Genomic DNA, 114,117 nt, shown 5'->3' with positions numbered 1-114,117 from the left:
GCGTGAATGGCAACGCGTTCGTCCTCGGATAGTGGCCAGAAACGCTTGCCAAGCGGTATTGCCGCTCCTGTGTGGTCGATCGTCTGCCGGTCCATTTTTTGCCACGAGCGGTGCTTTGCCTCTTTCATGGCGATGTTCACAACGGCCGGTCGTTTCGTGGACGATGTGATGTCACTGCGTGTTTCGTCGAATGCCTGCTCATAACCATCGGCAAGCGCCTCAATCATGCTGCTGCTGATCACCCCCGGCAGGTCCGCGCTGCGCGCAGCCGTGGTCAGCGACAGTCCCAGGCGCAGAAGGTCATGCAGCGGATTGCCGATTACGCTGTTGTCCAGGTCCCGCAACTGCACGGCGACGTGGCCTGCGGCACTGGAGACGGGCCCCAGGTTGCCGAGATGGCAGTCGCCGCCGATCCATACGGCCGGGCCCTCCGGCAATGCCCCTGCTTTTTGCGCGTCGAGCCATTGATAGAAGAGGGAAGCGCTACCGCGAACGTATGCGTGTGCCGAGCGCGCCATCTTTTCCCGGCGCCGTGCGGCGAGGCGTGGCTGCCTGTCGTCTGGACGAGGATAGGCTTTGCCTTTCGTTGATTTCCCGTTCACAACGTTCCCCGCATCGACTGCGTTATACGCGACCAACTTTGGAAAGACGGTGTCGCGCGCCGCGCCAATCGGCGAGGGCATGAGCGCGAGGCCCGGCTCCTGTTGATGCGTCCAGCAAGTGCGATGCCTCGCAGAGCATGAACCTTCATCCATGCCGCGGGCTCGCAACATCCAACGGCATGTGCCTTGCTGAATGTCACGCACGTAACCACCACGGAGGCACATATGGCAGGCGACAATTCGTTCAAGTCTGGCGAGATCGTCAAGACGTCCGGCATCTATTCCGTCGTTTACGACGATGGCAAGGGCACCTTCGAGGTGACGTGCGTCGAGGGAGAGCGCTTTCCGCCGACTCGCAGCGGCAAGGGCGCTCACTACGAATTGAAATACGCTGCGACTCATTCGCACAGGCACAGTGAACTGAAAGGCAGTGAGGCGCGCACCGCATAGCGCCTCGGTTGAACGGCGCGGCGCATCGCGGCCATGCCTTGTCGCATGCGCCCAAATCCTTAACGCACGTCAGTGCGCAGCGAGCGGTGTCGCCGCGCATATATCCCGGGTCGCGCCCTCGACGCGAGAATAGCGCGTCAACCGTTGTATCACTGGTTGTATTACTGGCATGTCCACTAACCTGCATTTACGGACGCCCCGGCACCTGAAACTTCATCAAAATTCGTGCGGACCGCTCGACCGACTGGATCACGCTCAATGCAACCTTCGACAAGAGTTCGTGGCGGGCGGATTCACGCGTGTGAAGGGCGCCAGGTCGGGGGTTCGTTCACCGCTGCTTTCCACTCACCATTTTTTCTACTGCGCTCGCGCGTGTGACGGGCGGCTGCCGTGCAATTGTCTTTTCGAGCGCAAACAGCGCCAGAGTTCCTCGACGAACGGGAAGACTCCGAAGCATGCGATGCACGCGAACGTGACCGCTAGATACGCAGCTGGCAAGGGATGCGCCTTGAAGCGCAAACGAAAGTCGGCGACCGCATCCGCGTCTAACAGCGCCACGACCTCGGGCCAATGCAGAATGGCAACGCAAACGATCGCGAGCAGAGGTGTCAGCTCGAGATAGCTGTGGACGTGCTGTTCGAACGGCGATACGCGACGCATCGAGCGGCTCGCGAACGATACGTCCCACAACGCCGTGGCCTCGTGTAATGCGAACGCCGCGAACATCGTTGCAATGAGGGCTGCGTTGATCTGAAGGAGCAGCGCCGCGACCAACGGTATGCCGACTTCGACGAGCATCAGAATGTGAATCAACGATTCCTTCGTGCCCGTCGTCGACTCGATGGAAGTTGCCTTGTGGCAGGCCCAATCGGCTACGCCCGCTGCCAGCCATAGTGGAATCACGCCATACATCAGAATCAGTTGTGCAGGATGCATCTTGAACTCCGTCTTGCGAGGTCGTGAGTCGTTCATGCGAGCGTCTTTGCAAGAAATCAGCGTTTGAAGCGACGGAGGGAATGACCTGTTCGCTCATTTCTCGCGGGGACAAAAGACCGGGTTTAGTGAGGGAGAAGTGCTGGGCACTCGGTCCTGGACCAGTAATCGACCAGGCGCTGTGCTGCCTGCAGGTCTTCCGGGTAGTACGGGTCGTCGTACCATGGCGACGGGTCGTATCCTGCTTTCCTCAGCGCGGCCAGTTCACTGTGGTGTTCGGCCATGGTAGGCGGCGACTGGCTTCTGAGCGCGGCGAGGTCACGGCACTCCGTCGGAGTGAGATGTGTGCCACCCTGTGGCACGACGGCGACGGCACATCCAGACAACAGGAAAGCCAACGCGGTAAGCGTCGAGCGGTTTCCGAAGAACTCGTTCATATCGCGTCTCCACGCATCCTTCTCGTCTTCCGCAGCGATCTGCGTCCTCAGCCTGCGTCGTCATGAGCGGACATGAGGCACTGCAAGCGAACAGCAGCATCCGACGTACCGCGTCGCGCCTCTTGGCCCGCCTCGTTCGCGGTTCGCAGCCCGTGTGTCGTCTGAATGCCTGATAGCTCGAGGTTTCAGAGCTTGGAGCGTCTATTGGTCTTGCGGGGAAGGGCACGGAAGGCAATAAGAATGACTCGGGGCTCGCCGACGACAGCAATTATTGCGCACACATTTCCGTGCGATGCGGCGCGCCCTGAAGATCGCGTTGCTGTTCAGTGTCGTCATTCTTGCGACCCTTCGGCCCCGGTCAAGGTTGCGAGCGCAACATGCTTCGTTTCCGTTTCCTGTCTTGCCAGTTAAGTACCGCAGACTATCGGCCATATGAGCACCGTGGACGTAGACAAGCGTTGCACGGCGCAAAGGTGGCCGCGCGTTATGCAGACAGGTGTCCTGCTGGACGATCAAGGTTCAGATTCACTCATCGGCGTTTCTTGCAGGGGACGGGACGGCGAAACCCGTGCGTCGTCAGCCGGTAACCAGACACGTACGGTGGTGACGCCCCCGCTCGACTGCATTTCCACATGGCCGCCGTGGGCCCGTACGATCTCGCGCACGATGTAGAGTCCAAGCCCGACTCCCTTGCCGACCCTGCCCGCCGACGTGTCTCGCGCAGCGCGACGCAGCGGATCGAAGACGGTGGCCAGCACCTCGGGCGGCAACGTCTGCCCATGGTTACTGACGGCCAGCGCGAGTCCGTCGTCCTGCCGGCCAAGTTCTACGTCGATCTCCGCTTGAGGATCGCCATGCTGCACGGCATTCAAGAGCAGGTTGACGACGACCTGCGTCAAACGCTGTTCATCGAAGCAACCGATCGCGTTGTCATCACCCAATTGCTTGCGCACACGGAAACCGGGCGTCGAAGCACTGACCTCGTCAATGGCGCGCACCACGATCTCGCGAAGACTGGCAGGCTGGAGATTCATCGGCAGGATATCGCCCAGTCTCGTGCGCGCGAAATCGAGCACGTCGTTGATAAGCAGGCGCAGCCTTGTGCACGCGGCCTCGATGCGACCGAGCAGCTTGAGCGTCAGCTGCGGATTTGCGCGCGCCTGTCGCAACGCCTGTGCGGACATGGAGATTGCCTGCACGGGGGAGCGCAGGTCGTGCGCGATCACACCCGCAAACATGTCACGCGTACGCGTTAGCTGGGTCGTGTAGTGGGCGATCGATTCCGTGAGTGCCTGGTCGAGCGCTTCATTAAATCGCACCAGTTCGTCCATCGTGCTCGCGAGGTCTTCTCCGTCTGCATGCACCGTCCAGCGGCGTGTGACGCTCACGCGCAGAGCTCTGAATTCGGCGATCATCTGATCGAGCGTAAAGCCGTGCCGGTGGCGCTCTTCCGCGTGGCCCCGGGCAACGCGCGAGATGGTCGCGGGCCCGGCAAACCGGCCGGCATGCAGTGCCGCAATCCGGCCGACATTGATGTGCGGAGTTCGCAGGTCAGCCGCGATGGCCAGCATCAGTTGGGCGGCGAGGTCCTTTAGTTCTTCGTCGGACAGGTCCTGCGAGTCATCCGTGAGACGTCGGGCGAATTCGATCCAGTCGGCGACCAGCAAATCCAGATGGGATTCGATGAAGTCCGCGAGGCGCATATCCTGATCCTCCGTGACGTTGCTAGCGCAGCTAAACGCTAGATGCTAAATGCTAAATGCTGGCTCGACTGGCGCGACTGATCATCGCCAGTGTCTCCCGACTGTCCGACCCGCCCGTCTTTCGGCGACCCGAGCAGCGTGTGAAGGGCCTGCTCGACCTGGTCGATCGTAACCGGCTTTGGCAGATACACGTCCCACGAGGCAGTACCTGCTGGGTGTGACGACGCTGACATCACCATGACGGACACAGTGGCGAGGCGCGCATCCCGACGCATGCGACGGCAAAGCGCGACTCCGTCCCACACCGGCCTCGACCAGCCCGTGACCACGGCGTCCGGGCGCAGGCTGGCCATTGCAGCCGGCGCGCCGGCGCCGTGATCGGCGACGATCACACGATAGCCCCGGGTCCTCAAGAGCAGTCCCAATGGCTCGCGCATGTCTGTGTCGTCTTCGACCAGCAGCAGGTATCCACTTGCAGGCATGGTAGCGGACCAGGCATGCGCGCGAGTGAGCATCAATCGTGCCACATGAGGGCCCACATAACGGCCGCATCCAGCACCCGCGAACAGCACCGAGTTGCCCGGCGGCAGCCGTGCTGACGCTCCAGCGGCATGCGAGCGGAGCTGTCATCGCCCTACCTCGGTCGACGCCTGTGCGGCGCTGAAGCCGGAACCGACACACACACGTTACAGAGCCGGGAAGAATCTACCTGTCGCGGTCAGTCCCCTGCTCGGGCGTTCGCTATTTTCCCTGTCGGATTTCGATCCTCCGCGCAGTCGTTCGCGCTGTGCCCGTCCGAGGCACGCGTACATTCAGCACGCCCTTGTCGAAACGCGCGTCGATCTTGTCGACATCGACGTCCTCAGGCAGCGGGATCGTGCGCAGGAATGCGCCGTAGGCCCGCTCAAGCCGGTAGCAGCCTTTTTCCTCGCTGCGCACGTCCTGTTTCTTTTCACCGCGCAGCACAAGGGTTCCGTTTTCAACGGTCGTATGCAGGTCCTCGCGTTCGACGCCTGGGAGTTCGGCCGTTACGCGTAATGCGTCGCCCTCATCGACGACATCGATATGTGGCTGGAAACGCGCCGGGGTGAAGTCGCCGAACCAGCGGTCCAGTGCCCCGAATCCCGAGTAAGGGTCGTTCAGGAACTCATGCATCATGCGCCACGGATCGGCGTGCAGAAGCCGTGCGACGTCAGTTCGCTCCGACGGCGGCGCCACCGTGTCCGCTGATTTTGCCTTCTCGTCTTGGCCCGTCCTGTCCTTGCGCAGGAATCTGAACGGGTTCCATTTTTGCAGCTCAGTATCCATGGTTTTCTCCGTTTCAGTGTGAACCTGTTTCATACAAGCTTTCCGCAGTTGCGGATGCGCGCGCGGCTGGGGTGCCGAACACGCCGCGATCAAGCAGCTTCACGACGTACTCGAACGCAGCCCGCCGCGCTTCGCCAGCGCTGGACCAGCGCTCGGCGTAGCGTGGCAGATGCCAGTCGGCCAGTACCGTGCCGTCCGATTCGACACGCACGATGGCGACGTAGCCGTCTGGCTCTGATGCGCGCGAGACCATGTACAGCACGGGGATCGTGCAGATACGGATCTCACACCCCTTCCACGAATGGCGCGTTTCTTCAGGCATCGAACCTCCCCATTCCGCCGTGCCGGCAGTGGCAGCGCGAGGCCGCCACCGCCGATATTTTTCCCTGCCAGCGGATCAGCCGGTCTTCACCTCTATGCGGCGCGGACGCGCTTCCTCGCGGCGCGGGATGGTCAGCTTCAGGACGCCATCCTGGAGACTGGCCTCGATCTTCGAGGTGTCGAAGTCCGGTGACAACGTGAAGGTGCGCGCGAACCGCGGCTCGCGGACTTCCGCATGCTGCAGGCGCAGGTTGGCGGGCGTCGGCACGACTGCCTCAGCCTCGATCGAGAGGTTACCGTCGTGCACGCGTACGTCCAGCTTGTCTCTGGTGACGCCTGGCAGATCGGCCCATAGCGTGACGGCCTGCCCGTCCTCAAAGATGTCGACGGCTGGGGTGATCGTCATGCGGCGCACAGACTGTTCGTCTCCCCGCCGCGTGAGCGTGGACTGATCGCGTTGGGTGAGTTCGGTAGTGTCGTTCATGATCGGCTCCCTGGTTACTGGACGGAAATGGCACGTGGCTTCGATGACTCGCGCTTGCCGACGGTGATCATCAGGCAGCCGTTTTCATAACGGGCCTGCACCTTGTCGGGATCCGCCGTTTGCGGCAGTTCGATGACGCGCCGGAACGCGCCGGTAAAGCGCTCCTGCGAATAGATGCGGGTTTCGTCATTTATGTCCTGCCGGGACGGTTTGCGCTCTCCGCTGATGCTCAGCACGCCCTTGTCAATCGACACGTCGAGCCCGGCGGCGTCGATACCTGGGGCGAACGCGACAATCTCGATGGAATCGTCGGTCGCGCCGATGTTGACAGCCGGGAACGTGCCAAAGCGGCCCGCGCGGATGCTGGACGGGAAGGTACCAAACAGACCGGCCATCTGCCGCTGCAGGCGGTCGAACTCGCTGAACAGATCGGTGGGGGAATAGAGATCGCTCATGATGCTGTCCTCCTCGAATCACGCATTGAGGCGAACGGGCCTACGCGCTCCAGTTCGCCTGCCAGCGTCTGGCAAACAAATCGAAACACGCAGCGTGCGGCCGGTCGAGCACCGCACGACTGCCTGAGCGAAACTTAAGATAGGCCTTGTAATGAATTTTTCAAGGGCAAAATCGAGGTCATCTCTTGAAAATTTTTGGGCTGGTCCTATCATCGCGGACGAAGCGTTCTGACGACGGGAGGATGTCATGGAATTCGATACTGACTGGTTGACACTGGGCCTGCATCGCGTGCGACTGCGCTCAATCAAAGGCTTTCCAACGGAAGCCATGCGCAAGGCGGTGGAGGTCGTCCGCATCGCAGTCGACAGCAACATGAGCGCCCGCGCGCGCCTGGTGGAAGTGGTCTGCCGGCAGGAAAAGATCTACGAGGTCACGATCGGAACGACCGTCACCAAGGACAAGATTTGTGCGCCGCAGCTCGAAATATTTATCGCGGGGGTGCTCGGCCTGCCACCGGACCACATCAACCTGATCGTCACGACGGTGGAGCAGTCAGAGGTGGATCTGCACTTTGGCGTGTACGAAAGGATGCTCGCCGAAAAACTGGGTACCGCGCCGCCACTCCAGTGACACACGGCAAATTCAGCAGAGGAAAGGGAGGACGCCCGTCCCTTCGGCCTAGGCAGCTGCCCTCGCCATGCCGGCTGGGCGCACAAAGTTCTGACGATCCCCCGGCGCCAGCGCGGGTAGCAGACTTTCTGGGCCGTTGTACGGCCGATATACGACGCGGCGGCTCCCGCGAATCTGACTGCGGTGTAAGTTGAAATTTTTAATTAGTGAAGCTAGGTTATATCCAGCCCAGTCAGTGTGCCCAATGCTCCACCGGTTGCACACTGCGTGTTTCGATTTGTTTGCGCCGCAGCATCGCAGCATCGCAGGCGAACTGGAGCGCGCAAGCCCGTTCTCTTCCTTGCTGCCTAAAAGGAGAAGACGCTGAGCAAGCTTCATCCTCGCGCGGACTCCAGCCTGTTCGAGCGTCTCCAACGCACGACGGTCTCCCTTGTGGACACCTATCCGGGCTCACGACTCGCGAAAGGCTGCACGAGTCGGCGATGAAGGAGCAACAACAGAGGTGTAGAGACCATCGACAGCGCGACCACCAGCGTGACGAGCGACGACTGCCGCTCGTCGATGACGCGTGCTGCCAATGAAGCGGCCATCACCACAAAAGCAAACTCGCCACCTTGCGACAACAGGATCGCAAAGTAGCCGCGTTCCCATGCCGGTACGCCAAACCTGCTCGCAAGCAACCGCTGGGCAAGCGACTTGATACCGACTACGGCCACCACAAGGACGGCGACGCGGAACGGCTCCCGCATCAGCACGCCGAAGTCGATCGACGTTCCTACTGCGATGAAAAAAAGGCCGAGCAGCAATCCCTTGAACGGCGCCATGTCGACTTCGACCTGGTGCCGGAAATCCGAATCCGCGAGCAATACGCCTGCGAGAAAAGCGCCCAACGACATCGACAGATGGACGCTTTCCATCAGCAGCGCGATGCCGACGATCCAGAGCAGCGCAAACGCGGTGAAAATTTCGGGAACACCAATGCTGGTAATCACACGTAGCACGACCTGCAACAGGTATCGGCCGGCCAGCGCCACCACGATTAGCATGCCGAGCGCCTTCAGCGCGACGAGCCAGCCCGGCTCCGCTGCCGCGACGGGCACTGCCGGTCCGAGCAGCGGCAGGAGCGCAATCAGCGGGATCGCCGCCATATCCTGGAACAGCAGAATGCCGAACCCGGCGTGGCCGGTCGGCATGTCCATCAGCTTGCGCTCCTGAAGCTCCGACATCACCATTGCCGTCGACGACAACGAAAGCGCGAGCCCACCCGCCAACGCAATCCGCCAGGACAGTCCCAGCACCATGAAGATCAACGACAGCGCGGCGGCGCACACGGTCATCTGCATCGTGCCGTAGCCGAAAATCGTGCGGCGCATTGCCCATAACGTGTCGACCCGCATTTCGAGTCCGATCACGAACATCATCAGCACGATGCCCAACTCGGAAAAATGGAGGATCGCGTCGATATCGGTCACGAGTCCCAGTGCCCACGGTCCGATCATGATGCCCGCCACCAGATAGCCGAGCACCGAGCCGAAGCCGAGGCGCACCGTCAACGGCACGGCGATGAGCGCCGCCGCGAGAAAGATGACCACGTCGATGAGAAGCTTGGTCACGCACTGACCTCCCGCAAAGACCTTCGATGCGCGCCTGCGCTTCTCTTCCCGCGTTCAGCGCCCCATCCGCCTGTCATAGCTGCGCGAAATGCGATCGAGCAGTGCTGGATCGCGCGCATTTTTCGAATCGAACTGTACGACGACACTGCCATCGGCTTGCTGCCGCACGCTCGCCTGCACGACACCACCGTCGATTCCGCCGACGATCGTGCCGCTTCCGGGATCCTGCACGGAAATCGCGAGGCCTTCGTCTTGCATCGCACCCGCTGCGGCGGCGAAAGACCGATTGAAGCTCGCGGGTGTGGTGATGACGGTGGCAGGAGGCGGCGCATAGTAAGGACAACCCTCCATGAACGGCAGCGATCCGCAAGCAGCCATCAGCAACAGGCGCCCGAAAGCGGCACCCGTGCGTGATTCCCCCTTGCCTCGAACCGGCTTGTCCGTGACGGCATGAAACCGACTTGTTCCCCGTCGCATCATCACGGTTCACCTCGACTCAACAGGGCTCTGCGCACTGCTCGCCGTCAGCGTGCGGACGCGGTCACCCGGTGTCCGGACCGCCTCTACTGCGTCGCGGAGGGCGTGACGGTGATCGCGACGGCTTCGGTGTAGACGACCTGGACCTGATCGCCCTTATGGACGTTTTTCATCTGCTCCGGGTCCTCGACATGCACATCGACGAGGTTGCCATGTGGTCCCTTCAGCGTGACCGTCTTCGCCTTCGGGTCGACCGCGACGACATCCGCCATCACCGTGATCTCCCGGCCGATCGTGCCGCCCGGTTTGGCGCCCGGCTCCGCGCGCTTTTCAATCAGCCGCTGTGTCGCCGAGCGCGGGCCGTTGGTTTTCGACAGGCTAATCGACATCGCTTCCTGGTATTCGGTCGTGACGATATCGCCGACCTTGAGCTGGTCGAAGTTGCGCGCTTCTTCGCCGACCTGCAGTTCGACCATCTTGCCTTTTTTGTCCTTGAGCGTGACGGTACGGGTTTCCGGCTCGATCGCGACGATCGTGGCCGTCACCTTCGACGTCCCGACAACCGTGGCACTGCCCGGTGCTTTCGTGACATCGACTGATGTCTGTGGCTGGGCAAATGCAGCGCACGCGACCATCAGGACAGCCATTGCGATAAGGATGCGATTCGCTTTCATTTCTACCCTCACATTCAGATTGAAGAAGTCAGCACCGATCATGCGCGCGCGCATCCACACTATGCCCACGGCCAGTCATCCTCTGGTCCTCAGTCTAGGCACTGCCTGTCAGCGAGAGTATTGGACTTTGGTCCAATACATCGCCGCATTACAGGAGGGCAGATCGCCCGTCCGAGCGGCGGGATATTCAACACGTTCGGCAACATCGCCGCCATCACGACGCCGATCATCATCGGCTATATCGTCAGGCGACGGGCTCGTTCAGCGGCGCACTCGTGTTCGTGGCCTGCAATGCACTGATTGGCGATCGTCGGCGAGATCAAGCGCGTGCAATTGAAGTAAGTTCGTGCTGCCCGCTGCGCACGAGATTCGTATCGCGTGCAGCGGGCGTGTTGCCTTCTCGCCGCGCCTCACCACACCGCCTGACTCGTAATCGCAAACTGCTTCAGCTGCGCATCGGCGAGAAGCGGTCCGTTGCGCATCATCCTTTCGATGCTGTCCACATGCGGCAGCCCAAGCCCTTCCAGCCACGACGAAAGACCGAGCGCGGCCGGCGTATCGATCCGCACGAACATCCCCGCATTCAGCGCGAGCCAGTGGCTGATGAGCGCCTTCGCGCGGCTCGCATCGGGGGAATCCGGCGCGATGACGGGGCCGATCACATGTCCGTCGCCGAAGCGCCTGAAGAGCGCGAAGCCGATCAGTTCGCCGTCGCGGTCGAGCGCGATGCCGCTCGCGATATCGAGCAGCGGCGGCAACAGATCGCGGCGGTCCAGCCCGCTCGCGCGCGAGGCCAGCTCGACCAGACGCGGCGCGTCATTGACGCCGAGCGGGCGCAGCCGCTCACCCGGCGGCAACGACACGAGCGGCGGCTGAAACGCCGCGCCCTGATGCTGATGAATCGCACCGATGCTCTGAAAGCCGAGCTTCTCGCACAGCGGTTCGCCCGCGGGGCTCGCGTGAATCAGCAGCGTGCGCGGGCCGAGTTCGTCGATCAGCAGTTCGAGCAGCTTGCGTCCGATGCCGCGCCTTTGCCGTTCGGGCGCGACGATCACCATGCCGAGCGTCGCGGCTTCGCGCCCGAAGCGCCATGACAGCGCGGTGCCGATCACGCCACTGCCGTCCTGCGCGACGTAGCCTTGCCCCGTGCGCGCCGCGAAGCGCCAGTCGTCGGGACGATGCCGCCACCTGACGGCGCTCGAAAGCGCATGCGCTGCCGCGATGTCATCGAAGGTGAAAGGGCGGTAGTCGATCATGCCGCTCTGGTGTGGGTCGGACACGCCGGCCTCCTCGTTCTGAAGACACATACCGTGACTCTCTCACCGTATCGCGCGCGTGACTAGGACGATCCTTCTATCGCGCCGTCCGCATGCCAGCGCCAGCGTGATGCGCTGCAAAACGCGGCGTTCAGGCGGCGATAACGCGTCGTTTGTGCTGTGTGCGCATTTTTGTCGGTGAAATATGCGGCGGCCGCGAGCTTACGATTTCCAGCATCGAAGGCAATCGAGGAATCACGACATGGACCGGTTCGATCCACTCACGATCAACGTGCGCAGCGGACATTTCATCGGCGGCGACTATGTCGATGCACAGGGACCGCGCATCGAGGTCACGCGTCCGTCCGATGGTGTCGTCTACGCGTCGGTGCCCATCGCGGATGCCGCGACGATCGACCGTGCGGTGCAAGACGCATGGACGGCGTTCCGCACGAGCGGCTGGGCGCGCATCGCGCCGCGCGAACGCGCCCGCGTGCTGCGGCGCTTCGCCGATCTCGTCGCCGCCGACGCACACACGCTCGCGCCGCTCGAAGCGCTCGGCTCGACGCGGCCCGTTCGCGATGCCTTCAACTGGGACGTGCCGTTCACGGCGGAAGGCATCCGCTTCTATGCGGAATTCGCCGACAAGCTCGGCGGCGAGGTGGCCGCGACCGATCACGATCATCTCGGCATGACGATCGCCGAACCGTACGGCGTGATCGGCGCGATCGCGCCGTGGAATTTCCCGCTGGTGATGGCGTCGTGGAAGATCGCGCCCGCGCTCGCGGCGGGCAACGCCGTCGTGCTGAAGCCTTCGGAGATGACGCCGTTTTCCGTGCTGCGGCTCGCCGAGCTTGCCGTCGAAGCGGGCGTGCCGCCCGGCATTTTCAACGTCGTGCAAGGCGACGGCCGCACCACGGGCGACGCGCTCGTGCGTCATCCGCTCATCGCGAAGGTGACGTTCACCGGCTCGACGCGCACCGGCGCGGCCATCATGGCGGCGTGCGCCGAAACGGGCACGAAGCCCGTCACGCTCGAACTGGGCGGCAAGAGTCCGCAGATCGTCTTCGCCGACGCGCCGCGCCTCGACGACGTCGCGCGCCGCATCGCCGGCGCGATCACGGGCAATGCGGGCCAAGTGTGCGTCGCGGGTTCGCGGCTGCTGGTCGAGCGAACGATCGCGGACCAACTCGCCGAGCGTGTCCAGCGCCTCTTTAGCGAGCTTAGGGCGGGCGCGACGTGGTCGCCCGACGCTACGCTGGCGCCGATCATCTCCGAGCCGCAGGCGGCGCGGATCGAGGCCATCGTCGGGCGCAGCATCACGGGCGGCGCGACGCTGCGCTGCGGCGGTCGCCGCGCGGACGCGTCGACGCCGGGCGCCTTCTACATGCCCACCTTGCTCACGGACGTCACGCCTCATACGGATGCCGTGCGCGACGAAATCTTCGGCCCGGTGCTGACCTTGCAGACCTTCGACACGGAAGACGAAGCGCTCGCGCTCGCCGCGCATCCCGACTACGGCCTTGCAGCGGGCGTGCATACGGCCGATCTGGGCCGCGCGCTGCGCATGGTGCGCGGCATCGAGGCGGGCACGGTCTGGGTGAACCGCTACGGCCGCACCAGCGACTTCATGATCCCGACGGGCGGCTACAAGCGTTCCGGCATCGGCAAGGATCTTGGCCGGCAGGCCTACGAAGCGAATCTGCGCTTCAAGAGCGTGCTGATCGACGCTCGCGTCTGACGAATCCGGGGCGACGCCAGCGACGCGCCAGCGATGAAAACGCCGCCGCATAGTCTGCTGCCGAAGCCCCTCAAAACGCGTGGTTTGTATCGCGCGAGCCACTCGAATCAGCGACACCCGTACTTTTTGCACTGTTTAAATTTTCCGCAGGGATGCGTTTTCCTGTTCCGCCACTGAACTCCGCGTGGGTTCACCACAACGATAGGACTGACACCATGATCGATTTCGAGCCGAAGTACATCACGTTCGACTGCTACGGCACGCTTACGAAGTTCCGCATGGGCGACATGGCCCGCGAGACGTACGGCGACCGTCTGCACGGCGCCGAGCTGGAGAAATTCGTCGCGTTCTTCTCGGGCTATCGCCGCGATGAAGTGCTCGGCGCATGGAAGCCGTATCGCGACGTGATCGTCAATGCCGTGCGCCGCACGTGCAAGCGCATGAATGTCGAGTTCAATGAAACGGAAGCAGAGAAGTTCTATCTGGCCGTGCCGACGTGGGGTCCGCATCCCGACGTGCCGGAAGGCCTCGCGCGTCTCGCGAAAAAGTACAAGCTGGTGATTCTGTCGAACGCTTCGGACGATCAGATCCAAAGCAACGTCGACAAGCTCGGCGCGCCGTTCCATCGGGTGTTCACGGCGCAGCAGGCGCAATCGTACAAGCCGCGCATGCCGGGCTTCGAGTATATGTTCGACCAGCTCAACTGCAATCCGGGCGACGTGCTGCATGTGTCGTCGAGCCTGCGCTACGACCTGATGACGGCGCACGACATGGGCATCAGGCACAAGGCGTTCGTCAAGCGCGGCCACGAGCCGGGCACGCCGTACTACGAGTACTACGAAGTCGACACGATCGGCGAGCTCGCGACGAAGCTCGGCCTTTGATAGACGCACGCCATTGTCGTCACCCGCGCAAGGACATCCGATGAAACTCGACTCCTACTGGCTCGACACTGCGCCCGCCGGCATTCCGGCGAGCGAAGAGCCCGTCGAAGGCTACGTCGACGTCGCCGTGATCGGCGGCGGTTTCACCGGGTTGTCTGCCGCGCTCGCGCTCGGCAAACGCGGCGCGTCGGTGACGGTGCTCGATGCCGGGCGCATCGGCGGCGGCGCGTCGGGACGCAACGGCGGCCAGTGCAACACGGGCGTCGCGCAGGACTATGCGGCGCTGCGCGAGCAACTGGGCGTCGAACGTGCGCAGGGCTGTTATCGCGCGTATGCGGCTGCCGTCGATACCGTCGAGCGGCTGATCCGCGAAGAGCAGATCGACTGCGACTATCTCGCGTCGGGCAAGCTCAAGCTCGCCGCGAAGCCGCATCATCTCGCGCATCTCGAACAGACGGCCGAACTGATTCGCCGCGAAGTCGATCCCGACGTCGAGATCATTGCGCGCGAGCGCATTCGCAGCGAAGTCGAATCGGATAGCTTCTTCGGCGGTCTGCTGCAAAAGCGCGGCGGCCAGATGCATATGGGCAGGTTCGCGGCAGGACTCGCGAACGCGGCGGTGCGCAACGGCGCGCGCCTGTTCGAGCGGGCCACCGTCACGTCGATCGACAAGGATCGCGGCGCGTATCGCATCGAATCCGCGCGCGGCGCGCTGCGCGCGCAGCAGGTGTTGATCGCGACGGGGCCGTCGCGGCATGGGCCATTCGGCTGGTATCGGCGCAGGCTCGCGCCCGTGGGTTCGTTCATCGTCGTGACGCAGCCACTGCCTGCCGATCAGCTCGCGCGCCTCTTGCCGCAGCGCCGCTCGTACACGACGAGCCGCCTGATGCACAACTACTTTCGCGTGACGCCCGACTCGCGCCTGCTGTTCGGCGGACGCGCGCGCTTCACCGCGTCCGAGCAGCCGTCGGATGCGAAGAGCGGCCGGATCCTGCAAGCGAATCTCGCGCAGACGTTCCCGAGTCTCGCGGATGCGCGCATCGACTATTGCTGGGGCGGACTCGTCGATATCACGGCGGACCGTCTGCCGCGCGCCGGTCAGCACGACGGCATTTACTTCTCGATGGGCTACAGCGGCCACGGCACGCAGATGTCGACGCATATGGGCCAGGTGATGGCCGAGGTGATCGGCGGCAATGCGGCCGCGAACCCCTGGCGCGATTTCGACTGGCCCGCGATTCCGGGGCACACGGGCAAGCCGTGGTTCCTGCCGCTCGTCGGCGCGTATTACCAGATCAAAGACGTTTTCTACTGACCTTGCTTTTACACAGACAGCCCGAAGCTGCCGAATTTCCCCCAAGACCATCTGACGCGGAGAGTTTCATGAGCATCGATAAATCGCCTGAAGCAGTCGCCCACGCCGGCATCCGGCTCGAAGAGTTGACGCGGCGCGGCGCCTCGCGGCGCGACGTGCTGCGCGCGATGGCCGCGGGCGGACTGATGTCGCTGACGGGCGCGGGCCTGCTGGCGACGAGCAGCGCCGCATTCGCCCAGCAGCAGGGCAAGCCGAAGCAGGGCGGCAAGATTCGCGTGGCGACGCAGTCGGCCTCCGCCGCCGATACGCTCGACCCGGCGAAGGGCGCGCTCGGCACCGACTACGTGCGCGCGAACATGTTCTACAACGGCCTGACGGAACTCGACGCGCATCTTGGCGCGAAGATGGCGTTGGCGGAATCGCTGGATACGAAGGATGCAACCGTGTGGGTCGTCAAGCTGCGCAGCGGCGTGCAGTTCCACGACGGCAAGTCGCTCACGCCGAACGACGTGATCTATTCGCTGATGCGCCACAAGGATCCCGCTGTCGGCTCGAAAGCGAAGACGCTCGCCGACCAGATCAAGGAAGTGAAAGCGACGGGCCCGAACGAAGTGACGATCACGCTCGAAGGCGCGAACGCGGACCTGCCCGTGATTCTGGCGACGTCGCACTTCCTGATCATCAAGGACGGCACGACCGACTTCAAGACGGCCGTCGGCACGGGCCCGTTCAAGCTCAAGGAGTTCTCGCCGGGCGTGCGCACGGTCGGCGTGCGCAACGAGAAGTACTGGAAGCCGGGCATGCCGCATCTCGACGAGGTGGAGCTGATCGGCATCGGCGACGAATCGGCGCGCGTGAACGCGCTGCTGTCCGGCGACGTGCAACTGATCAACGCCGTGAGCCCGCGTTCGACGGCGCGCATCAAGGGCACGCCGGGCTTCTCCGTGCTCGAGACGAAGACGGGCCAGTACACGGACCTCATCATGCGCGACGAAGGCGGCATCACGGGCACGGCGGATTTCCGCCGCGGCCTGACGCATCTGATGGATCGCGAGCAGATTCGCCGTGCCGTGTTTCTCGGGTATGGCGCGATCGGCAACGACCAGCCGATCGATCCGACCAACAAGTACTATCTGTCGGGCCTGCCGCAACGCGCGTTCGATCCGGAGAAGGCGAAGTTCTATTTCCAGAAGGCGAAGCTCGGCAGCGCGCCCGTGCAGCTGTATGCGTCGCCCGCAGCCGAAGGCTCCGTCGAAATGGCGATGCTGCTGCAACAGGTCGCGCCGCAAGCAGGCCTGAATCTGCAGGTGGTGCGCGTGCCGTCCGACGGCTACTGGTCGAATCACTGGATGAAGCATCCGCTCGGCTACGGCAACATCAATGCGCGCCCGAGCGCCGACGTGCTGTTCACGCAGTTCTTCAAGTCGGATGCGCCGTGGAACGAAGCGAACTGGAAGAACCCGAAGTTCGACCAGATGCTGGTCGCCGCGCGCGGCGAACCCGACGACGCGAAACGCAAGAAGATCTACGGCGACATGCAGCAGCTCGTGCATGAAGACGGCGGCATCGGCATTCCGATGTTCCAGAGTTCGCTCGATGCGCATTCGTCGAAGCTCAAAGGGCTCGGCTCGATTCCGCTCGCCGGCCTGATGGGCTTCATGTTCGCGGAGAACGTCTGGCTCGAAGCCTGAGTCCGCTTTGCCATCACGCGTGCCGCCGATGCGCGGCACGCGGCTTATAAAGGAGGCGATATCCGATGAAAGCTCACGCGCAACGACTCATCGCCGCGCGCCTCGGTCTCGCGTTGCTGACGCTGCTGCTGGTGTCGGCGATCGTGTTCGCGATCACGGGCCTGCTGCCCGGCGACGCGGCGCAACAGGCGCTCGGCCAGGCCGCCACGCCCGAACAGGTCGCCGCCTTGCGCCACCAGTTCGGCCTCGATCAGCCCGCGCTGCAGCGCTATGTGCAGTGGCTCATGCATGTCGTGAGCGGCAACTTCGGCACGTCGCTGTCGAACAACATGCCCGTCAGCGAACTGATCGCGACGCGTCTGCCCAACTCGCTCGTGCTCGCCGGACTGACGGCGCTAGTGTCCGTGCCTGTTGCGCTCGTGATCGGCGTGTTGTCGGCGATGTTCCGCGGTTCGCTGCTCGACCGCGTGCTCAATGTGCTGACGCTGTCGACACTCGCCGTGCCCGAGTTCCTGATCGCGACGGTCGCCGTGCTCGTGTTTGCCGTGAAGCTGCGCTGGCTGCCGGCGCTGTCGTATCTATCGGAGGTGACGTCGTTCGGCGCGCTGCTGCGCATCTATGCGATGCCGGTGATGACGCTGTGCTGCGTGATCGTTGCGCAGATGGCGCGTATGACGCGCGCGGCGGTGCTCGACCAGCTGAATGCGTCGTATGTCGAGATGGCCTTGCTGAAGGGCGCATCGCCGATGCGCATCGTGTTACGCCACGTGCTGCCCAACGCGATCGGCCCGATCGCCAATGCCGTTGCGTTGAGTCTGTCGTATCTGTTCGGCGGCGTGGTGATCGTCGAATCGATCTTCAACTATCCGGGGCTCGCGAGCCTGATGGTCGATGCCGTCACGAACCGCGACATGCCGCTCGTGCAGGGCTGCGTGATGGTGTTCTGCGCGGCATATCTCGCGCTCGTTCTGATCGCCGACCTATGTCAAATCATCTCCAACCCGAGGCTGCGTCAACGATGAACCGACCCGCCACATCTCACGCAACGACCGTTCTCTACGCAACGCCCGACGAAGACGGCAAGCCGTGCGCCGACGCCCGCCACGAAGAGGCGCCTGCCGAACCGCAAGCCGTGCAGCGCGGGGCGCTGCGCCGCCTTGTGAACCGCTTCTCGCTGCTCGGCCTGACCGGTCTCTCGCTCGTCGTGTTCTGGCTTTGCGTCGCCTTCATCGGGCCATTGATCGCGCCATACAAGGGCGGGGCCGTGACGTCGACGGAAATCTTCGGCGTGTACAGCGCCGCGCACCCGCTCGGCACCGACTACCTGGGCCGCGACATGCTGAGCCGCGTGCTGTACGGCACGCAATACACGGTCGGACTCGCGCTTGCATCGACGGTGCTCGCGAGCTGCATCGGCACGTTCTTCGGTCTGGTCGCGGCCGTCTCCGGGCGTTGGGCCGATGAGATCCTCAGCCGTCTGTTCGATGCACTGATCTCGATTCCGAGCAAGGTGCTCGCGCTCGTCGTGATTGCGGCATTCGGCTCGTCGGTGCCGATGCTGATCCTGGTCGCCGCGCTCGCGTACATTCCCGGCGCGTTCCGCATCTCGCGCTCGCTCGCGGTCAACCTGATGACGCTCGAATACGTGCAGGTCGCGAAGGCGCGCGGCGAAGGGCTGTTCTACATCGCGCGCGTCGAGGTGCTGCCGAACATGATTCATCCGATGCTCGCGGACTTCGGCTTGCGCTTCGTGTTCATCGTGCTGCTGCTCTCCGGCCTGAGTTTTCTGGGGCTGGGCGTGCAGCCGCCGAATGCGGACTGGGGCTCGTTGGTGCGCGAGAACATCGGCGGTCTCGCGGAAGGCGCGCCTGCCGTGCTGATGCCCGCTGTCGCGATCGCCACGCTGACGGTCGGCGTGAATCTTCTGATCGACAGCCTGCGCCGCCATGGCGCGCGTGCTCACGGAGGCGGCCAATGAACATGATCGAAGTGAAAGACTTGCGCGTGGTCGCAGGCACCGCGCCCGATCCCGTCGTCCATATCGTGAAGGGCGTCGATTTCACGGTGAAGAAGGGCGAAGTGCTCGCGCTGATCGGCGAATCGGGTTCGGGCAAGACAACGATCGCGCTGTCGCTGCTCGGCCATGCGCGCGGCGGCTGCTCGATTGCAGGCGGCTCCGTGAAGATCGGTGGCGTGGACGTGTTGTCGCTCGACGACAGCGGGCGGCGCGCGCTGCGGGCGCGCACCGTGGCATACGTCGCGCAGAGCGCGTCGGCGGGCTTCAATCCGGCGCGCACGATCATGGATCAGGTGACGGAGCCCGCGCTTCTGCACAAGCTGATGACGCCCGCCGCAGCGCGCGGGAAAGCCGTCGACCTGTTCCGTTCGCTCGCGCTGCCGTCGCCGGAGACGATCGGCGCGCGCTATCCGCATCAGGTGTCGGGCGGTCAGTTGCAGCGCCTGATGGCGGCGATGGCGCTGATTACCGATCCCGCCGTCGTCGTGTTCGACGAGCCGACGACGGCGCTCGACGTGACCACGCAGATCGAAGTGCTCGCCGCGTTCAAGCGCGTGGTGCGCGAACTCGGCACGACGGCCGTGTATGTGTCGCACGATCTTGCCGTGGTCGCGCAGATGGCCGACCGCATCGTCGTGCTCAACGGCGGCATGGTGCGCGAGAACGGCACCACGGCACAGGTGCTCGACGCGCCCGCCGACGAATACACGCAGCAACTGCTTGCCGCGACGCGCCGTGCCGAACCCGACCTCGCGTCGACGGTTGCCGAAGGCCCGCCGCCGCTGCTCGAAATCCGCAATCTGAGCGCGGGCTATGGACGCATCGATGCGCACGGCGTGCCCGCCGTGCGCGTGCTCGACGACGTGAGCCTGAGGATCGCGCGCGGCTGCACGCTCGGCGTGATCGGCGAATCGGGTTCGGGCAAGACGACATTGGCGCGCGTGGTGGCGGGGCTGGTCGATCGGGCGCGCGGCGACGTGCTGCTCGACGGCAAGGCGCTGCCCGCGAAGCTCTCGGAGCGCACTCTCGATCAATATCGGCGCGTGCAGATCGTGTTCCAGAATGCCGACACGGCGCTCAATCCGAGCCGCACGATCGCCGATATTCTCGCGCGACCGATGAATTTCTATCACGGCCTGCGCGGCGCGGCCGCGCACAAGCGCATGCTCGAACTGCTCGATCTGGTGAAGCTGCCTGCGTCGGTGGCGAAGCGTCAGCCGGGCGGGTTGTCGGGCGGGCAGAAGCAGCGCGTGAATCTGGCGCGCGCGCTCGCCGCGAACCCGGCGCTGATCCTCTGCGACGAAGTGACGTCCGCGCTCGATACGGTGGTCGGCGCGGCGATCCTCGATCTGCTCGGCGAATTGCGGCGCGAGCTCGGCGTGTCGTACATGTTCATCAGCCACGACATTTCGACGGTGCGCGCGATTTGCGATGAAGTGATCGTGCTGTACGCGGGGCAATGTGTCGAAGCGGGTCAACGCGATGCGCTCGCGGCGCCGCCGTATCACCCGTACACCGGCTTGCTGGTCGATTCGGTGCCCGCATTGCGGCCGGGCTGGCTCGATTCGCGGCGCGCGCTGACGGGTGGCGCGTTGCCCGCGATGGGCGCAGCGGGCGATTCGAACGAACTGTGCAGTTTCCGCGCGCGCTGTCCGGCGCGGATCGACGGCAAGTGCAATGTCACGCGGCCACCGATGAAGAGACTGCCGTCGGGCGCGGAGATTCGTTGCCATCACTCGGCGGACGAACTGATCCGCATGCAGACGGCCGAGATGGTGGCGGCATGAAGGCGCGCTTCGTGAGAGTCGCGGAAACCGCGCGCAAGACATTCAACATCACCGTCGACGGCGTGGTCGCGCAGGCTTCTGAAGGCGACACGCTGATGGTCGCGCTGCTGACCACGCACGACACGCTGCGCGATTCCGAATTCGGCGACGGCCGACGCGGGGGCTTCTGTCTGATGGGTGCGTGCCAGGACTGCTGGGTCTGGACGTCGGAAGGCGAGCGCGTGCGGGCGTGCACCACGCCCGCGGCGCCGGGCATGTCGATCGTGACGCGCATGGCGCGTGCCGGGGAGGGCGTATGGCCGCGCAGCGGGACGTGAAGCCGTTGAACGTAATCGTGATCGGCGCGGGGCCGGCGGGCGTGCGCGCGGCGCAGGCGCTCGTCGAAGCGGGGCTGCGTCCGACCGTCATCGACGAAGGGCGGCGCGACGGCGGCCAGATCTATCGACGGCAGCCGGAAGGATTTTCGCGCACGTATGAAACGCTGTATGGGACGGAGGCATCGCGCGCGCAATCGCTGCATCGCGAGTTCGATGCGTTGCGCGCGCAGATCGACTATCTGCCCGGCACGCTGGTGTGGAATATCGGGCCCAAGGCGGTGCATGTCGTGAGCGGCACACGCTACGACGAACTGGCGTTCGATGCGCTGATCGTCTGCAGCGGTGCGACCGACCGGCTGATGCCCGTGCCGGGTTGGCATCATGCGGGCACGTTCAGTCTCGGCGGCGCGCAGGTCGCGTTGAAATCGCAAGGCTGCGCAGTGGGCGCGCGGACGGTGATGATGGGCACGGGGCCGCTGCTGTATCTGGTGGCGGCGCAATACGTGAAGGCGGGCGCGACCGTGAGTGCCGTGCTCGACACGTCGACGCTCGCGCAGCGCGTGCGTGCGTTGCCGCAGTTGCTGGCATTGCCGCAAGCGCTGCGCAAAGGCGTCGCGCTGATGCGCGTGTTGCGGCGCGCGCGCGTGGCCGTTCATCGCGGCGTGACGCCGCTTGCTATCGACGGTTCTTCCGAGCATGGCGTGACAGGCGTTCGCGTGAAGCTCGCGAGCGGCGCGACGCTCGATGTGAATTGCGATGCCGTCGCGCTCGGCTATCACTTGCGTTCGGAAACACAGCTGGCCGATCTCGCTGGCTGCGAATTCCGTTTCGACAGCGCGACGCAAACGTGGCTCCCGCATATCGATGGAGATGGCCGCAGCAGTGTCGCGGGCGTCTATCTGGCCGGCGACGGTGCGCGCGTGCGCGGCGCCGATGCGGCGGAACGCGCGGGCCGGCTCGCGGCGTTGGCCGCGCTGCGCGATGCGGGTATCGAACGCGAGGGCGCTGCATCGTTGCGCGCCCAACTCGCGCGCTATACGCGCTTCGCGGCAGGCTTGCGCGCGGCGTTTCCGTGGCCTGCGCGCTTCGCGGCTGCGCTGCCCGACGAGACCATCGTGTGCCGCTGCGAGGCAATTACGGCGGGCGAATTGCGGCACGTCGTGCGCGACATGGGCGCACTGGAAGCGAATCGCGCGAAGGCTTTTTCGCGTGTCGGCATGGGCCGTTGTCAGGGGCGCTTTTGCGCGCATGCAGGCGCCGAAGTGATCGCGGCCGAGGCACGCGTGCCGCTCGAGGCCGTCGGCCGGCTGCGCGGCCAGGCGCCCGTGAAGCCGCTGCCGATGGCGCTCGCACCGGCCCGCGCGTCCTCACACGCTTGCGAACGGGCGGATAACCACGCACAGGAGTTCAGCGAATGAGCGATCGTGCCGATGTGATCGTGATCGGCGGCGGAATCGTCGGGACGTCGACGGCGTTTTTTCTGCGGCGCCGGCGGCGTTCGGTGATCCTTCTCGAACGCGGGCTGACCGGGCAGCAGGCGAGCGGCGTCAACTTCGGCGGTGTGCGCCGGCAAGGGCGCATGCTGACGCAACTGGCGATGGCCAATCGCGCGCTCGATACGTGGCGGCGCTCGAAGGAACTGTTGGGCGAAGATGTCGAGTTCCTCGCGTCGGGCCACACCCGAGTCTGCTATCACGCGCACGACGCCGAATACTTCCATCGCTATGCCGCCGAGGCGCGCGCTTACGGCCTCGATCTCGAAGTGCTGGACGGCGCGGCGATGTTCAGGCGCTTTCCGTTTCTCGGCCGCGAGGTGCTGGCTGCGTCGATCTCACCGCTCGACGGCCATGCGAATCCGCGGCTCGCGGCGCCTGCGTTCGGCCGTGCTGCGGCACGATTGGGCGCGCGCATCGTCGAGAACACGGAGATCGTGCGCGTCGAGAAAGAGGCGGGCGGCTTTCGCGTCGAGAGTGCGGCGGGCGATGTGTATCGCGCGGAGCAGGTGTTGATCTGCACGGGCGCGTGGGCGAATACGCTATCCACGCAACTCGGGGAGCCCGTGCCGCTCGTCGCGCGCGGTCCACAGATGGCCGTGACCGAGCCGGTGCCGTATGTGTTCGGGTCGTCGATGGGCGTGTACACGTCGGTCAAGGCCGAGAGCGTCTACTTCCGGCAGATTCCGCGCGGCAATATCGTGCTCGGCGGCGGCCCGTCCGGTCCCGCCGATGCCGTGACGCGGCGCGCAGGTGTGCTGCCGGGGAACACGGTGCAGCAGATCGCGCAGTTCCGCCGGCTCGTGCCCGCGCTCGCTCCGTTGCATGTGATTCGCGTGTGGAGCGGCGTCGAAAGTTATCTGCCCGACTCCGAGCCGGTGATCGGTCCCAGTTCGAAATTGCCGGGACTTTTTTATGCGTTCGGCTTTAGTGGATCGGGGTTTCAGATTGGGCCGGGCGTCGGCGAAACGCTTGCCGAACTGATCGACACGGGCAGCACGCCGATTCCGCTCGATACGTTTTCGATCGCACGATTCCTGCGCGCCGCGACGGCGCAAGTCGCTACTAGCGAGGCTTCTTCATGAGTACCGTCGATGAGTCGCCGATCATCCTGCGGGATGCCGTTGCTTATATCGAAGCCAATTTCGATAAGACTGTGAGTCTTGCTCAGCTGGCTGAGCTTTCCGCGCTCAGTGTTTCGCGGTTTGCTACTGTGTTTCGTGAGCAGATCGGGCTTTCGCCTTATAGGTATTTGTGCGGCGTTCGGGTTAGGCGCGCGCAGGCTCTGTTGCTGGCGGGTATGCCTGGGGCTGTTGTAGCTACTGAAGTCGGGTTCTTTGATCAGAGCCATTTGGCTCGGCATTTCAAGAGGTTTTGTGGGATGACGCCGAGTGGGTTTTTGCGGAAGGCCAGGGGTTAGTGCGCTGGTTTGGGTTTGGGTTGGCAAATCCAACAAACGATCATTAAATAAAATCCATCAAAACCGCGCTATCAGATTGAGTTGAATTCTCGCGGGAGCATGAACGCAGGCCTTCAACCCAGCTGCCGCATCGCAGCACCCAAACCGAGCATCGGGTATTTCTTCTCGATGATCCGCATATCATTGCGAGTCTCTTCGATAAGCCAATCGCGCACGTCATCGACGATAGGCCGAAGCGGCTTATTAGCAGGTCGCACGAGACAACAACGGCGACTGGTGACGATCACTTCCTGCTCGGCGGGCAGCAAAGCCCCTTGAGCAAGCCAATGCGACACCACATTGAGCCACCCAAGCGCAATCCCCTGCCCAAGCAGCGCCGCCTGCACGACAATCGCGTAATCGCCGAAACTCAGCATGCCCGCGACGTGCCGCCCGTGCCCGGCAAACGCGCCGAAACGCTCGTGCCAGCCGCGCTCTTCGTCGTCCATGACGATCACCGTATCGCCGTGCTTGCGGCCTTCGTCGGTCTGCGCGTTCTCCAGATAACGCTCGTTGCAAACGGGCAGGAGCGTTTCGGGCATCACCAGCACCGCGTTATCGTCGATCTCGCCATCGTGCAGAAAACGCATGCCGAGATCGACATCGTTCAGCGGCCCGCCGATACGCCCCGATATCAGCTGGAAGCGCAGATCGATATTAGGGAAAGCCTGGTTCAACCGGCTCATGCGCGGCATCAGCCAGTGCGTGGTGAAACCCGTCGACACCGATAGCGTGACCGACTCCACGCCCGTCGCGCGGGCCTCGATTTCCCTGATTGCATTTTCGATGCCGTTGAAGCCTTCAGAAATCGCGCGATACAGAATCCTGCCGCTTTCCGTCAGCTCGATGCCCCCGCGTACCCGCTCGAACAGGCGCACGCCAATGTGATCCTCCATCCGCGCGAGCATGCGGCTCACGGCTGGCTGGCTCACATAGAGCTCCTGCGCGGCGCGCGTGAAGTTGCCGCAGCGTGCAGCCGCTTCGAACACGAACAGCGCATTGGCGCTCGGCAGTTTCCTGCGAAGGTTTGGCATGACCTGATGTTATGCCTGATCCAACAATTTGGGAATTGCCGTCAAAAAGAACGAGCCGTATATTTTTCTTAACGTATCCCCTTCCAGCGAGAGACACGCCATGGACGCACGTGCGAAAACGGGAGTATCGATCAGGTCGGCAACGAAGCGTTATGGCCCGGTGGTCGCGCTCGACGACGTATCGCTCGATATCGCGCCGGGTGAATTCGTATCGCTGCTCGGACCGTCCGGCTCGGGCAAGACCACGCTGCTCGGCATTCTGGGCGGCTTCGTGCAGCCCACCTCCGGCACCGTCTGGGTCGGCGAGCGCGACATTACATTTGCGCCGCCGCATAAGCGCAACATCGGCATCGTGTTCCAGAACTACGCGCTGTTTCCGCACATGACGGTCGGCGAGAACGTCGCGTTTCCGTTGCGCGCACGCCGCGAGCCGAAAGCGGGCTGGGCGAAGAAAGTCGCCGACGCGCTTGCGATGGTCGAACTGAACGGCTACGAGGCGCGCAACATCAGTCAGCTGTCGGGCGGCCAGCGTCAGCGTGTGGCGCTTGCACGCGCCATGGTGTTCGAACCGCAACTGATCCTGATGGACGAGCCGCTCTCCGCACTCGACAAGCAGCTGCGCGAAACCATGCAGATCGAATTGCGCCGTTTGCATCGCAAGCTCGGCGCGACGATCGTCAACGTCACACACGATCAACGCGAAGCGCTGACCATGAGCGACCGCGTCGCCGTGCTGAAAGACGGCAAGCTCGTGCAGATCGACACGCCCGAGCGTCTCTATGACCGTCCGTGCGATGCCTTCGTCGCGAGCTTCATCGGCGAAGCGACGTTGCTCGATGTGAGCCGCGCAGGCGACGACGCCGTGCGGCTCGGCGATGCCGTATTGCGCACCGCGCATCCTTTGCCGCGCGGCGACAAGCTGCTGCTCGCGGTGCAAACGGAAAAGCTCGTCATCGACGGCGGGGACGGGCACAACGGCTCGAACCGTCTGTCGTGCCGCGTCACCGAAGTGCTGTATCAGGGCGAGAGTCTGCGCGTGTTCGCCGCGCTCGCCGACGGCACGGCCATCAGCCTTCGACAGCCGGGCAGCCACGAAGCGCGCCGGCGCATTCCATCGCCGGGCGCGCAGATGACGGTTGCGCTCGACCCTCAGGACACGATCGTCGTGGCCGCCTGATTCAAGCCTGATTTAACCCACCGCCTGTGCACGGGCATGCCTTCTTACGCGATTCACGCAAACTGCTAAAGGGATGATGCAATGAAGCTCACCGATTTCAAGGTTCTGACGTTCGATGTCGTCGGCACGCTGATCAACTTCGAGAAGGGCGTGCTCGCGTCCGTGCGGCGCCTTGGCGGCGCGAAAGCGAAAGACCTGACCGACGACCAGATTTTCGGACCGTACATGGACGGCCGCGCGAAATATCCGGGCCGCTCGAGCCATGAAATGGCGAACGTGTATCTGCATCTCGCGAAAGAACTCGGCCTGCCCGACGACGCACAATCGGCTGCCGCCTTCCAGCGCGATGTGCTCGAATGGCCTGCGTTCGAAGATTCCGTCGCGGCATTGAAACGCCTGCGCAAGCACTATCGTCTCGTCGCGATGACGAATGCGGACCGCGTCGCGCTGTCGGCGTATGCGCATACGCTCGGCGATCCGTTCGACGATACCGTCTGCTGCGACGAAACGGGCGTCGCGAAACCGGATCCGCAATTCTTCGCGTACAACCGCGGCCGTCAGGCAGCGTTCGGCTACAAGTTCGGCGAAATCCTGCACACGGCGCAAAGCCAGTATCACGACATCGGCATTGCGACGAAGCTCGGCTACGCGACCTGCTGGATCGAGCGTCGCCAGGGGCTGAAGGGTTTCGGCGCGACACCCGTGCCCGAAGCCGTCACCGAGCCGACCTTCAAGTTCGCGACGCTCGCCGCGCTCGCGGATGCCGTCGAAGCCGAAGCGCGCGCGGCCTGATCATGCTCGCACCGACACCGCACAGGCCGCAGCCCGACTCGCTCTGGCGCGCGATGGCGGCGCGCTCGCCCGTCACGCATGCGCCCGTCAGCACCGGCTCGCCGCTCGCGCGCGATCTGATCGTCGACGTCGCGATCATCGGCGCGGGCTACTCGGGCCTCGCGGCCGCGTATGCGCTGCAAAAACGCGGCGTCGACTGTGCGGTGTTCGATGCGAACCCGATCGGCTGGGGCGCGAGCGGGCGCAACGGCGGCGTGGTGTCGTCGAAATTCCGTTTGTCGTTTCCGTCGATTGCGAGCGCGTACGACCTCGACACCGCAAAGCGCATGCACCGGCTCGCGCATGACGGCGTGCGGGTGGTCGAGCAGTTCGTCGACGAATTCAGGCTGGAGCGCGCGCAGTTCGAACGTACGGGCAGCCTGCGCTGCGCGCACACCGAGCGCGCGCTCGCGTCGATTCGCGCGGAAGCAGACTGGGTGCGCACGCAGCTCGGCGACACGTCAATGACCGTTCAGTCGCGCGAGGAGATCACGCACGAAACAGGCTCGAACGGTTTCGTGGGCGGCGTATTGAGCGCCGATGCGGGCACGATTCTGCCGCTCGAATATGTGCACGGCATCGCGCGCGGTTTGACGGCGCGCGGCGTGCCCATCTACGAATCGACGCCGGTACTCGACATGACGCGCGTGCAGAATGGCGCGATGCTTCGCGTACCCGGCGGCAGCGTGCGTGCGAAGCAGGTGATCGTCGCAACGAACGCCTACTCGAATCTCACCGCTGCGACCGCGCCGTTTCAACGCGAACTCGTGCCGTTCCGCAGTGCGATGATAGCGACGGAAAGCCTGTCGCCGGAACTGGACGCGAAGCTGATGGTCAACCGCCGGAGCTACACCGAAACGCGCCGCATGATGAAGTGGTTTCGCAAAGTGGACGGACGCATGCTGTTCGGCGGTCGCGATGCGTTCGGCAAGGAAGGTCAGGACACGGGCTTCGCCGCCTTGCAGCGCGCGATGGTCGCGCTCTTTCCCGATCTCGCCGGCGTGGGTGTCGAGTATCGCTGGTCGGGCTATGTGGGCATGACGTTCAACGCATTGCCGCATGTCGGCCGCAGCGACGATGTCACGACATTCTGTCTTGGGTATAACGGTGCCGGTGTCGCGATGGCGAGCCTGATCGGCCAGCATGCCGCGGCGCTCGCGCTCGGCGACAAGCCCGAGCTTGCATTGCTGGCGCAGCAGGGTCTGCGGCCAGTGCCGTTTCATTCGCTGCGCGCGCCGGGTGTCCGGTTCGTCGCCGCGTGGTATCAGTTTCTCGACGCCGTGGGTGCATGATGACGACAGTCAAACACGCTTTCCAGGATCAGACTGTGATGCAGACCGCTACGATCGATCCGTCGGTTCGCCATCAGCAGCGCGAAGATCGCGCGATGCTGCTGCTGATGGCGCCCGCGCTGCTCGTCGTCGTGGTGCTGCTGGTGTTGCCGCTCGCGTGGCTGTCGTGGCAGTCGATCTATCACGACGGCGCGTTCACGCTCGTCAACTACCGGCGCATTTTCACGGGCACGTATCTCGACACCTTCCTGATGACGTTCAAGCTGAGCATCATCGTGACGGGCATCACGTTGGTGCTCGGCTATCCCGTGGCCTATTTCGCGGCATCCGTGCCGCCGAAGTGGAGCGCGCTGATACTCGGCATGGTCATCCTGCCGTTCTGGACCAGCGTGCTCGTGCGCACGTATGCATGGCTCGTGCTGCTGCAGCGCACGGGGCTCGTGAACAAGGCGCTGCTGTCGATGGGTCTGATCGACCGGCCCGTGCAGCTTGCCTACAACCAGTTCGGCACGATCATCGCGATGGTGCACATCCTGTTGCCGTTCATGGTGCTGCCGCTGTACTCCGCGATGCAGAAGATTCCGGCCAATCTGTCGCAGGCGGGCGCAAGCCTCGGCGGCTCGCCGCTGCATGTGTTCTGGCGCGTGTTCCTGCCGCTGTCGATGAGCGGCGTGGTCGCGGGCGTCACGCTCGTGTTCGTGCTGTGCCTCGGCTTCTACATCACGCCTGAGCTGATGGGCGGCGGCAAGTCGATCATGGTGTCGATGGTCGTGAGCCGCAACGTCGAGATCTACAACAGTTGGGGCGCGGCGAGTGCGGTGAGCGTCGTGCTGCTGGTCTGCGTGTTCGCGATCTTCTATGCCGCGAGCCGCGTGATTCCCCTCGAAAAGACCCTGGGCGCGAAATGAACAAGCTCTCCTTCGGAAGGCTGACGCTGGGCGCTGGCGTCGTGCTGATCCTCGTGTTTCTGATGGTGCCCGTGGTGATCGTCGTGCCGTTGTCGTTCTCGGACACGCGCTTCATGACGTTCCCGCCGCCCGCCTATTCGCTGCGCTGGTATCACTCGTTCTTCGACAACCCCGTGTGGATCGATGCGGCGCGTGTGACGCTGACGGCCTCCGTGTGCGCCGCGCTGATCGCGACGCCGCTCGGCATCGCGGCGGCCTACGGCATTCAGCACGGCTCGCACTGGTCGATGAAGTATCTGCGCACGCTGTTGATGCTGCCGCTGATGGTGCCGATCATCATCGTCGCCGTCGGCGTGTTCTTCGTGTTCACGCAGGCCGGCTATGTGAATACGCTCGGCGGGCTGATCGTCGCGGATACGATGCTCGGGCTGCCGTATGTGCTGATCTCGGTCGGCGCGGATTTGCGCACCTTCGACCGCACGCAGGAAATGGTCGCGCGCAGCCTCGGCATGAACCGCTTTCGCAGCTTCATGACGGTGACGCTGCCGCAGATCAAGGCGAGCGTGATTTCCGGCGCGGTCTTCGTATTCATTCAGGCGCTGGATGAAACGGTCGTCGCGCTGTTCATTTCGGGCGGCTCGAACCAGACGTTGACGCGGCGCATGTTTGTCACGTTGCGCGACGAGATCGATCCGACCATCGCCGCGATCAGCACGATGCTGACGGCGCTGACCTTGTGTCTCGTGATGATCGTCGTCGTGAGCCGCCGTTCTTCGTCGATGGCGCGAGCCTGATTTCTTTCTACGGAAGCGGGATGTCCAACTCCTTGAAGTTCTATATCGACGGCGCGTGGGTCGAGCCGTCCGGCACGACGCGGCTGCCCGTCATCGATCCTTGCACGGAAGCGCCGTTCGCCGAAGCCGCGCTTGGCAATGCACAGGATGTCAATCGCGCGGTCGCGGCGGCGAAGCGCGCGTTTGCTTCGTTCTCGCGCACGCAGCCGGAACAACGCGTGGCGCTGGTGCGGCGCATTCTCGCTGCGTATCTCGACCGTTACGACGAGATGGCCGCGACGATCATGCGCGAAATCGGCGCGCCCGCGAAGCTGTCGCACGCATGGCAAGCGGGGCTCGGCAAGCGCCATCTGGAAGAAGTGCTGCGTACCTGCGAGACGTTCGAATGGCAGCGCAGGAAGGGCACGACGCTGATCAACCATGAGCCCGTCGGTGTCGTCGCATTGATCACGCCGTGGAACTGGCCGATCAATCAGATCGTGTGCAAGGTCGCGCCGGCGATTGCCGCGGGCTGCACGATGGTGCTCAAGCCCAGCGAGGTGTCGCCCCTCAATGCCGTGCTGTTCGCCGAGATCGTCGATGCCGCTGGCGTGCCCGCGGGCGTGTTCAATCTGGTGAACGGCGACGGGCCGACGGTAGGCGCCGCGCTATGCAGTCATCCCGATGTCGATATGGTGTCGTTCACGGGTTCGACGCGCGCGGGCATCGACATTGCGAAGCTCGCTGCGCCGACTGTGAAGCGTGTGCATCAGGAACTGGGCGGCAAGTCGGCGAATATTCTGCTCGACGATGTCGATCTCGAAGCGGCCGTGACGGCGGGCGTCAATTCATGCTTCGGCAATAGCGGCCAGTCGTGCAACGCGCCGACGCGGATGCTCGTGCCGGCGGCGCGGCATGACGAAGCCGTCGACATCGCGCGGCGCGCAGCCGAAGCGCATCGCGTCGGCGCCGCGGACGCGTCGGACACGACGATGGGGCCCGTGGTCAGCGAGGTGCAATTCAGGTGCGTGCAGCATCTGATCGGTATCGGCATCGACGAAGGCGCGCAGCTGGTGACGGGCGGCCTCGGACGCCCCGACGGTTTGACGCGCGGCTACTTCGTGAAGCCCACGGTGTTCGCAAACGTGAATCCATCGATGACGATTGCGCGCGAGGAAATCTTCGGACCTGTGCTCGCGATCATGCCGTATCGCGATGAGGAAGAAGCGATCGCGATCGCAAACGATACGCCGTTCGGGCTGGCGGCGTATGTGCAATCGGCGGATATCGCGCGGGCGCGTCGCATTGCGTTCCGGATGCGCGCGGGCAGCGTGTATCTGAACTATCCGGCGTGGGACGCGGGCTCGCCGTTCGGCGGGTACAAGCAGTCGGGGAACGGACGCGAGTATGGGGAGTGGGGGCTGGACGCGTTTCTCGAGGTGAAGGGGATTGTGGGGTTTGGAGAGTGAGGGAGGGAATGGAAATCAGGGCCTCTTGAGCATATCCGCCACCCGCTCCGCCATCATGATCGTCGGCACATTCGTATTTGCGCACGGGATCGACGGCATCAGCGACGCATCGCACACATGCAACCCTTCCACGCCATAGACCGCGCCGTCGGCGTCCGTCACGGCGAGCGGGTCGCCGGCGGCACCCATCCGGCAAGTCCCCGACGGATGCCACGTCCCACCCACCGAGCGCGTGACGAACTCGGTCATCGCGCGATCGTCGGCGAGCAGTGCTTCGATCGACACGCCTTGCGTCACCACCCGCCGGATCAATGACCCACGCAGCGGCCCGGCGATATCGAGCAACGCGCTCAACGCCCCGCGCTGCACGGCATTCCACCAGCCAGGCACGGCGACGGCCGCGACCCGCGGCGAATAGCTCGACGCAAACACCACATCCCGATGCTGCGCCATCGATGGTGCGCCGAGCGTCTGCGCTCCGAAGCGCAACGCGAGCTTCAGCCGTTCGAGATCGCGCGGATCCGACAGCATCGCGAAGTCGACCTGCGGCTCATCGAAAGGACTCGCCGACGTCAGCTTCAAATGTCCGCGCGAATACGACTTGTTGACCCAGAAGAAAATCGTTCCCAGACGATAACCCACCGAATGCCAGCCCGAGCGCGACAGGATCGCGCCGTGCATGTCGCCGGGCACCGTATCGGGCATGCCGGAAGAAAAGCGCACGATGGCCTGCTCGTGATGTTCGTCGGGGAAGGGCGTGCGCGTGGCGCGCGGCAGGAACGCGGATACGGCAATCGACGGATGCTCCATCAGATTGCGCCCCACGCCCGCGCGATCCGCACGCACGTCGATGCCGAGCGCCTTGAGATCGCTGGCTGGACCAATGCCGCTTCTGAGCAGCAACGCAGGGCTATGAATCGCGCCCGCGCTGACGATCACGCGCGCCGCGTGGAAATCCTCATGCGTGCCGTCCCGCGCAACACGCGTGCGCCTGTTGCGCGCCGCCCATCGAACAGAATGCGATCGACAACCAGGCCCGTGCGGATCGACAGGTTCTTGCGCGCGCGCACGTTGTCGTCGAGGTAACAGACGGACGTAGGGATGCGTTCGCCCGCCGCGCTCACGGCGATCGAGCCAATGAACGTGCCATCTTCCCACGGCCCGTTCTGATCATCATGCAACGCGTGCCCGTTCTGCTGCAGCGTATCGAGCACCGCTTTCACGAACGGCGAGATGCGCGGCCACGCGGTGCGCCGGATGCGCAGCGGACCGCTCGCACCGTGCAGCGCACCGGCGAAGTCGCAATCCGTTTCGAGCTTGCGGAAGTAGGGCAGGCACGCGTCCCAGTTCCAGCCGCGTGCGCCGAGTGTGCCCCACTCGTCGTAATCGGCGGGTGCGCCGCGATTGGCCATCAACGCATTGATGGCCGAACCGCCGCCCAGCAGCTTCGCCTGTTCGTAGCGGCGCTGCGCGGCGGGCGCGCTCATGCGGGCCGTCAATTGCTGCCAGATGTTGCGCGTGTCGAGATACGCGCGGCCCGGATAGCGGCTGCGGATCGCATCGGGCATGTTCGTCTGCGAAATGTCGCGGCCCGCTTCGATGAGGCAAACGTGTTTGCTCGCGTCTTTGGACAGGCGCGCAGCCAGTACGCAGCCTGCCGAGCCGCCGCCCAGAATCAGATAGTCGATCACGTCGAATGTCGTGAGGCGCTGCGCATCAGCCGATGCAATGAAAAGCGCCCGCAACGAACGAGGTTCCTGCGGGCGCGGGAAGGGAAGTGCAAACGGCGCTTACTGCATGAACTTCAGCCAGCGCGCCTTCGCCTGAATGCCGGCATCGGAGGCCCACCATTCTTCCGACATCAATGCCTGCTTCGACGCATTCTCCGGCGAACTCGGCAACTCGCTCGCGCGCTTCGCCGTGATCTTGCCCGTCTTGAACGCAGCGGGATTGCCGGGACCATAGTCGATATACAGCGGCAGATTGGCCTGCAGTTCCGGCGACAATGCGGCGTTGACGAACTTGATCGCATCGGGCAGATTCGGCGCGTTTTTCAGCACGCACAATTGCGTGTTCTGCAGAATGCCGTCGTTGAACGTGAAGTCGACATCGGGATCGTCCTTCTTCACGGCGCTCGCACGGCCATTCCAGATCATCGTCATGTCGACTTCGCCGTCATGCAGCAGTTGCGCCGACTGTCCGCCCGACGTCCACCACACGGTGATATCCGGCTTGATCTGCTGCAGCTTCTTGAACGCGCGATCGACATCGAGCGGATAGAGCTTGTCACGTGGCACGCCGTCCGCGAGCAAGGCGGCTTCGAGCACGGTCTGCGGATCGTTGCGCAGCGCGCGCGTGCCGGGGAAGTTCTTCACGTCCCAGAAGTCCTTCCAGCTTTGCGGCACTTTCTTCAGCGTCTTCTTGTTGTAGCCGATGACGGTCGAATAGAACTCGTATGCAACCGAATAGGGCGTGCGGTACTTGTCCGGCACGGCTGCCGCATTCGGAATCTTCGAGAAGTCCAGCTTTTCGAGCAGGCCTTCGCGGCCGCCGCGCAGACAGTTCGATGTCGGCGTGTCGACCACGTCCCAGATCGGCTTGCCCGTGGCGCCTTGTGCCTTGATCTGCGGCCACGCGTCAGGGATGCTGTCCTGGTTGATCGTAATGCCGAGCTGCTTGGCGGCGGGATCGAGAATCGCCTTGGTCTGGGCTTCCTGATACGTGCCGCCTTGCGAGACGAACGTGATTTTTCCCGCAGCGAGGGCGGGCGCCATGCCCGCGATGCTCAACGCGAGAGTCATGGCTAATGGGCGCAAACCCGGGCGCAACTTCGGTATGTTGATCACGAATTTTCCTCGACACGGTTGAAGCGAAGGACATCTTCCAGGCTTCCGTGCTGCGATGCTTCCGGCTTATCGCTGGAAGCAGAACAGCGCGGGAATGATTGAAAATATAGTGAGTCAATTTCGACGGAGCAACGCCGGAATTGTTGGAGTCCCCATGACTTAGCGTTATGTCAGACGCTTGTTGCGCGCGTCACCAGGGCGCTTACCAATCGCACGGCATCAGAAGATCACGTAGATCTTGCGCATCGTCTCTTCGACTTCCCATGTGCCTTCCGTATGGGCTTCGAAGAACAGCGTATCGCCGCCCTCGAAGTGAACCGTGTCTTCGCCGTCGGGCGTGAAGCGTCCGCGCCCGCTGAGGAAGTGCATCACCTCGGCCTGTTTGACCGAGCGGCGATAGGTGCCGGGCGTGCATTCGAAGATGCCCGTATCGATCGCCTCGCTGCCCCTTATGATTTTCTGCACGCCCGATACCTTGATCGGCGGCGTACCCGGAAGACCGGCCGTGCCCCAGTCTTCGAGCCGCTGCAATGCGATGCTCTGCTTGATCTGCTGGACTTTCATCTCGTGTTTTCGCTGACGATGGTTGGAAGGAGCACAACCGTTAATGCGCTCTTGCAATCCGCCGCTCGATCCTGCCGAGCCGCACGACGGTCACGCCCGCGCGCAACTGCCTGAGCGACGGCATCACGAGCATGCAGTCGGGATACGGCGTGCGCACGGCCTCGCCTTCCGACCAGCCGATCACGCTGCCCGCATCGGCAAACGCTTCGAGCCCTGTGTAGTTATCGGCGAAGCGGAAGTCGAGACTCTTCGCGACGACGGGCTCCGTCACGCGCACGATCAGCATCTCATCGGGCAATGGCATGGTCCAGCCGTCAGGCAGGTCCGATTCATCGACGACACCTGACGTCAGCAGAAAGCGCGCTGTCACATCGCGCGCAACGGCCACGGCGCTCGCTTCCCAATGCTGTCCGCATTCGATCAGCAGCGCATTCTTCGCGCTGTGCGGATCGCCGAAGCCTGCGTAATCGCGCATGCGGCGGCCCTCGGGATGGCCTTCGTCGCAGATCACCGTGGCGGGGGTGCCGAGCTTTTCCGCCAGCGCGATGCCCTTGTCGAGCGGCCCCGCGACGATCAGCGGCTTGCTCTTCTCATGCATCGAATGCAGATCGAGCAGCCAGTCGACGCTATCGATCACGGGCCGCATCGCACGGGCGCGGCGCAGCTCGCTCGAATCGAGCGCGGTGTTGTCGAGCGTTTGCGCCGTCCACACGCGATTGAAGTCCTGATCGACGAAGCGCGCCGCATCCGGCTGCGACGGATCGAAGCGCGCATACGCTGCGACGTTCGCGAACGCGAGCGTCAGCTTGCCGCGCCTCGGACGCAGCTTCGCGCGCAGCAACGCATCGACGACGATTGCGCCGCACACCTCGTTGCCGTGCGTGAGCGCGTTGATCATCACGTGCGGGCCGGCGACGCCCGAATCGAAGGTATGCACGTACGCAATGCCCGTGTCGCTGCGTTCATGCGCAGCGATGTCGGGAAACACGAGTTCGATCGGATACGCGTGCGCGCTCATTCGAGGCCACCCTGGCACAGATATTTGATCGACAGGTAATCGTCGAGGCCGTACTTCGAGCCTTCGCGGCCATAGCCCGATTCCTTCACGCCGCCGAACGGCGCGGCTTCGCTCGCGAGCGCGCCTTCGTTGATGCCGACGATGCCCGCTTCGAGCTGCCGCGCGACGCGATCGATGCGCCGCACGTCCTGGCTGTAGAAGTACGACGCGAGGCCGAACGGCGTGTCGTTGGCGGCGCGGATCGCTTCGGCTTCGTCGTCGAAGCGGAACAGCGGCACGACCGGGCCGAAGGTTTCCTCGCAGCTCAACTGCATGTCGTGCGTCGCGTCGGCGAGCACGGTGGGCGCATAGTAAGTCGGGCCGAGTTCCGGCAAACGCTTGCCGCCCGTCAGCACGCGCGCGCCGCGGCTCACGGCGTCGTCGACATGGCGCGCGATCTTGTCGATGGCGCGTGCGTTGATCATCGGACCGATCTGCGCGGCGGGATCGGTGGCGGGCGCGACCTTGAGCGCGGCGACGCGCGTCGCCAGCAGATCGGCGAAACGCTCATACACGCCCGACTGCACATAGACGCGGTTCGGGCACACACAGGTCTGCCCGCCGTTGCGGAATTTCGACGCAAGCAGGCCCGCCACGGCGGCGTCGAGATCGGCGTCGTCGAATACGATGAAGGGCGCGTTGCCGCCCAGTTCCAGCGACAGCTTCTTCAACGTTCCCGCCGATTCGCGCGCGAGATATTTGCCGACGGGCGTCGAACCGGTGAAAGTGATCTTGCGCACGCGGCTATCGGCGAGCCAGTCGGCGACAGCGGGCACCGCGTTTTCGCGCGAGGCCGAGATCAGGTTCAGCACGCCCGTCGGCACGCCGGCTTCATGCGCGAGCATCACGAGCGCGAGCGCCGTGAGCGGCGTGTCTTCGGCGGGCTTGCCGACCACCGTGCAGCCCGCCGCGAGCGCGGGCGCAATCTTGCGCGCGATCATCGCGAGCGGAAAGTTCCACGGCGTGATCGCGGCGACGATGCCGACGGGCTCCCTGATCGCGCTCATGCGCTTGCCGCGCTGCTGCTGCGGAATGAGGTCGCCGTAGATGCGCGTCGCTTCGTCCGCGAACCACGCGACATACGACGCGCCGTACATCACCTCGCCGCGTCCTTCGGCGAACGGCTTGCCTTGTTCGAGCGAAATCAGGCGGTCGAGCGCGTCGGCGTTCTCGACCATCAGCGCATGCCAGCGATGCAGCACGTCTACGCGATCTTTCGGCAGCGCATCGCGCCAGGCGGGGAACGCGCGCGGCGGCATCGGTGGCGGCGCGCGCGTCGGCGGCCGTGCTGTCGGCGACCTGCGCGATCACGTTGCCCGTCGCTGGATCGGTGACGTCGAAGCGCTTGCCGCCCGCCGACGCCACCCACTTGCCATCGATGAAATTGTCGCTGCGGATCAGCTCGCTCAACTCGTATCGCTTTGTCATCAGAACACTCCTTTGCGTGTCAGGCAGCATCCATCACGCGAGCCGGTGCGCGACCGCGGCGCCCACTTCAGCGGTGTTGGCCTTGCCGCCCAGATCGCCCGTATGCGGGCCTTCCTTGAGCACGGCTTCGATCGCGGCGAGGATCGCATCGTGCGCTTCGCGCTCCTTGCCCTGACCGTTGCCGAGAAAATCGAGCATCATTGCCGCCGACCAGATCATCGCGATCGGATTGGCGATGCCCTTGCCCGCGATATCGGGCGCCGAGCCGTGCACGGGTTCGAACAGCGACGGGAACGTGCGGTCCGGATTCATGTTCGCCGATGGCGCAATGCCGATCGTGCCCGTGCAGGCCGGGCCCAGGTCCGAGAGGATGTCGCCGAACAGATTGGTCGCGACCACCACGTCGAAGCGATCCGGATTCAACACGAAGCGTGCACAAAGAATGTCGATGTGCTGCTTGTCCCACGTCACCTCGGGATAGCGCGCGGCCATTTCTGCGGCGCGCGCGTCCCACCACGGCATGCTGATCGAGATGCCGTTGCTCTTCGTCGCGACCGTGATCTTCTTCGCGCGGCTCTGCGCGAGATCGAATGCGAACTTCAGCACGCGCTCGGAACCTTTGCGCGTGAAGATCGACTGCTGCGTCACGAACTCGCGCTCGGTGCCTTCGAACATCGTGCCGCCCACCGACGAATACTCGCCTTCCGTGTTCTCGCGCACGATCATGAAATCGATATCGCCAGCCTTGCGGCCCGCCAGCGGCGACGGCACGCCGTCGAACAGGCGCGCGGGACGCAGGTTGATGTACTGGTCGAACTCGCGGCGGAACTTGAGCAGCGAGCCCCACAGCGAAATATGATCGGGCACGGTGGCGGGCCAGCCGACGGCGCCGAACAGAATGGCGTCGGCATCGCCGAGTTGCGCTTTCCAGTCGTCGGGCATCATCTGGCCGTGCTGCGCGTAGTAGTCGCAGCTCGCCCACTCGATATGCCGGTAGTCGAGGCCGATGCCATAGCGCTTGCTGACGGCGTCGAGCGCGCGCAGCGCTTCGGGCATCACTTCCTTGCCGATGCCGTCGCCGGGAATCACGGCGATGCGGTAGTTGCGGGCCATATGCGTCTCCTCGTCGGAAAGTTGTCGGGAATGATTCAGGTCAAGGCCATTCCGACTAGTCTATTCCTGATCAACCGTCATAAAATCGCGCTTTCGGTTAAGCCACTATGCACGAACCGTGAATAAATCGCCGAACCTCGACGACCTGCGCGTGTTCTGCGCCGTCGCCCGCAAAGCCAGCTTCAGCGCGGCGGCGGACGCGCTGTCGGTGTCGGCGGCGTATGTCAGCAAGCGCGTGAACATGCTGGAAGCCGATCTGGGCACGCGGCTCTTTCACCGCTCCACACGCCGCGTCGCGATCACGGAAGCGGGCGAGCGCGTGTACGCGTGGGCTGAAAAAATTCTCGACGACGTGGACCGTCTCGTCGAAGACGTGTCGACCACACGCCGCGTGCCGCGCGGCACGTTGCGTGTGTCGAGCAGTTTCGGCTTCGGCCGGCATGTCGTTGCGCCTGCGCTCGCGCGTCTCACGGAGCGCTATCCGCAACTGAGCGTGCGGCTCGATCTGTTCGACCGGATCGTCGATGTCGCGGGCGAAGGCTTTGACCTCGACATCCGCATCGGCGACGAAATCGCCCCTCATTTGATCGCGAAGCGCCTCGCGTCGAATCATCGCGTGCTGTGCGCGGCGCCCGCTTACCTGAAGCGGCATGGCACGCCGCGTCAGCTTGCCGACCTCGGCGCGCATCAATGCCTCGCGATCAAGGAGCGCGATCATCCCTCCGGCATCTGGCGTCTGACGGAGCGCGGCGAAACGGTGTCCGTCAAAGTGACGGGCCCGCTCTCGACCAATCACGGCGAAGTGGCTGTGCAATGGGCGCTGGCGGGGCGCGGCATCGTGCTGCGTTCGATCTGGGACGTGCGCGCGCTGCTGGAGAGCGGCGCGCTGGTGCAGGTGCTGCCCGGCGTCACGCAGCCCGCGAATGTGTGGGCGGTGTATCCGGCGCGGCTGGCTTCGTCGGCGAAGGTGCGCGTGTGTGTCGACTTTCTGGCCGACGAGTTCGGCCGCCTGGCCGAACCCGGCGCGCCTCAATGATGGTTCTGCGAGAAGAGTGTTTCGAGCGGGTAATGCGTCTTCACGAACGGCGTCTTGATGATCACGTAGCTGAAGTACTTTTCGATGCCGATATCGCGCTCCAGCAGCCCTTCGATGATGCTCTGATAGTGGCTGACGCTGCGCGTGACGAACTTCAGCAGGTAGTCGTAGCCGCCGCTCGCCAGATGGCACTCGACGATCTCGTCGACATCCTTGATCGCGTTGACGAACTTGATGAAGTCCTCGCGGCGATGGTCGGCGAGCGTGACCTCGGTGAACACGATTTGCACATCGCCGAGCTTCTCCAGCTGGATCTGCGCGCCATACCCGACGATGTAGCCCGCCTTCTCCAGCCGCTTCACGCGGATCAGGCAGGGACTGGGCGATAGCCCGACTGCGTCGGCCAGCTCGACGTTCGTGATACGCCCTCGCTTTTGCAATTGCGAGAGGATGCGCAGATCGATTCGGTCCAGCTTGCAGTCGGTGCTCATCGTGAGTCGGTCGGTCCCGCATGTCGAAGGGTCGGTCGATGGTATCACGCAGCCGCGCGGCGTTTAAATTCGTCCGAACCCTTCAATGCGGCGCGCACGTCGGCTTGCGCGAGCACGTCGTCGAGCGTCTTTTCGAGGCGCTCGAACAGCATGTCGAACTCGCTTTCCGTGTAGCACAGCGCCGGCGCGAAGCCGAGAATGTTGTCGCCGAATGCACGGAACACGAGGCCGTTCACATAGGCGGCTGCGGCGATGCGGTCGGGCAGCTTGAGCGATGCGTCGAAGCCCTGTTTGCTGGTCTTGTCCGACACGAGTTCGAGCGCGCCGAGCAGTCCGCGATGCCGCGAGTCGCCGACGAGGGGATGCGCGAGCAGCGCGTCGAGCCCTTGCGCGAAACGCGGCGCGCGCGCCTGCCCGTTCGCCAGCAAGCCGCCTTCGTGATACAGGCGCATCACTTCGAGTCCGATCGCGGCGCTCACCGGATGCGCGGAATACGTGTGCCCGTGGCCGATCGCCGCCGTCACGTCGCCGCCGTCGGCGATGCCCTGATAGACGGCATCCGACATCAGCACCGCGCCCATCGGCGCATAGCCCGCCGTCAGGCCCTTGGCGAGCGTCATCAGGTCAGGCTCGATGCCTTCCGCTTCGCATGCGAAGAGCGGTCCCGTGCGGCCGAAGCCGGTAATGACTTCGTCGGCGACGAACAGGATGTCGAGCTTGCGGCACGCTTCGCGCATCGCTTTCAGCCAGCCGACGGGCGGCACGATCACGCCGCCCGACCCCTGGATCGGCTCGCAGAAGAACGCGGCGACATGGTCCGCGCCGAGCGCTTCGACCTTCGATTCGAGCGCGGCGACGGACGCGGCGATCAGCGCGGCGTCGTCGGCGAAATCGTTACGGTATGCATACGGCGACGGAATGTGGTGCTGCGTCGGCAGCGGCACGTCGAAGTGGCGATGGAACGCGGGCAGCGCGGTAAGCCCCGCGCCGATCGACGACGAGCCGTGATACCCGCGCTGCAACGCGACGATGTGCTTCTTCGACGGGCGCCCGGTCGCGTTGTAGAAGTGCGTGATGAAGCGCAGCGCGGAATCGACGGCATCCGATCCGCCGAGCGTGAAGTACACATGCTGCAGCGACCCGGGCGACAGTTCGACGAGCTTCGCGGCGAGTTCGATCGCGGGCTCCGAGCCGAAGTGAAAATAGCCCGTCGCGTAAGGCAGGCGGGCCATCTGCCGGGTGGCGGCGTCGACGATGCTCTGGTGGCCGTAGCCGGTGTTCACGCACCAGAGGCCGGAGAAGGCGTCGAGCAGCAGGTTGCCGTCGATATCGCGCAGGAACACGCCCTGCGCGGAGTCCAGCACGGTGACGCCGCGCGCTTCATGCGCGCGATAGCTGACGACGGGGTGGATCAGGTGTTTGCGGTCGGCTTCGATGAGCGATGGGTTCGGCATGGTGCGGTTCTCTTCTCGGAATGGGCTGCGGACCGTTCCATACTACTGAGAGAACCTGATCGGCCGATGCGCCAAATAATTCGCGGAAAAGCGCAAATGCGGCTTTTTGCGGGGCACGCGCAGCATTTTGTGCTGCGCGTGCCTGGGCAGGTTGCGCTCGCGCCTTCAATAGCCCCGCTGGCGGTCGATCTCGCCGAGCATCGGCAGCCCGTCGCGATGCCGGCGGATATTGTCGAGCACCACATCGACAGCCGTCTCGGGCCGCGTGGCGCTCGCGATATGCGGCGTGATCCGCACGCGCGGATGCGTCCAGAACGGGTGCGAGCCGGGCAATGGCTCGGGATCGGTCACGTCGAGAATCGCATTCTGCAACTGGCCGCTAGCGAGTGCGTCGAGCAGCTCCTGCTGGTTCACCTGCGGGCCGCGCCCGACATTGATCAACGACGCGCCTTTCGGCAGCTTGCCGAACAGATCCTTGCCGAGCAGGCCGCGCGTCGCATCGGTGAGCGGCAGCAGGCAGACGAGAATATCGGTGCGGGCGAGAAACGCATCGAGCGCTTCGATGCCCGCATGACACTCGACGCCTTCGAGCGCGTGCGCCGAACGGCTCCAGCCCGCGCAGGCAAAGCCGAACAGCCGCAGCCGCTCGAGCACGGCCGTGCCCAGCATGCCGAGCCCCAGCACGCCGACGCGTCGCGTGGCCGCCGCGCGCACGGGCATCTCGCGCCAGACGCGCTCGCGCTGCTGGATCGCGTAATCGAACAGATCGCGATGGATGGTGAGCACAGCCTGCGTCACATACTCGACCATGCCTTCGACGATGCCAGGCTCGATCATCCGCACGACGGCGATATGCGGCGGCACGCGCGACAGATCGAATTGATCGATGCCCGCGCCCACCGAGAAGATCACTTCGAGATTCGGCAGCGTGCGCGCCGGGTCGTCGGGCGGCTGCCAGGCGGCGAGATAACGGACGGCCGCCGCGTCGCCGATATCCGGTCACAGGCGAAAGGGAATGTCGGGCGCCTTGTGCGCGAAGTGTTGCGCCCATTGCTTGCCGCGCTCATGGTCGGCCTTGTAGAGAAGCGTCATGTTCTAACCGAGTGCCTGGTTGACGATAGCGAACTGCGCGACGGAAGGATCGCTTGCAGGCACGCCGTTGCGGGCCATCTTCACGACGGTGTCGACGCGCTTGAGGCCGAGTTCGTCGAGCCAGCGCGTGAGGCCGCTGTCGCCGGGCGTGTCGATGCGGATGAACGCGCCCGCGTTCGCGGCAAGGCAATGCGCGATCAGCGCCTGCGCGTGGCGTAAGGACTCTTCGTGCCGGTTCAGGGCGACGACGGGGCCGATGGCGTGACCGCGTCCAAAGGGCCGCAGCAACGCGAAGCCCGACAGTTCGTCGTCGCGGATCAACGCGACGCCGTCCGCGATGCCGAGCAGCGCGGGCAGCAGCACGCTGCGGTCGAGGCCGCCCGCGCGCGATGCGAGCTCGATCAGGCGCGGCGTGTCGGCGGCTTGCAGCGCACGCAGTCGCTCCCCGGAGGCCAGCGTGATGGGCGGCACGCGGAAGTCGGCGGCCTGATGCTGATTGATCGTGCCGATCGCCTTGAAACCGAGCTTTTCATAGAGCGGCTGACCGGCGGGCGTCGCGTGCAGCACGGTGATCCGCCCGCCGAGCGCTTCGAGCAGCCGTTCCATCAGTTCGCGTCCGATGCCGCGCCCTTGCTGATCCGGCGCGACGATCACCATGCCGAGCGACGCGCCGCTCGTGCCGTACGCCCAGCACAGCGCCGTGCCGACGACGCCGTCTTCGCTCTGCGCAACGAAGCCGCTGCCGACGCCGGCGACGAAGCGCCAGTCGTCCGCGCGATGCGGCCAGCTGACCTCGAGCGACAGTGCGTGCGCGGCGGCGATGTCGTCGGCGGTGAAGGGCCGGAAGGTGACGGGGGCGAGCTTCGGAACAGGTTGGGGCGCGGACACGAAAGGCTCCTCTGGCTGGATACGCCCGTCACTTTGTCATGCGGGTCGCGCGATGGCTAGGACGATCCTGCTGCGGCGCGCCAGCCGGTCTTCGCGAGTGGCGCCGTCCGCGCGTCACGCGGCGACATTCGCCGCCGATCTGGCGAAGCGCTTCGAGGCGCGCCTGCACGTGCTCGTCGTGGCGCGCGCGCCCGGCTGGGGCGCGATCGGACTCGAAAGAAAGGAAATGGTCGATTACGAAATGCGCGATGCAACCGAGGTGCTCGACGATATCGAGGCCAAGCCCGCGTCGCTGAACAAATACCCTCAGTTCGATTGCGTGATCGGCCAGCCGGCGAAGGAGATCGTGCTGTACGCAGAGCAGCATGAAATCGATCATCTCGTCGTGGGCCATCGCGGCCCTATGCCGTTCGACCGCTGGCTGACCGGCTCGGTGGCGCGTCAGGTGCTCGCCTGTGCGCCGTGCGCGGTGACCATCGTGCGCGATCCGTCGACGGTGAAGAAGCGTCAGGCAAAGAGCGGGCAGCACGCGGCCGATGAAATGCCGTTCGTTTGAAGCCTGCTTCGAACCGGCAACGTCACGCGTCCGTCGAGGCGGTATTGCATCAGCGTTCGAGTGGCTCGAGCCGCATGCTGAAACGCGGTTCATCGATCCATGCCGCGAGCCGGTCGTGAAACTGGCCCCAGTCGTCGGCAAGATCGAGTTCACGGACGCCCGCGGTGTCGTGTGCTGCGTCGTGCGCGTCGTCGCCGACCCACGCATAGACCACGCGCGCGCCGTTCCACCACGCGATCATGCCGTCCGTCAGTTCGGCGATCGTGGCTGCCGGCATCGCCCGCAGCATCTGCGACAAACGCGAATCGAATGCTTCGAATTTCATGCGAGGCCTCTCAGTGCACGGTGCCGAAGAACGCGATCGCGCCCTCGACAGGTGTCAGCCCGGCCTTGAAATAGCCTTCGAGCCGGTCGGCGATCGCTTCGTCGAGCGTGAAGGGCGGGCGCACGAAGCCCACCTTGAACGCATGGTCGTACCAGTCGCTGATCCATGCGCGTAAATCGATCACATCCTGCGGCAGTGCGTTCGAAGCGTCGTCAATCATGTGCGTCTCCCATCTGATGCTGTGTCGCGAACCGGACGGACGCCGTTGCGCGGACCGGTCAGGCAGCGATGCGGCTCGTGCCCATCTCCGGACGGCGCCGGTCCGGCGGAAACACGTGCCATGTCCCGTCGGCATGGCGAAAGAAGAACAGCGAGAACGACCCGGCCGGCCGTTCGAACTCGATGCAGACGCGGCAGGTGCCAGCCGTTCTCGAGCGCTCCCGCAGACGCACGCGCGCCGTCTGGCCGCGCGTCGAGCCCACCAGTTTCTCGACCTGAAAGCGAAGTGATCTGTTGCCCGCCGCCATGCGTGTCCCCTCGATGACCGATGACCCGATGCTAGGGGTAACGCGATGCACCACCAATCGGCGGCGGCGGAATGTGCATTCAGGAAGCGCTGATTTGAAGCGTCAGGATTTCCCTGGCCGAAAGCGCGTTTAGCAGCGGCATACAAGGGTTTTCACGCATCGCCAGCGGGTTGGGACGTGCGAACCCGGTTAAGGATTTCCTGACACGTGAATCAGGATCTCGCACGCGGATTTTCCAGCCTGCACTGACTGCGATACACCATCGCCTCGCGGATCATGGGCCATCGAAACGCACTGCCGAGCCGACGCGTCATGATTGCCTATCCGTCCGAGCGTGAAAGCACCGTCGAGCGGGTCAACTCGCTCTGTCTGCGGCTGTTCGATACATGGTGCGACACGCGCAGCGTCACCGCGCTCGCGTATCTGATGCATTGCTGGCCGATGATCGGCAGCACGCCCGCCGCGATGCGGCGTCTTGGCGAAACGATGCGCGATTTGCAGCGCTATCACGGCGATCAACTCGGCGACGAGGCCTTTCACGCGTTGTGCGAAATGGCCGCGCTGATCGACGAGCTGCTCGGGCGGCCGGCGCGCACGGTCAGGCTGACGGCGCCCGGCGAAGTGCCGGAGACGATCGGGTAATGATCGGACGTTTGAAACGCAGTGTGGGCGCGGTAGACCGGTCTTTGGCATCGAGTGCAGAATAGGACAATCAGGACGGCGGCACTCGCGGGGTGATATGGCTCTCGACAGGTTCGACGCATGGTGGAGCGGGCTCCGTTACGTGCGGCGCAGCGTGGTGCTGCGGCTGCTCGGGACGGTGCTCGCCTTCAGCTGCGCGATCACGCTGATCCTCACTGCGGTGCAGCTGTTGCGCGACTACGAACGCGGCTTCGAGCAGATCCAGAACCGCCTCGTCGATATCGACGGCAGCTACCGCGACAGCCTCGGCGAAGCGCTGTGGCGCCTCGACCAGCCGCAGCTGAAACTCGAACTCGAAGGCATGCTGCGCCTGCACGATATCCGCGCCGCCGAAGTGCGCGAACTGCCGCCCGTCAGTTCGTCAATGGTGGTGAGCGTGGGCGAGCGCGAGCGCATGTCCGGCATGAGAGTCGCGCGCGAGTTTCCGATCATGTACCGCGTGCAGGACAGGGTCGAGCAGATCGGCACGCTGTATGTCGAAGCGACGCTCGCCAATCTCTATCACGATCTCACACGCACCGCGCTCGTGATTCTCGTGAGCCAGGGCGCCAATACCTTTCTCGTCGCGCTGTTCACGTTTTACATCCTGTCGCGGCTCGTGACGCGGCATCTCGCGGCGATCGCGCGCAGCGTGAGCGACTACGATTTTCGCGAGCCGCCGCGTCCATTCGCGCTGCAGCGCGAGCCGCCGCGCGAGCCGGACGAACTTGATCGCGTGGTGTCGGCATTCAACGCCATGGGAATGCGGCTGCATCGCGCGTATCTCGACGAACGCGAAGCGGCCGTCGAGCGCGAAGCGCGGCGCATGGCGGAAGCGGCCAATCGCGCGAAAGGCGAATTCCTCGCGAACCTGAGCCACGAATTGCGCACGCCGCTCAACGGCATTCTTGGCTACGCGCAGATTCTCGGACGCGACGACACGCTGAGTCTGCGGCAGCGCGACGGCGTGGCCGTGATTCAGCAAAGCGGCGAGCATCTGTTGTCGCTGATCGACGAGACACTCGATTTCGCCAAGGTCGAAGCGGGCAAGCTGCGCATCGAGATTTGCGACGTGCCGCTCGCGGGACTCGTCGATACGATCCGCGAGATCATCGGCGTGAAGGCGCAGCAGCGGCGGCTCGCGTTCGAGTGCAGCGTCGCCGCCGACGCGCCGTGCGGTGTGCGCGCCGACGAACACCGCCTGCGCCAGGTGCTGCTGAATCTGCTGTCGAACGCGGTGAAGTTCACGGATGGCGGCGGGGTGCGCCTGCTCATCGAACGCGGCGCAAGCGGTGCGGTCCGCTTCGAGGTGCACGACACGGGCATCGGCATTCCCGCCGAGTATCACGAGACAATCTTCATGCCGTTCGAACAGGCCGGCGGCGCGGAACGCCGCGCGGGCGGCACGGGGCTCGGTCTCGCGATCAGCCGCCAGTTGGTGCGCGCGATGGGCGGTGAGGTGAAGGTCGAGAGCGAAGCCGGGCGCGGCAGCGTGTTCTGGTTCGAACTGCCGCCCGCGCTCGTCGAACCGTGCATTTCGCCCGCGACACGCGCCGCCGCGATCGTCACGGGCTACGAAGGCCCGCGCCGCAAGGTGCTCGTCATTGACGACGTGCAGATCAACCGCACCGTCATCATCGAACTGCTGGCACGGATCGGCTTCACGGCCACGGAAGCGGCGAGCGGCGCCGACGGCATCGCGATTGCGCAGGCGGAAAGTCCCGATCTCATTCTCACTGACATCGTGATGCCCGGCATCGGCGGTCTCGACGTGACGCGCAGTTTGCGCGCGATGCCGCAGTTCGTGCACACGCCCATCATCGCCATCTCGGCGTCGCCGTTCGGCGTGGATGGTGCAAGAAGCCTCGAAGCGGGCGCGAATGCGTTCATCACCAAGCCCGTCGACTTCGACGTTCTGCTGGCGCGCATCGGCGAGCTGCTCGGCATCGAATGGATTCGTGCCGTCGTGCAGCGGGACGCTGCATTGGATACGCTGGCGGCCTGCCCGGCCAGCATGCCCGCCGAAGCGATGAGCGAGCTGCACCGGCTCGCCCGCGACGGCAACATGAGCGGCATCGCGCAATGGGCCGAGCGGATCGCGGCCAGCGACCCGCCGCACGCCGCGTTCGCCGCGCGGCTGCATCAGCTCGCGCGCGGGTATCAGTCGAAGGCGATTTTGCAGCTGGTGGAGCGGTATCTCGAAGGGAACACGGCGTCATGAGCCATCTCGCCGCTTCCGCCGCGCAAACGGGAACGATCCTGATCGTGGACGATACGCCTGCGAATCTCGGCATCGTGGTCGACAGTCTGGAGGCGCGTGGCATCCGCGTACTGGTTGCGCTCGACGGCCTCGAGGCGCTCGAACGCGCGGCGTTCGCGCAGCCCGATCTGATTCTGCTCGACGTGAAAATGCCGGGCATCGACGGCTTCGAGACCTGCCGGCGGCTGAAGCGCGACGAGCGCACACGCGATATCGCGGTGATCTTCATGACCTCGCTGACGGGCAACGAAGACCGCATCGAAGGATTCGCGGCGGGCGGCGTCGATTACGTGGAGAAGCCGCTGCGTGTCGACGAGATGCTCGCGCGCGTCGGCGTGCATCTCGAACTGCGCGCGATGCACGCGCAACTCGTCGCGCAGAACCGGCAACTGCTCGCCGAAGTCGCCGTGCGCAAGGAAGCGGAAGCGGCCCTCAAGCAGGCGCGCGACGATCTCGAGCGGCGTGTCGCGTTGCGCACGGAAGAACTGGCGCGCGCCAATGCGAATCTGCAGGCGCAGATCGACGAACGCCGCCGTGCCGACGCGCGCTTGCAGGCGAGCGAAGCGCGCTTTCGCGCGATCGTCGAAACGAGTCCGGTGCCGTTGTGCATCACGTCGATGCCGGACGGGCGCATCCTGTACACGAACGAGCCGATGCGCGCGCTGTTCGGCATGAGCGCGGGCGTGGCCGCGAACATCGCCGACTTCTACGCGGACCCGCTGGAGCGCGAACGGCTAATCGGGCATTTGAGAACGGAGGGCAGTCTGCGTGATACGGAAGTCCAGTTCCAGCGGCCCGACGGCACGCGGTTCTGGGCAATGGCGACGGCGCGCGTCGGGACCTATGACGATTCGCCCGCCATCTACGTCGGCTTGAACGACATCACGGGACGCAAGCAGATGGAGCAGGAGCTGGTCGAATCTCGCGAACAGCAGCGCGAGCTTTCCGCCTACATGGAAGCGATCCGCGAAGAGGAGAGGAAGCGCATCGCAATGGAGATTCACGACGAACTCGGCCAGTTGCTGACGGCGCTCAAGATGGACGTCTCGCTGCTGAAGATGCGCATCGCGCACGACGCGGAAGCGGCCAAGAAGGCCGACGACATGCGTGAGCTCGTCGAAGGCACCATCTGGATGGTGCGCAACGTAGCGAGCCATTTACGGCCGGCGGCGCTCAACTTCGGTATCGTGTCGGCGCTGGAATGGCTCGTCGACGAGTTCAGCCGGCGCAACGCGATTCCCTGCGAACTGCGCATCGAGGGCGGCGAGCCCGCGCTGTCAGATGCGCCCGCGACGGCCGTGTTCCGCATCGTGCAGGCGTCGCTGACCAATGTGGCGCGGCATGCGGAGGCGACGCGTGTCGATGTGTCGCTGGCGTCGACGGCAGACAGGCTCGAACTGCGTGTGCGCGACGATGGCCGAGGCTTCGACCGGGAAGCGGCCCGCCGCGAGTATTCATACGGCCTGCTTGGCATGTATGAACGTGCGCGGCTGATCGGCGCGACGCTTTCGATCGACAGCGCGCCGGGTGCCGGCACGATCGTTTCGATTCACATTCCGCTCGATGGCAGCGCTAAAACATGATCAGGATACTCATTGCCGACGACCACGCGATCGTCCGCGGCGGACTCAAGCAGATCATCGCGACGACGAACGACATGATCGTCGCGGCGGAAGCGGCGCAAGGCTCGGAAGTCGTCGACAAGCTGCGCAGTTGCGCGGTCGATCTCCTTCTGCTCGACATGACGATGCCGGGCATCAGCGGCGTCGATCTGATTCGCCGCGTGCGAGCCGAACAACCCGCGCTACCCGTGCTGGTGCTGAGCATCCACGACGAGGCGCAGGTCGCATCGCGCGCGCTGCGTGCGGGCGCGACGGGCTATCTGACGAAAGACAGCGATCCCGATGTGCTGCTCGCGGCGATCCGCAAGCTCGCGGACGGCGGGCGTTTCATCGATCCGAAGCTCGTCGATGCGATGGTGTTCGAGACGCACCGCGGCGACATGCCGCCGCACGAAGTACTGTCCGACCGCGAATTTCAGGTGTTGCAGATGCTCGCTGCTGGCAGGAGTATCAACGAGATCGCCGACATCTGCGCGCTCAGCGCGAAGACGATCAGCACGCACAAGATGCGGCTGATGCAAAAGCTCGGCCTTGCCAACAACGCCGAGGTGATCCGTTACGCGATCCGGCATGGACTGATCGTCGAATAGACGCGTCAGCGCGCGCTGCACATGCGCAGCGTGCCTGAATGCTTCGCGAAAGTATTGCGATCGCAATATGTCAGCGGGTTTATCCGAATGTCGATGCCGGCGCGGTCCGTGACACGATCTGCTCAGGCGCGACAGTGCGCGAGCGCCCCGCACGTTCCTGTCGTTCCTGTATTTGTCACACGCATCTATGCATCGCAGGCGTTTCATATTCGCCGCGGCGAGTGCCGCGGGCGCGGCGCTCGCCGCGCGAGCCGCACCGGGCGAACACTTCGATATCGTCTATCCGCAGATCAGGCCGGGCAGGGATGTGCACGCGGCATTCGCGCTCGCGACGCTCGATCTGGCGATGAAAGCGGCCAACGCGTCGTACTCGGCGCGTCAGCTCGAAGTCGTGATGGAGCGCGGTCGCGCGCTCGCCGAACTCGCCAACGGCACCACCATCAATCTGCACTGGACGAGCATGGAGGCGCAGGCCGAGCGCGGCCTGAACGTCGTGCATATTCCGATTCATCGCGGGCTGATCGGGTATCGCGTGTTCATCATCCGACAGGACCGGCAGCCCGATTTCGACAGGATCGAAACGCTCGACGATCTGCGCTCGATGACGGGCGTGCAGGGGCTCGGCTGGATCGATACGGAGATCATGCGCAACGCGGGCCTCGTCGTGCAGACGCCGTCGACGTACGAGACGATCTTCAAGATGGTGGAAGGCAAGCGCGTCGACTATTTTCCGCGCGGCGTGATCGAGGCTTACCCGGAGGTCGAATCGCGCAAGGAGACGGAGCCGGGCCTGGCCGTCGAGAACCGTTTGCTGCTCGCGTATCGCTCGGACTTTCTGTTCTATGTGTCGGCGCATCACGAAAGGCTCGCGGCGACGATCGCGCGAGGCTTTGCGGCGGCGTGGCGCGACGGCTCGTATCTAAACCTGTTCAACACGCATCCGTATATCCAGAATGCGCTGAAGCGCGCGAATCTGAGCGGCCGGAGAATCATCCGTCTGGACAATCCGTTCCTGTCCGACGAGGACCGTGCGATTCCCGACATGTACTGGCTGCATCTGTAACGGTTGACATGTCTACTATATAGGGCGATGCAAGCTGTTTGTATGCGTTCATCTGTCGCCAATTGTCTGCTTAAATCGCGCCGTCCGGACGGTCCGGAACCGGTCCGAGTAGCGGTTTTTCGGCTGAACCTGTTCCCTGCGCTAGGCCTGCTCATGTTTGAACGGGCGCGGCCCGCAACCAGCAGACTTGACCTGGACTATCCTCAATTTTCCTTCGGCCGCAAGCGTCGAAAGTGCACGCCCGACGCTGTTTCTGGACGTCCCCAAGGCTTCGGCGAGAAGCTTCGTGGTCCATTCCTTGCCATCAGCCATCAGGTCAATGAGCCGCCCGTCCAGCGGAGCGATGAGATGTTCGTCCGACATGTTGCCCTCCAACCAATTCTGTAATGAAACTGTAACGTGCGATGGACATGCGAACCATGGAGCATTTTGTCACAGCGGTTGATATGTCATCTATATGGAGGGCCACCTTCGCGGACTGTCGCGCGTTGCATAGTGGACGATGCGACGCGCCCCCATCGTCTTGCGATCGCGTCGAGCAGTGGTCGAACTACAGGTCAATCGGTCATACGGGAGCGGGGCAGTAGCGGTGGATGCAGCGGATGGTGCTGCGATGCGTCGGCATCGTAACGCTCCCCCTTCGCGGCCAAAGCCAAACGAATGCTGCTCGTCGGGCTGTGCGCGAGCGCGGCGATGGCCATACAGCATGATCAGCTGGTTGAGGCAGTCGGCACTCGAATGGATTGCTTCGGCGAGAGCGGCGCCCGCATGGGTCAGCAACGCGACGACGTATTCGCAGGCGGCGGCGGTAACGTTGGATGCGAGCGCGTAATAGATCGCGCGCAGCGTTACCGAGGCGCACTTTCTTCGGCCGACCTTCATCGCGCTGCCATCCTCGCTTGCCGTAGAGTTCAGGTCGGCCAGAACATGCCAATTGCAGCGAGGCCCATCACCGCCGTTGCCAGCCAGCCGATCCAGAGCAGGACGCCTTTCAGAGCAAACTCTCCCATGACAACGCGGCTGCCAGCCATCAGCATCACGAGCGCCATGATGGGGACAGCCGCGATGCCGTTGATGACGGCGCTCCAGTACAGCGCCTTGATAGGATCAAGGTGCATAAAAGTAAGTACCACACCGCCCAGAATGGCGACCGCAATGACGGCGTAAAACTGTTTTGCCAGGTTGACCTGTAGAGCAAGACTGTTGCGCCATCTCATTGCGCCGGCCGTGGCGTACGCAGCCGACCCCGCCAGAACAGGCAAGGCGAGCAGTCCGGTGCCGACAATGCCAAGACTGAACAGGGCGAACGCCATTTCCCCGGCGATTGGCCTAAGCGCATTGGCTGCATCGGCGGTGGTTTTCACATCGACATGATGAGCGTGAAGCGTCGCAGCGGCGGATAGCATGATGAAGAAAGCAACGGCGTTCGACATTGCCATACCGACCCACGTATCGACATTGATGCGCCTGAGCTGGACGCTCGCCTGCATTGGCGCACGCAATAGTGGCTGCTCGGCAGGGCGCGAACGAATCTCCTCGACTTCTTGAGACGCCTGCCAGAAAAACAGATATGGGCTGATAGTCGTACCCAGCACCGCGACGACCGTTGTCAGGTAATCGCCTGAAAAGCGGACAGGAGGCTTGATCAAAGCCAGTCCTACCGCTTTCCAGTCGACCGGGATGACAAAGGCCATGGCCACACGTACGCGAACAGCGCAAGTGTCAGCCACTTAAGGATGCGTGCGTAACGTCCGTACGTGACGAACACCTGCAGCAGCAGAGACGCTGTGCCTAGAAGCACGACGTAAAGCTGCACGGGTCCACCGAGCACAAGCGTTGTCGCGGCGCCCATAGCTGCGAGATCGGCGGCGATGTTGATGGTATTCGCGAGGAGCAGCACGATCACGGCGGCATAGAGGATCGGCGCCGGATAGTGACGGCGGAGATTTGTCGCCAGTCCCCGGCCAGTCACGCGTCCAAGTCGTGCGCTAACGGACTGGATCGCGACCATGAGCGGGTAGGTAAGTAGCATTGTCCAGAGCAGACCGAATCCAAACTGCGCACCTGCCTGGGTGTAGGTTGCGATTCCACTCGGGTCATCATCTGCCGCGCCGGTTATCAGTCCGGGACCGAGGCGTTTCATCCATGAACGCTCGGCCTCGTCCTGGACGACAAGTTCCGGTTCGGTCTGGCCGTTCTCATATGTTTTCATGGTCACCACCCCGTCGATGTCCCATCGGATGGGGCTCACACGGCTGACGGTAAGCCCGTGACCGGTCTGAGCAAGCTTTATGCCGCGAAGAAGGGCGATTCGAAACCAGTTCCCGTTGCATGCGCGGGCCGGCGGGGAAACGGTTGCACGTCGGTCGCTCGTGCCCGGCTATGGTCGGCCAGTCACACGCTGCACCATCGCGTAGAGCACCGTCATCTGCAAGCCGTTCTTGAGCGCGTAGTTCGGGTCGTATTGATTGGAGTAACCCCACCAGTCGAAGCATGCATTCGGGTTCGTCGGCCCTGGTGCAGACGACGCAATCGTGTCGGGATACACGACCACCAGTTCATTCGTATCAGCCCATTCATTGATGCCTGCCTCGCTAACCCAGCGGTTTCCGATGAGCGACGCCTCCTGCAGGCAGCCGTGAAGGGCGAGCACGAATCCGCACTTTTTCCCTTGCGCGCAGGCCTTGGGAACAAAAACGCTCCCCGTCGAGCTCATCGAAAGGTTTGGAGATGCCCCGAACTCGGTTTGATCGAATGAAGACAGCGTACCGGACAGCCTTCCGTTGTTGCGGGGTTTCAATGGGCCGACGAACATCGTCAGCCACGTTTCTACTGAATCGTAGACTGCGCCATGTGCCGGGCAGCGCACCATGTAGGGACTTCCTAGCGTGCCGCATGGAAGTTCGCCATCGGGCGATTCCCAGCCGTGCTCAGCGGGATACGCGTTGTCAAAATGAACGTTCGCCCCATAGCGCCGGTATTCCGAGTTGAGGTCGGCCATCTCAAGCGGATTGACGACCTCGTCTTGCGTGCCGGACCAGAGGTAGACGGGCTGCCCACTCAGGTTCGTCGTCGGGTCGATGGTGCCGAGGGACGATTGCGCATCAAGATACGTCTCGGATGCGATAAGTGTGCTGTTGTACGACGCCTGATTCGACGGAAGGGTCAAGCCGCCACAGTTTGCCAAAGCTGTCGCGGCTCCTCCGGCGCCAGCACACCAGTACACTCCGCCAGCGTACACAGCGGCGCCCTTGAAGGTGGAAGAATGGGCGACGTGCATCTGAACTGCCGCGAAACCGCCTGACGAAATACCCGCGACGAAGACCTTCGCCGGGTCGATCTGATAGCGCTGAAGTTTGGTGATCCTGGACGCGTCCGCGTTGGGACTCCCGGTGGCGGCTGACGCCTTCGCAGATGCTCCCAGTGCACCGTCATCCGCACTGGAGGGATCGCCGCCACCGCACCCGGCGAGGCTGATCGCTAACATCGCTGCCGATGCTAATCGTAGGCCTAATGTCATCGTCATCATTGTCGCCTCCGCTCAGAGCGCTCGTCGAACTATGGCCGTGTCAGACGCCGACGAAGCAAAAATCGCTCCTGTATCGGTTGCGATCACAAGCTGGCGCCGAGCGAAAACGGTCCACTCGCAAATTCTGGCTGACCAATTCGTCCACGCGAGCCATTCGCGATGCAGACGTTGATAGGGAGGGGCGACGGAAGTATGACGTTCCAGCGCGAACCGAGTGAGCGCTGATGGATGTCGTTGGATTTCCAGACTCGGGATGAGGTGACGTTCATATCTCGTGTCATGTCGGACGTTCAAACGTCGCCTTTGCAACCGGCAACCGGCAACCGGCAACCGGCAACCGGCAACCGGCAACCGGCAACCGGCAACCGGCAACCGGCCGTCCGCCCGGTATCGCCCAGGTTTTTTCAGCGACCGTAGCTGCACAGTCCGATGCATGCGGAAGGACGGCGCAGTGCAGAATTCGACTAGCCAGCGACGTCTACAAGATCCTCGCAGATGCGAGATAGGCAGATGCGAGGCGCCTCTATGGCAACCCACCGTGACCAGTCATCCTGTCCCTCCGCGGTAGTAATACGCAGCGCTCGCGAACCATCGGCGAATGTCAGATATTCAACGTGCACGCCGTGCGTCGCACGACCAGCTTCGTCGCGAGCGCGGAATTCTCCGCGCCTGTGCATGTAGTGCAGCTTGCCTTCCTGCAAGAGATCCAGCGGTGACCAGTTTCCCGCGGGCGCAGGTTTTCTGTCCCACCGGTTCATCAGCGTCGCGGCAATTTCGGCATCCAACATCTCGCTCTTTCTCCGTGGACGGTCATAAAGGTATCCCAGTGCTTTTCTTGCGCCCGTAACGGATTTTCTTGCGCGAGCGCATACGGGATGGACACGGCCTGGCCGGTGAAAGCCGCTAGCGGTGCGTTCTGTGTAGGTGGCGTAACAACCACACCTCGAAGCCCGGAATAAGGCACAACCAGACCAGCCACATAAGCAGAGTCAACCGCAGTCTGCTGCCAAACGTTTGCGTACGCATGTTTGCTTTGCCCACGGGCCGTATCGCTACATCCGAAATAACGGCCACGCTCCTTTAACGTTTGATAGGGGAAAACCCGTAGAGTCTGTCACAGGTATTCGGACAGCCCGGGAAGCAAAAGAAGCTTCTCTGTCTTTGCGGTCCAGTACTCACGACGGATCAGCGACGGCAGGCGCCTGAGCGTATTGACCGGGTCGCCGCGGTCGGCGTCTTCATGCCTTGCCTCCCTTCCCAGCGGAACCCGCGAGAGCGGCGGGTCGACGCCGTCGGTATGAATTGGCTTCGCGCTTATGGATGCAACGATAGGTTCCGCACGGACGGATGGTCGCGCTCGTTGCAGGATTCTCCAGTTATGGTCATTGGAACCGCTATGTCGTCCAATCTGCACAGCGAGATTGAAGTGCCACCGTATTTAGTGGTCATCGATGCGCAGGAGGAATGGCGCCCTCGCCCGCAGCAGGTAATCGTGCTTGAGGGTTATCGTGCGGCGGCAGTCATTACGAGGCTTGACGGACGCCCGGTCTCTGGAGCGGCAACGGCGTACCGAATTGGCTTGGGGAATATATTCGGCGACCTTCAGGCTGCGTTGACGGACTGCGAACAGCGAGCACGAGATGCCATTAATGAGGGCTTCCCCGGGTAGTTGATGCATGCATCTTATCGAGCGCGTCCTGCCCTCGCGATCTTCATCCTTCTATCACTCCATCCGTCATCGTCACGCGTGTCTGGCGAGGCTTGCGTGGTTGGTTGGGGTTAGATTGTTGGGCAGATATTCCGCCTCGTCATAATCGTCGCCGACCGATTCCCAGTCCTGACACTTGCGCTTGATTCGCTCGATCTCGGCATTGGCCAATATGCGCCGCGGAGTCTTAGTCGATCCGGGTTTGCGATTGGTCATGCTCACATATCGTCGCCGGCGAGGGCCGACCCGTTGGGTGCCGGGTGCGCCGGCTCGCTGTGCTAGCATTCTGCGGAGGCCAAAAGTGAGACAGCTATGACTTATGAACAAGCGCACACACGATTGTTGACGGCACTCCAGGCAACGGTTCCACTCGTGAAGAGTCGTAAATACGCGCGAGCGGCAGGCGCTGTCGTTGAAACTCTGAACACCTTTCTGACTGATACGGCTGAACTGAATGATCGACGCGAACAAGTAGATGGCGTCCGGGACTACGTACAGTCGATCTACAGCTCATTGACGTACATCTCTGCCTGGTACGAAAGTCACGCCATGGATACGTCGATCGTGTCAGACCACCGGCATGCGCTTCGTGAAGGCACGGCCAGGATCGCAATTCAACTCTTTGAGACCGCTATCCAACAACTTCGATAGTCGTCTGAAAATATACGGTTACGATATCGCCCTCAAGACGCGCGGCTGGGGTGAGTCGCCGCATTCTCAAGTTGCTCGCCCTGAAGAAGACGAGCGCCTCAGTATCGTTGAATGTGCCGCGTAGACGAGCACACCTTCCGGTTCGACTTAGCTTCGGGCCACACGCTTCAAATCGGTGCACGAATTGACGAATTGAAAGGGATGCATATCTCAGCGAACCCCTGTACGGGCGTTCAAGGCCCATCGGTTGATCGTTCGACACGCATTTCACCGACACTCAACACGTCTCCTTTCGGTGAATTCGGCCCATTGACGCGCACGAGCGAGATCACGGCTTCGCTCAGATTGGTGACACCGAGATTCTGCAGCACATCGGCCAACGGCAGCATCAGCGTGCTTCCGTTGTGATGAATGGCGCCGGATGCTTCGAAAGCGCCAAAAGTGCCGATGAAGTGCGATGCCCTGGCGACGTCCGCGTCGCCGCTGGCAGGCAGGTTCAGGTAGATGTTGTAGTAATACCCACCGTTTCTTCCGAGCGCGGTGACCGCGAGCTTGTCCAGCACGAGATGAGGATACTTGAACGTGGTCGTGCTCGCCTCTTGCAGCGTCAGACGTGCACTGACCGACGCCTCGTTGAGTCTCACGTTCGCAACACCGCCGAGCGAGCGCCGGTTGTTCGACACCGAACGCGCAGCCATATTCGGGAAGTTGCCGATTGGAGGGCGGGTGAGGATCGGTGCAAGCTGCGCCTGCACACGGATGATGCGGCCTACCTGGGCGCTTTGAGGCAGTCTGGTCGGCACATTGTTGGGCTTGGCGTACTGATAGTTGAGACTCTCGGGTCGGTAGCACCGCGATCTGGCGATCGTGAGGTTCGTCGCATAGGTGAACGACCCGGACCAGTAGGAGCTGTTTGGCGCCGGCACGATTGTCGGAGGCTCAAGACACCAGGCGTCCCACAGTCGGTCCACATTCGCGTGGTGCAGATAGAAGATGGGATCGATAGGCGACGACATGTCCGCCATCCATCCTCCGATAATATTGTGCACCGGGTTATGAGGAGCCGATTCAAACGATGCCTCATAAGAATTCGATGTCCCGCGCTGCATATTGACGATGCTCGACGAGAACGGCGCGAGGGTCAGCGCAGCATAAACATTCGTATTGACGCGCCCGGATACATATAACGGATTGCCGCTGGCCGCGTCGGTGAATTCGCTCGGCATGTTGGGATACGTGTAGTAATCCCAATACGGCAGCGTGAGCGCGCTGTCTCCCGACACGATTCTCAACTGCTGCTCGAAGTAGTACAGGTAGCCGCGATGCCACGCGAAAAAGTACGGCTGCATATGCGGACAGTAGTTGAGGTGCACGTTGGCCCAGTACGTCCATGACGTCGGCTTGGTTGAGTCGGTCTCAGCCTTCATCAATTTCACTGCATTCAGAAAGGACGCGTACTGCGGCGTCGTTTTGAATACCTGCCATTCCACGCGCGTGGACAGCGTTGTCTGGCTAAACCCCGGCACGGGCAGCGACATCAGCGCAGCGACCGAGGCAGATCCCTTGAGAAAAGAGCGACGGTTGTATTTATTCGTTGCCATTCAGGTTCTCCTCTGGTCGGAGGCATTGACGTGCATAGATTTGTGAGAATGTCTCGATGAGTTCGGCAATGCGAACTCGCCTCTGGCGCTCCACGCGCTGAACAGATGCACGATAACCCGGCGAGTCGCGAAAGCATCGCTTTATCAGGCAAGAACTGTGCGCAAGCACACCTTTTTTCAGATCCTGCCCGTCGGGCAATACGCATACGTCTACCGATCCGTCCTGGGCGGATCCAATTGGGCAGTTGCGAATCAATATCACCTGGCAAAAAGGCAATACGAATCAATGTTGTTTTGATGCTTGAAAGGCCGCGCAACCGGTTGGCGTCACGCAGCCGATCGCAACGCCAACACGTTTTCGCTAAGGTCGGTTTAGAGGACGACGGGGAACCCATCGAGGTTGAGCAGCACGCCTGGGACATCGGGTGTTCGGCGCACACCAGAACACATGCCACCTGATGGATTCGCCATCGCGCAGGATGTTACTGATCGTGTCGATCAGCAGAAATCGGCTGAGCGCCGTGACGGCGACGTATGACGTGACTTTGCCGGAAGCGGGATGCATTTGCACCGTCACAAAGCTTACGTTTTGTCACCACGCCAGAGTCAACTCCTTCCGTTAGGCGTTCGTTAAACGGGCAGCGCTGAACTTTCTCGGGCGCCTAACAAGGAGTCACCCATGAAGACGATTTACGCCGCTCTCGCTTCCGCTCTGCTCGTTTCGACAGCTTTCGCGCAGACCGCTGCGCCGACACCGACCGACCCAACAACGGCGGTGCAAGCCGGCCAGGCCAACATGAAGGCCAGCGCCGAAGTGCAAACGGACGCATCGAAGATCGACGGCGCGGCCAAGGAAGCCGGCAGTGTGACCAACAAGGCAACCACCAGCGCAACTGATAAGGAAAGCGCCGAAGTTCATGCGAACAAGAAGCCCGCGGTGCACGTCAAAAAGACTCAATCGCACAAGCTGAGCAAGAAGGAGCCAGGCATCGAAGCGGCCCCGCAAAAGGCCAAGACGGATGCCGGCAACGAGGTGTCGACGGCGCGAGTGAAGGCCGACACCAAGACCGATGCCGTGACCAGGACGCAATAACGTTATCGGGCTTCGGCACACACCAGCCAGTAGGTATAAAGCTGGACGTGCCATTCAAGGCGAGTCTTCCGACTCGCCTCTTTTGTGACCGTTTCGCTTCGGGCCGTATCGATACGCCACAGAACACAAGACTCGCCCATTCACGCGCATCGACCTGAAGTGTCATGGCCAGAGCGACGACAGGTGCACCGGCGCGCTTTGCTCTTTTGATGCCCATCCTCGGCTGTGACGTCGACCGTCTATCCCGTGATGTCTTTCAAACGACTCCCCGGCACGCAACCTGTCTGGCCGGTGGCTGGCGTCGGCAACCGCAGAAACGGGCGCACGCTGCAGCTATCGGTCGTAGGTGGTCACAATGGCAGCGAACTGCCTAAAGCCGTCGCGAAATGGGCAGTGTCGCATGAGAGGGAGAACCAGAATGAACCGTAGAAGAATGCTGCCGGCGGCGCTAGCGTGTGCGGCGCTGACTGCATGCGGGTGGCTGCAGGAAGGGCCGGGAGCATCAGACATCGACGGCGCCGTCCGTCGGGCGCTGGACGCGACGAACAAGGGAGGCCTGAATGCCCTTGCGGGCAATCCGCTGCCGACCTCCGACACGGTGGCATCAGTGAAATCCGATGGTGACTGCGCGAAAGCATCGAACGCGAGCGGTAGCCTTGTATTCACTTGCAACGTTAGCATCGTCTTACGACCGGATCAGTCAAACGATCAAGGCGCGACCCTTCATGCAGAATTGCAGTTCGGAAGAGACGGCAATGGTCGATGGCAGACCTCCGACATCGACCGCGCGCTTGTTGTTGGCACCGCGAAATCAATCATCGATCAGGCGAGTCGCGCGCTGTCTGGACAGGCTGCGTCGAGCCCACAATAATCCTGAATATAGCTCCCAGTCCCAGACCGTCAGCGGGGTCATGCCGGTCCCGTCTGATCGCCCCACTGAATCGCGTCACCTGCAACGCCGGTCGGAAGGCACTCACCAAGGTACAGCTGCTCGGCAGTTCCATCGCCGCAGCTTTCGACATATCGCCTCCCATGAGTGGCGAACGCATGACCGTGCTGCAATCGAGCCGGCTCCAGTCGTCGTGTTAAGCCGTCCAGTCTAAAATGGATGCAGGCCTGCGCCGCGAACCGCGACGCTTCAGCGAATCGACGACGCGAGGAGGGGCTATGCTTCGCGCAAAGATCATCGGTCGGGCAATTGCTGCGGTGTGTGCACTGACGCTATGGGGGTGTGTCTACTATGGCCCATACAGCTACTATCCGGGCGCGGGTGGCTACTACGCCTGTACCAGCGCAGCGGCAGCATCGGCTGAGGGTCAGCAACCGGCTTTGGCGAGCAGCCGCGTCGGCGCGGCGACAACTCCAAATGCCCTGCCGTCATCGGGCCAGAACTGCACGTTCGTGTCCGTGCCGCCGCCCGCATACTATCCCAACCCTATTTATTACGGCTACCCGGCGTACTACTACGGCTATCCGGGGCCTGCATATTACAGATGGTAGGGGGGCATGCGTGGTATCCCCTTGTTCTCAGTGCATTTTGCGACGGTAGCTGTCACCTACAAATCGACCAATAGGCATGAGCCCAACTTGATCGGGACGTGTCAAACAATAAATAGTTGAAAAATTCAATTAAAATCCTATAATGACAGTTTCGGCTGACAGATTGCCGGGCGGACGGGAGGGAGCGAACTTGTATTCGGACTTTCTGACCTTCAGACTGGATCTCACCAGCGAGTTGCTGATCAGCAGGGCCAATGCGGTATATCGCGAGCAGTGGAATCTCGATGTTCGCGCGTTGCGCGTCCTGCGGCTTGTGTGTTCTGAACCTGACATCACGCCAAAAGAAGTGTCGCAGCGTGCGCTGATCGAGAAGACGCTGCTTTCGAAAATTCTCGCCAACCTCGAAGCGCGGGATCTGATCGGTCGCGACACGCACGCAGCGGATCGCCGCAGCGTTGCGTTGCGCGCTACTCCTTACGGGTTTAAGGTCGCGCGAGACTCGGAAGCGCTGGGTATAGAACTGGAAAGCGAACTGGTCAAGGCACTCAGTGCGAGCGAGCGTAAGTCGCTTGAAAAGCTGCTCGACAAGCTTGCTCGCAGCCTGCTCGACAGCAATGAACAGCGCACTCCCGCATAGTGGTTCCACCGGCCACTGTGTGATCAAGGAGTCGTCATGTCAACACTGATCAAGGCAATGGCAAGCGCAATCGAAGGCCTTTTACCAGGGCTCGAAACGTCAACCATTGATCGAAGTTCGCGCCGGTCTCGAATCCTGCTTTGCGCACGACCTCGAGCGCGAAATCTACGCGTCGACGGCGTTGCTCGGCGCGGCAGTTCAGACGGGGTTGTCTTATTTAGAGTGGACGAACGGGTGGACACCGTGGTTCGCCACGCTCGTCCGTGTAGCAGTCCGTCTTGCCTCGCTTTACTTTGGATGGCGGTTGCCGGCTTTTCATGAACGAAAGGGAAACGTCGTCACCGACAAACGGTAACCGTATCAGGACGCGCTTTGCGAATCGCCGTCGATGGGAATCACCTGGCCTGAAATGGAACCTCCTGACAATCATATCGATGCGGGTTTGCATGATCTCCGCATCACCCGCTATGGGTTTCTGCTGCTGGACAACTTTTCGCTAATCGCGCTCGGCACGGCAGTTGACCCGCTGCGGATCGCGAACATGCTGGTCGAGCGGCCCGTCTACCAATATCAGCTGATCGGCACCAACGGCGACCACGTGCGTTCGAGTGACGGCATCCGCGTGATGCCCGACTTGCAAATGGCCGATGCCGAAAAGTTCGACGCGGTGTTCGTCGTCGGCCCGAACCCGATTCCGCGCAAAGGCATCGGCGCGATTCTCGACTGGCTGCGCTTGCAGGCACGTCATGGCACCGCGCTCGGCGGCCTCGACACGGGCAGCTATTTCCTCGCGCGCGCCGGTCTGCTCAATGGATATCGCTGCACGATTCACTGGGAAGATCAGGACGTCCTGCTGGAACAGTTTCCGAAACTCACGGTATCCAACCGCCTTTACGAAGTCGACCGCGACCGCTACAGCTGCAGCGGCGGCGTCGCGCCTCTCGATCTGATGGTGCATCTGCTTGGCAGCGCGCCGGGCAGTGCTTCGCTTGCGGCGCGTGTGCTCGAACTGCTGGTCGCCGAACGGCGCACGCATGAGCAGCGTCAGGTGACATCGCTGCGGCAGTACATCGGCGCGGAACACGCGAAGCTCGACGAGGCATTGCAGGTGATGGAGAGCAATGTCGAAGAACCGCTTTCCGTCGTCGAAATTGCGGCATTTCTTGACGTGTCCCAACGGCAACTTGAACGCTGGTTCCAGGAGCGCATCGGTAAGACGCCCGCGCAGGCGTATTTGGAAATCCGGCTGTTGCGCGCGAGGCAATTGCTCTATCGCACCGCCAGGCCACTCGAAGAGGTTTGCGCGCGCACCGGGTTCACATCGCTCACGCATTTTTCAACGCGCTACAGGGCGCAGTTCCGCATCTCGCCGATCGCCGACCGGCGCCGATACCAGAACGCGCTTTGAGCGTTGAGCAGCACGCAGCGTCGTGCCTGCTTGCGTTCGTGGTGGTTAACCCTCAATGTCGATTTTAGAGAGTCGCCTGTCGAATCAAGAAAACTTCCGAACCGTCAGACTTCTAACATCCGCTCACACCCACTCGTTTTTTCACTGAGGAGTTGAGCGAATGAAACAGGAGAGCCTGATCCGTATCGAGAATGGCGAGAAAGTAAAGCATACGTTCTCCGATGCCGAATACGCGAACCGCCATGGCAAGCTGCGCGATCTGATGGCGCGCGAGAACATCGACGCGGTGCTGTTCACCTCGTATCACAACATCAACTATTACGCAGACTTTCTCTATTGCTCGTTCGGCCGCAAGTACGGACTCGTCGTGACGGAAAAGAAAGTCGTGTCGATTTCGGCGAATATCGACGGCGGCCAGCCGTGGCGCCGTACGGTCGGCGATTACAACATCGTCTATACCGACTGGCAGCGCGATAACTTCTTCCGCGCGGTGCAGGGCGAGATCGACAACAAGGGTCGCGTCGGCGTCGAATTCGATCAGATCCCCGTCGAGGTACTGCACAAGCTGAAGGCCGCACTGCCGTCCGTCGAGTTCGTCGATATCAGCGCGCAGACGATGCGCATGCGCATGATCAAGTCGGCGGAAGAAATCGAAGTAATCAAGCACGGGGCGAATGTGTGCGACGTGGGCGGCGCGGCGCTCGCCGCCGCCGTTCACGAAGGTGTGCCCGAGCATGAAGTGGCGCTCGCATCGACGCAGGCAATGGTGCGCGAAATTGCCCGCCGCTTCCCCGACTCGGAGCTGATGGATACGTGGACGTGGTTCCAGTCCGGCATCAACACGGACGGCGCGCACAACCCGGTGACGACGCGCAAGGTTCAGAAGGGCGACATCCTGAGCCTGAACTGCTTTTCGATGATCGCCGGCTACTACACGGCGCTCGAACGCACGATGTTCTTCGATCACTGTTCCGACGAGCATCTGCGTCTGTGGAAGATCAATGTCGAAGTGCATGAAGCAGGCCTCAAGCTGATCAAGCCGGGCGCGCGCTGCTGCGATATCGCCAACGAACTCAACAAGATCTACGCCGAGTACGGTCTGCTCGAGTACCGCACGTTCGGTTACGGTCATTCGTTCGGCGTGCTGTCGCATTACTACGGGCGCGAAGCTGGGCTCGAATTGCGCGAAGACATCGAGACGGTGCTCGAACCGAACATGGTCGTGTCGATGGAACCGATGATCATGCTGCCCGAAGGCAAGCCGGGCGCAGGCGGTTATCGCGAGCACGACATTCTCGTGATCGGCGAGAAGGGCGCAACGAACATCACCGGCTTCCCGTACGGGCCGGAGAAAAACATCATCAAGGCCTGACGGCTCATTGACGGACCGGTCTGCGGCGCGCGCCGCCGCAGACGACTCGAAAAGCAGGAGGCTTCACAGATGTTCTCGAAAGAACAGACGATCGCAGGCTTTGATCCGGAATTGTCTGCCGCAATGCTGCTCGAACGGCAGCGGCAGGAAGCGCACATCGAGCTGATCGCATCGGAAAACTATGCGAGCCCGCGCGTGCTCGAAGCACAGGGTTCGGTGCTGACCAACAAGTACGCGGAGGGCTATCCCGGCAAGCGTTATTACGGCGGCTGCGAGCATGTCGACGTGGTCGAAACGCTGGCAATCGAACGCGCGAAGCAGCTCTTCGGCGCGGCCTATGCAAACGTGCAGCCGCATAGCGGCTCGCAGGCCAACGCGGCGGTGTATCTCGCGCTGCTCACGCCGGGCGACACGATACTCGGCATGAGCCTCGCGCACGGCGGCCATCTGACGCACGGCGCGAAGGTGTCGTTCTCGGGCAAGGTGTTCAACGCGGTGCAGTACGGCATCGATGCGCAGAGCGGGCTGATCGATTACGACGAAGTCGAACGGCTCGCGCTGGAGCATAAGCCGAAAATGATCGTCGCGGGTTTTTCGGCCTATTCGCGAGTGCTCGATTTCGCGCGCTTCCGCGAGATCGCGGACAGCATCGGCGCGTTGTTGTTCGTCGACATGGCGCATGTGGCGGGACTCGTTGCTGCCGGGCTTTATCCGAACCCGGTTCCGCTCGCGGACGTCGTGACCACGACCACGCACAAGACCTTGCGCGGTCCGCGCGGCGGCCTGATTCTGGCGCGCGCTAACGAGGCTATCGAAAAGAAGCTCAACGCCATGGTCTTTCCCGGCACGCAAGGCGGCCCGCTGATGCATGTGATTGCCGCGAAAGCGGTGGCGTTTCGCGAAGCGCTCGGCGCGGAATTCGTTGCCTATCAGAAGCAGACACTGGCGAATGCGCGCGCGATGGTGAGCGTTTTCATCGAGCGCGGTTATAAGGTGGTGTCGGGCGGCACGGACGATCACCTGTTCCTCGTCGATCTCGTGAACAAGGGCATCACGGGCAAAGACGCCGACGCCGCGCTTGGCCGCGCGCACATCACGGTGAACAAGAACGCGGTGCCCAACGATCCGCAGTCGCCGTTCGTGACGAGCGGCATCCGCATCGGCACGCCTGCAATGACCACGCGCGGTTTCGACGAGAACGATGCGCGGCTGACGGCTGCCCTCGTATGCGACGTGCTCGATCGCCTCGGCGACGCGCAGACGGAAGCACGCGTGCGCGAGCAGGTCGCGCAGCTCTGCGCGCGCTTGCCCGTATATAGCGGCTTATAAGGGACACGTATCCAGGAGGAGACTCACATGAAACAGAGCGTGGTGATAGGAGAACTCGCGGCGCCCGATTACGCGCGTCGTATCGGCGACGGCTGGCCCGTGCTGATTCCGCTCGGCGCACTCGAACAGCACGGCCCGCATATGTCGATGAACCCCGATGTGCTGCTGCCGACGGCGATCGGCATCGCGGTTGCGCAGAACATCGACGCGCTCGTCGCGCCTGCCATTGCCTATGGCTACAAGTCGCAGCAAAAGAGTGGCGGCGGCAACCATCTGTGCGGCACGACGAGTCTCGACGGCCATACGTTGTCGTCGACCGTGAAAGACATTCTGAAGGAATTCGCGCGTCACGGCGCACGCAAGGTCTGTCTGATCAACGGCCACTTCGAGAACTCGATGTTCGCCGTCGAGGGGATCGATCTCGCGTTGCGCGAGTTGCGCTGGGAAGGCGTTCACGACGTGCAGGTGGTGATGCTGTCGTACTGGGACTTCGTCACGGAAGAAACGATTGCCCGTATCTATCCGGAAGGTTTTCCGGGCTGGGCCGTCGAGCATGGCGGCGTGCTGGAAACGTCGCTGATGCTGCATCTGCATCCGCATCTCGTCGATCTGTCGAAAGTGCCCACGCATGCGGCGGCGACCTTCCCGCCGTACGACGTGTTCCCGACGATACCGGAATGGACGCCCGCGTCGGGCTGTCTGTCCTCCGCGGCAGCCGCGACGGCCGACAAGGGGAAGTTGCTATTCGACGTTTGCGTGGAAGGGATTTCGCAGGCATTGGGCGAAGGTTGGCTAGCGCGTGCGAAAGCATCGCAAGCCTGAATGCGAGGAGAGAGCGATGAGCACCCGTGAAAGCAGGCAGGCACGACAGGGAGTGGACGCCGACAAGGCGTGGAGCATCGAGCAGCACGCAATCGATCCGATCCCCCGCGAAGACAGGCATGGCACACCAGCCGAACTCTTCAAGATGTGGATCGGTGCAAACACGAATTACGTGGTCGTGGTGACGGGCGCGCTGGCACTTTCTCAGGGGCTATCGCTCTGGCAGGCCTTGCTGGCGATTCTGGTCGGCAATGCGCTCGGCTGTTTCGTGCTCGGGCTGACCACCATCATGGGACCGAAAACGGGCACGTCCGGCATCATGACGTCGCGCAGTTCGTTTGGGCAACTGGGTTCGTTTCTGCCGAAAACCGTCAGCCTGATTTCGGCGCTGAGCTGGTTTTCGATCAACTCGGTCGTTGCCACCCAGGCGCTCGAAACGCTGCTGAAAATGGGCGGATTTCAGAGTCATGCGGTGGTGTGGGTGTCGCTTGCCATCATTCTCGCGGCGGAGATCGTGCTCGCAATCTTCGGTCACGCGACGATCATCGCAGCGGAGAAGTGGATTGCGATCGTGCTCGCAGTACTCTTCGCAGGACTCGCCGCGTTCGTGTTGCCGCATATGAGTCTCGCGATCGCATTGCAGGTCAACCATGGCGGCGGCTCGCTCAGCACGTGGCTGATCGCAATGGGTATCGTGTTCGCTTACCCGATCGGCTGGGCCAATTTCGCATCTGACTATAGCCGCTATTTTCCCGCCGAAACCAGCTGGAAAAAGATCGTGCTTGCGGCGGGCGGCGGGCAGTTCGTCGCGCTGACGTTTTGCGAGGTGATCGGCGTGCTGTTCGCGACGGCGCTCGGCGGGTCGCTCGGCGACGATCCCGTCAGCCAGCTGTCGCGCTTTCTGCCGACGTGGTTCATCGTGCCGCTGCTGTTCGCGATCATCCTGGGCGGCATTGCGGCCAACGTGCCGAACGGTTACACGGCGGGTCTCGGGCTGCTGGCGCTGCGCATTCCGATCAACCGCATTACGTCGCTTGCCATCATTGCGCTCTTCACGCTCACGTTCCGCGTCGTTACCGTGTTCTACGGCCAGTTCTTCGATATGTACCAGGTGTTTCTTAACTACATGGTGTTCTGGACTGCGCCGTGGGCCGCGATCGTCGTCGTCGATTACTTCATGCGCGGCGGCCGCTACCGCACCGACGACTGGATGAAGTGGGGCAGCGGCGCGTACTGGTACACGGGTGGCGTGTTCTGGCCCGGCATCGTCGCGTGGATGCTGGGGATCGTCGCGTCGATCGTGTTCTCGAATTCGCCGACGTACGTGAGCCCGCTGATGCACGACTATCTCCGCTGGGGCGACCTGAGCTTCGAATTCTCGCTGTTGACGGGTGGTATCGCCTACTTCCTGCTCGCCCGCCGGCACCCGCTCTTTCAAACTACATCGGCTGCCGATCGTCTGCAGGGCGACGCGCATTCCAGCTCGATCTGATATCGAAGCGCCGAACTCACACGCGGGCGCAACTTGCCGCCCGCAAACCGTCACCGCATCATCAGGTCTGGAGAGCGTCAATGAGTACGAGAAGAATCTTTTCGGGTGAATCTGTGGCCGCTGTCATTGCGCCTTCGGGCGCGAGTGATGGCAGCGCATCGGATGCGATGAACGAAACCGTCGATCCGAAGCTGCTGAAACGCGCGGCATGGGCGAGCTTTATCGGCAACTTCGTCGAATGGTTCGACTACGCGTCGTATGGTTATCTCGCGACCGTCATTGCGATCGTGTTCTTTCCGAAGACGGATGGAACCACGGGTTTGCTGGCCGCGTATGGCGTATTCGCGATTTCGTTTATCGTACGGCCGGTCGGCGGTATCGTGTGGGGGCACTTCGGCGACAAGGTGGGGCGGCGCACGTCGCTGTCGCTCTCGATTCTCATCATGTCCTGTTCGACCTTCGCGATTGCGCTGCTGCCGACCTATGCGCAGGTCGGCATGCTTGCGCCCGTTCTGCTCCTGCTGGTGCGCGTGATTCAGGGCTTTTCGGCGTCGGGCGAATACGCGGGCGCATCGGCGTTTCTGGCGGAATATGCACCGGCAAATCGCCGCGGGGTCTACACGAGTATCGTGCCCGCGAGCACGGCGGCAGGGCTGCTGTTCGGTTCGATCCTCATCGCCGTGCTGCATGCGGTGCTCGACAGCGACCAGTTGCACAGTTTTGGATGGCGTCTGCCGTTTCTGCTTGCTGCGCCGTTCGGGCTGATCGGCCGGTACATCCGCGTGCGGCTGGAAGACACGCCGCGTTTCAAAGCACTCGAACAGGACCAGCAGGTCGCGCGCGCACCGATCGCCGAACTTCTCGGCAAACATCGCGCGAAAATGTTGATCGCATTCGGCGTGACGTGCCTGAATGCCGTCGCGTTCTATCTGGTACTGAGCTATATGCCGACGTATCTGTCGACTGAACTGGGCATGGACGAGACCGCTTCGTTCATTGCCGCGACGATCTCGCTGACGGCTTATGTCGGGTTGATATTCGTGATGGGCACGTTGTCGGACCGTATCGGCCGCAAGTCGATGCTGATCGGCGCATCGGTGCTCTTCGCCGTATTGACGGTGCCGCTCTTCAAGGGCCTGGCGGGTGCGGGCTTCATGACGATCGTCGCGATACAGATTGCGTTCGGCGCGCTGTTGACGATGAACGACGGCACGCTGCCGTGTTTTCTTGCCGAAATCTTTCCGACGCGCGTGCGCTATAGCGGCTTTGCATTCTGCTTCAATGCCGCGAACGCGTTGTTCGGCGGCACTGCGCCGCTGGTCGCGACCTGGCTGATCGGCGCAACGGGAAGCAAACTCGCGCCTGCATGGTATCTGGTCGCGGCGTCGGGCGTCGCACTGGTTGCGATGATCGGCAGCCGCGAGACGTCGCACTCGCCACTGGCCGACGAGTGACGCATCATGAAGCGCATCGCAGACGGCGCAACCAGACCGGTGCAGTTCGGCATCGTGCTATTGCCGAATTTCACATTGACGGCGTTCTCGGGCTTTGTCGATCTGTTGCGCCTTGCGAGCGACGATTGCGATTTCAGCCAGCCGGTTAGATGCGCATGGACGGTGGTCGGAGAAACGCTATTGCCCGTAAAAGCGAGCTGCGGCATCCAGATCCAGCCGTGGAAAACCTTCGACGAGGCAGGGACGTTCGACTACCTCGCGGTGATCGGCGGATTGCTGCATTCCGGACCCGGCGTCAGCGACGCGACGCTTCGGTTCATTCGTCGCGCCGCCGATGCGTCGTCGACACTCGTGGGCATTTGCACCGGCGTGTTCGCGCTCTCGCGTGCGGGCGTGATGGACGGACATCGCGTGTGCGTCAGCTGGTTCCATTACTGGGACTACATCGCGCGGTTTCCTGAAGTCGATGAGCGCTTACTCGTCGCGGACAGGCTGTTTGTCGTCGACCGTCGGCGAATTTCGTGTTCGGGCGGACGTGCTTCTGTCGACGTGGCGGCGGCGATTCTGCATCGGCATATCGATAGTGCGACGGTGCAAAAAGCACTGCGCATTCTTCTCGTTGAAGATGCGCAGCGGGCCAACGCGCCGCAGCCGCATCCGCCCGGCATGAAGCCGGTGACCCACCCACGCATCAAACGGGTCGTGCATCTGATGGAGCAACACATCGGGCAGCCGTTGAGTCTGGTCGAACTGGCTGCCCGGGTCGACATGTCCGTGCGCCAGCTGCAACGTCTTTTCAAGGTTCAAACGGGTGAGTCGCCGCTGGCGTACGCGAGGCATCTGCGGCTGCGGACGGCTGCATGGCTGCTGACGGGATCGGATCGAACGGTGGCGGCGATTGCGGCGACCTGTGGCTTCTCGGATGCGTCGCATATGGGACGCGAGTTTCGCAAAGTGTATGGCGTTGCGCCTAATGCGTATCGGGCGCTTCGAGGTTGCTTTGCAGACGGCGAGGCCTCAGCAGTCGAGCCCATCCCGGCGAGACATGACTGGTTAGGGCGATCATGGAACCATATGCGAGCCGGGCAGTAACAGCGAACTTCGATGCGCGATAAGCGGCGCGCTTGCGCATACTGTTGCTCGACTGAATGTCCGGTTTGCAAGCGGCCGTTGATTTGGCTGTGGACGAAGGGCGGCTCGGGGTTCGCTATGTAAACCTCTGCTTAGCGGATCTTTGCCGTCGTCCACGCGCTTATGTCGGCAGACGACTGCATTGGCCCCGAAGCCCAACGTCGCGGATAAAAACTGGTACTGCTCCCGTCACGCACGCGTTCTCACAATGCGCCACGACCCGAGGACACGGGACGAACCCTATAGACTGTCGCTGGTGGATTCCCGAGCCAGCAGGCTGCGGCGCCGCGGTCCGCCCCTGTCTGCTTCTGACGGGCAGTTCACCAGTTCGCGCTATCCGGATCCGCGATGCCCGGTTTCGAATCGGTCCAGCAACCCGGGGATGATGGCGAGGCATCTACCACCCCGAATGCTGCGACTTCAGTCGTCAAACTCGCCTGCTTCCAGAGCGTCGGCGAAGTCCGTGAGCCATGTGGCGAAGTGATCGGTGTCGTAGATCGCCGTCTTGCCATTGGTGACTCGTGTTACGGAGATCTGCCGGACCGCGCCCTTCCGGCCGCCCGCCGGATAGTCGTCATTGTCCGTGATCTTGAACTCATGCAGGTCGAGTCCGCGGCTTGCAAGCACGGCCTTGACGTCTTCCTGTTCGTCCCAGGAGAACTCGGTGAAGTCATGGGCTGCCATGGCTGGTTCCTCGGCGCGGTGAGCGAAAAACATCCTAGCATGATGACATCGCGAAACCAGACCGAACGAACTTTTTTTCAAATGGGGGCGACGGGAGCGTGGCCTGAGGGATACGAGCGAAGTACAACAATCCGAGGTCGATGAACCACGGCTAGCCTTTTTTGGGGCGAGATGTCGCTGATACTGAGGGGATCAGGTGGCGCGAGGCGGTGCCGATCGAACGGCGGCGGTGCAAACCATGAGCGCGTGAATGCGCATTCTTTGACAGTACACGCAGGGCAGGCGTCTGCGTGACGGAAACTGTGCAAACGGCGCTACGCGGTGAATTGGGGATACACGGTCAAGTGATTGCGCGGTTGAATTCATTAACCGTCTCGTTCATCTCGCCGCTAGCTCAAGCCGGCCGGCCAGCCGGCACCCGCGATGCCTCATACGGTGACGGGTGCCTCATCTCGACAGACTCAGGGTTCTCAGCGGGCTGCCGTTCGATGTCTGGTGCACGTCGCAGGCGACTGAGTCTCGAATTGGGCAGTGCCATCCGGCAATGCACCGTCGGCGCACGGGTATCAGCTTCGTCTGTCGGATTTCCGACGTTCGATGCGCATTGACGACCGATCAAAAACCCGAAGATGGGAAGCCGTCACTTGAATGAACCGGCCTCGATGAAAAATTGGTTGAAATAGCCTCAAGCGAGGCGGTAGACGTTTGTTACCGTGCCCCGGAACAAAGCTTGCCGATCTTGCGCGCTGGCATCGGCAGTGAGGCGCTTGAATGCATTCCAGCCGTTGCTGAACGGGTAGGAACCTTTGTCAACCGGAAAATTGCTTTCGAACATACAGCGATTCGCACCGAACGCCTCGATGCATGTAAGCATCCACGGCTTCCAGGTTTCAGCTAGTTCAATGGAAGACGGCGGCTTCTCGCCCTTTTCGAAGTCAAAACCGTTGATACGCATGCCGAGTCCACCCAACTTCACATAAACGTTCGGCAACTGCGCCAGTTCGCGCATGGAGCGTGACCACGTATCAAAAACTTCCTTGCGGTGATCGGTGTAGCTGCCGATTCGCACGACGCCCCCGCAGTGGTTGATGATGAAGGGTGTATCCGGATTCGCCTTGGCGAGATCGAACAACTCGGGAAGTTGAGGAAAGAACAGCCACGCGTCGTAAGAGAGTCCCAACGACTTCAGCTGAGCGACGCCCGCACGATAGTTGGGGTCGAGCAATAAACCGCGAGGTACGGCCGACAGCGGATTGACAAGCGTTGCATCAGCATCCCACGTTACGAGATGACGAACACCTCGCAAGCGGCTGTCACCTGCCTCCAGTTCTGCCTCAAACACCTCACGTACAGCAGCGCCGCGTCGAAGATCCGCGTATCCGACAATGCCTTTTGCGACCTGCGGCTTCTCCTTTTGCATGGGTGAGGTCACTTCAGCAACATACTCGATCTCACCTACTGGACGGAGCTGTTCCGGACCAGTGGTGCGGTAGCGAGTCAGTGCCTGCATGAAGACAGAAGCAGTGATGTTGTGTCCCGACCGCGCATCTTCCAGATATTCATTGAGCAGATAGGTCCAACCCGTACGCTCGTAAAAGTGGTGATGCGCGTCGACAATAGGCATATCCGGTTCGAGCGCCGCTTCCGTTCCAGATGCAAGCCAATCGGCACGGACAGGGAGGTAATTGCTGGTTTTGCTCATACTGCGCGATTCCTCTTTGGCAAAAACATGGCGCACGCTTAGCGTAGGCAACACGATGGATGCGGCGGCCGCGCTTAGCAAGCGGCGTCGGCGAATTGAATGGCGAGGTTGCATCCTTACTTCCTCTTATCGAAGGCAAACAGGGAAAGGGTCAATAAGGTCGTCACAACGAGTACGACAGCCAAACCGAGCATGCCTGCAGTGAACGTGCCGAAACTGTCCTTCAGGTAGCCGACGAGGTAGGGCCCCGCGAAACCACCCAGTGCGCCGATAGAGTTGATGAGTGCCAATCCGCCAGCAGCCGCCTGACCGGACAGAAACCGAGCCGGGAGCGTGTAGAAGATCGTCCGGCCAGCAATAGTGCCGATCAACGCCAACGTAATGCCCGTCAATGCCGGGACAAGTTGCTGGAAATAGGTTGAAACGCCGAGCGCGATCGCGCCTATAAAGAGTCCCGCTGCAAGATTGGCAATGTGGCCGCCCCGGCGATCAACGCGCTTTGCCCACCACAGAAGCGCGATTGTCGCGAAGAAGTACGGTATCGCCGACACCCAGCCCGTCTGCGTTACGCTCATGCCATGAGCTTTGAGCATTTGCGGCAACCAGATACCGATGCCATAAGAGCCCATCGTGAAGCCGAAGGAGATCATCGCGAGGATGTACATGCGTACATCTTTTAAAGCTGCGCGGAAATCCTTTTTCTTCGAACTTGCAGTGCCCTCACGGTCGAACGCGCTCTGCAGTGCCTGACGCTCTTCTGGCGACAGCCACTTCGCATCTGCGGGCTTGTCCGCAAGCATCTTCAAAACGAAGAAGCCCAAAATGCACGCCGGCAGGCCTTCGACAATAAACATCCATTTCCATCCAGCAAGGCCGAGGACGCCGTCCATCTTCAGAAGCCAAGTGGACAAAGGCCCGCCCACCAACGACGAAAGCGGCGTCGAGACGGTGAACCATGCCAGTACTCGCGTGCGATAACTGGCCGGAAACCACACCGCAAGAAAGAAGATCACGCCCGGGAAAAAGCCTGCTTCGCCAATGCCCAAAAGAAGACGAATGACGTAGAAGCTGGTTGGCCCGACCGCAAGTGCCGTCGCGGCAGCGAAGAAGCCCCACGTGATCATGATTCGGGCGAGCCACTTTCGTGCACCGAACCGATACAAAGCAAGGTTGCTCGGTACTTCACACAGGCAGTAGCCTGCGAACATGATGCCCGCGCCCCAGCCGAATTGCGTCGCGGTCAGGCCGAGATCGCGGTTCATCGTCAGCGCCGCGAAGCCGACGCTGGTGCGATCCAGATAATTGAAGAAGTAAGCGAGAGCAAGAAGAGGGATGAAACGCCACGCTGCCTTTTTTACTGCTTGCTGTTCGAGCGTGGTGTTGACGGCGCTTTCAGCCGCAATATTGGATGATATGGATGTCATGCTCGTCTCCGGACAAAACACCGGACCGCACGCCGTCATGCCGACGAGCGACGCAGTGCATCTTAATATGGGCTTTTCCGACTCAGGCGCTCGCCAGTTCGTTGGCAGATGGGTTTGACGCATCGCCGGACTGGCTTTCCTGACACTTGACGATGCCGGCGTCAGCCAGTTGCTTGAGATCTTCTGACGAGTAACCCAACTGTTGAAGCAGAGCGCTTGTGTCTTGACCGAGCGAGGGCGGAGCCGCGCGCAATTGCAGCCGCTCGCCACTAAGCGTCAAGGGAAGCAACGCCGTCTTCGTTGACACTGGCTGGCGGGCACCGCTCGCGTCAGGTGGAAGGGTGACGTCGGCAAGGCCGCCTGTTGCAAGAAGATGCGGATCGTCGAACAGATCCTGCGGTTTTGTGATCGGCGCATATGGCAGTCCACAGCGCTCGAAGATCGCACTGATCTCCGCTGCGGAGAACGCTTTCATATGCTCGCGCAGTTGCGGCATCAGCCATTCCCGAGCTTGCACGCGCTGATTGTTGCTGGCGATACGCTCATCGGATTTCAACGCTTCCAGGCCGAACGCGTCGCAGAAAAGCGCCCATTGCGTATCCGAGACAACGGCTAGAAAGATCTGTTCGTTGTCCTTGACCGAGAAAACATCATAGACGGCCCACGCTGAAATGCGGCTTGGCATCGGCGCGGCGGCCTTGCCGGTGACAGCGTATTGCATCATGTGCTGCGCGACGAGGAACACGTTGTTCTCGAACAAGGCGCTTTGCACTTCTTGTCCGCGTCCGGTGCGCTCGCGCTGCGCGAGCGCCGCCATTGCGCCGATCGCACCGAACATGCCGCCCATAATGTCGTTGACGCTCGTGCCCGCCCGCAGCGGTCTTCCTTCAGGGCCCGTCATATAGGAGAGCCCACCCATCATCTGCACGACTTCATCGAGCGCCGTGCGATGATCATAGGGGCCGGGTAAGAAGCCTTTGTGCGACACATAGACCAGACGGGGATTAAGTTTGGACAACGCTGCGTAGCCGAGGCCGAGCTTGTCCATCGTGCCGCTCTTGAAGTTCTCGCTAAAAACATCCGCGCCCGCGAGAAGCTTGTGGACGATTTCCAAGCCGCGTGGGTCCTTGAGGTCAACGGCGATGCTTTTCTTGTTGCGGTTGAACGTACTGAAAAAGCCGGCGCCCGACCCTCGCAAGTTGCGAGTACTGTCGCCCGTGATCGGCTCAACTTTGATCACCTCTGCGCCGAGGTCGGCCAAGACCATGCCACACGTCGGCCCCATCACCATGTGCGTCATTTCCACGACGCGAACGCCGTTGTACGGCAAGGATTGGTTCGATTGCGCTTCGCTCATTGCGCCGCTCCCAACAAACAGCCTTCCGGTTGAGGCGCGCTCGGTGCCCGCCCGTCTGCATACGAGAAGCCTTTCGGCAAACCCGCGTCTTGCACATGTCCGTAGAGCGCTTCGCCCGGAAGCGCCTGCGCGAGGATCGCGCGCGCCGCCACGAGCTGATCAATGTCAACGCCTGTGTCGTAACCCATCGCTTCCAACAGGAAGGCCAAATCTTCAGTGACGATATTTCCTGTTGCACCCGGGGCGTATGGACAGCCTCCGAGGCCCGCTTGACTTGAGTCGATCGTGGTCACGCCGACGTCGAGCGCCGCGACGACATTAGCGAGGCCTTGCCCGCGCGTGTTATGAAAATGGGCACCGCCGGCCTTCTCTCCGACTTCTGATTGCAGCCGACGGAACAGGCGACGAACCTGAACGGGGTTGGCGTAGCCGCTCGTGTCAGACAGGCCGATTTCATCGACGCCGCATTCGGCCATCGCAAGACACATGCGAATCGTTTGGTCATCCGTCACCGTTCCCGCGATGGTGCAACCAAAGGCAACCGACACGCCCGCTTCAATCTCGATGCCGGGGAACTGCTCGTCGCGCAATGCGACGATGTTGCGTACCTCATCAATCAGTTGCTCGGTGGTTTTACGAATATTGGCCAACGCGTGCTCATTGGTTACCGAAACCGGCAACGTAATCTTGTGTACGCCTGCTTCGAAAGCGCTCTGCGAGCCGCGCAGGTTGGGAGCCAGAACAGCGACATGCAAGCCAGGAATGGTCAACGCGTGCGCGACGACTTCGCGGATGTCGGCCATCTGCGGCAAGAGCTTGGGAGGTACGAATGAACCGACCTCGATTTCTTTGAGCCCGGCTGCTGCGAGCGCGGAAATCCATCGCAGCTTGGCCGCGGTTGGCATGACGCTCTTGATGCTTTGCAGGCCGTCGCGCGGTCCCACTTCGCTGATCAGTATTTGAGGGCGTGAGGTGCTCATGTCACTCCTTAGTTCTATCTAACAGACCCGTGTTTCGTTGGAGAGAACTATATGCTGGCAAGATCTGCGATATAAGAGGGGTTAACCCCGTATTTCAGAACTTGAGTTCTGTTAGATAGAACCGTATAGTATGGTGAATCAATCTGGGGAGGTTTCCATGGTCAAGGACGTGTCATCAGAAGATGCGCGAGCCGGCACGAATGAGGGGTCCAGCGGCGTGGCCGTTCTCGACCGGGCGTTCGCCATTCTTAATGCTTTCGGCCCAACCGACGACCGGCTTACGCTGACCGAGCTTTCACGTCGGACTGAGCTTTATAAAAGTACGGTTTTGCGACTGCTCGGCGCTTTGGAACACGGCGGATTTATTCGAAAACTGAGCGACGGGCAATATGCAATCGGTCACCAGCCGCTACGGCTTGCGACGCTCTATCAAAGATCCTTCCAGGTGGGACCTGTAGTCGAGCCCTTGCTTCAACAGTTGAGCCGCGAGCTTGGCGAAACGGCAAGCTTCTACGTGCGCCAGGGCGACCATCGCCTTGTGCTTTATCGCGTCGAGCCGAGCCGCAGCGTTCGGGTATCTGTTCGCGTCGGGGAGGAGTTCGCAATCGATAAGGGCGCCTCCGGCAAAGTATTGCTGGCTTTCACCGAGACGCAGGATCCGCGCTGGCAGGAGATTCGAGACCGGCTATGGGCCGTCTCGTTCGGCGAGCGGGACCCGGAAACGGCATCGGCGTCAGTGCCCGTGTTCGACTCGTTCGGGGAGTTGCAGGGTGCGTTGACGCTATCAGGACCCAAGGGGCGGTTCGATGTTCCGGCAGTCATCAACTCCGCATTAGCAACTTTGCTCGATAGCGCGCGACGCGCGACCGTTGCACTCGGCGGCAAGGGATCGAGGTACGACGCGAGCATAGCGAGCCTCGCACAAACGCCTGCGACTGCCGGCGCAAGCGAAACCGCCAGCGGGATCATGGGTTGATGCCTTGCTGACCAACTGAAGCAGCAATGTCTGCGCGAGCGATACTCTGGTCTCGGCGGCTATTACTTTCCGAAACTTTCCGACAAATACATAAACGGCATCAGGCAGGTCGGAATACTTTTTTAGCGCATAAAGAAGTCGCTACTGGTTTCTGGCCGGTCGCGACTACTCAATAAGTGCCGTCGTGTCGATAGCGGACCTCTACTTACACTAGGCCGCGGCCGGTTCACGAGCATCCATACTCTTGAGATTCGGCTCAGGCAGTGTAGTCACGCGCTGACGCTCGACGCGATGAACAAGCGCCCCGAGATGCGCGGGCAGTTCCTGGCGCAGCCACGGTGCATCCGCGATTGCGGCCTTCAGATCGCGGTATCCGGCTTCGCGCCGCTCGGCGATAGAGGCGCGCGAGAACTCAGCATCGCTATTGGGAATCTGATCTGGGCCGGGATGATAAGTGACGTGCACGATGTCCAGCCGTCCCTTGCGCAGCAGGGGCGAGTCAGGCACCGCCGCGACTTCTGCGACATTGGCTCTTTTCATCAAGTGCACGGCGTGGCGCAGATTAACCTTCGTCGCGACGGCATCGATATGGCGGGCGACGCGGCTTGCGTACTGAATCTGCTTCGCGCGCCAAAGCACCTCATTCATGCTACGCGGCGGCTCGCCGGCTCCTTTCCAGAGGTCGATCATGAACACCACCATGTGGGGATGATCCGACTCGTCGATGATCGCGTCGAGGGGCGTATTCGCCACACAACCACCATCCCAATACAAATCCGGTCCGACCTGTGTTGCGGGAAATCCGGGAGGCAGTGACCCGCTGGCGAGAACGTGTTCGGGCCCGATCACATCGCACGTGTTATCGAAGAATTTTATGTCGCCCGTTGCGACGTTGGTGGCGCCGAGACTAAGTCGGACATGCCTTTCATTGATTCGTGCAAAGTCGACAAAGTGCCGCAGCGTGGTCGTCATCGGAGTCGTGTCATAGAAGCTCACCGACTGTGCGGGCGTGCTCGGAACGAGAAACGGATTGATGGGGCGAGGCCGGAAGAAGTTGGGCTGCCCGAAAGTCAGCGCCCATGCGTTACTAACCATGTTCTGCAGCAGCCGCCACTGCGTGAACCCGAGTAACAAGTCGGGCCACGAAATGGCGCGCCACAACTCGTCGAGCTTTGCGACGCGCTCTTCAGGCGGGTTGCCGGCGATAACGGCCGAGTTGATCGCGCCAATCGAGATTCCGGACACCCAGTCTGGATGTAAGTTATGCTCCGCGAGCGCCTGATAGGCGCCTATGTGGTAGGCGCCGAGCGCTCCGCCGCCCTGAAGCGCGAGTACGATTTTTGAACCTTGCGGCTTTAGATGTGAAACGGTGCTTGGGGACATGACTGACCTCCTGTCGAAAGCGTGAGTGGGGCATACGGTGAGGCTCTTTTGAAGCGCGCGCCTCAAGCGCGACCTCGCCATTGCTCACCGAAGGGGGGCCAGCCGCCCTCAGGTCGGGGCAGCCTCGTCATCGAGGTGCGCTGAAGGTTCCTGGTCCTTAGTCAATAAAACGAACGGGAAATTTTTGGAGTTCAATTCAGGTAAGTCGAAAAATGTCGAATTCAGTAGCTAGGTCAATTGCACAGACGATATTGTGGTTCATCGCTATAACTTTCCGACTCTTTCCGACAACTGCATAGACACCATCAGCCACGTCGGATATTTTTTTGGCGCCTAAAGAAGTTTCTGATATTGGTCGGCTCGCCGGGGATAAGAAACCAAATAAAAAAGCCCGCACAGCGAGACCAGATGGTTACGGGTTCGTAGACGCCAGAGTGAGTGGCTGGCGCCATAGTATTGCGACTGAGGCGGACGGGGTTGGCGAGTTGACCTATGTTATGAAGCATCGGGCGGCGTGAGCACACGACACCCCGCAACATCCGTCCGAGTACCGGCCAACACCGGACCTTCGAGATCGGTTCCAGGAATGTTGACAATCGAGGCCACGTAGCGAGGGTACTCGCGGTGAAACCAATATCTCTCGGCAAACAGAAATACCAGTGGCACCACGAAACCGGCCGTTCGCTTGATTTTTCGAAGGAGCGCGATGCCCAATCCTTCATCTGGACGGTTGGCCGGGGCCCTGTGCATTAGCAACTAAAGCCAGGTTCGACAGAAAGCGTTGACCGCCGATCGCATCGGCGTCTGCGACGCCCCGCCAAGCGTTTCGGGTTGCCGTTCATAGTCCCATGCGAGGCGGCGGAACCGGTTGAGCAGACGAAGCTGCGCTCAACGACCCAGCGCCGGGTAACAATCCTCGATCGCGTCAATCGTGGCGGCCGCGCATCATTCATTGAATTAGTAGGCTAAAAAACTGAGAAGCTGGGGCTGCGCTGCCGATGCGAATCAAACAATCAAACCGCAATTTAAACGCACGGAGAGACTACACTTCGTATGGAGATGGTCTTTAGTCCAGAAAAGAGCCGGATTATATACACGGTCGGCGGACGAGCGTTTATCGGTGACGTCGCGGTGCCGTTGGCCCTCGTTAATTCGTCGCAACAATGCTTGAGCCTGCGAAAGACGAGGTGGTTCGAGGGCGAGCGCATCCTGAGATTTTCCAGAAAAGGAGACAGTCGTTATGAACGTTAAGGTATCCGATACGAAGGAAGTGCAGGATCTGCTGAAGGCCGCTGCCAACCTCGATGACAGGAGTGGCAATGCCCGTTTCAAGCAGATTATCCACCGGTTGCTGGACGACCTGTTCACAGCCATCGATGATCTCGACATGACCCCCGATGAGGTCTGGGCTGGCGTCAACTATTTCAACAAACTCGGTCAGGACGGGGAAGCGGCGTTGCTTGCGCCCTGCGTTGGCCTGGAGAAGTTTCTCGACATCCGAATGGACGCGGCGGACAAGGCGGCCGGTATCAGTGGTGGCACGCCACGAGCCGTTGAAGGTCCGCTGTATGTCGCCGGCACGCCGGTGCGCGACGGTGTGTCGAAGATCGACATCGATCCCGATCCGGATGCGGGTCCGCTGGTCATCCACGGTACGGTTGCCGGTCCGGACGGCAAGCCAGTCGCCGGCGCCGTGGTCGAATGCTGGCACGCTAACTCGAAGGGGTTTTACTCGCACTTCGATCCGACTGGTGCGCAGAGCGAGTTCAACCTGCGCGGCGCAGTCAAGACCGGTGCCGACGGTAAATACGAATTCCGCACGCTGATGCCGGTGGGCTATTGCCTTCCGCCGCAAGGCGCAACCCAGCAGATGATGAGCGTGCTCGGCCGTCAGGGCAAGCGTCCGGCGCATGTGCACTTTTTCGTCACCACCGACCAGTACCGCAAGCTCACTACCCAGTTCAACATCGAAGGCGATCCGCTGATCTGGAACGACGTCGCCTTCGCGACGCGAGAGGAACTGATTCCTCGCGTTGTCGAAAAGACCGGCGGCACGGCGCTGGGCCTGAAGGCTGACGCCTACAAGGAGATTGAGTTCAACTTCACCCTGACTCCCCTGGTCGATGGCAAGGACAACCAGATAGTCCATCGCCTACGCGCTTCGGCCACGGCATAAGAGACGGCCCAGCATTTCAAGCAAAGCCGCAGCCAGCATGCCGTTTGGCCCGGGGCTTCTTTTAGACGAACATCGTTGGTACTGGTTGAGATTCCAACGATACTTCGCCGCTTCAAGGCTTGCTGAACGTCCGCTTTTAGCTGGCCCCACCGTCCCCTGTGGGTCGCTTTCTGCCCGCCGTCTCGAACGCGGTCGCAACCTTGCAATAGCTAGAAACTGTCCCTGCGCATCTCGAGCCTCGTGCCTACTCGATCAACGATGACTGCCCACCGCCGTCCTCGGGCAAAGCCTTCGGTTTGTGGGGTGGCAGCGGATACGGCTCGACGTGCATGGCTTCAACCGGATATGGCCGCAAGAAGGAATCGGGCTTCGTCCACCGACCTGCATGACAGCCAGTCCGCGTATTCGGTCGGCGGCACAATCACGACCGAGCGCTTCTCGTCGCCAGGCTTGTGGAATCGTTTCATCAGCGGGTGCTCGTCTGAGTTGACGGTCAGCATCGTGAACGAAAGCATCTCGGCCCCGTCAACCTCCCTCCAGTTGCGCCATAGTCCGGCAATTGCGGAATCGGCACGCAGCGACGATATTGTTTCGAGCATTTGAACTCTACTGGTAGAGCAGGTCGAAAACCAGGAGCCGCAGGCCATCGTCAATCGGTTCTCAACATAGATTCAAATTGTGCTTCCCTGATCGAGCAAATCGCTCGTTAGTTCTCGCAAGCGGGAGCCGACAAATCGCGCTGCCTTCAGAAGCGGGCGTTGCCGCGTGAAGCCGAGCGCGATCGTGCGCCTGATAGCAGGGCGCTCGATGCGCGTCGCGGCGAGGCGGCCAACCCTCTGTTCTTCACGCACCGCGAGTTCCGGCAGGATCGTGAACGCGCCGCCGCGCGTCGCGACGTCCTTCATCGCGGTTAGCGTATCCACTTCCATCACGATGTTCAGCGCGACGCCCTGCTCGCGCGCGACGTGATCGAGCACCGCGCGCAGCCCGTTGGGCGCAGCGGGTAGCACGAGCCGCAAGCCGGCGAGCCGTTTGAACGCGATCGTGCTGCGGCCGAACACGTCGTGCTGCGGGTCGCCCACGAGAAACGTATCGACCACCCCGAGCACATCCTCGTGCCGTCCTTGCGCGGCGCCGTAGCGGTTCACGACGATCATGTCGAGGCGCCCGCTGCCGAGCTGCTCGTCGAGCGATCCGCTGAATCCTTCCGCGACATGCAGCTTTACACCCGGCGCTTTTTCGCTGATGTCCGCGAACAGCCTGGGCAGCAATTGCGGCGCGAGCGACGGCAGCATCCCGATATGCACCGTGCCCGTCAGCGCGCCCGCCGATTCCCTGATCGCAAGCTGCAGACGCTCGGCCTGATTCAGTAGCAGTGTCACTTCCGGCTGCACGCGCCGTCCAAATTCGGTCAGCACCACGCCGCGGCCCGTGCGGTCGAACAGCCGGTCGCGCCATTCCTCTTCCAGCTGCGTGAGATTGCGGCTGACCAGCGACTGCGCGACGCCCAGCGCCTGCGCTGCCCGGGAGATCGAGCCGAACTCGGCGACGACGGCAAATGTCTCCAGTTGCTTCAGATTCATGGTTTCACAAAAATCGATATCTGATATAGCCAATCTAACACTTCCTGATGGCTTCCGGTGGACGTAGCCTTCGATCATGCATTCCTGATCGACAAAGACATCATGCTCAAGAGACGAAACGACATCTTCTACGCGCCCGTGTCGGCGCTATGGAATCCGGAAGCGGTGGCCGTGATCGGCGCGTCGGACAACCCGAACAAGGTGGGCGGGCGCGCAATCCACTATATGCAGCGTTACGGCTACCAGGGGCGCATCCTGCCCGTCAATCCGCAACGCGCCGAGGTGCAGGGCTTGCGTTGCTACGCGAGCCTCGCGGACCTGCCCGAGGTGCCCGAAGCGGCGATCATCGCCGTAGCGGGCGACGCGGCGAGTGACGCGATCCGTGCATGCGCTGACATGGGCGTTGCCACCGCCATCGTGATGGCGTCGGGGTTCGCGGAAACTGGCGCGCAAGGCCGTGCGTTGCAGGACGAAGTCGTGCGCCACGCGCGTGCAGCAGGCATGCGCATCGTCGGGCCGAATGCGCAGGGGATCGCCAGTTTTGCGAGCGGAGCCGTGCTGAACTTCAGCACGATGTTCATGGAAGTCGAACCGATGGACGGGCCGATCGCCATCGTAAGCCAGAGCGGCGCGGCCAGCGTGATGCCTTATGTGCTGTTGCGCGAGCGAGGTCTGGGCGTGCGCTATCTCGCGGCCACAGGCAACGACGCTGATCTTGGCGTAGCGGAGCTGGCGTTGAGTGTCGCCACGGACGAATCGATCCGTCTGATCCTTGTGTACGTCGAGTCGCTGTCGCAGCCTGCGATGCTCGCGCAGGCCGCACGCATCGCGCGAGCGCGCGGCGCCCGTGTCGTGCTGCTCAAGGGCGGCAGCAGCGACCTCGGGGCGGCGGCCGCGGCGTCTCATACGGGCGCGCTGGCCGGGCAGGATGCGGCGCTCGACGCGTTCCTCGAGCGTCACGGCATCCTGCGCGCCCGCGATGTCCACGAACTCGTCAATGCCGCTGCACTATTCGTGCAAGGCTTGCCGGTGCGCGAAGGCCGCGCCGTCGTGATGAGCCATAGCGGCGCCGTGGGCGTGCTCTGTGCGGATGCGGCAGAACGTGTGGGCTTGCCGCTCGCGGGCCTGTCCGGCTCGACCATCGAAGCGCTCGCGCGCATTCTTCCCGGTTTCGCGACTGCAGGCAATCCGCTCGACCTGACGGCATCGCTGCTCGGCAACGGCGCGATGTTCTCGCAAGTGCTTGACGTGCTCGGCGACGATCCGCAGGCCGATATGTTCGTCATCGGCGTGCCCGTCGCCGGTCCTGGTTACGACGTGCCCGATCTCGCGCGCACGGCTGCGCGTTTCATGACGTCGCATCGCAAGCCGCTGGTCGTCACCGCGCCGCAACGTTCCGTGCGCGCGGCGTTCGAAGCGTGCGGTGTGCCAACCTATGTCAGCGAGACCGATGCGATCCACGCGCTCTGGCACTACGCGCATAGCGACGCGATGCATTGCGCCGAAGAAGTTTCGCTGCCGCCCGAGCAAACGTCTGTCCCTCACGGGCTGCTCGACGAAGCCGCGAGCCTGAATCTGCTTCGACGCTACGGTGTGCCGGTCGTCGCGCATGCCGTGTGTACGAACGCGAAAGAGGCGGCGTCGATCGCGCAGACATTCGGCGAAAAAGTCGTCGTCAAAGGCTGCGCTGCCGAGATTCCGCACAAGAGCGAACACGGTCTCGTGCATATCGGCGTGAGCGATGCGCGGCGTGCAGCCGAAAACTGTCTCGCGTGCCTGGCGTCGCTCGGCGTGAAGGAGCCGCGTGTGGTCGTCGCACGCATGGAAGGCGGCCTGCATGAGTTCATGCTCGGCGCGACCGTCGATGCCGTGCTGGGCCCGATTGTCATGATCGGCGAGGGCGGCACGCTGGTCGAACTACGCGGCGATGTCGTGTCGCTGCTCGCGCCGTTCAGCGTCGGTGACGCGCTCGCGGCGGTGCGCCGCCTGCGTATCGCGCCGCTGATTGACGGCTATCGCGGCCAGCCCGCGCTCGACGCCGAGGCGCTCGCGCAAGCCGCCGTCGCGCTCGGGAATTTCGCCGTCGCGCACCGCACGTCGCTCGTATCCGTCGACATGAATCCGGTGATGGTGATGGAGCGCGGCAAGGGCGTGGTCGTTGTGGATGCGGTGGTCGAGTTCAAGGAGCAGGCATGAGCGACGTTCTCTGTGAGATGCGGGGCGATATCGCGCTCGTTACGCTGAACCGTCCTGACAAACTCAACGCAGTGAGTCAGACGCTGCGCGCCGCGTTGATCGAAACGCTCGCGCGGCTGAATCATGATCCGATGGTGCGAGCGATCGTGCTGACGGGTGCAGGTTCGCGCGCATTTTGCGCGGGACAGGATCTGGAAGAAGCGGCCCGGGTCGATATCGCGCGCATTCCCGCATGGCTCGACGCGCAGCGCGCGATGTACCAGGCCGTGCGCGATCTCGACAAGCCATGCATCGCCGCGCTCAACGGCGTCGCGGCCGGCGCGGGTTTTCAGATCGCGCTGTGCGCGGATTGGCGCATCGCGGGCATTGGTACACGCATCGGGCAGCCGGAAGTGAAAGCCGGTCTCGCGAGCATCGTCGGGTCGTATCTGATGACCTTGCATGTCGGCATGACACATAACGTGCAGCTGTCGCTATCGGGCGATCTGATCGATGCGCGGCGCGCTTACGAGATCGGGCTGGTGACGGAGCTGGCGGAACCGACCAGCGTACTCGATGCCGCGCTCGAACGCGCGCGGCAACTCGCAAAGCTTCCCGCGCACGCGATCAAGCTTTCCAAACAACGCTTGCGCGCACTGACGCAAGCCGGCTTCGATGCCGCCTGCGCGGCTGGCATCGAAGCGCAAACCCAATGCTATGCGCACGGCGAGCCGCAAGCCGCCATGCGCGCTTTTCTCAACGGCAAGGCTTCCACGGATTCGAGAGCATGATTCATTACCACCAGCATCTGATCGACGGCGACATGCGTGCAGCGACCGGCGCGGCCACGACTACCATCTACGATTCCACGACGGAAGCGCCCATTGCGACGATCGCGCACGGCAGCGCCGCTGAAGTGGATGCCGCCGTGAAAGGAGCGCGCGCAGCGTTTGCGCGTTGGTCCAGCGCACCCGTCGACGAACGCGCGGCCTATCTGCTCGCTATCGCCGATGCACTCGAAGCGCGTTCCGATCGCATGGTCGAGAGTGTTGTCGCAGAAGTCGGCATGCCGCTCAAGCTCACACGGCGCATCCAGATTCAGGCGCCCATCGCGGCTTGGCGCGCAACGGCGGTACTCGCGGCGAAAGCGCTGGCGGACACGCGCGTCGCACACTCGCTCGTGACGAAGGAGCCCGTGGGTGTAGTTGCCGCGATCACGCCGTGGAACTATCCGCTGCATCAGATTACGGCGAAGCTGGCGGCAGCGCTCGTCGCGGGCTGCTGCGTCGTGCTCAAGCCGTCCGAACTCGCGCCGGGCGTCGTCGCCGCACTATGCGAAGCCACGCTCGAAGCCCGGCTGCCGCGCGGCGTACTGAACATTGTCGTCGGCGATCGTTCGACGGGAGAAGCGCTCGTTACGCATCCGGGCATCGATATGGTGTCGTTCACGGGATCGACGGCGGCAGGCAGGCACATCGCGGCGACGGCGGGCGCCCGTCTCAAACGCGTGGCGCTCGAACTGGGCGGCAAGTCGGCGAGCATCGCATTGCCGGATGCGGATCAGGCCGCTGTCGTGAAGCATGCGCTGTCGTCGTGCATGCTGAACTCGGGACAGACATGCAGCGCGATCACCCGGCTCATCGTGCCCGAGGCGCAGTACGCGGCCTATCGCGAGCAGCTTCGCGCGGGCGTTGCGAACCTGCGCATCGGCGATCCGCGCGATGCCGATTCGCGCGTCGGTCCGCTGGTTTCGGCGGAGCATCGGCGCCGCGTCAACGCATACATCGAACGCGCGCAACAGGCGGGCTACGACGATATCGCCGATGGCGCGAAACCCGTGCTGCCCACGCGAGGCTATTTCGTCGCGCCGGCCATCTTCGGCCGCGTGCCCGCCGATGCAGAACTCGCGCAGGAAGAAGTGTTCGGTCCCGTGCTGGCCGTGCAAACGTACTCGACCGAAGAGGAAGCGGTGTCGCTCGCCAACGGCACGCCCTACGGACTTGCGGGCGCGGTGTGGAGCGCGTCGGCGGAGCACGCGTTGCGCGTCGCGCGGCGCTTGCGTGCGGGACAGCTCGATGTGAACGGCGCGCCGTTCAACGCGAGTGCGCCGTTCGGGGGGTTCGGCGCGTCGGGCATGGGCCGCGAGGGCGGAACGTTCGGCATCGACGAGTTCGTCGAGCTTCGCGCGATCCAGCTTCCGCAATGACACCTTGAGAGAGAACACGAAGATGAGCCAGCAAATCGAAATCACCCGCGCGGGCGCGCGCGAACAGGTCGCCGTCGTCTCGTTCAATCGTCCCGACAAGATGAACGCGCTGACCAAGGTCATGGAAGTGCAGTTGCGCGACGCGTTCAGCGCGCTCGACCAGAACGACGCCGTGCGGGCGATCGTGCTGACGGGCAACGGGCGCGCTTTCTGCGCAGGCATGGATATCGCCGAACTCGAAGTGCTGCCGCCCGAAGACATACGCGCAGCCGAATGGATGCGACCGTACGACATGAACCGCCGCGCCGATTACCAAAGCCGCTATTCTTACTTCATGGGCTTGCGCAAGCCGGTCATCAGCGCGATCAATGGCGCGGCTGCGGGCCTGGGACTGGTGTTCGCGCTGTATAGCGACATCCGTTTTGCTAGCGACAAGGCGATCTTCTCGACCGCGTTTGCGAAGCGCGGCCTGATCGCCGAGCACGGCATTGCGTGGATGCTGCCGCGCGTCGTCGGTCCGGGGCATGCCGCCGACATGCTCTTCTCCGCGCGCAAGGTGAGCGCCGAGGAAGCGCTGGCGATGCGGCTCGTCGAACGTATCGTGCCGCACGAAACACTGCTAGCCGAGACGATCGCCTATGCCGACGATCTCGCCACCAACGTCTCGCCGCGCTCGATCCGCGTGATGAAACAGCAACTGGGCGACGCACCGTTCCAGACGCTAAGTGAAGCGATCACGCTTGCGAATCGCGAGATGTTCCATAGCATCCAGAGCGAAGACTTCACAGAAGGCGTCGCGCATTTCATCGAGCGCAGGCACGCGAACTTCACCGGCGCGTAACAAGGACATCGCGAGCATCACGCGGAAACGAACATGGCCAAAAGAGCCGAACAAGGAGACACAAAGATGGACCTGAACCTGAACGCCGGCGTCTTGCCCGCGGAACACACGCAATCGGGAGATGCCGTCTACCGCAAGATCGCGTGGCGCTTCATGCCGCTGCTGTTCATCTGCTACGTGGTGGCGTATCTCGATCGCGTGAACGTCGGCTTCGCGAAGCTGACCATGCTGAACGATCTCGGGTTCAGTGACGCCGCGTATGGCATCGGCGCGGGCATCTTCTTCATCGGCTATTTCATGGCGGAGGTGCCGAGCAATCTGATCCTGCATCGTGTGGGCGCGCGGCGCTGGATCGGACGGATCATGGTGACGTGGGCGATCGTGTCGGCGGCGATGGCATGGACGCATTCCACCACACAGTTCTACGTGCTGCGTTTCCTGCTGGGCGTCGCGGAAGCGGGCTTTCTTCCCGGCATTCTGCTTTATCTGAGCCAGTGGTTTCCGGCGCACCGGCGCGGCAGGATGGTCGCGATCCTGATGGCGGGCAATCCTGTTTCGGGCATCGTGGGCGGCGCGGTGTCGGGCTACATCCTGCACGCGATGAATGGCTGGCACGGCATGGCAGCGTGGCAATGGCTCTTCATTCTCGAAGCCGTGCCGGCCGCGCTGCTCGGTGTCGTGGTGTATTTCTTCCTCACCGACAAGGTCGCCGACGCACGCTGGCTCGACGACACCGAGCGTGCCGTCGCGACTGCGGAAATGGCCGCGGACACGGCGGCCCGCACGCATACGTCGGTGCGATACGGCCTGACGGGCGGGCGCGTGTGGCTGCTGTGCGCGATCCTGTTTTTCATCGTGATGGGCACGAGCACGATCGGCTTCTGGCAACCGACGATCATTCGCAGTTCCGGGGTGAAAGATCCGCTGATGATCGGCCTGCTGGCGATGATTCCTTATCTCGCCGCGCTGATCGGCATGCTCTACGCGGGACGCAGTTCGGACCGCATGCGCGAGCGGCGCTGGCACGCGATCGTACCGGTGCTGTTGTCGATTCCCGGCTTCCTGTTGTGTGCGCTGGGCGGCCAGGAGCCTTTAGTCGCAATCATCGGGCTGACCATCGCGACTGCGAGCATCATCACGTCGCTGCCGATGTTCTGGGCGCTGCCGTCGTCGTTTCTCGGCGGGGCGGGCGCGGCGGCGGGCATTGCGCTGATCAACTCGACGGGTAATCTCGCGAGTTTCGTCGGGCCAGCCTTGCTGGGCTGGTTGCAAACGACGACGCATTCGCTGACGGCGGGACTCGTGCTGGTTTCGGCATGCCTGTTGATCGCGGCGTTGATGATTCTGGTCTGGGTGCCGGCGAAGATCGTGAATCGCTAGTCCCGGGACGCGAGCTCCTGCAGCCACTTGCGAGTGCCGATAATGTGGCATTGACGATGCAGCACGTGTCTGTCGCGTTGCGTGCGACGCAATCTGGTATTCCGTTTCGTGAGTATTCACGTCATGGGTACGAGCCCGTAATGTCGCAGTGAGCGAAACGCGACTTTATCGCTCGTCGCGTTTCCTAACCTTACGATCCTCCACAGTACGAGCGCGGCGGCGCGCGTAACTGGCGTGGCTGCGCGCTGCTTCGCCCTCGCGAAGGAGCCGGGCGTATCTGATCCCGCCGCATTCGCCATGGGGGCGTCCGCTCCGATTGGCGCCGGCGCTGCAGCACGGGCGCACAGGACGCGCTCGCCAGTACCGGGGAATACGGCAAGGATATGTTCGATCAGTTTTATTACGCGCGCGGGCCGGTTGCGGCGTGATGGGTACAGCAAGGACGCGGGGACTATTGGGCGTAAATTCTCATGCTTTTACGTGAACAGGGTGCAAATCGATCCGTGCGATTCCCGTTTCATTGTGAATCGCGTAAGCGGGACTCACGCGGGTATTCGCAGCAGAAAGACTCGGCGCGTGTCGTTCTCACCGCAGATCCGCCGCGCTGGTAACAAGGTCGATAAATGCACTTATACGTCTCGATCCGCGCTGGTTGGGCAAGTAAAGCGCGGTGACCGCAGATCGCGCGTTATTCGGGTTGACCTCGTAACTTTCGAACAGCCTGGTCAAGCGACCACTCTGAACGTCGGAAGCCACGAGCCAGCTCGGAAGCAGTGCGATACCGCTGCCGTTCAGCGCCGCTTCGCGGAGAAGCTCGGAATTGTTCGTCTTCAGTCGTCCGGTCACGACAACTTCCGACTGCACGCCATTCTTGCAGAACGTCCATACCTGGCGATCAGCCCCGTATGAAAAGCGCAGGCTCTGATGAGCGGTCAGCTCTTCAGGCTCGACAGGTGTTCCGGACACGCGCAAATAGGTCTGACTGGCGACGACATATCGGCTGAAGTTTCCGATATGCCGGCTGATCACGCTGGCATCGGGCGGCGGCGTGCCTAAACGGATGGCGAGGTCGATCCGATCGGAAACCAGATCCGAAACAGTGTCGGTCAGAGTGATATCCAGATCGAGCTTGGGGTGACGCGAAAGAAATGTGCTGAGATGAGGGCTGATGCACTGGCGGGCAAATTCCACGGGGACGGAGACCCTGAGCGGCCCGGACGGCTCGTCGCCGCGGTCGGAGACGGCGGCGTCGGCTTCGGCAACGTCTTCGAGAATGCGCTTCGCTCGAGAGTAATAGGTTTTTCCCGCGTCGGAGAGTGTGACCTGGCGCGTCGTTCTGTTGAGCAATGCGGTTCCAAGCCCTTCTTCGAGTGCGTCGATGGCACGCGTCACCGACGACGTGGCTAGTTCAAGCTTCCTCGCCGCACTCGAAAATCCGCCGCTCTCCGCCACCTCCACAAATGCGCGTAGCGCCTGAAGTTTGTCCATCGCGTTGTCTCCGCTGCAACGTAGCGTTGCATGTCGTCCCTATTCTAGCTGTCGCCAGGTGGAACCATTTTCTACGGAGACGTTTTTGCACGCGCCTCGGAGTTGCACGTCCGCTTTCTGCGCCGTTCCATGCTCGCCTGGCCGGAGGCATCTGCATCCGCCCGAGAGCGCGAGGCGCGTGCAAGTGAGAGGATGGTTTGCTTCCACTGTGCGTCGTTTGCGTTGGAATCCATTGCGTAGCTCCCTATCGGACGGACACTTTCATTGTGGATAGCGACCGCTAAAAGGTCCTTGGCTAAACGATAAAAACTCCTGAAACGTTGGAAGCGACGATGGGCGGCGTCTGTCGCCCACCGCTTGCTGGCGGGGTGTCAGCCCAAAGCGGCTGCGAAGGCCGGATAGTCGATATAGCCTTTGGCGCTGCCACCGAAGAATGTGCTCGGGTCGGCCTCGTTCAGAGGCAGCGCGTCCCGAAACCGCGCGGGCAGGTCCGGGTTCGCGATAAATGGCCGGCCGAATGCGATGACATCTGCACGGCCGCTTTCGATGGCGTACCTGGCGGATTCCAGCGTGTAGCCTCCCGCAAGTATCAGCACGCCGTTGAATTGTCGCCGCATCAGCTCGATGATGGCGTCCCACCGCGGGTCATGCTGCTCGTCCTTCACCGTGCCCACGATTGCAGGCTCGACGAGATGCAGATAGGCGATCCTCCCGTCGTTCAGACGTTGCGCAATATGGCCGAAGGTCGCTTCGGGTGTCTCGTCACCCATGCCCATGAAGCGGCCCATGGGTGTCAGCCGGACGCCGACGTTGTTGGCGCCGACCTCCTCGCTGACCGCCTCCACCACTTCGAAAAGCAGCCGCGTGCGATTTTCGATACTGCCGCCATAGGCATCGGTGCGGCGATTGCTGTTGCTGTTGATGAACTGGTCGAGCAGATAGCCGTTGCCCGCGTGAATCTCGACACCGTCCATCCCGGCCGCCATTGAGTTGCGTGCGGCGACGCGATAATCCTGCACGATCTGCGCAATCCCCTCGCGCGTCAACTCCTGGGGCACGGGCACGTCAGCCCAAACGCCATCGCCGTTGTCGTCGACGATGAAGGTCTTGCCCGGTACAGCCATCGCCGTCGGCGCAACAGGCAATCCGCCGCCTGGCTGGAAGACTGGATGAGAGACGCGGCCCACGTGCCAGAGCTGCAGGAAGATCGTTCCGCCTTCTGCATGGACGGCCTCGCTCACCGCGCGCCAACCTTCGATCTGTTCGGGCGTGTGAATGCCGGGCGTCCACGCATAGCCTTGTCCCTGTTGCGATATTTGCGTCGCTTCGCTGACGATGAGCGCCGCGCCTGCACGTTGCCGGTAGTACTCGACGTTCATCGGGCTCGGCACGTTGCCGGGTTGGCCGGCGCGGGAGCGGGTGAGCGGCGCCATCGCTACGCGATGGGCGAGTGAATGGCGGCCGAGGCGGATCGGTTGAAAGAGAACGTCGGACATTGAAATCTCCGTGCATGAAGGGGAGCGGAATGTCTGCAACGTTATCGATGTTCGGTGCCGGAGAGAATCTATCCCATACGCTATGCAGTTTTGCGTTGGGCGCATCAAAGTGGCTTGCCGAGCCCGAAACGAGCGGCTCGACATCGGTGGCGTCCGGCGAACGCACGTGCGCGAGCGACACGGCGTCGTGCGCCGCCTTCGATGCGCCGCAAGCCGCGTGCGGGCGCATCGTGCCCGCCGCATCGCCGATCAGGCCACGCGCGCACGGGCGAACCGGCGGCTCAGACCGGTGATCGAGCGGACCGCCGATGATGACTTTCATCGTCGCTTACTCCCGGGCTCAGCGCGCGCAAGCGGCTCGCGCCAGTCCATCATATCGTTTCTGGCCGACGCGAAACCGCGGCTTCAGGACAATTCAGGTACTCGATGCAAAGTCCCAAACTAGATTCGCAGGAGCTTGCTTGCGTTGCCGCCCGCAATCATCGAGCGCTGATTCGCGCTCAGGTCGAGACCGTTGAGAAAGCGGACTGGCTGTTCATAGCCCATGTCGAAGCAATAGTCGCTGCCGAGCACCAAACGGTCCACGCCCACGTTCTGGATCAAGTAGTCGAGCACCGGAATGGAATGCGAGACCGTGTCGTAGCTGAATCGGCGCAGATAGCTGCTGGGTTTTTGCGCGAGCCGACGCGTTTCGGGCCGCACTGTCCACCCGGCGTCCATGCGTCCAATGAGTATCGGCAGTGCGCCTCCCGCGTGTGGCAGCGTCACGTGCAGATTCGGGTGCCGGTCGAGCACGCCACCGAGGATCAGATGCGAACCAGCGATGGCTGTGTCGAAAGGATTGCCAAGCAGGTTGCTCAAGTAAAAATCGCCGAGCCTCGAACCGCCCACTGTCTGCTGCGGATGAAGAAAAACCGGAAGATTCAATTGCTCGACGCGGGCGAAAATCGGTGAAAAACGCGGATCATCGAGATCGAGGTTGTTGATGTTCGTGCCCATATACACGCCGCGTACACCCGGCAATTGTGATGCGCGGTCGAGTTCGTCGATGGCGTCGGTGGCATTGAGCATCGGCAAGGTAGCGAGCACGACGAATCGTGTCGGATGCTGCTGGCAGGCGCGCGATGCCGCCGTATTCCATTCCCGCGCGAGCTTTGCATTGAATTTCCTGTCGCCCCAATATGCCATCGGCACACTCAATGAAAGTGCCTGCACGTCGACCCCCGACGCATCCATATCCCTGAGACGTTCGTCGACGTTAATGAACTTCATCGGCAGGGGACCGAGACCGCCCGCGGGCGTCTTGAACGTGAACGATCTGTCGTCGCAGGCGAACGATCCGCCGAACTGCTTCCCTTCGCCGCCGACCAGGTCGCAATAGCTTTCGGGGTAGTAGTGCGCGTGAATATCGATCGATCTGACGTTGCTCGTCGTTGCGCCTGTCGTCGCGTTCTTCGGTTCGATGGCCGAGGCGGCGCGCCCCGCGGCGAAGGTGCCGGCTAGTGCGGTGAGCGCGCCAAGCACGCGCCGCCGCCCGGGCGAGATGCAGCAAAGACAATTCATGGTGATGTCTCCGGTTTCGTTCAGGTCATTGTTTTAATCTGGCGCGTTTTTAGCCACGCCGTGCGATGCCCAGTTCGCAGTCCACAAGCTGGGTGTCAAAAAGTGCACGCTCGCGTGCTGCGCGAGCCGAATTGTCGGTAATCGAGAACACGACGATTCCAACGAACGCGGCAACCATTGAAAACAGCGCGGGATATTCATACGGGTAAAGTGCGTGGGCGTGGCCGAGTACCTGTACCCAGACGGTCGGGCTCAATAGGGTGAGCGTAACGGCCGTCATGAGGCCGAGCATGCCGCCCATGACGGCGCCTCGTGTGGTGAGGCCGCGCCAGTAGATGGAAAGCAGCAGCACCGGGAAATTCGAGCTGGCCGCGATCGAAAATGTCAGGCTCACGATAAAGGCGATGTTCTGCTTTTCGAATGCGATGCCAAGCATGACTGCGAGCACACCCAAAACGAGCGTGGTGACACGCGCCACACGCATTTCCTCGCGATCCGTCACCTTGCAGCGGCGCAGCACGTTCGCATAGAGATCGTGGGAGATCGCGGACGAGCCTGCCAGCGTAAGACCGGCAACGACGGCGAGAATGGTCGAGAACGCCACGGCGCAGATGAATCCGAGGAACACGTTTCCGCCAACGGCGTGCGCCAGATGGATAGCCACCATGTTTGCGCCCCCGATTACAGCGCCTGATGCGGTGTGGTACTGCGGGTCGGTGGCGACGAGCGCAATGGTTCCGAAGCCGATGACGATGATGAGCGCGTAACCCGCACCCACGATTCCCGTTGCATAGAGGATGCTCTTGCGCGCCGCTTTTACATCGCCGACCGTGAAAAAGCGCATCAGGATGTGAGGCAGGCCGGCCGTGCCGAAGATCAGCGCGAGACCCAACGAGACGGCCGAAACCGGATCCGAAACGAGTCCGCCGGGACTCATGATGTCGGCATGCTTGGGATGCGCGTGGATTGCCTGCGCGAAAAGCGCATTCAGGCTGAAACCAAAATGAGCAAGGACCATCAGCGCCATGAAGGCGGCCCCCGCGAGCAGCAGTACGGCCTTGATGATCTGGATCCACGTCGTAGCCAGCATGCCGCCAAAAAATACATAGACGACCATGAGCAATCCTACGCTAACGACCGCGAGCGTGTAGTTCAATCCGAACAGCAGTTCGACGAGCTTGCCCGCGCCGACCATCTGGGACACGAGGTACAGCAGGACGATGACGACCGAACTGGACGCCGCGAATGCCCGAATCGGCCGCTGTTGCAACCGGTAGGAGACCACGTCCGCCAGTGTGAACTTGCCGAGGTTGCGCAGCGGTTCAGCGATCAGGAACAGGATGACCGGCCAGCTCGCGAGGAAGCCGATCGAATAAATCAGTCCGTCGTAACCGCTCGTAAATACGAGCGCCGAAATGCCGAGCAAGGACGCCGCCGACATGTAGTCGCCAGCGATCGCCCAGCCGTTCTGGAACGCGGTGATCTTGCCGCCGGCGGCGTAGTGGTCGGCTACGCTGTTGTTTTTGCTGGCAGCCCAGCGGGTGATGACGAGCGTCGAGGCCACGAACAGCAGGAACATGCCGATCGCGATCGGATTGTGCCCGCGCGCAAGCGAGGAGGGCCCGGCAGCAAGTGCGGGCAACGCGCAGAAGACGAGTGAGAGCGACAGCAGAAGGCGTTTCATTGGGCGACCCCTTCGCGGATCGCTGCGGCGATGCCATCATGAACCGAATTTGTCTGGTACACGTACACGGCCACCAGCGCGAACGTCACGGCAAACATGCCGAAGCCGACCGGTATGCCCCATGTGGTTGGCTCTCCCGATATGACAGGTTGCCCGAGCAGTTTTGGATAGAACGCGAGCGTCAAGATGAAGGCAAAGTAGATCGCGAGCATCAGAACCGTCAGCGACCATGCGAATGTTCTGCGCCGTCTGACCAGATCAAGGAAGCGCAAGTCACTGAGCACCTGGTGACCCGCGGTGACGGATGCGCTCATGCTCTCCATGTCTGCGCCCGCGCTTGCAGGGAGGGTGTGTTCCACGATGTCTCCTTTATATCGAGTATGGTATGGCTGGTGAGCGGCGGGGCCGGCCGGTTACGCCTGCTTCCGCCCATGATCAGAAGTGGGCCGGGACCGCGGTTTCCCGCATCACGGCTTCTGGCGTCCGATAACGTTCGGCCATTTCGCGTTCGGTTGCGTCCTTGAGTTGTGCTTGCATATAGGCGCCGAGATGGCGGGCATGCTGAACGATGGCAGTGCCGAATTGCGTGCGCAGGTCGCTGTACTCCGACAATGCATCGAGCGTGTCGGTGTTGTGCGCGAGGGCGGTGACCAGCGCCATTGCGTCGCCGGCAGCTTTGGTCACACCCATGCCGCAATGCGGTCGTGCCACGAATGCGGCGTCGCCCAATAGGGCGATCCGGCCAAATGCCATTTTTGGCACTTCAAGATCGAAAATCGGCTGGAACAGAGGCTGCGTTGCCCGGGTGACGACTTCGGCGAACTGTGGCGCGAGCAGCGCGAACGCCGCGTCCTCCATCTCGGCAAGCACCTCACGCCGGATGTGCGTGGGTGGAATGCCGCTGGCCCACACTTTGCCGGTGCCGTCAGTCAGCAGGTTCGGCAAATCCTTGTCTTCGCTGGTGGCGCGATACCAGACGAAGTTATAGCGCCGCTCGCCAGGCTTGGTGCTATTGGCGTTGCCCGCAACCGGATAGCCAATCATCTGCTCGCGAGGAGGCAGACAGAAAGCGAACTTTTCGAAGAGCGCAGCGTGCGTTTCGCTGGACAGCGCATTCTCGTCGACAAGACCTCGCCACGCCACGTATCCGGCGTATTTGAGCTGGGCGTCGGGCAGGAATTTTTCACGCACCGCAGAGCGGAAGCCGTCTGCCGCGACCACGAGGTCGGCTTGCACGACCGAGCCGTCGGAGAGCGTGATGGCTGCGCGGTCCCGTCCGTCTGCGATGTCGGTCACAACGGCGCCGCAGTGGTAGTGCTGGTCGGGCAAAGCGGATCGCAGCACGTGGTACATCTTGCTCCATGCGGTCAGCGTTTGCGGGAGTTCGCGCTCGGAATCGACTGAGCCATCCTGTGCGAACGTGACACGAGATCGCACCTTCACGCCAATCGATGCGTCGATACGAACACCGGCGGCCAGCATCACGTCGAACAACTCCGGGTGGGTCACGATGCCCGCGCCGCGACCCGACAGCTCCTCGGGCACCCGCTCGAAGACGTCCACGTCCCAGCCGTTGCGTAGCAGGAGATTGGCGGCGAACAATCCGCCAAGGGAGCCGCCGATGATGGCTGCTTTACGGTTCATGGAAGTGCTTTGCATATCAGGCTCCGTTGGCCACTGCGCTTTGAAGTTGGGCTGCGCTCAGACCGTGCAGATGCGCCACTTCGGTGGCAGGGAAGTTGAGCTCGATCGTGACGCCCGAGGGATCTTCGATAAAGACCTGGTGCAGGCCGAGGCCAGGCACCGTGCGGTCGCGCCATGCGATGTTCTCGGCGCGCAGCGTGTTCCACATGGCTTCAACCCCGGTGGCGAGAAACGCGATATGGTCAACGGTTCCCGTCCCAGTTGCCGGCAACGCCTTGTTGCCCAGATAGGCAACGAGCCCTTCGGGGTTGCCAGGGTCGACACCAATGATGTGAACCGTGCCGTAGTCGCTTTCGTCGCCGCCCTTATAGAGCCACGCGCCGGGGAAGTCGAAGGGCGGACGGTAGCCACGTTTGAATCCGAGCACGCGCTCGTAGAAACTGCACGATTTCTCGAGGTCGAGTGTGCGAATCGAATAGTGGGCCAGTTTCGTAACAGGCATGATGTGCTCCTACTATTTATCGGTCGATTAATGATCGTTCGATAAATTCTAATTCAAAATTCGTGAAGCACGAAGCCGGTTCGAAGGGTATTAACCCTGGCCTGGCTTGCCCAGTAACGCAACGCTGTATTGCGTACGGCCTGTGTTCCGAATGCCGGCCGTCACGCTTACGCTATTCGCGTTTGGCAAAGCAGATTGCAAGGAGCAGTGACATGGCTGATCACACGCCGTATCGGGCAATAGTCATCGGCGGTTCGCTGGGTGGACTGTTCGCCGCAGCCGCGTTGCGCGAGATCGGCTGGACGGTCGACGTGTACGAGCGATCGGTCAATGAACTGGATATCAGGGGCGGCGGCATCGTCATGCAGCGGGACCTGCTCGAGGCTTTCCGCTTCGCCGGCATCGCGCATGGGCCGCAATTCAGCGTGCCGTCGCGGGACCGGCAGTTTCTCGACGCGAGCGGCGCAGCGCGGTTTCGCCAGCGCATGCTGCAGGCGCAGACGTCCTGGAACGTGCTGTACAACACGTTGAGAACCGGGTTGCCGGAGGGCGTCGTTCATGCGGGCCTCGCGCTCTCGGGCATCGAGCAGGACGGCGCGCGAGTGGAAGCGATCCTCTCGAATGGCGAGCGTGCACGCGCGCATCTCTTTTGATTGGCGCGGATGGCCCGTGTCTCACGCGGCTCTAATGGCGTTGATGCGCGACCAGCGAAACACCGCGATCCAGCAAACCGTCAGGCCCGCTTGGGCGGCTTGCGGCGCGACTGCTTGAGCGCGTGAGGGACGCCATTGAGGAACGCGTCGACTTGCTGCGCGATCTGCGCGTCGATGTCTTCTGGCACTGGCAGGCCGTAAATCCATTTGCGCACGCCGATATAGAAAATGCTGGCGTGCAGGCTCCAGATCAGTTCGAGGTCGGACGCCCGTTCGGAGGCGGTCGTGGCGGCGCCGGCACCATAAGCGGCACGGATCTCACGCATCATCGGGACGAACACGCGCTCACGCAGCCGCCCGAGATATTTCGAGTTGATGCCTTCCTTCATGAGGCCGGCGAAGATGAAGATGCGAATCCACTCCCGGCGCAGGATGACCTTTGCGTACGCAGTGTAGAAGCTGACCATCCTTTCCTGAATGGGAATTGTCCGGTCCGTAATCAGCTTCTCCCACGCAGTGTTCCACTCGTAGACTTCGTCGTAGACGCGGTCGAGGAGCGCCTCCTTGCTGGGGAAATATCGGTAGAGCAGCGGTTGGGTGACGCCAAGCTGGCGCGCCAGCTCGCGCGTGCTGCCTGAAAATCCGTGCGTCGCGAAATGATCGATGGCCTTGAGGACGATTTGCCGCTCGCGTACTTCGGGCGGGAGGCGGCGGCTCGCGCCAGGCTGGCGGGGATGCGGCGCGTCGCCGGGCGGTGCGGTCTCCGCGCTTTTTCTTCGAGGCATGCTGGATCCACTACACGATGGGTGGAATGGATCATACAAAGTTTGCACCTGGGTGGCTAGCTGCACCGCGTCGCCCGCCACCCGCCGTGCCGGCTGAAGCCTGGCGTCAAACCTCGATGAGCCTTCTCAGCGTGTCGCCCGCGAGCGGCATTTCGCGCACGCGCTTGCCCGTAGCGTCGAACAGCGCGTTGACGAGCGCGCCTGCCGTGGGGCCCATCGACGCCTCCGCCGTTCCGAGGAACGGCGCGCCTGGCCGGTCGATCAGGTGGACGTCGATGCGCGCCGGCACGGACGAAAAGCGAAGGATCGGGTACGTGCCCCAGTCGAAGCTGCGAATGCGGCGCGTGTCGTAGCGCAGTTCTTCGTGCAGCGTCCAACTGGCCGACTGCACGATGCCGCCTTCGATCTGGTTGCGCACGCCATCGGGATTCACGACCTGGCCGCAATCCACGGCCGCCACCGCCTGTTCGAGTTTCACGAGCCCAGTCTCGGGCTCGACCAGAACTTCGGCGGCGATGGCGACATAGCCCATCAGGTTCTTGTACTTCGCAAACGCAAAGCCCACGCCGTGATTGCGAGCGCGCGGCGCACGCGGCCATCCAAACTGCTTCGCCGCCAGCCGGATCACGTCTTTCGCGCGCGGATCGTCGAGGTGGCGCAGCCGGAACTCGACCGGGTCGATGCCGGCCATATGCGCCAGTTCGTCCATCACGCTCTCGATGGCGAATACGTTGGTGTGCGCGCCGAGCGAGCGCATGGCCGAGGTCTGCAAGGGCATGGTCGGCGAGAAGTTGTTCATCACCTCGATGTTCGGCAGCGTGTACAGCGGAATCGCGTTGCGGTCGCCCCCGCCCTCGGGCTGCAGCATCGGCGCGGACGGCGCGGAAACGAAAGGCTTTTCGAGCATGCGCGCGGGCAGCAGCCGGCCGGCGTTGACGATGCGCTCATTGTGCGAACTGCTCCACAGCGCATATTGCCAGTCCACGATCTTGCCGCTCGCGTCGATGGACGCCTTCACTTCCGTCACCATCGCGGGTGTGAAGTGATCCCACGTGTGTTCCTGCTCGCGCATCCACTGCACGCGGATGGGATGCCCCGGCATGGCGGTCGAGATCAGTGCTGCGTGGGCGGCCGCGTCGTCCGCGGCGTTGTGGCCGTAGCAGCCAGAGCCTTCGACGTGGATGCAGCGCACGTTCTCCTTTTGCATCGACAGCATTTCAGCCAGCGCGTCGCGCAGCGGATAGACGCCCTGCGAATGGGTCCAGACGGTAAGCTGGGCGCCTTCGAGATGCGCAACGGCACAGGACGGGCCGATCGAGCCGTGCAGCAGGTAGTGCTTGATGAAACGCGCGTTGAGCGTCTTCGCGGCGGGGGCCATCGACGCGTGATGATCCGCGATTTTGATCTGCTGCGTGGCGATCTGCTTGAGATCGCGATGCACCGTTTCCGGGTCCGGCAACGCGCGCCCCGGTGACCACTGGGCGCTGGCCGAGAGGGCGCGTTGCGCGACCACCGCCTGCCATTCGCCTTGCGCCACCACGGCCAGCATGCTGCCGTTGCGCACGACCTTGACGACGCCGGGCATCTTCATCACGGCGGCTTCGTCGAAGGTGATGAGCTTCGCGTCGTACACGGGCGGCATGACGACGCGGGCGTGCAGCATGCCGGGCAACTGCATGTCCTGGACGTAGCTCGCGCCGCCCGTGACCTTCGACGGTATGTCGAGCCGCGGGAGCGCCGTGCCGATCACGCGGAACGTCTTCGGGTCCTTGAGCGGCGAAGTGGGCGTTGCGCTGCGATGAAGGTCCACGAGACCGACGGCCTCGCCGTAAGTCATCGTGCGGCCGTCCTGCGTGCGAATGACAGCGTCGCTCGCGCTGAGCGCGCCGGTATCGACGCCAAAGCGCTTCGCGGCGGCGTCGACGAGCAGTCCACGCACCTGCGCGGCGGCATTGAGCAGCGCACTGCCGCTGTCGGCCATGGTATGACTGCCGGCCGTCAGGCCTTCGTCCGGCGAGGCACCGGTGTCCGCGGTGAGGAACGTGATGAGCGCGGGCGCCATATTCAGCTCCTCGGCAGCGACCTGAAGCAGCGCGGTACGCACGCCTGTACCGAGTTCGACCTTGCCCGTGAAGACCGTGACCTTGCCTTCGGGCGTGATCTTGATCCAGGCATCGAGTAGCGGATTGGTCTTGAGGCTGCCGGCAAGCGCCTGCGTCCCCTTCCCAACGTGCACGGCGGCGCCTTCATCGGCGATGACTTCCTGCGCGAGCGCGTTGGTGCCCTTGACCAGGCTGAACGCGACAAAAAGCGCGCCCGAAATCATGAAGTGGCGACGGCTCTTGTCGATGGAATCGTCGTGGTCGCTCATGATGCGGTCTTCGCGGCGGTAATGCGTTGCGCGGCCGGGGCGCCCGCCTGCTGTGCGGGCAGTCCCGCGACTTCGCGGATGGCGGCAAGAATGCGCATGTGCGTGCCGCAACGACACAGGTTGGGCTCCATGTGGGCGCGGATTTCCTGCTCGCCAGGATGCGGGTTGCGTTCGAGCAGCGCCTGCGCGCGCATGATCATGCCGGCGATGCAATACCCGCACTGGGCCGCCTGATGCTTGATGAACGATTGCTGCAGCGCGCCTGGACGTTGCGCGCTGCCAAGGCTTTCGAGCGTGCGCACAGGCCGCGTGCCGATCGCGCTGACGGGCACGAGGCACGAGAAGGTCGCCTCGCCGTCCACGATCACGGTGCAGGCGCCGCATTGGCCGAGCCCGCAGCCGAACTTTGCGCCATGCAGCTTGAGGTCATTGCGCAGCGCGTAGAGCAGCGGCATCGAAGGGTCGATGTCGAGCGAGTGCTGGACCCCGTTTACGTTGAGTGAAATCATCGCGCACTGTTCTCCTTTCTGAGCCCGGCGACGAGCGGTTGCGCGTCGGGCCAGGCAGGCTTCGTCGCGTAGGCGCCCCGCACGTAGGCGACGAGGTCGGCGATCTGGCGGTCGTCGTAGACGCCGGAGAACGCGGGCATGTAGTTGATCGAATCCTCACCGTGCCAGGTGATGCCGTTGAGAATCATCTGGACGGCGTTGCGCGGCGTTCCCGCGTTGACCGCCGTGCTGAACGCGAGCGTCGGGCGCTCACCGATCGTCTGCATCGGCGAGGCCGCGCCGTGGCATTGAGCACACGAAGCGTTGAAGAGCACTGCGCCGCGCTGCCCGGCAGATGTAGCTTCGCGTGTCGCGACGCGCTCTGGAGCGGGCGACGCGCCTTTCTGGAGCGACAGGATATAGGTCGCGATTGCCTCGACATCATCGGCCGGCACCGTTGCCAGATCGCGCGTGACGGGAAGCATTGGGCCCGCCGCGGCGCCGTGCTCGGAGGCGCGTCCCGTGCGAAGGTAGGTGACGAGCTGCTCCCGGGTCCACGGCTTTGCCGCGCTGTCCAGTACGTTCAGCGGCGGCGCTTCCCAGCCGTCCACGATGCCGCCATCGAACGCGTGGCCGGCTTTCTCTCCGCCAATTGCGTTCAGCGGCGAATGGCACGAGGCGCAGTGGCCGAGGCCATCGACGAGCAGCTTGCCGCGATTCCATTGTGCATCGTGTGAAGCGTCCGCCTCATGCGGCCCCGGTCGCAGGAAGAGCAGGTTCCAGAAGGCCAACGGCGGCCGGAAGTTCAGCGGGAACATCAACTCGTTGGCGGGCACCGTTGCCTGGACGGGTTCGCGGCTCATCAGGTAGGCATAGGCCGCGGCGATGTCGTGGTCGGACATGCGCGTGAAATGCACATAGGGGAAGGCTGGATAGAGCAGATGGCCGTCGCGCGACACCCCATGGCGCACTGCGCGCGCAAAGGCGGCCTCGGACCAGGCGCCGATGCCCGTCCGCGGGTCGGGCGTGATGTTGGTCGCATAGATGGTGCCGAACGGCGTGGCGAGCGGCAAGCCGCCCGCGAACGGGCGGCCGTTCTTCGCCGTATGGCAGACGGCGCAGTCGCCAAGCGCGACCACGCGCGCCCCTTCGCGCTTGAGTTGTGCATCGAAGCTGTCCGGCGCGGGCGGCGAGATGGGGGCGATCGCCGGCTTGTAGATGATGGCAGCGGCGATCGCGAGGGCCGCTATCACCACTCCTGCCGCGCCAATCGAGATGCGTCGGCGATTCATGGGTGCTCCCTATGCGAGGTCAAGAGCACGGTGCTGGGCTCGTTGGCGGCGCCGGACAGATCTTGAGGGCTGTGTGAATAGGACATGGTGGGATTCCTGGCGCGGATGCCAAGGTTGTGAACCGGCTTGAGCGCCTGCTGGGCACCGCGACCGATGCGCAGCCGTGCCGGCGATGCACGCTCACGTTCTGCCGTGGGCATGCGGACGGCCGACGAACCAGTAATGGACGCAAGCAATGAGCGGGAAAACCAGCGCGGCACCGGCCACGAGCGTCCAGCCGCCACGCTCGTACAGCGGGCTTGCCAGTGCCGAGCCGAGCGCCCCGCCAACGAAGATGCTCGTCATGTAGAGCGCGTTGAGGCGGCCGCGGCTGGCGGCATGGAGCGCGTAGATTTCGCGTTGGCCGAGGACCATGTTCATCTGCGCAGCGAAGTCCAGCACGATACCCGTCACCACGAGGCCATAGACACCGAACGCCGGATGGACGAGCGCGGGCGTATAGGCCAGCGTGGCTGCGCTCAGGGCGACGAGAGTGGCCCGCACCGAGTGCCCTGCGTCTGCGAGGCGCCCGGCAACCGGCGCGGACGTGGCGCCGATCGCGCCCACCAGCGCGAAGAGGGCGATGGCGGACTGCGAGAGGCCGTAGTGACGGGTGAGCTCGATGGGCACGGCGGTCCAGAACAGGCTGAACGAGGCGAACACCAGGCCCTGATAAAGCGCGCGATGCCGCAGGACCGGCATGGTGCGCACGAGATGAAGCAGCGAGCCGATGAGCTCGAAATAGGTTGCCTGATGCTCGGGCTGCCGGCGCGGAATCGTGAGCGCGAGAACGGTGGTGACGAGCGCCATCAGCACGGCGGCGGCAGCAAAGACGAAGCGCCAGCCGAAATGATCGGCAACGAGGCTCGATAGGGGGCGCGAGAGCAGGATTCCGAGCAGAAGGCCGCTCATGATCGTGCCGACAATACGCCCACGCGCATGATCGGGCGCCAGGTGCGCGGCGAGCGGAATGAGAATTTGCACGGCGACCGAGCTAAAGCCGATCAGCAGCGAGATGGCGAGGAACCAGCCCGGCGAATGCGCTAGCGAGGCGGCCGCGAGGCTCGCGATCGATACGAGCGCGGTCGTAATCATGAGCTTGCGGTTTTCGAGCAGGTCGCCGAGCGGCACGATGAAAAACAGGCCCAATGCATAGCCGATCTGCGTGAGTGAAACGATCAGGCCCGCCGAACCGGCGGACATATGGAGCGACGGGCTGATCAATTCGGTGATCGGCTGCGCGTAATACAGGTTCGCGACGATCGCGCCGCAACTGAACGCGAACAACGCGACAAGACCCTGGGTGAGCTTGATGGCGTGCTTGCTGCCGCCAAGCGTGCTCGAGGGTGAAGACATGATGGCTCCTTCAACGATAAGGTCACTGTGGCGGGCCGGCGCGGTGCAGGCCGCGGCCCGAACTTCGGCGAGCGCCGCGTCCGAGCGCTCTCGACACGGGAACGGCACAGGCCATGTCGACGGGTCACAGCTTAGGCACCTGTCGCCGCCCGCGGAATACCCTCGTGGCGCAATCTCCCGTTGCATTCTCTGCAACGTAGAGGTCGCGATCCGTTTAACCGGCGCGATCGCGCGCCGAGACCCGCCCCGTTAGCGATTCGCTTGCCGCCATCTGTCCTGCTGACGCTCAGAAGGTTGTCATGACGCACCTGAAAAATCTTGAATCGGGCCATTAATCCGTACGCAGTGCGCGCACGAATCGGCGTCGTGGTCAAGAGGAATTGATCGAACGATAAAATTCCGGTGGATGGCCCTATCACCGGTACTGCGAGCGGCCGATCTCCCGCTGGCATAATCGGCAGATGGACAAACTTCTCGCGCTCAACACGCTTCTCGAGGTCGCGGACGCAGGTGGCTTCGCCAAAGCCGCCCAGCGCCTCGGTGTGGCGACGTCGTCCGTCACGCGTCTGATGGATGCTCTCGAAGCCTCGCTCGGCACGGCGCTGCTCACGCGCACGCCGCGCCGTGTCAGCCTCACCGATGCAGGCGCGGCCTACGTCGAGCAGATTTCCAAGGTGCTCGATGACCTCGCGGAGGCCGATGAAAGCGTGCTCGACAGCGGTGGCGCACCCGCGGGTGCGTTGCGCATCACAGTGCCGTCTGTCTATAACCGCATGGTGCTCGCGCCGCATCTGGCCGCGTATTTGCGCGAGTATCCGCGCGTAGCCCTCGACGTCGTGGTCGCCGATCATTTCGTTGACCTCGCCATCGAGCGCATCGACCTCGCCGTGCGGATCGGGCTGCCGTCGGGCGATCCCAATCTGATCGTGCGCAAGCTCGCCGACAATCCACGTATTGTCGTCGCGAACCACGACTATCTCGACCACGTCGGCATGCCCCAGCATCCCGGCGAACTGGCGGAGCGCGAGTGTTTGCGCATCGCTTACGGTGGCAGTTATCGCGCCCGCCAGATCTGGACGTTCTCGCGCGGAGCAGGGGAGGGCGAAGGGGAGGAAAGGGTGAACGTGCGTGGGCGCCTCATTTCCAACAGCCTCGACATGCTGCTGGAAGCGGCGCTGGCGGGACAGGGCTTCGCGCTGCTGCCCGCGTGGCTCGTGAACGAGCACGTCCATGCGGGCCGCCTGATGCACTGCTTCGCGGACTGGCGCGTGACGCCGCACAACAGCGACGCCGTCGCCTACGCGGCGTATCTTCCCAACAGGCGTCATTCGACCAAAGTGCGAGCCTTGCTGCAATTCCTCGAAGCGCGCGTGGGGCAGGAGCCGGGATAGCGCGCCGCGCGATGCCGGGAACATTCAGAACAATTCAGCGGCTCTTAATGCCCGCGACTTCCTATGCTGCGAATATGGATGCCGTAGCGCCCGTGTTGCCGTGCCTGACGCGCTAGCGGGCGGCCCTTCTGTCGCCACCGACCAAGTACTCATCATGCGTTTGGGCAACGCATTGTCGATCGTTCCCGATGCGCGGCTGCGCGAATAGCCTCCACCCACATCGACCGAAGCTGTAAGCTCCGCCTGGCTCACGGTCACGGCCGCACGGGCCAGGTCGATGCGTGCATTCGCCTGCTTGATGTCCATGCTCTGCTCCAGCGCCTTCGCAATGAGGTGCTCGAATTCCGGGGCACCGAACAGGGCTCAACGCTTTATTTGCCTCGCACTCCTCTGTAATGCCTTGGCAAATACGAGTGGGGGCTGAGCACCGCTGATCAGGAAGTCACCCACCATGATCGAGGGCACGAGGTGCATGATCCGTGCGGGCGCTTCTGCGCCTGCCGCCATGAGTGCCCGTTCGCCGTTGCCCGTTGTCAGGTAACTGCGCGCCGCGCCGGCGTCGAAACCCCGACAAGACATACGGACTCCACGCCACTACCATCGAACCTCCCGTCGGAATTCCTTCCACACTGTGTAGAACGCGCTCGACATCAGCAGCGGCGGCAGGACCGCTGCGAGCAGCAGGTCGGAGTCCATGCCGGGCACGCGCTTGCCGGCGACGGCGATCACGCAGCCGCCCGTCAGCAGTACGACGGCAGGGGGATGGCAATGCGGTTGGCGAACCAGGTCAGCACGCCCGCGCCGCAGATGAGCAGCAGCAGGTATTGAAAGACCCCGACGTTGTTCATTGGTGCGCGGGCGGTTGATGCCGCGCGCACTCGTGTGAGTGGTGGTCCTTCACGACGATTGCCGGTCTCTTGCGGCCACGTCGGATACGTGAGCGCCCGGCAGCCTCCCGAACATGTGCTGGCTGCATTTCGCTTCACGCCATGCCGCGCCCAGCTTAAGGCCAGATAGCACCTGTCGTGCGAGCGGCAGGATCTGCTCGCCGGCCAGCATGCCCAGCAGGCCGAGCAGCGCGATCGTGGGCGGGGCTGGCGACTGCACGCCCATCGCACCATAAACGACTCCGGCAAGTATTCCGGCGAATAACGAAAGGAAATACGGTTTCATGTTACGGACCTCGTTGACGATCAGTCGGCTCCATAGCCTCCGAGCGGAAAATTTTTTTTAAAAGCGTATCGACTTTGAAGGCTTAAGAGAAGGCCCATTCAGATCATTTAAGGCAAGTTTAGGGAATTAGATTATTTCCGTTTCTTTAACTGTCGATTTTCCGATTCTTCGTGTCAAATAACGGCAGTTAGACGTCAGCTTTCGCAGCGAAACGCACTCCTCCCGATCATTCGGCGAGGGGGACTTATCTCCGACCGGCACAAAGGACATGGAAACCATGAACAATCCGAAACTCGAAGTACTCACCCCGCAGAACAGCCAGTTCATCATCATCGATCAACAGCCGCAAATGGCCTTCGGCGTGCAATCGATCGACCGCCAGGTGCTGAAGAACAACGTTGTGGCCTTGGCCAAGGCAGCCAAGGTGTTCGAGATTCCGACCACGATCACCACGGTCGAGTCGCAAAGCTTCTCAGGGTTCACGTATCCGGAACTGCTCGACGTGTTTCCTGACCACAAGTTGCTTGAGCGTACCTCGATGAACTCATGGGACGATCAGAAGGTGCGCGATGCGCTCGCCGCAAATGGACGCAAGAAAGTGGTCGTGGCGGGTCTGTGGACGGAGGTCTGCAATACAACTTTTGCGCTCTGTGCGATGCTCGAAGGCAATTACGAAATCTACATGGTTGCCGACGCATCGGGCGGCACGTCCAAGGACGCACACGATTATTCGATGCAGCGCATGATCCAGGCAGGCGTCGTGCCGGTCACGTGGCAACAAGTGATGCTCGAATGGCAGCGCGACTGGGCGCGCCGCGAAACGTATGACGCAGTCATGGCAATCGCGAAGGAACACTCGGGTGCATACGGCATGGGCGTCGATTATGCGTACACCATGGTCCATAAGGCGCCGCAGCGCACCGGTGTGCAGCATGAGGTGCTCGCTGCGGTGCCTGCAAGATAAGCGCGTTCATCACGATTCCGGGAGCCAATGCGGCGCGTTTCATTTGGATCCGTCGCTTAATTCCGCACTCAAAGGTTCGGACATAGCCCACGGAGCGTGCGCCAGATGCTCGACAAGAAAGTTGATCAATGCGGTAACGCGCGTCGTGCGAAGTATGCCAGGCGGCGTGATCAGATTGACGTCGACGTCGGCGACCTTCCAGTCACACATGACGTGCTCGAGTTCGCCGCGCTGAAGTGCGTCCCAGACCAGATACTCGGGCTGGACCGCGAGGCCACGCCCGGCGATCAAGGCCGGCAGGATCACTTCGGCATTGTTGGTGCGCACGCGTGCGCGCAGCTGCACGGTGTACTCGTCGCCCGATACCGTGTTGCGAAAGCGCCAGTATTCGGGCGTGTGCAAGTTCGTGTAGACCAGGCTCTCATACCGCTCGAAGTCGCGCGGGTGCGTTGGGCGTCCGTGCTGCTCGAGATAGGCGGGGGATGCGACGACCGGCCTGCGCACGGCGCAGAGCCGTCTTGCGCGCAGCGAGGAATCGTCGAGATCTGCAATTCGGATCGCGATGTCGATGCCGGCGGACACGATGTCGACCAGGTCGTCGGAGAGCGCGAGATCGACATCGACGCTCGGGTAGCGCTCGAGAAAGGCAGGAAGCAGGGGTGCGAGATAGCGCAGACCGAACGACGCAGGGGCAGCCAGGCGTACGAGGCCGTGCGGCTCGAGTGCGAGCGCGGACGTTTCGCTTTCGAAGATCTCGGCGTCTACAAGCAGCTGAATTGCCCGGTCGCGCAACGACTCGCCGGTCGGCGTGAGTGACAGCTTGCGCGTCGTGCGATAGAGCAGCATGGCTCCAAGCCGTTGTTCGAGACGGGCGATGGCTTTGGACACGGTCGGTTTCGAAATGCCAAGCAGCTCGGCGGCTCTCGCGAACGAGCCAGTCTCGGCAACACGCGCGAAGATGGCCCAGGCTTCGAGGTCGGGTAGATTTTTCATGTCCAGTCGAATCGAGGAAGGTACGACATATCTCTTCTTGAGATAAGCATCACCAAATACTACCGGGAAACAGGGCGTCTGGCCCGGAGAGTTAAGCAGAATGTGTGACCCGCATTCTGATCTGACTGTGAGAGAGATCTATGGAATCGCATCTGGTGTCACTGAGCGCGGGCTTGCTGATAGGCATGATTTACAGCGTGATCAAGGTCCGCTCGCCAGCGCCTCCGTTGATCGCCCTCATTGGATTGTTGGGCATGCTGATCGGCGCGCAGGCCATTCCATTGTTCAAGCCGTTGTTCGGCTTTTAATCGATTTGAGTCAAGCGAGGAAACGCACATGAGTGCCTCCGGTATCCAGCCCGATCTCATTCTGCATAACGGACGGTTCACTACGCTGGATCGTTCGAATCCGACCGCCACCGCCGTGGCGATTGCCGACGGCCGCTTCGTGGCGGTCGGCAGCGATGCCGACGTCATGCCGCTCGCAGGCACAGCGACGAGAGTTATCGATCTCGCTGGTCGCACCGCGCTACCGGGCCTGATCGACAACCACCTGCATTTGATCCGCGGCGGTCTGAACTACAACATGGAGCTGCGCTGGGACGGCGTGCGATCGCTCGCCGTCGCCATGGAAATGCTCAAGCAGCAGGTTGCGATTACGCCAGCGCCGCAATGGGTGCGCGTGGTCGGCGGCTTTACCGAGCACCAGTTCGTGGAAAAGCGCCTGCCGACGATCGAAGAGCTCAACGCGGCGGCGCCGGATACGCCCGTGTTCATCTTGCATCTGTACGACCGCGCACTGCTCAATGCAGCCGCACTGCGTGTCGTCGGCTATACGAAAGACACGCCGGAGCCGCCGGGAGGCAAGATCCTGCGCGACGGCACGGGCAATCCCACCGGGCTGCTGCTTGCCAATCCGAACGCCGCGATCCTCTATGCCACGCTCGCGAAAGGCCCGAAGCTGCCGCCCGAGTACCAGTACAACTCGACTCGACATTTCATGCGCGAGCTGAACCGGCTTGGCGTGACTGGCGCAATCGACGCGGGCGGCGGGTCACAGAACTATCCTGAAGATTACGAGGTCATTCGCAAGCTGCACGATGCGGGCGATATGACCATTCGCATTGCTTACAACCTGTTCACACAGAAGCCGAAGGCCGAGAAAGATGACTTCTTGAACTGGACCAGCACAGTCAAGTATCACGATGGGACGGACTATTTTCGCCAGAACGGCGCGGGCGAGATGCTCGTTTTTTCGGCGGCCGACTTCGAGGACTTCCGCGTGGCGCGCCCGGAGCTTGCGCCCGAAATGGAGGACGAACTCGAAGGCGTGGTGCGCGTGCTCGCGCAGAACCGCTGGCCATGGCGGCTGCACGCCACGTACGACGAAACCATCAGCCGCGCGCTCGACGTGTTCGAAAAGGTCAACAAGGACATTCCGCTCGACGGCATCAACTGGTTTTTCGATCATGCGGAAACCGTGTCCGAACGTTCGATGGACCGCATTGCAGCGTTAGGTGGCGGGATCGCGGTGCAACACCGCATGGCCTACCAGGGCGAATACTTCGTCGAGCAATATGGTGCGCGCGCAGCCGAAGCGACCCCTCCTGTCGCGAGAATGCTGGAGAAGGGCCTGAAGGTTTCCGCCGGCACCGACGCGACGCGAGTGGCGTCGTACAACCCGTGGGTTTCGCTCGCGTGGCTCGTGAGCGGCAAGACGGTCGCGGGCTTGCGCATGTATCCGCAACGCAATCTGCTCGACCGTGAAACGGCCCTGCGCATGTGGACGGAATACGTCACGTGGTTCTCGAACGAAGAGGGCAAGAAAGGCCGCATCGCGGTCGGGCAACTTGCCGACCTGATGGTGCCGGACCGCGACTTCTTCGCGTGTGCCGAGGACGATATTGCCGATACCACCGCGTTGTTGACGGTGGTCGGTGGCAGGATCGTCTGGGGTACGGGCCCGTTCTCACAGTACGACGCGCCGATTCCCCCGGCGATGCCCGACTGGTCTCCCGTGCGCCAGTTTGGCGGCTACGGCGGCTGGGGCGCGACGCAACGCAGTGGCGCACCGCTGCAGCGTGCCGCCGCGGCGGCGATGTGCGGCTGCGCGAGTGCGTGCAACATGCACGGTCATGCGCACGCAAGCGCGTGGAACAGCGCGTTGCCGACCTCGGACGCGAAGGGCTTCTGGGGCGCGCTCGGCTGCTCCTGCTGGGCGATCTGAGATGGCGAGAATGACTGGCCGAGGCAGCCCCACATGGGTTCGCACGCTGCTTTCGCAGCCATGGAGCGGGCCGCTCGTGCGCCTCGCGCTTGTGTCGGCGTTCCTGATCGGCGGCATCGACAAGGCGATGAACTTCGACGCGGCGATCGCCGAGCAGGCGCATTTCGGCCTGCGCCCGGCTGGGCTTTGGGCCGCGCTCGCGGTCGCCGTCGAGATCGGTGGTTCGCTGTGCGTGGTATTTCGCCGCTTCGTGTGGATCGGCGCAGGCGGCCTTGGCGTTCTCACCGTCGTCGCGATGCTGGTTGCCAGCGACTTCTGGAACCAGACGGGCGTCGCGCGCTTTATGGCGCTCAACAGCTTTTTCGAGCACCTCGGCCTGGTCGCAGCACTTGTGCTCGTGACCATGTCCGGCGATTCAGAAAATGCCGCAGGCGGCAGCGCCTGATGATTTGGACAGTATGACGAAACAACAGGGAAATATCGCTATGAACACCATTCGCTCGGCGTTGCTTGCGTTGATGATCGCAGGCGGTCTCGCCGCCGCGCCGGTTTCGTTCGCGAAGCCGACGGTCGTGGAGGCGGGGACGCCGGCTGTCGCCGTCGCTCCGCAGTACGATACGACACACGTGTATGTCGCGCCGGAGGATTACGATCGCTTCACCGACAGCTTCGTGGCGACGTTCGGCGGCAGCAAGTCGAAGCAGGGCGTTTTCCAGGTGACGCCCACGCCGAGCCAGACGATGTCGCAACTCGTGTTTACGCCGGTGGGCACGATCTCCGTATTCGGCTTCAAGACGCCGATGCCGTACCCCTTCGGCGCGGAACGCACGGGCTACCTCGTGACCGACATGGACGCGGCAGTGAACGCGGCGCGGGCGCACGGCGCGGATGTGATCGTCGACACGTTCCCCGATCCGATTGGCCGCGACGTGGTCATCCAGTGGCCGGGTGGCGTGAACATGCAACTCTACTGGCATACCCAGGCCCCGCACTACGATGCGTTGCAGACCGTTCCCGAGAACCGCGTCTACGTGTCGGCGCAAAGCGTGCACAAGCTCGTTCACGATTTCGTGAAGTTCTCGCATGGCAGGGTGGTGTCCGATGACCTCAAGGCGCCAGGCATCGAAATCGGCCGGCCGAACGACACATATCGCCGGATTCGCATCGAGTCGGGCTTCGGCAAGATGACTGTGCTCGTGACGGATGGCCATCTGCCGTATCCATTCGGTCGGGAAACCACGGGCTATGAAGTTTCGAATCTGGACGCGACGCTGCTAAAGGCGAAGGCCGCCGACGTGACCGTGCTCGTGCCGCCGTTCGTATCGGACGGACGCGAGGCCGCGGTCGTGCAGTTCCCTGGTGGCTATGTCGCCGAGATCCACGCAAGCGTGGCGAAATGAAATCCGAGGACACGATCCTTGCCGCAATCGCCGGGTTTGTCGATACGTTGAGCTTCGTCGCGCTGTTCGGGCTCTTCACCGCGCACGTGACAGGCAACTTCGTGCTGATCGGGGCGGCTGTTGCGGGCTTCGGCCAGGACATCCTGCTCAAGCTCATCGTGTTTCCCGCGTTCATCGGCGGGGTCGTCGTCAGCAGTCTGCTGGTGCGCTCGCTATCCGGGCGCCATACGCGCCAGGGCGCACGCCTGCTCCATGCGGTGCAGGCCGCGCTGATGTTCGGCTTTTGCCTTGCCGGCGTGTGGGCGACGCCTCTCGACCACCCCCACAGTGTGCCCGCCATCGTGGCCGGCGTTGTCGGCGCGTTGGCGATGGGTGTGCAAAACGCGCATCCGAAGCTGATCCAGCGACGTGGTGTGCCCAACACCGTGATGACTGGCAACGTCACACAAGCGATCCTGGATGTAATCGACATGCTTTCTGCGGACGCGCCCGATAGCGTCCGCGCGGCGGCACGCACACGATTCGCGCAAATGATGCCGGCCATCGCGGCATTCGCGATCGGCGCGATGGCGGGAGCCCTGGGCTTTCGCTACCTCGGATTCTGGGTGCTGCTCGTACCCGCGTGTGCACTCGTGGCGCTCGCGCTGACCACTGGAGAGCACGAGCGCGCGGCGTTACCGGGGAGCACATGACTCGCGCGCACGATTACAACCACAAGCCGGCAATGGCAAGGAAATACATGGCAGCGACCACGACGCGCAGACGTCAATTCGAAAAGACCGCAAGCCTGACCGCCATCGCAGGGCTGTTGCTGACGGGCGTTAGTTCCGCGTTTGCGGATTCGGCTGCTGCACCCGTTGCAGGCATGAACCGCGCGGCCGACTTTGCGA

The 114,117-nt window shown here is 62.7% G+C and carries 105 protein-coding genes and 6 pseudogenes (1 of these 111 only partly in view); 53 read left to right on the top strand and 58 right to left on the bottom strand.

Going from position 1 to position 114,117, the window contains the following annotated elements; translation table 11 throughout:
- Positions 1-602, bottom strand: the 5' portion of a protein-coding gene (locus J8I87_RS00555; protein ID WP_313063654.1) for a DUF2252 family protein. The gene continues 640 nt to the left of window position 1, outside the view; only the first 602 of its 1,242 coding nucleotides appear in the window; its start codon is at positions 600-602; the stop codon falls past the left edge of the window.
- A 225-nt stretch (positions 603-827) separates the two neighbouring features.
- Here J8I87_RS00555 and J8I87_RS00550 point away from each other — a divergent pair, with 225 nt between their 5' ends.
- On the top strand, positions 828-1,052 hold the full coding sequence (locus tag J8I87_RS00550) for a hypothetical protein (RefSeq protein ID WP_209929500.1): 225 nt from the start codon (positions 828-830) through the stop codon (positions 1,050-1,052).
- 357 nt (positions 1,053-1,409) lie between these two features.
- Here J8I87_RS00550 and J8I87_RS00545 read toward each other — a convergent pair whose 3' ends face one another.
- The 8 genes from J8I87_RS00545 to J8I87_RS00510 all read right to left on the bottom strand — a co-directional run bounded on the left by J8I87_RS00545 (position 1,410) and on the right by J8I87_RS00510 (position 6,693).
- Positions 1,410-2,024, bottom strand: a complete 615-nt coding sequence (locus J8I87_RS00545; protein WP_245253609.1) for a diguanylate cyclase — start codon at positions 2,022-2,024, stop codon at positions 1,410-1,412.
- A gap of 86 nt (positions 2,025-2,110) precedes the next feature.
- Positions 2,111-2,422 carry a DUF4148 domain-containing protein gene (locus J8I87_RS00540; RefSeq protein WP_209929499.1) on the bottom strand — a complete coding sequence of 104 codons (312 nt, stop codon included), beginning with the start codon at positions 2,420-2,422 and terminating at the stop codon, positions 2,111-2,113.
- 512 nt (positions 2,423-2,934) lie between these two features.
- Positions 2,935-4,089, bottom strand: a complete 1,155-nt coding sequence (locus J8I87_RS00535) for a sensor histidine kinase (RefSeq protein WP_245253608.1) — start codon at positions 4,087-4,089, stop codon at positions 2,935-2,937.
- Between the two features lie 74 nt (positions 4,090-4,163).
- A complete protein-coding gene (locus J8I87_RS00530; RefSeq protein WP_209929497.1) occupies positions 4,164-4,607 on the bottom strand; it encodes a response regulator in 444 nt (147 codons plus the stop codon).
- A gap of 259 nt (positions 4,608-4,866) precedes the next feature.
- The gene (locus J8I87_RS00525) at positions 4,867-5,433 is read right to left on the bottom strand and encodes an Hsp20/alpha crystallin family protein (protein WP_209929693.1); all 567 of its coding nucleotides are present in this window, start codon (positions 5,431-5,433) and stop codon (positions 4,867-4,869) included.
- A 13-nt stretch (positions 5,434-5,446) separates the two neighbouring features.
- Positions 5,447-5,755 (bottom strand): hypothetical protein, encoded by a 309-nt coding sequence (locus J8I87_RS00520; RefSeq protein WP_209929496.1) that lies wholly within the window; start codon positions 5,753-5,755, stop codon positions 5,447-5,449.
- Positions 5,756-5,830: 75 nt separating this feature from the next.
- A complete protein-coding gene (locus J8I87_RS00515) occupies positions 5,831-6,238 on the bottom strand; it encodes an Hsp20/alpha crystallin family protein (RefSeq protein WP_209929495.1) in 408 nt (135 codons plus the stop codon).
- Between the two features lie 14 nt (positions 6,239-6,252).
- The gene (locus tag J8I87_RS00510; protein ID WP_209929494.1) at positions 6,253-6,693 is read right to left on the bottom strand and encodes an Hsp20/alpha crystallin family protein; all 441 of its coding nucleotides are present in this window, start codon (positions 6,691-6,693) and stop codon (positions 6,253-6,255) included.
- 247 nt (positions 6,694-6,940) lie between these two features.
- Here J8I87_RS00510 and J8I87_RS00505 point away from each other — a divergent pair, with 247 nt between their 5' ends.
- Positions 6,941-7,324, top strand: coding sequence for a hypothetical protein (locus J8I87_RS00505; protein WP_209929493.1), 384 nt, complete (start codon positions 6,941-6,943; stop codon positions 7,322-7,324).
- Positions 7,325-7,764: 440 nt separating this feature from the next.
- Here the strand turns inward: J8I87_RS00505 and J8I87_RS00500 are convergent, their stop codons facing one another.
- The 3 genes from J8I87_RS00500 to J8I87_RS00490 form a co-directional block, all read right to left on the bottom strand.
- Complete coding sequence (locus J8I87_RS00500) at positions 7,765-8,937, bottom strand: monovalent cation:proton antiporter-2 (CPA2) family protein (RefSeq protein ID WP_209929492.1); 1,173 nt, start codon at positions 8,935-8,937, stop codon at positions 7,765-7,767.
- A gap of 54 nt (positions 8,938-8,991) precedes the next feature.
- On the bottom strand, positions 8,992-9,315 hold the full coding sequence (locus J8I87_RS00495; protein ID WP_209929692.1) for a hypothetical protein: 324 nt from the start codon (positions 9,313-9,315) through the stop codon (positions 8,992-8,994).
- Positions 9,316-9,500: 185 nt separating this feature from the next.
- Positions 9,501-10,088 carry a hypothetical protein gene (locus tag J8I87_RS00490; protein ID WP_209929691.1) on the bottom strand — a complete coding sequence of 196 codons (588 nt, stop codon included), beginning with the start codon at positions 10,086-10,088 and terminating at the stop codon, positions 9,501-9,503.
- Between the two features lie 159 nt (positions 10,089-10,247).
- On the opposite strand from J8I87_RS00490, the pseudogene J8I87_RS00485 reads away from it, so the two are divergent.
- Positions 10,248-10,430: pseudogene (locus J8I87_RS00485) on the top strand (MFS transporter); the annotation flags it as partial.
- Between the two features lie 68 nt (positions 10,431-10,498).
- Here J8I87_RS00485 and J8I87_RS00480 read toward each other — a convergent pair.
- On the bottom strand, positions 10,499-11,395 hold the full coding sequence (locus tag J8I87_RS00480; RefSeq protein WP_209929491.1) for a GNAT family N-acetyltransferase: 897 nt from the start codon (positions 11,393-11,395) through the stop codon (positions 10,499-10,501).
- A 211-nt stretch (positions 11,396-11,606) separates the two neighbouring features.
- Here J8I87_RS00480 and J8I87_RS00475 point away from each other — a divergent pair, with 211 nt between their 5' ends.
- The 11 genes from J8I87_RS00475 to J8I87_RS00425 all read left to right on the top strand — a co-directional run bounded on the left by J8I87_RS00475 (position 11,607) and on the right by J8I87_RS00425 (position 24,009).
- Positions 11,607-13,085 (top strand): aldehyde dehydrogenase family protein, encoded by a 1,479-nt coding sequence (locus J8I87_RS00475; protein WP_209929490.1) that lies wholly within the window; start codon positions 11,607-11,609, stop codon positions 13,083-13,085.
- A gap of 215 nt (positions 13,086-13,300) precedes the next feature.
- On the top strand, positions 13,301-13,969 hold the full coding sequence (locus J8I87_RS00470; protein WP_209929489.1) for a haloacid dehalogenase type II: 669 nt from the start codon (positions 13,301-13,303) through the stop codon (positions 13,967-13,969).
- A gap of 40 nt (positions 13,970-14,009) precedes the next feature.
- Positions 14,010-15,284 carry an FAD-binding oxidoreductase gene (locus tag J8I87_RS00465; protein ID WP_209929488.1) on the top strand — a complete coding sequence of 425 codons (1,275 nt, stop codon included), beginning with the start codon at positions 14,010-14,012 and terminating at the stop codon, positions 15,282-15,284.
- 68 nt (positions 15,285-15,352) lie between these two features.
- On the top strand, positions 15,353-16,975 hold the full coding sequence (locus J8I87_RS00460; protein ID WP_209929487.1) for an ABC transporter substrate-binding protein: 1,623 nt from the start codon (positions 15,353-15,355) through the stop codon (positions 16,973-16,975).
- A 65-nt stretch (positions 16,976-17,040) separates the two neighbouring features.
- On the top strand, positions 17,041-17,997 hold the full coding sequence (locus J8I87_RS00455) for an ABC transporter permease (RefSeq protein ID WP_209929486.1): 957 nt from the start codon (positions 17,041-17,043) through the stop codon (positions 17,995-17,997).
- Positions 17,994-18,953 carry an ABC transporter permease gene (locus tag J8I87_RS00450; RefSeq protein WP_209929485.1) on the top strand — a complete coding sequence of 320 codons (960 nt, stop codon included), beginning with the start codon at positions 17,994-17,996 and terminating at the stop codon, positions 18,951-18,953. Before J8I87_RS00455 ends, J8I87_RS00450 begins: the two co-directional genes overlap by 4 nt.
- Positions 18,950-20,779 carry an ABC transporter ATP-binding protein gene (locus tag J8I87_RS00445; RefSeq protein ID WP_209929484.1) on the top strand — a complete coding sequence of 610 codons (1,830 nt, stop codon included), beginning with the start codon at positions 18,950-18,952 and terminating at the stop codon, positions 20,777-20,779. Before J8I87_RS00450 ends, J8I87_RS00445 begins: the two co-directional genes overlap by 4 nt.
- Positions 20,776-21,096 carry a (2Fe-2S)-binding protein gene (locus J8I87_RS00440; RefSeq protein WP_209929483.1) on the top strand — a complete coding sequence of 107 codons (321 nt, stop codon included), beginning with the start codon at positions 20,776-20,778 and terminating at the stop codon, positions 21,094-21,096. The genes J8I87_RS00445 and J8I87_RS00440 overlap by 4 nt, the downstream gene beginning before the upstream one ends.
- Positions 21,075-22,514: an NAD(P)/FAD-dependent oxidoreductase gene (locus tag J8I87_RS00435; RefSeq protein ID WP_209929482.1), complete on the top strand. Its 1,440-nt coding sequence runs from the start codon at positions 21,075-21,077 to the stop codon at positions 22,512-22,514. The genes J8I87_RS00440 and J8I87_RS00435 overlap by 22 nt, the downstream gene beginning before the upstream one ends.
- Positions 22,511-23,674, top strand: a complete 1,164-nt coding sequence (locus tag J8I87_RS00430; RefSeq protein WP_209929481.1) for an FAD-binding oxidoreductase — start codon at positions 22,511-22,513, stop codon at positions 23,672-23,674. Before J8I87_RS00435 ends, J8I87_RS00430 begins: the two co-directional genes overlap by 4 nt.
- Complete coding sequence (locus tag J8I87_RS00425) at positions 23,671-24,009, top strand: helix-turn-helix domain-containing protein (RefSeq protein ID WP_209929480.1); 339 nt, start codon at positions 23,671-23,673, stop codon at positions 24,007-24,009. The genes J8I87_RS00430 and J8I87_RS00425 overlap by 4 nt, the downstream gene beginning before the upstream one ends.
- Before the next feature lie 113 nt (positions 24,010-24,122).
- Here J8I87_RS00425 and J8I87_RS00420 read toward each other — a convergent pair whose 3' ends face one another.
- Positions 24,123-25,082: a LysR family transcriptional regulator gene (locus J8I87_RS00420; RefSeq protein ID WP_209929479.1), complete on the bottom strand. Its 960-nt coding sequence runs from the start codon at positions 25,080-25,082 to the stop codon at positions 24,123-24,125.
- 100 nt (positions 25,083-25,182) lie between these two features.
- Here J8I87_RS00420 and J8I87_RS00415 point away from each other — a divergent pair, with 100 nt between their 5' ends.
- From J8I87_RS00415 to J8I87_RS00390, 6 genes are all read left to right on the top strand, one after another.
- Positions 25,183-26,259 (top strand): ABC transporter ATP-binding protein, encoded by a 1,077-nt coding sequence (locus J8I87_RS00415; RefSeq protein ID WP_209929478.1) that lies wholly within the window; start codon positions 25,183-25,185, stop codon positions 26,257-26,259.
- Positions 26,260-26,340: 81 nt separating this feature from the next.
- Positions 26,341-27,051: an HAD-IA family hydrolase gene (locus J8I87_RS00410; protein ID WP_209929477.1), complete on the top strand. Its 711-nt coding sequence runs from the start codon at positions 26,341-26,343 to the stop codon at positions 27,049-27,051.
- A 2-nt stretch (positions 27,052-27,053) separates the two neighbouring features.
- Positions 27,054-28,382: an FAD-binding oxidoreductase gene (locus J8I87_RS00405; RefSeq protein ID WP_209929476.1), complete on the top strand. Its 1,329-nt coding sequence runs from the start codon at positions 27,054-27,056 to the stop codon at positions 28,380-28,382.
- A gap of 38 nt (positions 28,383-28,420) precedes the next feature.
- Positions 28,421-29,290, top strand: a complete 870-nt coding sequence (locus J8I87_RS00400; RefSeq protein ID WP_409518707.1) for an ABC transporter permease — start codon at positions 28,421-28,423, stop codon at positions 29,288-29,290.
- Entirely contained in the window at positions 29,287-30,084 is a 798-nt protein-coding gene (locus J8I87_RS00395) for an ABC transporter permease (RefSeq protein WP_209929474.1), read from the top strand. Before J8I87_RS00400 ends, J8I87_RS00395 begins: the two co-directional genes overlap by 4 nt.
- Before the next feature lie 20 nt (positions 30,085-30,104).
- Positions 30,105-31,532: an aldehyde dehydrogenase family protein gene (locus J8I87_RS00390; RefSeq protein ID WP_209929473.1), complete on the top strand. Its 1,428-nt coding sequence runs from the start codon at positions 30,105-30,107 to the stop codon at positions 31,530-31,532.
- A 15-nt stretch (positions 31,533-31,547) separates the two neighbouring features.
- On the opposite strand, the pseudogene J8I87_RS00385 reads toward J8I87_RS00390, so the two are convergent.
- From J8I87_RS00385 to J8I87_RS00360, 6 genes and pseudogenes are all read right to left on the bottom strand, one after another.
- A pseudogene (locus tag J8I87_RS00385) lies at positions 31,548-33,223 on the bottom strand (GMC family oxidoreductase).
- Between the two features lie 99 nt (positions 33,224-33,322).
- On the bottom strand, positions 33,323-34,333 hold the full coding sequence (locus J8I87_RS00380; protein WP_209929472.1) for an ABC transporter substrate-binding protein: 1,011 nt from the start codon (positions 34,331-34,333) through the stop codon (positions 33,323-33,325).
- Positions 34,334-34,597: 264 nt separating this feature from the next.
- The gene (locus J8I87_RS00375; RefSeq protein ID WP_209929471.1) at positions 34,598-34,942 is read right to left on the bottom strand and encodes a cupin domain-containing protein; all 345 of its coding nucleotides are present in this window, start codon (positions 34,940-34,942) and stop codon (positions 34,598-34,600) included.
- Between the two features lie 40 nt (positions 34,943-34,982).
- Entirely contained in the window at positions 34,983-35,960 is a 978-nt protein-coding gene (locus J8I87_RS00370) for a M14 family metallopeptidase (RefSeq protein WP_209929470.1), read from the bottom strand.
- Positions 35,957-37,427, bottom strand: a pseudogene (locus J8I87_RS00365) (NAD-dependent succinate-semialdehyde dehydrogenase). Before J8I87_RS00365 ends, J8I87_RS00370 begins: the two are co-directional and overlap by 4 nt.
- A 33-nt stretch (positions 37,428-37,460) precedes the next feature.
- Complete coding sequence (locus J8I87_RS00360) at positions 37,461-38,540, bottom strand: tartrate dehydrogenase (protein WP_209929469.1); 1,080 nt, start codon at positions 38,538-38,540, stop codon at positions 37,461-37,463.
- A gap of 118 nt (positions 38,541-38,658) precedes the next feature.
- Between J8I87_RS00360 and J8I87_RS00355 the strand changes: the two genes are divergently transcribed.
- Complete coding sequence (locus J8I87_RS00355; RefSeq protein WP_209929468.1) at positions 38,659-39,576, top strand: LysR substrate-binding domain-containing protein; 918 nt, start codon at positions 38,659-38,661, stop codon at positions 39,574-39,576.
- On the opposite strand, the gene J8I87_RS00350 is transcribed toward J8I87_RS00355, so the two are convergent.
- From J8I87_RS00350 to J8I87_RS00335, 4 genes and pseudogenes are all read right to left on the bottom strand, one after another.
- Positions 39,570-40,067, bottom strand: a complete 498-nt coding sequence (locus tag J8I87_RS00350; RefSeq protein ID WP_028366595.1) for an Lrp/AsnC family transcriptional regulator — start codon at positions 40,065-40,067, stop codon at positions 39,570-39,572. The two genes, J8I87_RS00355 and J8I87_RS00350, sit on opposite strands and share 7 nt — an antisense overlap.
- Before the next feature lie 44 nt (positions 40,068-40,111).
- The gene (locus J8I87_RS00345) at positions 40,112-41,521 is read right to left on the bottom strand and encodes an aspartate aminotransferase family protein (RefSeq protein WP_209929467.1); all 1,410 of its coding nucleotides are present in this window, start codon (positions 41,519-41,521) and stop codon (positions 40,112-40,114) included.
- Between the two features lie 165 nt (positions 41,522-41,686).
- A pseudogene (locus tag J8I87_RS00340) lies at positions 41,687-42,613 on the bottom strand (2-hydroxyacid dehydrogenase).
- Positions 42,614-42,616: 3 nt separating this feature from the next.
- Positions 42,617-43,501: a GNAT family N-acetyltransferase gene (locus J8I87_RS00335; RefSeq protein WP_209929466.1), complete on the bottom strand. Its 885-nt coding sequence runs from the start codon at positions 43,499-43,501 to the stop codon at positions 42,617-42,619.
- Positions 43,502-43,553: 52 nt separating this feature from the next.
- Here J8I87_RS00335 and J8I87_RS00330 point away from each other — a divergent pair, with 52 nt between their 5' ends.
- Entirely contained in the window at positions 43,554-44,057 is a 504-nt protein-coding gene (locus J8I87_RS00330) for a universal stress protein (RefSeq protein ID WP_209929465.1), read from the top strand.
- A gap of 49 nt (positions 44,058-44,106) precedes the next feature.
- Here J8I87_RS00330 and J8I87_RS00325 read toward each other — a convergent pair whose 3' ends face one another.
- From J8I87_RS00325 to J8I87_RS00315, 3 genes are read right to left on the bottom strand one after another with little or no spacing between them, the layout of a single operon-like run.
- Positions 44,107-44,382 carry a hypothetical protein gene (locus J8I87_RS00325; protein WP_209929464.1) on the bottom strand — a complete coding sequence of 92 codons (276 nt, stop codon included), beginning with the start codon at positions 44,380-44,382 and terminating at the stop codon, positions 44,107-44,109.
- Positions 44,383-44,392: 10 nt separating this feature from the next.
- A complete protein-coding gene (locus J8I87_RS00320; protein ID WP_209929463.1) occupies positions 44,393-44,602 on the bottom strand; it encodes a hypothetical protein in 210 nt (69 codons plus the stop codon).
- A 58-nt stretch (positions 44,603-44,660) separates the two neighbouring features.
- The gene (locus J8I87_RS00315; protein ID WP_209929462.1) at positions 44,661-44,909 is read right to left on the bottom strand and encodes a hypothetical protein; all 249 of its coding nucleotides are present in this window, start codon (positions 44,907-44,909) and stop codon (positions 44,661-44,663) included.
- A 312-nt stretch (positions 44,910-45,221) separates the two neighbouring features.
- On the opposite strand from J8I87_RS00315, the gene J8I87_RS00310 reads away from it, so the two are divergent.
- From J8I87_RS00310 to J8I87_RS00290, 5 genes are all read left to right on the top strand, one after another.
- On the top strand, positions 45,222-45,551 hold the full coding sequence (locus J8I87_RS00310; RefSeq protein ID WP_209929461.1) for a hypothetical protein: 330 nt from the start codon (positions 45,222-45,224) through the stop codon (positions 45,549-45,551).
- A 97-nt stretch (positions 45,552-45,648) separates the two neighbouring features.
- A complete protein-coding gene (locus J8I87_RS00305; protein ID WP_209929460.1) occupies positions 45,649-47,811 on the top strand; it encodes an ATP-binding protein in 2,163 nt (720 codons plus the stop codon).
- Positions 47,808-49,433, top strand: coding sequence for a response regulator (locus tag J8I87_RS00300; protein WP_209929459.1), 1,626 nt, complete (start codon positions 47,808-47,810; stop codon positions 49,431-49,433). Before J8I87_RS00305 ends, J8I87_RS00300 begins: the two co-directional genes overlap by 4 nt.
- The gene (locus J8I87_RS00295) at positions 49,430-50,062 is read left to right on the top strand and encodes a response regulator transcription factor (RefSeq protein WP_209929458.1); all 633 of its coding nucleotides are present in this window, start codon (positions 49,430-49,432) and stop codon (positions 50,060-50,062) included. The genes J8I87_RS00300 and J8I87_RS00295 overlap by 4 nt, the downstream gene beginning before the upstream one ends.
- Before the next feature lie 187 nt (positions 50,063-50,249).
- Positions 50,250-51,125, top strand: coding sequence for a hypothetical protein (locus tag J8I87_RS00290; RefSeq protein WP_209929457.1), 876 nt, complete (start codon positions 50,250-50,252; stop codon positions 51,123-51,125).
- Between the two features lie 141 nt (positions 51,126-51,266).
- Here the strand turns inward: J8I87_RS00290 and J8I87_RS00285 are convergent, their stop codons facing one another.
- From J8I87_RS00285 to J8I87_RS00255, 7 genes and pseudogenes are all read right to left on the bottom strand, one after another.
- Positions 51,267-51,488 carry a GntR family transcriptional regulator gene (locus J8I87_RS00285; protein WP_209929456.1) on the bottom strand — a complete coding sequence of 74 codons (222 nt, stop codon included), beginning with the start codon at positions 51,486-51,488 and terminating at the stop codon, positions 51,267-51,269.
- Positions 51,489-51,578: 90 nt separating this feature from the next.
- A complete protein-coding gene (locus J8I87_RS00280) occupies positions 51,579-52,007 on the bottom strand; it encodes a cation transporter (protein WP_209929455.1) in 429 nt (142 codons plus the stop codon).
- 29 nt (positions 52,008-52,036) lie between these two features.
- Positions 52,037-53,268 (bottom strand): annotated as a pseudogene (locus J8I87_RS00275) (Nramp family divalent metal transporter).
- 237 nt (positions 53,269-53,505) lie between these two features.
- Positions 53,506-54,654, bottom strand: coding sequence for a prolyl oligopeptidase family serine peptidase (locus J8I87_RS00270; RefSeq protein ID WP_209929454.1), 1,149 nt, complete (start codon positions 54,652-54,654; stop codon positions 53,506-53,508).
- 464 nt (positions 54,655-55,118) lie between these two features.
- Positions 55,119-55,442: a hypothetical protein gene (locus J8I87_RS00265; RefSeq protein ID WP_209929453.1), complete on the bottom strand. Its 324-nt coding sequence runs from the start codon at positions 55,440-55,442 to the stop codon at positions 55,119-55,121.
- Positions 55,443-56,395: 953 nt separating this feature from the next.
- Complete coding sequence (locus J8I87_RS00260; RefSeq protein WP_209929452.1) at positions 56,396-56,578, bottom strand: hypothetical protein; 183 nt, start codon at positions 56,576-56,578, stop codon at positions 56,396-56,398.
- A gap of 668 nt (positions 56,579-57,246) precedes the next feature.
- Complete coding sequence (locus tag J8I87_RS00255) at positions 57,247-58,614, bottom strand: tyrosinase family protein (RefSeq protein WP_209929451.1); 1,368 nt, start codon at positions 58,612-58,614, stop codon at positions 57,247-57,249.
- Positions 58,615-59,293: 679 nt separating this feature from the next.
- Between J8I87_RS00255 and J8I87_RS00250 the strand changes: the two genes are divergently transcribed.
- From J8I87_RS00250 to J8I87_RS00200, 11 genes are all read left to right on the top strand, one after another.
- Complete coding sequence (locus tag J8I87_RS00250) at positions 59,294-59,707, top strand: hypothetical protein (protein ID WP_209929450.1); 414 nt, start codon at positions 59,294-59,296, stop codon at positions 59,705-59,707.
- 418 nt (positions 59,708-60,125) lie between these two features.
- Positions 60,126-60,578: a hypothetical protein gene (locus tag J8I87_RS00245; protein WP_209929449.1), complete on the top strand. Its 453-nt coding sequence runs from the start codon at positions 60,126-60,128 to the stop codon at positions 60,576-60,578.
- 335 nt (positions 60,579-60,913) lie between these two features.
- Positions 60,914-61,207, top strand: a complete 294-nt coding sequence (locus J8I87_RS00240) for a hypothetical protein (RefSeq protein WP_209929448.1) — start codon at positions 60,914-60,916, stop codon at positions 61,205-61,207.
- A 163-nt stretch (positions 61,208-61,370) separates the two neighbouring features.
- Positions 61,371-61,844 (top strand): MarR family winged helix-turn-helix transcriptional regulator, encoded by a 474-nt coding sequence (locus J8I87_RS00235; protein WP_245253607.1) that lies wholly within the window; start codon positions 61,371-61,373, stop codon positions 61,842-61,844.
- A gap of 409 nt (positions 61,845-62,253) precedes the next feature.
- A complete protein-coding gene (locus J8I87_RS00230) occupies positions 62,254-63,252 on the top strand; it encodes a GlxA family transcriptional regulator (RefSeq protein ID WP_209929447.1) in 999 nt (332 codons plus the stop codon).
- Positions 63,253-63,412: 160 nt separating this feature from the next.
- Positions 63,413-64,624 carry a M24 family metallopeptidase gene (locus J8I87_RS00225; protein WP_209929446.1) on the top strand — a complete coding sequence of 404 codons (1,212 nt, stop codon included), beginning with the start codon at positions 63,413-63,415 and terminating at the stop codon, positions 64,622-64,624.
- A gap of 69 nt (positions 64,625-64,693) precedes the next feature.
- Positions 64,694-65,953: a serine hydroxymethyltransferase gene (glyA, locus tag J8I87_RS00220; protein WP_209929445.1), complete on the top strand. Its 1,260-nt coding sequence runs from the start codon at positions 64,694-64,696 to the stop codon at positions 65,951-65,953.
- Positions 65,954-65,980: 27 nt separating this feature from the next.
- Positions 65,981-66,775 carry a creatininase gene (locus J8I87_RS00215; protein ID WP_209929444.1) on the top strand — a complete coding sequence of 265 codons (795 nt, stop codon included), beginning with the start codon at positions 65,981-65,983 and terminating at the stop codon, positions 66,773-66,775.
- Positions 66,776-66,791: 16 nt separating this feature from the next.
- Positions 66,792-68,267, top strand: coding sequence for a purine-cytosine permease family protein (locus J8I87_RS00210; protein ID WP_209929443.1), 1,476 nt, complete (start codon positions 66,792-66,794; stop codon positions 68,265-68,267).
- Positions 68,268-68,347: 80 nt separating this feature from the next.
- Positions 68,348-69,721: an MFS transporter gene (locus J8I87_RS00205; RefSeq protein ID WP_280923041.1), complete on the top strand. Its 1,374-nt coding sequence runs from the start codon at positions 68,348-68,350 to the stop codon at positions 69,719-69,721.
- Between the two features lie 6 nt (positions 69,722-69,727).
- A complete protein-coding gene (locus tag J8I87_RS00200) occupies positions 69,728-70,813 on the top strand; it encodes a GlxA family transcriptional regulator (protein WP_209929442.1) in 1,086 nt (361 codons plus the stop codon).
- Between the two features lie 459 nt (positions 70,814-71,272).
- Here J8I87_RS00200 and J8I87_RS00195 read toward each other — a convergent pair whose 3' ends face one another.
- The 5 genes from J8I87_RS00195 to J8I87_RS00175 form a co-directional block, all read right to left on the bottom strand.
- A complete protein-coding gene (locus tag J8I87_RS00195; protein ID WP_209929441.1) occupies positions 71,273-71,536 on the bottom strand; it encodes a hypothetical protein in 264 nt (87 codons plus the stop codon).
- Between the two features lie 685 nt (positions 71,537-72,221).
- Positions 72,222-73,352: an amidohydrolase family protein gene (locus tag J8I87_RS00190; RefSeq protein WP_209929440.1), complete on the bottom strand. Its 1,131-nt coding sequence runs from the start codon at positions 73,350-73,352 to the stop codon at positions 72,222-72,224.
- A gap of 2 nt (positions 73,353-73,354) precedes the next feature.
- The gene (locus J8I87_RS00185; RefSeq protein ID WP_209929439.1) at positions 73,355-74,662 is read right to left on the bottom strand and encodes an MFS transporter; all 1,308 of its coding nucleotides are present in this window, start codon (positions 74,660-74,662) and stop codon (positions 73,355-73,357) included.
- 82 nt (positions 74,663-74,744) lie between these two features.
- Entirely contained in the window at positions 74,745-76,019 is a 1,275-nt protein-coding gene (locus tag J8I87_RS00180; RefSeq protein WP_209929438.1) for a CaiB/BaiF CoA-transferase family protein, read from the bottom strand.
- Positions 76,016-76,999, bottom strand: coding sequence for a hydroxymethylglutaryl-CoA lyase (locus J8I87_RS00175; RefSeq protein ID WP_209929437.1), 984 nt, complete (start codon positions 76,997-76,999; stop codon positions 76,016-76,018). The genes J8I87_RS00180 and J8I87_RS00175 overlap by 4 nt, the downstream gene beginning before the upstream one ends.
- A 157-nt stretch (positions 77,000-77,156) precedes the next feature.
- Between J8I87_RS00175 and J8I87_RS00170 the strand changes: the two genes are divergently transcribed.
- A complete protein-coding gene (locus J8I87_RS00170) occupies positions 77,157-77,975 on the top strand; it encodes an IclR family transcriptional regulator (RefSeq protein ID WP_209929436.1) in 819 nt (272 codons plus the stop codon).
- A 210-nt stretch (positions 77,976-78,185) separates the two neighbouring features.
- On the opposite strand, the gene J8I87_RS00165 is transcribed toward J8I87_RS00170, so the two are convergent.
- The gene (locus J8I87_RS00165) at positions 78,186-79,358 is read right to left on the bottom strand and encodes a patatin-like phospholipase family protein (RefSeq protein WP_209929435.1); all 1,173 of its coding nucleotides are present in this window, start codon (positions 79,356-79,358) and stop codon (positions 78,186-78,188) included.
- 1,240 nt (positions 79,359-80,598) lie between these two features.
- On the opposite strand from J8I87_RS00165, the gene catA reads away from it, so the two are divergent.
- Positions 80,599-81,534, top strand: coding sequence for a catechol 1,2-dioxygenase (gene catA / locus J8I87_RS00160; protein ID WP_209929434.1), 936 nt, complete (start codon positions 80,599-80,601; stop codon positions 81,532-81,534).
- Between the two features lie 335 nt (positions 81,535-81,869).
- Here catA and J8I87_RS00155 read toward each other — a convergent pair whose 3' ends face one another.
- Positions 81,870-82,133, bottom strand: coding sequence for an SOS response-associated peptidase family protein (locus J8I87_RS00155; protein ID WP_313063646.1), 264 nt, complete (start codon positions 82,131-82,133; stop codon positions 81,870-81,872).
- A 72-nt stretch (positions 82,134-82,205) separates the two neighbouring features.
- Positions 82,206-83,117 (bottom strand): LysR family transcriptional regulator, encoded by a 912-nt coding sequence (locus J8I87_RS00150; protein ID WP_209929433.1) that lies wholly within the window; start codon positions 83,115-83,117, stop codon positions 82,206-82,208.
- Positions 83,118-83,219: 102 nt separating this feature from the next.
- On the opposite strand from J8I87_RS00150, the gene J8I87_RS00145 reads away from it, so the two are divergent.
- The 5 genes from J8I87_RS00145 to J8I87_RS00125 all read left to right on the top strand — a co-directional run bounded on the left by J8I87_RS00145 (position 83,220) and on the right by J8I87_RS00125 (position 89,719).
- Entirely contained in the window at positions 83,220-85,313 is a 2,094-nt protein-coding gene (locus J8I87_RS00145) for an acetate--CoA ligase family protein (protein WP_209929432.1), read from the top strand.
- The gene (locus tag J8I87_RS00140; RefSeq protein WP_209929431.1) at positions 85,310-86,083 is read left to right on the top strand and encodes an enoyl-CoA hydratase/isomerase family protein; all 774 of its coding nucleotides are present in this window, start codon (positions 85,310-85,312) and stop codon (positions 86,081-86,083) included. The genes J8I87_RS00145 and J8I87_RS00140 overlap by 4 nt, the downstream gene beginning before the upstream one ends.
- Positions 86,080-87,498, top strand: coding sequence for an aldehyde dehydrogenase family protein (locus J8I87_RS00135; protein WP_209929430.1), 1,419 nt, complete (start codon positions 86,080-86,082; stop codon positions 87,496-87,498). The genes J8I87_RS00140 and J8I87_RS00135 overlap by 4 nt, the downstream gene beginning before the upstream one ends.
- A 22-nt stretch (positions 87,499-87,520) precedes the next feature.
- Positions 87,521-88,339: an enoyl-CoA hydratase gene (locus tag J8I87_RS00130; RefSeq protein WP_209929429.1), complete on the top strand. Its 819-nt coding sequence runs from the start codon at positions 87,521-87,523 to the stop codon at positions 88,337-88,339.
- 66 nt (positions 88,340-88,405) lie between these two features.
- Complete coding sequence (locus J8I87_RS00125) at positions 88,406-89,719, top strand: MFS transporter (RefSeq protein WP_209929428.1); 1,314 nt, start codon at positions 88,406-88,408, stop codon at positions 89,717-89,719.
- Between the two features lie 585 nt (positions 89,720-90,304).
- On the opposite strand, the gene J8I87_RS00120 is transcribed toward J8I87_RS00125, so the two are convergent.
- The 7 genes from J8I87_RS00120 to J8I87_RS00090 all read right to left on the bottom strand — a co-directional run bounded on the left by J8I87_RS00120 (position 90,305) and on the right by J8I87_RS00090 (position 98,096).
- A complete protein-coding gene (locus tag J8I87_RS00120) occupies positions 90,305-91,207 on the bottom strand; it encodes a LysR family transcriptional regulator (protein WP_209929427.1) in 903 nt (300 codons plus the stop codon).
- Positions 91,208-91,578: 371 nt separating this feature from the next.
- Positions 91,579-92,703, bottom strand: a complete 1,125-nt coding sequence (locus J8I87_RS00115; protein WP_209929426.1) for an alkene reductase — start codon at positions 92,701-92,703, stop codon at positions 91,579-91,581.
- A 441-nt stretch (positions 92,704-93,144) separates the two neighbouring features.
- Entirely contained in the window at positions 93,145-94,266 is a 1,122-nt protein-coding gene (locus J8I87_RS00110; RefSeq protein WP_209929425.1) for an amidohydrolase family protein, read from the bottom strand.
- Between the two features lie 49 nt (positions 94,267-94,315).
- Positions 94,316-95,950 (bottom strand): cation acetate symporter, encoded by a 1,635-nt coding sequence (locus tag J8I87_RS00105; protein WP_209929424.1) that lies wholly within the window; start codon positions 95,948-95,950, stop codon positions 94,316-94,318.
- Entirely contained in the window at positions 95,947-96,264 is a 318-nt protein-coding gene (locus tag J8I87_RS00100; protein ID WP_245253606.1) for a DUF485 domain-containing protein, read from the bottom strand. The genes J8I87_RS00105 and J8I87_RS00100 overlap by 4 nt, the downstream gene beginning before the upstream one ends.
- Positions 96,265-96,385: 121 nt before the next feature.
- On the bottom strand, positions 96,386-97,609 hold the full coding sequence (locus tag J8I87_RS00095) for an FAD binding domain-containing protein (protein ID WP_209929423.1): 1,224 nt from the start codon (positions 97,607-97,609) through the stop codon (positions 96,386-96,388).
- A 1-nt stretch (position 97,610) separates the two neighbouring features.
- A complete protein-coding gene (locus tag J8I87_RS00090) occupies positions 97,611-98,096 on the bottom strand; it encodes a VOC family protein (protein ID WP_209929422.1) in 486 nt (161 codons plus the stop codon).
- A 212-nt stretch (positions 98,097-98,308) separates the two neighbouring features.
- On the opposite strand from J8I87_RS00090, the gene J8I87_RS00085 reads away from it, so the two are divergent.
- Positions 98,309-98,749, top strand: a complete 441-nt coding sequence (locus tag J8I87_RS00085) for a hypothetical protein (protein ID WP_209929421.1) — start codon at positions 98,309-98,311, stop codon at positions 98,747-98,749.
- Between the two features lie 80 nt (positions 98,750-98,829).
- Here J8I87_RS00085 and J8I87_RS00080 read toward each other — a convergent pair whose 3' ends face one another.
- The 5 genes from J8I87_RS00080 to J8I87_RS00060 form a co-directional block, all read right to left on the bottom strand.
- Complete coding sequence (locus tag J8I87_RS00080) at positions 98,830-99,534, bottom strand: TetR/AcrR family transcriptional regulator (protein ID WP_209929687.1); 705 nt, start codon at positions 99,532-99,534, stop codon at positions 98,830-98,832.
- A gap of 106 nt (positions 99,535-99,640) precedes the next feature.
- Positions 99,641-101,905 carry a xanthine dehydrogenase family protein molybdopterin-binding subunit gene (locus J8I87_RS00075; protein ID WP_209929420.1) on the bottom strand — a complete coding sequence of 755 codons (2,265 nt, stop codon included), beginning with the start codon at positions 101,903-101,905 and terminating at the stop codon, positions 99,641-99,643.
- Positions 101,902-102,414: a (2Fe-2S)-binding protein gene (locus J8I87_RS00070; RefSeq protein WP_209929419.1), complete on the bottom strand. Its 513-nt coding sequence runs from the start codon at positions 102,412-102,414 to the stop codon at positions 101,902-101,904. The genes J8I87_RS00075 and J8I87_RS00070 overlap by 4 nt, the downstream gene beginning before the upstream one ends.
- A complete protein-coding gene (locus J8I87_RS00065; RefSeq protein ID WP_209929418.1) occupies positions 102,411-103,685 on the bottom strand; it encodes a c-type cytochrome in 1,275 nt (424 codons plus the stop codon). Before J8I87_RS00065 ends, J8I87_RS00070 begins: the two co-directional genes overlap by 4 nt.
- Positions 103,686-103,865: 180 nt before the next feature.
- Entirely contained in the window at positions 103,866-105,080 is a 1,215-nt protein-coding gene (locus J8I87_RS00060) for an MFS transporter (protein ID WP_209929417.1), read from the bottom strand.
- A gap of 461 nt (positions 105,081-105,541) precedes the next feature.
- Here J8I87_RS00060 and J8I87_RS00055 point away from each other — a divergent pair, with 461 nt between their 5' ends.
- Positions 105,542-106,471: a LysR family transcriptional regulator gene (locus J8I87_RS00055; protein ID WP_209929416.1), complete on the top strand. Its 930-nt coding sequence runs from the start codon at positions 105,542-105,544 to the stop codon at positions 106,469-106,471.
- A 24-nt stretch (positions 106,472-106,495) separates the two neighbouring features.
- Here J8I87_RS00055 and J8I87_RS00050 read toward each other — a convergent pair whose 3' ends face one another.
- From J8I87_RS00050 to J8I87_RS00040, 3 genes and pseudogenes are all read right to left on the bottom strand, one after another.
- A complete protein-coding gene (locus tag J8I87_RS00050; RefSeq protein WP_313063653.1) occupies positions 106,496-106,801 on the bottom strand; it encodes a TolC family protein in 306 nt (101 codons plus the stop codon).
- A 273-nt stretch (positions 106,802-107,074) separates the two neighbouring features.
- Positions 107,075-107,319, bottom strand: a pseudogene (locus tag J8I87_RS00045) (sodium:proton exchanger); the annotation flags it as partial.
- 49 nt (positions 107,320-107,368) lie between these two features.
- Positions 107,369-107,644 (bottom strand): DUF1427 family protein, encoded by a 276-nt coding sequence (locus J8I87_RS00040; protein ID WP_209929414.1) that lies wholly within the window; start codon positions 107,642-107,644, stop codon positions 107,369-107,371.
- A 277-nt stretch (positions 107,645-107,921) separates the two neighbouring features.
- On the opposite strand from J8I87_RS00040, the gene J8I87_RS00035 reads away from it, so the two are divergent.
- The gene (locus J8I87_RS00035) at positions 107,922-108,608 is read left to right on the top strand and encodes a hydrolase (RefSeq protein WP_209929413.1); all 687 of its coding nucleotides are present in this window, start codon (positions 107,922-107,924) and stop codon (positions 108,606-108,608) included.
- Positions 108,609-108,647: 39 nt separating this feature from the next.
- On the opposite strand, the gene J8I87_RS00030 is transcribed toward J8I87_RS00035, so the two are convergent.
- Complete coding sequence (locus J8I87_RS00030) at positions 108,648-109,601, bottom strand: LysR family transcriptional regulator (RefSeq protein ID WP_209929412.1); 954 nt, start codon at positions 109,599-109,601, stop codon at positions 108,648-108,650.
- A 140-nt stretch (positions 109,602-109,741) separates the two neighbouring features.
- Between J8I87_RS00030 and J8I87_RS00025 the strand changes: the two genes are divergently transcribed.
- From J8I87_RS00025 to J8I87_RS00005, 5 genes are read left to right on the top strand one after another with little or no spacing between them, the layout of a single operon-like run.
- Positions 109,742-109,909 (top strand): DUF1427 family protein, encoded by a 168-nt coding sequence (locus J8I87_RS00025; protein WP_209929411.1) that lies wholly within the window; start codon positions 109,742-109,744, stop codon positions 109,907-109,909.
- A 28-nt stretch (positions 109,910-109,937) separates the two neighbouring features.
- Positions 109,938-111,827 carry an amidohydrolase gene (locus J8I87_RS00020; RefSeq protein ID WP_209929410.1) on the top strand — a complete coding sequence of 630 codons (1,890 nt, stop codon included), beginning with the start codon at positions 109,938-109,940 and terminating at the stop codon, positions 111,825-111,827.
- Between the two features lies 1 nt (position 111,828).
- Entirely contained in the window at positions 111,829-112,272 is a 444-nt protein-coding gene (locus tag J8I87_RS00015; RefSeq protein ID WP_209929409.1) for a DoxX family protein, read from the top strand.
- Positions 112,273-112,312: 40 nt separating this feature from the next.
- Positions 112,313-113,227, top strand: coding sequence for a glyoxalase (locus J8I87_RS00010; protein WP_209929408.1), 915 nt, complete (start codon positions 112,313-112,315; stop codon positions 113,225-113,227).
- Positions 113,224-113,919 (top strand): YoaK family protein, encoded by a 696-nt coding sequence (locus J8I87_RS00005; RefSeq protein WP_209929407.1) that lies wholly within the window; start codon positions 113,224-113,226, stop codon positions 113,917-113,919. The genes J8I87_RS00010 and J8I87_RS00005 overlap by 4 nt, the downstream gene beginning before the upstream one ends.
- Positions 113,920-114,117: the final 198 nt, after the last annotated feature.

The organism is Paraburkholderia sp. LEh10 (genome assembly GCF_017814945.1).
GTDB lineage: Bacteria > Pseudomonadota > Gammaproteobacteria > Burkholderiales > Burkholderiaceae > Paraburkholderia.
This window is presented reverse-complemented; position numbering and strand designations above follow the sequence as displayed.

Excerpts from the sequence above, each read along its gene's own strand:
- J8I87_RS00550 (WP_209929500.1), top strand. The coding sequence starts at position 828 with ATGGCAGGCGACAATTCGTTCAAGTCTGGCGAGATCGTCAAGACGTCC.
- J8I87_RS00545 (WP_245253609.1), bottom strand. The coding sequence starts at position 2,024 with ATGAACGACTCACGACCTCGCAAGACGGAGTTCAAGATGCATCCTGCA.
- J8I87_RS00540 (WP_209929499.1), bottom strand. The coding sequence starts at position 2,422 with ATGAACGAGTTCTTCGGAAACCGCTCGACGCTTACCGCGTTGGCTTTC.
- J8I87_RS00530 (WP_209929497.1), bottom strand. The coding sequence starts at position 4,607 with ATGCCTGCAAGTGGATACCTGCTGCTGGTCGAAGACGACACAGACATG.
- J8I87_RS00525 (WP_209929693.1), bottom strand. The coding sequence starts at position 5,433 with ATGGATACTGAGCTGCAAAAATGGAACCCGTTCAGATTCCTGCGCAAG.
- J8I87_RS00520 (WP_209929496.1), bottom strand. The coding sequence starts at position 5,755 with ATGCCTGAAGAAACGCGCCATTCGTGGAAGGGGTGTGAGATCCGTATC.
- J8I87_RS00515 (WP_209929495.1), bottom strand. The coding sequence starts at position 6,238 with ATGAACGACACTACCGAACTCACCCAACGCGATCAGTCCACGCTCACG.
- J8I87_RS00510 (WP_209929494.1), bottom strand. The coding sequence starts at position 6,693 with ATGAGCGATCTCTATTCCCCCACCGATCTGTTCAGCGAGTTCGACCGC.
- J8I87_RS00505 (WP_209929493.1), top strand. The coding sequence starts at position 6,941 with ATGGAATTCGATACTGACTGGTTGACACTGGGCCTGCATCGCGTGCGA.
- J8I87_RS00495 (WP_209929692.1), bottom strand. The coding sequence starts at position 9,315 with ATGGCTGCTTGCGGATCGCTGCCGTTCATGGAGGGTTGTCCTTACTAT.
- J8I87_RS00490 (WP_209929691.1), bottom strand. The coding sequence starts at position 10,088 with ATGAAAGCGAATCGCATCCTTATCGCAATGGCTGTCCTGATGGTCGCG.
- J8I87_RS00480 (WP_209929491.1), bottom strand. The coding sequence starts at position 11,395 with ATGTGTCTTCAGAACGAGGAGGCCGGCGTGTCCGACCCACACCAGAGC.
- J8I87_RS00475 (WP_209929490.1), top strand. The coding sequence starts at position 11,607 with ATGGACCGGTTCGATCCACTCACGATCAACGTGCGCAGCGGACATTTC.
- J8I87_RS00470 (WP_209929489.1), top strand. The coding sequence starts at position 13,301 with ATGATCGATTTCGAGCCGAAGTACATCACGTTCGACTGCTACGGCACG.
- J8I87_RS00465 (WP_209929488.1), top strand. The coding sequence starts at position 14,010 with ATGAAACTCGACTCCTACTGGCTCGACACTGCGCCCGCCGGCATTCCG.
- J8I87_RS00460 (WP_209929487.1), top strand. The coding sequence starts at position 15,353 with ATGAGCATCGATAAATCGCCTGAAGCAGTCGCCCACGCCGGCATCCGG.
- J8I87_RS00455 (WP_209929486.1), top strand. The coding sequence starts at position 17,041 with ATGAAAGCTCACGCGCAACGACTCATCGCCGCGCGCCTCGGTCTCGCG.
- J8I87_RS00450 (WP_209929485.1), top strand. The coding sequence starts at position 17,994 with ATGAACCGACCCGCCACATCTCACGCAACGACCGTTCTCTACGCAACG.
- J8I87_RS00445 (WP_209929484.1), top strand. The coding sequence starts at position 18,950 with ATGAACATGATCGAAGTGAAAGACTTGCGCGTGGTCGCAGGCACCGCG.
- J8I87_RS00440 (WP_209929483.1), top strand. The coding sequence starts at position 20,776 with ATGAAGGCGCGCTTCGTGAGAGTCGCGGAAACCGCGCGCAAGACATTC.
- J8I87_RS00435 (WP_209929482.1), top strand. The coding sequence starts at position 21,075 with ATGGCCGCGCAGCGGGACGTGAAGCCGTTGAACGTAATCGTGATCGGC.
- J8I87_RS00430 (WP_209929481.1), top strand. The coding sequence starts at position 22,511 with ATGAGCGATCGTGCCGATGTGATCGTGATCGGCGGCGGAATCGTCGGG.
- J8I87_RS00425 (WP_209929480.1), top strand. The coding sequence starts at position 23,671 with ATGAGTACCGTCGATGAGTCGCCGATCATCCTGCGGGATGCCGTTGCT.
- J8I87_RS00420 (WP_209929479.1), bottom strand. The coding sequence starts at position 25,082 with ATGCCAAACCTTCGCAGGAAACTGCCGAGCGCCAATGCGCTGTTCGTG.
- J8I87_RS00415 (WP_209929478.1), top strand. The coding sequence starts at position 25,183 with ATGGACGCACGTGCGAAAACGGGAGTATCGATCAGGTCGGCAACGAAG.
- J8I87_RS00410 (WP_209929477.1), top strand. The coding sequence starts at position 26,341 with ATGAAGCTCACCGATTTCAAGGTTCTGACGTTCGATGTCGTCGGCACG.
- J8I87_RS00405 (WP_209929476.1), top strand. The coding sequence starts at position 27,054 with ATGCTCGCACCGACACCGCACAGGCCGCAGCCCGACTCGCTCTGGCGC.
- J8I87_RS00400 (WP_409518707.1), top strand. The coding sequence starts at position 28,421 with ATGCAGACCGCTACGATCGATCCGTCGGTTCGCCATCAGCAGCGCGAA.
- J8I87_RS00395 (WP_209929474.1), top strand. The coding sequence starts at position 29,287 with ATGAACAAGCTCTCCTTCGGAAGGCTGACGCTGGGCGCTGGCGTCGTG.
- J8I87_RS00390 (WP_209929473.1), top strand. The coding sequence starts at position 30,105 with ATGTCCAACTCCTTGAAGTTCTATATCGACGGCGCGTGGGTCGAGCCG.
- J8I87_RS00380 (WP_209929472.1), bottom strand. The coding sequence starts at position 34,333 with ATGACTCTCGCGTTGAGCATCGCGGGCATGGCGCCCGCCCTCGCTGCG.
- J8I87_RS00375 (WP_209929471.1), bottom strand. The coding sequence starts at position 34,942 with ATGAAAGTCCAGCAGATCAAGCAGAGCATCGCATTGCAGCGGCTCGAA.
- J8I87_RS00370 (WP_209929470.1), bottom strand. The coding sequence starts at position 35,960 with ATGAGCGCGCACGCGTATCCGATCGAACTCGTGTTTCCCGACATCGCT.
- J8I87_RS00360 (WP_209929469.1), bottom strand. The coding sequence starts at position 38,540 with ATGGCCCGCAACTACCGCATCGCCGTGATTCCCGGCGACGGCATCGGC.
- J8I87_RS00350 (WP_028366595.1), bottom strand. The coding sequence starts at position 40,067 with ATGAGCACCGACTGCAAGCTGGACCGAATCGATCTGCGCATCCTCTCG.
- J8I87_RS00345 (WP_209929467.1), bottom strand. The coding sequence starts at position 41,521 with ATGCCGAACCCATCGCTCATCGAAGCCGACCGCAAACACCTGATCCAC.
- J8I87_RS00330 (WP_209929465.1), top strand. The coding sequence starts at position 43,554 with ATGGCTAGGACGATCCTGCTGCGGCGCGCCAGCCGGTCTTCGCGAGTG.
- J8I87_RS00325 (WP_209929464.1), bottom strand. The coding sequence starts at position 44,382 with ATGAAATTCGAAGCATTCGATTCGCGTTTGTCGCAGATGCTGCGGGCG.
- J8I87_RS00320 (WP_209929463.1), bottom strand. The coding sequence starts at position 44,602 with ATGATTGACGACGCTTCGAACGCACTGCCGCAGGATGTGATCGATTTA.
- J8I87_RS00315 (WP_209929462.1), bottom strand. The coding sequence starts at position 44,909 with ATGGCGGCGGGCAACAGATCACTTCGCTTTCAGGTCGAGAAACTGGTG.
- J8I87_RS00310 (WP_209929461.1), top strand. The coding sequence starts at position 45,222 with ATGATTGCCTATCCGTCCGAGCGTGAAAGCACCGTCGAGCGGGTCAAC.
- J8I87_RS00305 (WP_209929460.1), top strand. The coding sequence starts at position 45,649 with ATGGCTCTCGACAGGTTCGACGCATGGTGGAGCGGGCTCCGTTACGTG.
- J8I87_RS00300 (WP_209929459.1), top strand. The coding sequence starts at position 47,808 with ATGAGCCATCTCGCCGCTTCCGCCGCGCAAACGGGAACGATCCTGATC.
- J8I87_RS00295 (WP_209929458.1), top strand. The coding sequence starts at position 49,430 with ATGATCAGGATACTCATTGCCGACGACCACGCGATCGTCCGCGGCGGA.
- J8I87_RS00290 (WP_209929457.1), top strand. The coding sequence starts at position 50,250 with ATGCATCGCAGGCGTTTCATATTCGCCGCGGCGAGTGCCGCGGGCGCG.
- J8I87_RS00285 (WP_209929456.1), bottom strand. The coding sequence starts at position 51,488 with ATGTCGGACGAACATCTCATCGCTCCGCTGGACGGGCGGCTCATTGAC.
- J8I87_RS00280 (WP_209929455.1), bottom strand. The coding sequence starts at position 52,007 with ATGAAGGTCGGCCGAAGAAAGTGCGCCTCGGTAACGCTGCGCGCGATC.
- J8I87_RS00270 (WP_209929454.1), bottom strand. The coding sequence starts at position 54,654 with ATGATGACGATGACATTAGGCCTACGATTAGCATCGGCAGCGATGTTA.
- J8I87_RS00265 (WP_209929453.1), bottom strand. The coding sequence starts at position 55,442 with ATGTTGGATGCCGAAATTGCCGCGACGCTGATGAACCGGTGGGACAGA.
- J8I87_RS00260 (WP_209929452.1), bottom strand. The coding sequence starts at position 56,578 with ATGACCAATCGCAAACCCGGATCGACTAAGACTCCGCGGCGCATATTG.
- J8I87_RS00255 (WP_209929451.1), bottom strand. The coding sequence starts at position 58,614 with ATGGCAACGAATAAATACAACCGTCGCTCTTTTCTCAAGGGATCTGCC.
- J8I87_RS00250 (WP_209929450.1), top strand. The coding sequence starts at position 59,294 with ATGAAGACGATTTACGCCGCTCTCGCTTCCGCTCTGCTCGTTTCGACA.
- J8I87_RS00245 (WP_209929449.1), top strand. The coding sequence starts at position 60,126 with ATGAACCGTAGAAGAATGCTGCCGGCGGCGCTAGCGTGTGCGGCGCTG.
- J8I87_RS00230 (WP_209929447.1), top strand. The coding sequence starts at position 62,254 with ATGGAACCTCCTGACAATCATATCGATGCGGGTTTGCATGATCTCCGC.
- J8I87_RS00225 (WP_209929446.1), top strand. The coding sequence starts at position 63,413 with ATGAAACAGGAGAGCCTGATCCGTATCGAGAATGGCGAGAAAGTAAAG.
- glyA (WP_209929445.1), top strand. The coding sequence starts at position 64,694 with ATGTTCTCGAAAGAACAGACGATCGCAGGCTTTGATCCGGAATTGTCT.
- J8I87_RS00215 (WP_209929444.1), top strand. The coding sequence starts at position 65,981 with ATGAAACAGAGCGTGGTGATAGGAGAACTCGCGGCGCCCGATTACGCG.
- J8I87_RS00210 (WP_209929443.1), top strand. The coding sequence starts at position 66,792 with ATGAGCACCCGTGAAAGCAGGCAGGCACGACAGGGAGTGGACGCCGAC.
- J8I87_RS00205 (WP_280923041.1), top strand. The coding sequence starts at position 68,348 with ATGAGTACGAGAAGAATCTTTTCGGGTGAATCTGTGGCCGCTGTCATT.
- J8I87_RS00200 (WP_209929442.1), top strand. The coding sequence starts at position 69,728 with ATGAAGCGCATCGCAGACGGCGCAACCAGACCGGTGCAGTTCGGCATC.
- J8I87_RS00195 (WP_209929441.1), bottom strand. The coding sequence starts at position 71,536 with ATGGCAGCCCATGACTTCACCGAGTTCTCCTGGGACGAACAGGAAGAC.
- J8I87_RS00190 (WP_209929440.1), bottom strand. The coding sequence starts at position 73,352 with ATGCAACCTCGCCATTCAATTCGCCGACGCCGCTTGCTAAGCGCGGCC.
- J8I87_RS00185 (WP_209929439.1), bottom strand. The coding sequence starts at position 74,662 with ATGACATCCATATCATCCAATATTGCGGCTGAAAGCGCCGTCAACACC.
- J8I87_RS00180 (WP_209929438.1), bottom strand. The coding sequence starts at position 76,019 with ATGAGCGAAGCGCAATCGAACCAATCCTTGCCGTACAACGGCGTTCGC.
- J8I87_RS00175 (WP_209929437.1), bottom strand. The coding sequence starts at position 76,999 with ATGAGCACCTCACGCCCTCAAATACTGATCAGCGAAGTGGGACCGCGC.
- J8I87_RS00170 (WP_209929436.1), top strand. The coding sequence starts at position 77,157 with ATGGTCAAGGACGTGTCATCAGAAGATGCGCGAGCCGGCACGAATGAG.
- J8I87_RS00165 (WP_209929435.1), bottom strand. The coding sequence starts at position 79,358 with ATGTCCCCAAGCACCGTTTCACATCTAAAGCCGCAAGGTTCAAAAATC.
- catA (WP_209929434.1), top strand. The coding sequence starts at position 80,599 with ATGAACGTTAAGGTATCCGATACGAAGGAAGTGCAGGATCTGCTGAAG.
- J8I87_RS00155 (WP_313063646.1), bottom strand. The coding sequence starts at position 82,133 with ATGCTCGAAACAATATCGTCGCTGCGTGCCGATTCCGCAATTGCCGGA.
- J8I87_RS00150 (WP_209929433.1), bottom strand. The coding sequence starts at position 83,117 with ATGAATCTGAAGCAACTGGAGACATTTGCCGTCGTCGCCGAGTTCGGC.
- J8I87_RS00145 (WP_209929432.1), top strand. The coding sequence starts at position 83,220 with ATGCTCAAGAGACGAAACGACATCTTCTACGCGCCCGTGTCGGCGCTA.
- J8I87_RS00140 (WP_209929431.1), top strand. The coding sequence starts at position 85,310 with ATGAGCGACGTTCTCTGTGAGATGCGGGGCGATATCGCGCTCGTTACG.
- J8I87_RS00135 (WP_209929430.1), top strand. The coding sequence starts at position 86,080 with ATGATTCATTACCACCAGCATCTGATCGACGGCGACATGCGTGCAGCG.
- J8I87_RS00130 (WP_209929429.1), top strand. The coding sequence starts at position 87,521 with ATGAGCCAGCAAATCGAAATCACCCGCGCGGGCGCGCGCGAACAGGTC.
- J8I87_RS00125 (WP_209929428.1), top strand. The coding sequence starts at position 88,406 with ATGGACCTGAACCTGAACGCCGGCGTCTTGCCCGCGGAACACACGCAA.
- J8I87_RS00120 (WP_209929427.1), bottom strand. The coding sequence starts at position 91,207 with ATGGACAAACTTCAGGCGCTACGCGCATTTGTGGAGGTGGCGGAGAGC.
- J8I87_RS00115 (WP_209929426.1), bottom strand. The coding sequence starts at position 92,703 with ATGTCCGACGTTCTCTTTCAACCGATCCGCCTCGGCCGCCATTCACTC.
- J8I87_RS00110 (WP_209929425.1), bottom strand. The coding sequence starts at position 94,266 with ATGAATTGTCTTTGCTGCATCTCGCCCGGGCGGCGGCGCGTGCTTGGC.
- J8I87_RS00105 (WP_209929424.1), bottom strand. The coding sequence starts at position 95,950 with ATGAAACGCCTTCTGCTGTCGCTCTCACTCGTCTTCTGCGCGTTGCCC.
- J8I87_RS00100 (WP_245253606.1), bottom strand. The coding sequence starts at position 96,264 with ATGAGCGCATCCGTCACCGCGGGTCACCAGGTGCTCAGTGACTTGCGC.
- J8I87_RS00095 (WP_209929423.1), bottom strand. The coding sequence starts at position 97,609 with ATGCAAAGCACTTCCATGAACCGTAAAGCAGCCATCATCGGCGGCTCC.
- J8I87_RS00090 (WP_209929422.1), bottom strand. The coding sequence starts at position 98,096 with ATGCCTGTTACGAAACTGGCCCACTATTCGATTCGCACACTCGACCTC.
- J8I87_RS00085 (WP_209929421.1), top strand. The coding sequence starts at position 98,309 with ATGGCTGATCACACGCCGTATCGGGCAATAGTCATCGGCGGTTCGCTG.
- J8I87_RS00080 (WP_209929687.1), bottom strand. The coding sequence starts at position 99,534 with ATGCCTCGAAGAAAAAGCGCGGAGACCGCACCGCCCGGCGACGCGCCG.
- J8I87_RS00075 (WP_209929420.1), bottom strand. The coding sequence starts at position 101,905 with ATGAGCGACCACGACGATTCCATCGACAAGAGCCGTCGCCACTTCATG.
- J8I87_RS00070 (WP_209929419.1), bottom strand. The coding sequence starts at position 102,414 with ATGATTTCACTCAACGTAAACGGGGTCCAGCACTCGCTCGACATCGAC.
- J8I87_RS00065 (WP_209929418.1), bottom strand. The coding sequence starts at position 103,685 with ATGAATCGCCGACGCATCTCGATTGGCGCGGCAGGAGTGGTGATAGCG.
- J8I87_RS00060 (WP_209929417.1), bottom strand. The coding sequence starts at position 105,080 with ATGTCTTCACCCTCGAGCACGCTTGGCGGCAGCAAGCACGCCATCAAG.
- J8I87_RS00055 (WP_209929416.1), top strand. The coding sequence starts at position 105,542 with ATGGACAAACTTCTCGCGCTCAACACGCTTCTCGAGGTCGCGGACGCA.
- J8I87_RS00040 (WP_209929414.1), bottom strand. The coding sequence starts at position 107,644 with ATGAAACCGTATTTCCTTTCGTTATTCGCCGGAATACTTGCCGGAGTC.
- J8I87_RS00035 (WP_209929413.1), top strand. The coding sequence starts at position 107,922 with ATGAACAATCCGAAACTCGAAGTACTCACCCCGCAGAACAGCCAGTTC.
- J8I87_RS00030 (WP_209929412.1), bottom strand. The coding sequence starts at position 109,601 with ATGAAAAATCTACCCGACCTCGAAGCCTGGGCCATCTTCGCGCGTGTT.
- J8I87_RS00025 (WP_209929411.1), top strand. The coding sequence starts at position 109,742 with ATGGAATCGCATCTGGTGTCACTGAGCGCGGGCTTGCTGATAGGCATG.
- J8I87_RS00020 (WP_209929410.1), top strand. The coding sequence starts at position 109,938 with ATGAGTGCCTCCGGTATCCAGCCCGATCTCATTCTGCATAACGGACGG.
- J8I87_RS00015 (WP_209929409.1), top strand. The coding sequence starts at position 111,829 with ATGGCGAGAATGACTGGCCGAGGCAGCCCCACATGGGTTCGCACGCTG.
- J8I87_RS00010 (WP_209929408.1), top strand. The coding sequence starts at position 112,313 with ATGAACACCATTCGCTCGGCGTTGCTTGCGTTGATGATCGCAGGCGGT.
- J8I87_RS00005 (WP_209929407.1), top strand. The coding sequence starts at position 113,224 with ATGAAATCCGAGGACACGATCCTTGCCGCAATCGCCGGGTTTGTCGAT.